Below are 87,520 nucleotides of genomic sequence, written 5' to 3'. Positions count from 1 at the left end.
GGGTGCCGCCCTCGGCCCCTGTGCGGCAGGGTCCGTGGCGATCGACGCGTCAGGCGTGGTCGACGCCGCCCAGGTGGTGCACCCGGACCATGTTGGTGGTGCCCGGTACGCCGGGGGGCGAGCCGGCGGTGATGATCATGGTGTCGCCCTCGTTGTAGCGGCCCAGCTTGAGCAGCTCGCCGTCGACCAGGTCGACCATCGCATCGGTGGTGTCCACGTGCGGGACGATGTACGACTCGACGCCCCAGCTCAGCGTGAGCTGGTTGCGGGTGTTGACGTCCGTGGTGAAGGCCAGGATCTGCTGGGTGGCGCGGTAGCGCGACAGGCGCCGGGCGGTGTCCCCGGACTGGGTGAAGGCGATGAGTGCCTGGCCGTCCAGGAAGTCGGCGATCTCGCACGCCGCGCGGGCCACGGATCCGCCCTGGGTGCGCGGCTTCTTGCCCGGGACCAGCGGCTGGAGGCCCTTGGAGAGGAGCTCCTCCTCGGCCGCCGCGACGATCTTCGACATCGTCTTGACGGTCTCGATCGGGTAGGCGCCCACGGAGGACTCGGCCGACAGCATGACCGCGTCCGCGCCGTCGAGGATGGCGTTGGCGACGTCGGACGCCTCCGCGCGCGTCGGGCGGGAGTTGGTGATCATCGACTCCATCATCTGGGTCGCGACGATCACCGGCTTGGCGTTGCGGCGGCACATCTCGATGAGCCGCTTCTGGACCATCGGGACCTTTTCGAGCGGGTACTCGACGGCGAGGTCGCCGCGGGCCACCATGACCGCGTCGAAGGCGGCGACCACGGCCTCCATGTTCTCGACGGCCTGCGGCTTCTCCACCTTGGCGATGACGGGGACCCGGCGGCCCTCCTCGTCCATCACCCGGTGGACGTCCTTGACGTCGTTGGCGTCGCGGACGAAGGACAGGGCGACCATGTCGCAGCCCATCCGCAGGGCGAAGCGGAGGTCGTCGACGTCCTTCTCCGACAGGGCGGGGACGTTCACGGCGGCACCCGGCAGGTTGATGCCCTTGTGGTCCGAGATGACACCGCCCTCGATGACGATGGTCCTGACCCGGGGGCCGTCGACCTCCGTCACCCGGAGCTCGACGTTGCCGTCGTTGATCAGGACCTGGTCGCCCTTGGCGACGTCGCCCGGGAGGCCCTTGTAGGTGGTGCCGCAGATGGACTTGTCACCCGGGACGTCCTCGGTGGTGATGACGAACTCGTCACCGCGCACCAGCTCGACGGGCCCCTCGGCGAAGGTCTCCAGGCGGATCTTCGGACCCTGGAGGTCGGCGAGGACGCCGACGGCGCGCCCGGTGTCCTCGGAGACCTGCCGGACGCGGTCGTACCGCTCCTGGTGTTCTGCCTGGGACCCGTGGCTGAAGTTGAATCGGGCCACGTTCATACCTGCCTCGATGAGCGCTTTCAGCTGCTCATACGAGTCGACGGCGGGGCCCAGCGTGCAGACGATTTTGGAACGGCGCATGACTGGATCCTATCGGTTTGTTTCGTAGCGGAATATTCCGACTGGTGGAAAGTCCAAGTGACTACTGGGTAACCAGCGCGTACGCCTGGGTGGCGATCTCCAGTTCCTCATCCGTCGGGACCACCGCAACGGCTACTCGGGCATCGTCCGCCGAAACCAGCCGCGGTTGCGGGGAACGCGCCGCGTTGGCCTCCGGATCCAGTACCAGGCCCAGCGCGGCCAGACCGTCCAGCGCCGCCTCGCGGACCTGGTGGGCGTTCTCGCCGACCCCGGCCGTGAACGCCACCGCGTCCACCCGCCCGAGGACCGCCGCGTAGGCCCCGATGTACTTCTTCAGCCGGTGGACGTACGCGGCGAAGGCCAGGCGCGCCGTCTCGTCGCCCTCGCCCGCCCGCCGCAGCACCTCGCGCATGTCGTTGTCGCCGCACAGGCCCAGCAGACCGCTCTTCTTGTTCAGGAGCGAATCGATCTCATCCACCGAGAGGCCGCCGACCCGGGCCAGGTGGAGGACCACCGCAGGGTCGAGATCGCCCGAGCGGGTGCCCATGACCAGCCCCTCCAGCGGGGTCATGCCCATGGAGGTCTCCACGCAGGCACCGCCGCGCACGGCCGAGGCCGAGGCGCCGTTGCCCAGGTGCAGCACGATCACGTTCACGTCCTCGACCGGCCTGCCCAACAGGGCGGCCGTCGCCCGTGAGACGTAGGCGTGGGAGGTGCCGTGGAAGCCGTACCGCCGGATGGAGTACGCGTCGGCGGTCGCCGCGTCGATGGCGTACCGGGCCGCGTACTCCGGCATCGTGGAGTGGAAGGCGGTGTCGAAGACGGCGACCTGGGGGAGGTCCGCCCGCAGCGAGCGGGCCACCTCGATGCCCGTCACGTTCGCCGGGTTGTGCAGCGGGGCCAGAGGGATCAGCTTCCGGATCTCCGCCAGCACCTCGTCGTCGATCACGGTCGGCCGGGTGAACCGCGTCCCGCCGTGCACCACCCGGTGCCCGACCGCGGCCAGCTCGGGGGAGTCCAGGCCGAGGCCGTCGGCGGCGAGCTCGGCGGCGACGGCCTTCAGCGCGGCCTCGTGGTCCGCGATCGCGCCGACCCGCTCGCGCCTGCCGCCGGCCGCGGCGGGACCCGTGAGCGGCTCGTGCACCAGCCGGGAGGTCCCCTCTCCGATCCGCTCCACCAGGCCGGCGGCCAGACGCGACCGGTCCGCCATGTCGAGGAGCTGGTACTTGACCGAGGAGGAGCCGGAGTTGAGGACGAGTACGCGCGAAGCGGTCACGGTGGGGGTCTTTCCTTGTCGCGGGCGGTGACGGAGAAGGGCGGTGCGGAGGCGGAGGGGCGGGACGGGACGGGCCGAGCGGGGCGGCAGAGGCGGGAGGCGGGCCGCTCAGGCGCCGGCGACGGGCCCCGGTGCGCCCTGCGCCTGGATCGCCGTGATGGCCACGGTGGTGACGATGTCCTGGACGAGGGCGCCGCGCGAGAGGTCGTTCACGGGCTTGCGCAGACCCTGGAGCACCGGGCCGACCGCGACCGCGCCCGCCGAACGCTGCACGGCCTTGTACGTGTTGTTGCCCGTGTTCAGGTCGGGGAAGATCAGCACCGTCGCGCGGCCGGCCACCTCGGACCCGGGCAGCTTCGTCGCGGCGACGGAGGGTTCCACCGCCGCGTCGTACTGGATCGGACCCTCGACGGCCAGATCGGGCCGCCGCTCGCGGACGATCTCGGTGGCCTTGCGGACTTTGTCGACGTCCGCGCCCGAGCCGGAGGTGCCGGTCGAGTACGAGAGCATCGCGATCCGCGGCTCGACCCCGAAGGCGGCGGCGGTGGCGGCCGACTGGACGGCGATGTCGGCGAGTTGCTCGGCGTTCGGGTCCGGGTTGACCGCGCAGTCGCCGTACACGAGGACCCGGTCGGCCAGGCACATGAAGAAGACGGAGGAGACGATGGACGCCTCCGGTTTGGTCTTGATGATCTCGAACGCCGGGCGGATGGTCGCAGCGGTGGAGTGCACCGAGCCGGAGACCATGCCGTCGGCCAGGCCCCGCTCGACCATCAGGGTGCCGAAGTAGTTGACGTCGGTGACCACGTCGCCGGCCAGCTCGACGGTCATGCCCTTGTGCGCGCGGACCGAGGCGTAGTACTCGGCGAACCCCTCCCGCAGCGGCGACGTCGCCGGGTCGATGAGCTGCGCGCCCGAGACGTCGATGCCGAGGTCGCCGGCCTTCTTGAGGATCGCCTGCTCGTCGCCCAGCAGGGTCAGGTCGCACACGCTCCGGCGCAGCACCACGTCCGCGGCCCGCAGCACCCGCTCCTCGGTGCCCTCGGGCAGGACGACACGGCGGCGGCCGGAGCGGGCCCGCTCCAGCAACTCGTGCTCGAACATCATTGGCGTGACGCGCTCCGAACGGGTCACCGAGAGCAGGCCGCGCAGCTCGCCGGTGTCCACGTGGCGCTCGAAGAGGCCGAGCGCGGTCTCCAGCTTGCGCGGGGTCGCGGAGTTCAACCGGCTCTGCAGCGAGAAGAGTTCGGTGGCGGTCGGGAAGCTGTTGCCGGCCACGGACACCACGGGCGTGCCCGGTGCCAGCTTCGATGCCAGCGCCAGGATGTCCTTGCTCGGCCGCTCGTTCAGGGTGAGCAGCACGCCGGCGATCGGCGGGGTGCCCGAGGTGTGCGCGGCGAGTGCGCCGATCACGAGGTCCGAACGGTCGCCGGGGGTCACGACCAGGCAGCCGGGGGTCAGGGCGTTCAGGAAGTTCGGCAGCATCGCGCCGCCGAAGACGAAGTCCAGGGCGTCGCGGGCCAGGCCCGCGTCGTCGCCGAGGAGTACCTCGCCGCCGAGCGCCCGGGTGATCTGGGCGACGGTCGGGGCGGACAGCGACTTGTCGTCCGGCAGTACGTAGCAGGGCACGGGGAGGCGGGCCGCCAGCCGCTCGGCTATCAGGTCGCGGTCCTCCGCGGCCACCCGGTTGACGACCATCGCGACGACATGGCACCCCAGGCTCTCGTACGCGCGGTGGGCGTTGCGGGCCTCGGCGCGCACGTCCTCGGCGGGGCGGTTGGTGCCGCCCACGACGGGGACGACGACCGCGCCGAGTTCGTTGGCGAGGCGGGCGTTGAGCGCCAGTTCGTCGGGGAGGTTGGTCTCCGCGTAGTCGGTGCCCAGGACGAGCACGACCTCGTAGTCGCGGGCCAGCCGGTGGTAGCGGTCGACCAGCTGCGAGACGAGCTCGTCGGTGCCCTTCTCCGCCAGGATCGCCGACGCCTCGCGGTACTCCATCCCGTAGGCCGCCGAGGCGTCCTGGTCGATCCGGTAGCGGGCCTTGAGCAGGTCGAAGAGGCGGTCGGGCGCATCGTGGAGAAGTGGCCTGTACACGCCCACCCGGCCGGTCTGCCGGGTCAGGAGCTCCATGATCCCGAGTTCGACGACCTGCCGGCCGTCCCCCCGCTCGATGCCGGTCACGTACACGCTGCGCGTCACGCGTGCTCCCCGTCTCTCTTCGTGTGGTCGGTCGACCCGGTTTGGATGCCTTTCCCTCTTGACAATACCTCTGTCAATAGATAGAGCGCCCGCCGGAACGTCGGCCCGGTCCGGCGGGTCCAAAGGCCCTCCGGACCGGGTGGTGCGGAGCGCGCCGCACTCCGCCAGCATGGAACAATCGGACAGGCGGCATCAATACGCCCTTCTTATGTACGGGAGCAGGAGACACAGCACGATGCGTATCGGAGTTCTCACCGCAGGCGGAGACTGCCCGGGCCTCAACGCTGTCATCCGGTCGGTCGTACACCGCGCCGTGGTCGGGCACGGGGACGAGGTCATCGGTTTCGAGGACGGCTTCAAGGGCCTCCTCGACGGCCACTTCCGCCCCCTCGACATCAATGCCGTCAGCGGCATCCTCGCCCGCGGCGGCACGATCCTCGGCTCGGCGCGCATGGAGCGGGCCCGTCTCCACGAGGCAGCCGAGAACGCGCAGGAGCTGGCCACCCGCTACGGCATCGACGCGCTCATCCCGATCGGCGGTGAGGGCACCCTGACCGCGGCCCGGATGCTGTCCGATGCCGGGATGCCGGTCGTCGGCGTGCCCAAGACCATCGACAACGACATCTCCTCCACCGACCGCACCTTCGGCTTCGACACCGCCGTCATGGTCGCCACCGAGGCCATCGACCGCCTCAAGACCACGGCCGAGTCCCACCAGCGCGTGATGGTGGTCGAGGTCATGGGCCGTCACGCGGGCTGGATCGCCCTGGAGTCCGGGATGGCCGGCGGCGCCCACGGGATCTGCCTGCCGGAGCGCCCCTTCGAGGTGGACGCCTTGGTCAAGATGGTCGAGGAACGCTTCGCCCGAGGGAAGAAGTTCGCCGTCGTCTGCGTCGCCGAGGGCGCGCACCCGGCCGAGGGCTCCATGCCGTACGAGAAGGGCGCGATCGACGCCTACGGCCACGAGCGCTTCGCCGGCATCGGCAACCGCCTCGCCATCGAACTGGAGCACCGCCTGGGCAAGGAGGCCCGCCCGGTCATCCTCGGCCACGTCCAGCGCGGCGGCACCCCCACTGCCTATGACCGCGTCCTCGCGACCCGCTTCGGCTGGCACGCCGTGGAGGCGGTCCACCGCGGCGAGTACGGCAACATGACCGCCCTGCGCGGCACCGACATCGTCATGGCCCCGCTCGCCCACGCGGTCACCGAGCTGAAGACCGTCCCCGAGGACCGCATGTACGAGGCCGAATCGGTCTTCTGACGCTCCCTCCCGGCCAGGCCCCGGCCGCCGCCGGCGTCTCGACCGCCGTGGCCTTCGCACCACTGCTCCGGGCGCTCCGGGCGGTGCGCGGGCGCTCCGGGCGTGCTACCCCGCGCCGCCCGCGAGCTGCCAGAAGCGGTCCACGATCCCGGTGAGGAACTCACGGCCCGCATCCCCGCTCGCGGCCTCGCCCTGACCGCCGCCCCAGCTGAGCGTTGCCACCATCCGCGACTGGTAGTCCCCGTGCAACTGCTCCAGCACCCGCTCCAGGTGGTGCTTGGGGATCGGCAGCAGTTTGCCGAGCGGCTTCACGTAGGCCTGCCAGCGCGTGGTGACCGCGCTGCGCAGCAGTCCGGCGAGCTCCTCCTGCTTGCCGGTCGCCGTCACGAACTGGGCCAGGGTGAGACCGAGCACGGTGGCGAGAGCGGCGGACTGCCGCTCGTTGCCCTTCCAGCGTCCGGTGTCCTCCATCTTCTGGTAGGAGCCCGTCTCCAGGCCGATCCGCCGGGCCAGTTCGTCCGCCGCCAGCCCCCGCGCGATCCGGTGCTCCCGCAGGGTGACCGGCTCGGCCAGCAGCTCGCCGGGCGAACACCACAGGACGCCCGCGAGCGCCGTGAGCTCGGCGGACGACGGTGATATCTCGCCGCGCTCCCACGCCATCACCGTCTCTGGGGCGACCACGAGTCCGTACTGGGCGCGCAGGCCGTAGGCGACATGTCCGGGAGCCATGCCCAGGGCCGCACGCAGACGCCGCGCGGCGGGGGCATTGAAGGGTGGGCTGGAGTGCACACCGCACACCGTAGAAGTGGCCGGGCTGCGCCGCCTACAGACCAAACAAACAAGCCAATACCTCGTAGGAACGTCCTATGGAGGAGGGGTCTTTTGGCGAGTTTTCCGGCGACTGTCCGGTAATCGGTGCATCTTCGGAATTCGAAGATCCATTACTGCGTACGGTTCCAGCCAACTCCCCGCGACGCAATACCCCTCACACGGCCTCCACGGAATGTGAACCGGAACCGCCCCTCGTACGTGGTTCCTGTGGGGCCCTCGCATACGGGGGTGGCGAGGGCCCCGCCCCGAGCACGTCCTGCTCGCCCCCGGCGACGGTGGAGCCGTGCGCCGGCCGGCCGGCGCACGGTCCGTCCTCCGCCCCCTGCCGGAAGCAGAGGACGGGTTCGGCTACGGCCTGAGCCAGATCGTCGCCAGCGGCGGCAGCGTCATCCGCAGGCTGGCCGGGCGGCCCTGCGCCGGCACCGGCTCGGGCCGCAGCGGCTGTGCGTGGTGCACCCCGCTGCCGCCGTACCCCTCCCGGTCGGTGTTGAGGACCTCGTGCCACACCGGTACCTCCTCCGGCACCCCGATCCGGTAGCCGTGCCGGACCACGGGCGAGAAGTTGGACACCGCCAGCAGCTGCGAGCCGTCCCGGGCGTACCGCAGGAAGGCGAAGACGTTGTCCTCCGCCGCGTCCGCCTCCACCCAGGCGAAGCCCTCCGGCACGGTGTCGCGCTCCCACAGCGCCGGCGTGGCCGCATACGCCCGATTCAGGTCCCGCACCAGATCGCGCACGCCCCGGTGGTCGCCGGCCGCCGGGTAGGAGGAGTCCAGCAGCCACCAGTCGGGCCCGTGGGTCTCCGACCACTCCGCCCCCTGGGCGAACTCCTGTCCCATGAAGAGCAGTTGCTTGCCCGGGTGGGCCCACATGAAGCCCAGGTACGCCCGATGCGCGGCCCGCTGCTGCCACCAGTCGCCCCCCGGCATCTTCGACACCAGCGAGCGCTTGCCGTGCACCACCTCGTCGTGCGAGATCGGCAGTACGTAGTTCTCGCTGAAGGCGTAGATCATCCCGAAGGTCATGTCGTGGTGGTGGTACTTGCGGTGCACCGACTCCTTCGACATGTAGCGCAGGGTGTCGTGCATCCAGCCCATGTTCCACTTCAGGCCGAAGCCCAGCCCGCCGCCGTCCGTCGGCCGGGTCACGCCGTCCCAGGCGGTGGACTCCTCCGCGATGGTCACCACCCCCGGGCAGCGCCGGTACACCGTGGCGTTCATCTCCTGGAGGAAGGCCACCGCGTCGAGGTTCTCCCGGCCGCCGTGCTCATTGGGCGTCCATTCGCCCTCGCCGCGCGAGTAGTCCAGGTAGAGCATCGAGGCCACCGCGTCCACGCGCAGCCCGTCCACGTGGAACTCCTCGCACCAGTAGACGGCGTTGGCGACGAGGAAGTTGCGTACCTCCTTGCGCCCGTAGTCGAACTCCAGTGTTCCCCAGTCCGGGTGCGCGGCCCGCCGGGGGTCGTGGTGCTCGTACAGCGGCCGCCCGTCGAACTCCGCGAGCGCCCAGTCGTCCCTCGGGAAGTGCGCCGGCACCCAGTCGATGATCACACCGATCCCCGCCCGGTGCAGCGAGTCCACCAGGAAGCGGAAGTCGTCCGGGGTACCCATCCGCGAGGTCGGCGCGTAGAAGCCGGTGACCTGGTACCCCCACGAGCCGCCGAACGGGTGCTCGGCGACCGGCATCATCTCCACGTGCGTGAAGCCCAGCTCCTTGACGTACTCCGGGAGCTGCTCGGCGAGCTGCCGGTAGGAGAGACCGGGCCGCCAGGACGCCAGGTGCAGCTCGTACACCGAGAAGGGGGCCTGGTGCGGGGCGCGGGCGCCGCGCCGCGCCATCCACTCCGCGTCCTGCCACGCGTACTGTGAGGCAGTGACCACCGAGGCGTTCGCCGGGGGGACCTCCGCGGAGCGGGCCATCGGGTCGGCGCGCAGCGTGTGGCTGCCATCGGGGCGGGTGATGTCGAACTTGTAGAGCGTCCCGGCGCCCACCCCGGGCAGGAAGAGCTCCCAGACGCCGCTGGATCCGAGCGAGCGCATCGGATGGGCGACGGAGTCCCAGTAGCAGAAGTCCCCCGTGACCCGGACCCCCTGCGCGTTCGGCGCCCACACCGTGAACCGGGTCCCGGCCACGCCCTGGTGCTCCATGGGCTGGGCGCCCAGCGCCGTCCACAGCCGCTCGTGGCGGCCCTCGCCGATCAGGTGCAGGTCCAGTTCGCCCAGGGTGGGCAGGAACCGGTAGGGGTCGTGGACCTCGATCTCGTCGCCGGCGTACGCCACCAGCAACCGGTAGTCCGGCACCGCGGTCAGGGGCAGCAGCCCGGAGAACAGTCCGTCGCCGTCGTCCTGCAGCTCGGCCCGCAGCCCCTTGGCGATGACCGTGACCGCCTTGGCGTGCGGGCGCAGCACCCGGAAGGCCACCCCGCCGCGCTGGGTGTGCGCGCCCAGCACCGCGTGCGGGTCGTGATGGCGGCCCTCCAGCAGGCGGGCCCGCTCCTCGGCGGCGAGCGGCGGGGCCGGGCGGACCCCGCGTGGAGGTGCCGAGCGGCGGGCCCGGGGAGTGCGTGGCTTCTTGGCCGCGGCCGCGGCGGGTACGGATTCGTCGCGGACGGTCGGTGACGGCTGTCGTGCGGCGCTCACGCGAGCGGCCTCCTCGGGGGCTTCGGGTGGGGGTGCGGATGGGGGGAGAGGGCGGGCGGGACCGGCGGCACGCGGTGGGCGGGCCGCGAGGGTTCCGAGAGCCGCCGGATCGCGGCCATCGGTACGTGCAGCCAGTCGGGGCGGTGCCGGGACTCGTACCGGGCCTCGTACACCGCCTTGTCGGTCTCGTAGGCGCGCAGCAGAACGGGATCCTCGCGCGGGTCCCGGCCGGTGGTGCGGGCATAGCCCTCGCAGAACGCCGCCCGGCAGTCGTCCGCCCAGGCCGGGGCGAACGGCCGGTGCGAGCGGGCGGCGTAGTCGAAGGAGCGCAGTATCCCCGCGATGTCGCGCACCGCCGGTTCGGGACGGCGCCGGTCGGCCAGCGGCCGGGCCGGCTCCCCCTCGAAGTCGATCAACGACCAGCGGCCGTCGAGGGTGCGCAGGGTCTGGCCCAGATGGAGGTCGCCGTGGATCCGCTGGGCGGCCACCCCCGTCCCGCGGGAGGCGGCCAGCGCGTCGAAGGCGCCCCGCAGCCCGGCCTCGTACGGCCGCAGCGCCGGCACCTCCCGGGCGGTGGCGGCCAGCCGCGCGGTCATCCCCGCGGCGAGCCGTGCGGTCTGCTCCGGGCCGAGCGCGACGGTGGGCAGGGCGGTGGCGAGCGCGCTGTGCACCTCGGCGGTGGCCCGGCCGAGCGCGTGGGCCTCGGCGGTGAAGTCCTCCCCGGCGCCGAGCCGGCGCAGCGCGAGCTGCCATCCGTCGTCCGAGCCGCGCAGGTACGGCTGGAGCACGCCCAGGGTCAGCGGCTCCCCGCCGGGCGGCTCGGCCTCGTACCAGGCGACGGGCGCCGGCACCCGGGCGCAGCCGGCGGCGGCCAGCGCCCTGGGCAGCTCCAGGTCCGGGTTGACGCCGGGGCCGACCCGGCGGAAGACCTTCAGGATGAACGAATCTCCGTAGATGAGGGAGGAGTTCGTCTGCTCCCCGGACAGCGGCCTGGGCGTGAGCCCGGCCGGGACCGGTGCGGCCGGGTCCCGGTCGAAGCGCAGCGGGCCGAGCGGGCCGGGCGAGCGCAGCCGCTCCAGCAGCATCGCCGCGAGCCGGGGGTCGCCCAACGCCTCGTAGACCGCCCGGCCCGCGTACGGGCCCTCCTCGGGGTGGCCGATCAGAGCGGGCGCGAGGGCGGGCGGCAGGGACGGGCGGACGCCCAGCAGCAGCTGGTAGCAGTCCCCGTCGACGTCGAGCAGTACGTGCAGCAGTCCCGGGGTGGACCCGGGGGGCAGCAGGTCGGCCGCCGAGACGGTCGTGAGTCTGCTGATGGCCCGACCCTTGCCCGCGAACCAGCGCTGCGCGGGCAGCCAGGCCCGCAGCATCGGTTCGAGCGGGGCGATCCCGGCGGCCCGGTCGGCCGTCAGCCGGCTCCGGGCGGATGCAGCCTCCGACATGGCGTCGCGTCCTTTCCCCGGGCCGTCACAGAATGCGCAGAGTGTCCCGGATGCGCGGCAGTTGCTTCTCCGGCATGTGCGAGTGTCGGGTCAGGATGATCCGTACAGGGGCGGGCGATTGACCCATTCGAGCCGCCCGCCCCCTGGTCGAGGCGTGGTCCGCCTGTGCCGTGCCGGCTATTCGGCGCGGCGGTCACCGCGCTGTTCGGCACGCAGCCGGAACCAGTAGAAGCCGTGTCCCGCCAGGGTCAGCAGGTAGGGCCACTCGCCGATCGGCGGGAAGCGCACGTCGCCCGTGAGCTCCACCGGGACCCGCCCGTTGAACGACTGCAGGTCCAGCTCGGTGGGCTGCGCGAAGCGCGAGAAGTTGTGCACGCACAGCACCAGGTCGTCCCCGTACTCGCGCAGGAACGCGAGCACCGCCGGGTTGGACGACTGCAGTTCGGTGTACGAGCCGAGGCCGAAGGCCGGGTTCGCCTTGCGGATCTCGATCAGCCTGCGGGTCCAGTGCAGCAGTGAGGAGGGCGACGCCATGGCCGCCTCGACATTGGTGACCTGGTACCCGTGGACCGGGTCCATGATGACCGGCAGGTTCAACCTGCCCGGATCGCACGAGGAGAAACCGGCGTTGCGGTCCGGGGTCCACTGCATGGGGGTCCGGACGCCGTCGCGGTCGCCCAGCCAGATGTTGTCGCCCATGCCGATCTCGTCGCCGTAGTAGAGCACCGGCGAGCCGGGCAGCGACAGCAGCAGGGCGGTGAACAGCTCCATCTGGTTGCGGTCGTTGTCCAGCAGCGGGGCGAGCCGGCGCCGGATGCCGATGTTGGCCCGCATCCGCGGGTCCTTGGCGTACTCGGCGTACATGTAGTCGCGCTCTTCGTCCGTGACCATTTCGAGTGTGAGCTCGTCGTGGTTGCGCAGGAAGATCCCCCACTGGCAGTTCTTCGGGATGGCCGGGGTCTTGGCCAGGATCTCGGAGACCGGGTAGCGGGACTCTCTTCGCACGGCCATGAAGATGCGCGGCATGACGGGGAAGTGGAACGCCATGTGGCACTCGTCCCCGCCCTTGGTGAAGTCCCCGAAGTAGTCGACGACGTCCTCGGGCCACTGGTTGGCCTCGGCGAGCAGCACCGTGTCCGGGTAGTGCGCGTCGATCTCGGCCCGGACCCTCTTGAGCAGCTGGTGGGTGCGCGGGAGGTTCTCGCAGTTGGTGCCCTCCTCGGCGTACAGGTAGGGCACGGCGTCGAGGCGGAAGCCGTCGATGCCCAGGTCCAGCCAGAAGCGGAGGGCGGAGATGATCTCCTCCTGGACCGCCGGGTTCTCGAAGTTCAGGTCCGGCTGGTGGGAGAAGAAGCGGTGCCAGTAGTACTGCTTGCGGACCGGGTCGTACGTCCAGTTCGAGGTCTCGGTGTCGACGAAGATGATCCGGGCGTCCTGGTACTGCTTGTCGTTGTCGGCCCACATGTAGTAGTCGCCGTAGGGGCCCTCCGGGTCCTTGCGCGACTGCTGGAACCACTCGTGCTGGTCGCTGGTGTGGTTCATGACGAAGTCGATGATCACTCGCATGCCGCGGGTGTGCGCGGCGTCGACGAACTCCACGAAGTCGGCGAGATCGCCGAACTCGGGCAGCACCGAGGTGTAGTCGGAGACGTCGTAGCCCCCGTCGCGCAGGGGCGAGGCGAAGAACGGCGGCAGCCACAGGCAGTCGACGCCGAGCCACTGGAGGTAGTCCAGTTTGGCGGTGAGGCCCCTGAGGTCCCCGACGCCGTCGCCGTTGCTGTCGTGGAAGGAGCGGACGAGGACCTCGTAGAAGACGGCCCGCTTGAACCAGTCGGGATCGCGGTCCTTGGCGGGGGTGTCCTCGAAGGTGTCGTGGACGGGATCGTTGATCATCATGTGGTGGGTGACCCTCCGGTGGGCGGGGACGGTCGCAGAGCGGTCAGTACGTGCGCGGGCGTGCGGCCCGGCTCTAGGCGCACGTAGTTCGCCCTGCCCCAGTGATAGGTCTCGCCGGTGAGCTCGTCGCGCACCGCGAGGGACCCGTGCCAGTCGAGGCCGAGTACCGGCATGTCCAACGACACCGTCGCCTCCTGGGTGTGGTGCGGATCGAGGTTGACGACCACCAGTACGGAATTGGCGCCCGCGTGCTTCGAATAGGCGATCACCTGTTCGTTGTCGGTCGAGTGGAAGTGGAGGTCGCGCAGCTGCTGCAGCGCGGGGTTGCGCCGGCGCAGCCGGTTCAGGGTGGTGATCAGCGGGGCGATGGTGCGGCCTTCACGGTCGGCGGCGGCCCAGTCGCGTGGCCGGAACTCGTACTTCTCGGAGTTCAGGTACTCCTCGCTGCCCTCGCGCAGCGGGGTGTTCTCGCAGAGCTCGTAGCCGGAGTAGATCCCCCAGGTGGGGGACAGGGTCGCGGCGAGGACGGCGCGCACCTCGAAGGCGGGACGGCCGCCCTTCTGCAGGTACGCGTGGAGGATGTCAGGCGTGTTGACGAAGAAGTTCGGCCGCATCACCGAGGCGGAGGGGCCGGCGGAGAGCTCTGTCAGGTACTCCGTCAGCTCGGCCTTGGTGTTGCGCCAGGTGAAGTAGGTGTACGACTGCTGGAAGCCGACGGCGGCGAGCGCGCGCATCATCGCGGGCCGGGTGAAGGCCTCCGCCAGGAAGATCACGTCCGGGTCGGACTTGTTGATGTCCGCGATCACCTTCTGCCAGAAGACGACCGGCTTGGTGTGCGGGTTGTCGACCCGGAAGATGCGCACGCCGTGGTCCATCCAGTGCCGCAGGATCCGGCAGGTCTCCTCGACGATGCCGGCCATGTCGGTGTCGAAGTGGACCGGATAGATGTCCTGGTACTTCTTCGGCGGGTTCTCGGCGTACGCGATCGTCCCGTCGGCGCGGTGGCGGAACCACTCCGGGTGCTTCTCCACCCAGGGGTGGTCGGGGGAGCACTGCAGCGCGAAGTCGAGCGCGATCTCCATGCCCAGTTCGCGGGCCCGCGCGACGAAGGCGTCGAAGTCCTCGATGGTGCCCAGCTCCGGGTGGACCGCCTCGTGGCCGCCCTCGGTGGAGCCGATGGCCCAGGGCACCCCGGGATCCCAACTTCCTGCAGAAAGAGTGTTGTTGGGGCCCTTGCGGTAGGTGCTGCCGATCGGGTGGACGGGCGGCAGGTAGACCACGTCGAAGCCCATCGCGGCGATCGCGGGCAGCCGCTCCGCGGCGGTCCTGAAGGTGCCGCTGACCGGAGCCTCGCCGGGCTCCAGCACCGCGCCCTCGGAGCGCGGGAACATCTCGTACCAGGAGCCGAAGAGGGCCCGCCTGCGCTCGACGAGGAGCGGCAGCGGCTTGGAGGCGGTGACCAGCTCCCGGTAGGGGCGCTTGGCGAGCGCGGCGCCCACGGCGGGGGCCAGCGCGGCCTCGTACCGCTCGGCTGCCGGGAGGTCCTCGTCCCGCATGATCCCGGCCGCGGCCAGGACGGCGTCGCGGCCGTCGCGCTTGGGGATCCGCGCCGCGGCCCGCTCGAAGAGCTCGGCGCCCTCCAGCAGCACCAGCCCGGTGTCGATGCCGGCGGGGATCTTGATCGCGGCGTGGGCCCGCCAGGTGCCCACCGGATCGCTCCACGCCTCGACGGTGTACGTCCACCTCCCCTCGACCTCGGCGGAGATCCGGGCCCCCCACCGATCGGTGCCGGGGGCGAGCTCGCGCAGCGGTACGGGGGGCCGCAGCCGCCCCCTCGGGTCACGCAGGACGATGTGGGCGGCTACGGCGTCGTGCCCTTCGCGGAACACGGTGGCGGAGACCTCGAAGACCTCGTCCACGACCGCCTTTGCGGGTCTGGCGCCGCAGTCGACGGCGGGGCGGACGTCCAGCACGGGAATGCGACCGATCATGATGGGATCACCTGGGGGCAGTTCGCAGGGCTCGGTGACAACAGGCCAGCCGGTGTCACGACTGGTAGTGCACGCTCTGTTCGCTCTGTTTCTAGCCGCTCAGTGGACGGCTGGGCTGCGGGCATGGCCGCTCCTGTCCGCGTTCACTCGGGTGGCGGGGAGAGGGCTTGTGGGCGGGTGCGCCGTGCGTGTACCGCGTGTACCCGGGGAGCCCTTCCCACTCCCGCCCCGCCCAATCCGCGCACTCGGTTAACTACTCGTACGTAGTGGCACGCGCAAGACCAAGGCTCCGCCCGACATCCGGCCGGGCTCCGTCAAGTCGGCCGGGACTAGGTGACGTAGGGGCCGGAACCACCGGTTACTCCTGCCTCCCGAGCCTCAGGGGAACCACCCGCGCGGGTGTACGGGAGACGGCCGCCGCCCCCCGTTGCGGGTGGGAGTGACGCCTTGTGGCACAAGGGTGTGGACATCTGGCCGAAACACCCCTCCGGAAGACTCCGCGGAGTCGAGGACCTGCCGGAGCCCGACGGCCGGGAGGCGGCGCGCCCGCACCCGCGGCGCGCGCCGCAGGCGCCATGGCCGGAACGCGGGGGCCTCGCTAGCCTTCCCGGGGTGATGCGCGGGTGCACAGCGTGGTGCGGCCGCTCCGATCCGTCATCCCCTGCGAAGGTGGAACGTGTGAAGGCTATCCGTCGATTCACCGTGCGCCCCGTCCTCCCCGAGTCCCTGCTGCCGCTCACCGATCTCGCGCGCAATCTGCGCTGGTCGTGGCATGCCGAGACCCGCGAACTCTTCCAATCCGTCGACCCCGAGGGCTGGCAGGCCGCCGGCGGAGATCCCGTCCGGCTGCTCGGCACCGTCTCCGCCGCCAGGCTCGCGGAACTGGCGGCGGACCGCCGGTTCCTGCGGCGCCTGGCCGTCGCCGCCGCCGACCTCGATGACTACGTGAACGGCGGGAGGTGGTACCAGAGCCATGAGAACGGCGCGGAACTGCCCGCCGCCATCGCCTATTTCTCCCCCGAGTTCGGGATCACCGCCGCCCTGCCCCAGTACTCCGGCGGCCTCGGCATCCTCGCCGGGGACCATCTGAAGGCGGCCAGCGACCTCGGAGCCCCGCTCATCGGCGTGGGACTTCTTTACCGGCACGGCTACTTCCGCCAGTCGCTCTCCCGCGACGGATGGCAGCAGGAGCACTATCCCGTCCTCGACCCCAACGAACTTCCGCTCGGCCTGCTCCGCCAGGACGACGGCACCCCCGCCCGCGTCTCGCTGACCCTGCCCGGCGGCCGCGCCCTGCACGCCCACATCTGGCAGGCGCGGGTCGGACGCGTACCGCTGCTGCTCCTGGACTCCGACGTCGAGGACAACGACGCCGCAGCCCGTGAGGTGACCGACCGGCTCTACGGGGGCGGCAGCGACCACCGACTGCTCCAGGAGATGCTGCTGGGCATCGGCGGGGTGCGCGCGGTACGCGCGTACTGCGCGATCACGGGCCATCCCGAGCCCGAGGTCTTCCACACCAACGAGGGCCACGCCGGCTTCCTCGGACTCGAGCGCATAAGGGAACTGGAGCGGGAGCAGGGCCTCGGCTTCGACGCCGCCGTCGAGGCGGTACGCGCCGGGACCGTGTTCACCACGCACACCCCCGTCCCGGCGGGGATCGACCGCTTCGAGCGAAGCCTGGTCGCCCGGCACTTCGGCGACGGCGGCGAGCTGGCCGGCGTACCGGTCGACCGCATCCTGGAACTGGGCGCCGAGTCCTTCCCCGGCGGCGACCCCGGCGTGTTCAACATGGCGGTGATGGGGCTGCGGCTGGCCCAGCGGGCCAACGGGGTGTCCACCCTGCACGGAGCGGTCAGCAGGGAGATGTTCGCCGGTCTGTGGCCCGGCTTCGACCCGACCGACGTGCCCATCACCTCCGTGACCAACGGGGTCCACGCCCCGACCTGGGTGGCTCCCGAGGTGGTCCGGCTGGGCGCCCGCCAGATCGGAGCGGGCCGCACCGAGGACGCCCTGTCGGTCGGTGGCTCACGGCGCTGGGACGCCGTCGCGGACATCCCCGACCAGGACGTGTGGGACCTGCGCCGGGTGCTGCGCGAGCAACTGGTGCAGGAGGTGCGGGACCGGCTGCGGGCCTCGTGGCTCCAGCGCGGGGCCGCCGCCGCCGAACTGGGCTGGGTCGACTCCGTCCTCGATCCGGACGTGCTGACCATCGGCTTCGCCCGGCGCGTGCCCTCCTACAAGCGGCTGACGCTGATGCTGCGCGACCCGGACCGGCTGCGCAGGCTGCTGCTGGACCCGGAGCGGCCGGTGCAGATCGTCGTGGCGGGCAAGGCGCACCCGGCCGACGACGGAGGCAAGCGGCTCGTGCAGGAGCTGGTGCGCTTCGCGGACGACCCGCGGGTGCGGCACCGCATCGTCTTCCTGCCCGACTACGGCATGGCGATGGCGCAGAAGCTCTACCCGGGCTGCGACGTCTGGCTGAACAATCCGCTGCGTCCGCTGGAGGCGTGCGGTACGAGCGGGATGAAGGCCGCGCTGAACGGCTGTCTCAACCTTTCCGTCCTGGACGGGTGGTGGGACGAGTGGTTCGAGCCGGACTTCGGCTGGGCCATCCCGACCGCCGACGGGCTCGGCGCGGACGAGGACCGCCGGGACCACCTGGAGGCGAGCGCCCTCTACGAGCTGATCGAGGGCCGGGTCGCGCCGCGGTTCTACGACCGGGCCGGGCGCACGGGGCTCCCGGTCCGGTGGATCGAGATGGTCCGCCGCACGCTCGTGTCGCTGGGGCCGAGGGTCCTCGCCGGACGCATGGTGCGCGAGTACGTGGAGCGGCTCTACCTGCCGGCCGCGCTCGCCCACCGCTGCCTGACCGCCGACGCGGCGCGGGACCTCGCCTGGTGGAAGGGCCGGGTCCGGGCGGCGTGGCCGCGGATCGCCGTCGAGCACGTGGAGGCGCTGGCCGCGGCTCCGGTGAACGGCACCGCCGAACTGGGCGCCACCCTCACGCTGCGGGTGCAGGTGTCGTTGGACACGCTCGCGCCCGAGGACGTGGAGGTGCAGGCGGTGGCGGGTCGGGTGGACCCGCAGGACGTGATCCGGGACGGGCGGACCTTCCCGCTCAAGCCGGCTGCCGGCCCCGACCTGGAGGGGCGGTGGGTCTACGAGGGCCCGCTCGCCCTCGACCGCACCGGGCCCTTCGGCTACACGGTCCGCATCCTGCCGACCCACCCGCTGCTGGCGACCCCGGCCGAACTGGGCCTGGTCGCGGCCCCGGCGGGCGCGGAGACCGGCGGCGGCGTACTGCTGCGGTAGCGCGGGCGTGAACGGGGAGGACGGGCGGGCGGCGGGCCGGTCCCGGGTCGGGGCGGCCGGACCTCGTCCGGCCGCTCCCCGGTGCCGCGCCCGTGCCCGGAGCCGGCCTTCGGGGGCCCGACGTGACAGGGCCGCCCGGGGAGGTCTTCTCCCGGGCGGCCCCGTGTCCCTCTGTTGGTTCAGCCGCGGCTCACGCTGCCCTCAAGGGGTCAGAAGGTGAGCTTCCAGCTGTTGATGTAGCCGGTGTCCAGCCAGGCGGCGTCCCTGACCCGGAGCTTCCAGGTGCCGTTCGCGACCTCGGAGGAGGCGTTCACGGTGAAGGTCTGGACGATGTTGTCCGCGCTGCCGCCGCTGCGGTTGCGCAGGTTGTAGACGCTGCCGTCGGGGGCGACCAGGTCGACGATCAGGTCACCGACGTAGGTGTGGACGATGTTCACGTCCACCTTGAGGTTGCTCGGGGCGTTGCCCGTGCGGGTCACCAGGATCGGGGACTCGACCGTGGCGTTGTCCGTGATCTGGTAGTCGTTCGTGTTCTCGAAGACGTTCTGCTGGCCGGTGCCCACGGTCCAGGTGAAGGACGCCGTGCCGGTCTTGCTCTGCGAGTCGGTCACGGTGACGGTCACGTTGGACGTGCCCGCGGTGGTGGCCGTACCGGAGATCAGGCCGGTGGACGAGTTGATCGACAGGCCGGCCGGCAGGCCGGTCGCCGCGTAGCTCAGCGCACCCGGGTTGGTGCTGGTGGCCTGGACCTGCAGGCTGACAGCGGTGTTGACCTGGGTGTTCTGGTTGGAGATCGGGGTCACCGAGACGCCGCTCACGATGCGCGGGCCGACGTTGATGGCGGCCCAGGCGTTCGCCGCGTTGTTGTAGGTGGTCGAGCCGGCGCCGTACAGGTCGGCCGCCGCCTGCAGGGTCGCCGTGCGGGCGGCCGCGTAGTTGGTGTTCGACTTGAACAGACCGGTGGTCAGCGCGCGGAACCAGATCTTCGAGGCGGCGTCGCGGCCGATCGCCGTGACGGGCAGGCCGTCGGAGGTCGGCGAGTCGTAGCTCACGCCGTTGACGACCTTGGCGCCGGAGCCCTCGGAGGCCAGGTAGTACCAGTGGTTGGCCGGGCCCGAGGAGTAGTGGACGTCGATCGAGCCGATGCCCGAGTACCAGGAGTCCTTGGACGAGCCGTCCTTGCTGGGCTTGTCCATGTAGCGCAGCGGGGTGCCGTTGCCGCGGATGTCGATCTTCTCGCCGACCAGGTAGTCGCCGACGTCCTGCGGGTTGTTGGCGTAGAACTCGACCGCCGCCGCGAAGATGTCGGAGGTGGCCTCGTTGAGGCCGCCGGGCTCACCGCTGTAGGTCATGTTGCCGGTGACCGAGGTCAGGCCGTGGGTCATCTCGTGCGCCGCCACGTCGGTGGAGGTGAGGGGCTTGTTGTTGCCCTCGCCGTCGCCGTACGTCATGCAGAAGCAGGAGTCGCTCCAGAAGGCGTTCACGTAGCTGTTGCCGTAGTGGACCCGGCTGTACGGTGCCACGCCGTCGTTGCGCAGGCCGTTGCGGCCGTGCACGTTCTTGTAGTAGTCCCACGTGACCGCCGCGCCGTAGTGCGCGTCGGCGGCGGCCGTCTCCAGGTTGGACGGCTGGCCGTTGCCCCAGACGTCGTCCGGACCGGAGAAGAGTGTGCCGGTGCCGGAGGAGCCGCGGTTGAGGTTGTAGGTCTTGTGGTTGCCGCGCGCGGCGTCGGTCAGGTTCCAGGTGCTGCCCGACTGCGTGGTGCCGAGGGTCACCTGGCCGCTGTACATCGTGTTGCCGGTGCCGGTCTCGATGGCCTGCCACTCGGTGATCTTGGCGCCGGTCCTGGCGTCGGTCACCACGTGCAGCTCGTTGGGGGTGCCGTCGTGCTGGAGGCCGCCGACGACCGTCTCGAAGGCGAGCCTCGGGGCGCCTTCGGCCGCCCAGATCACCTTGCGGGCGCCCTTGGCGGGCTTGGCCTCCCTCGAACCCTCGGTGTTGGCGGCCGAGACCGCCTGCTTCTCGGCGGCGGCCGTGGTGACCGAGGCCTCGGTGGTCGCGACCTTGATCTCGTGGTTGGTCGCCCTGGTCACACTCTTGGTGACGCCGTCCTTGGCGTGGACCGTGAGGTCGCCGCCGAGTACGGGCAGGCCGTCGTAGGTCCGCTCGTACGTGGTGTGCGTCGTGCCGTCCGCATCCTGGACGACGTCGCGGACGACGAGCTTCTCGCCACCGCCGAGGCCGAGCGCCTTGGCGGCCTGCACGGTGGTCGAGTTCGCCTCGGCGAGGAGCGTCGCACGCTCCGATGCGCTGAGTACGCGGTTGGCCGCGCCCGGATTGGACTGAGCGGCCTTGGGTGCCGGTGACGCGGTGGCGTCGGCGGTGGCGGTTCCGGTCTGTATACCTACGGCGAGCAGGGCTGCCGCGGCAACGAGCGCGCCCGCCGCGGTGGCACGCCTCTGGGGGGTGGACCTCAACGCAGACTCCTTCTGCAAGGGGGGTTCCGGACGGCTGGGTGGGCCGCCGGGCAGAGCAGGTGCGGTGCGATGAACGCTCGAAGATTGCCACTTGGCGCGATGGATGTCAGGGCCGCGTCAAAAGGTTGGCCGGAAACGGTCCGTTGTTCGAAGATACGTATCCGGTATCCGAACCCTTCACCTTCGTGTGCAAGGTGCGGCGTTCGTGCGGTGTCCAAAATGCGGAAGACCAGCTACCGCTTGCTAACACTTGCGCAACAAGAGGCCGGGTTGACCGAAACGGCGTTTACCGTACGGGTGTTTGTCGTACTGTTTGCCGGTGCGGCAGATGTTCATCGCCAGGGGAAGCCATGGACACTTGCCACTGTCATAGACCACGTGCCAGGGGGGCCCATGAGGCATGTCCATTTTCCTGCGCAAAGAGTGGCCAGGGCGGCCCATGAGCCCCTGGTGCCCGTGCGGCGCCTCGGGGACAAGGCCCGTTGGTACCGTCCGGCCGCGATAGCCGCCGACTTCTTCGGCGCAGCCGTCCCGGTGGGGCTCGTCTTCGACGCGGCCCAGCAGGTACGGCCCGTCTACTGCGCCCTGGCCGCCGCCGTGGCGTGGACCGGGATACAGGCACTGCGCCGCCGGTACGCGACCCGGGCGCTCGGGGAGTCCCGCGGGGTGCTCCCCGTTCTCCACGACTGGCTGATTCTGATCGGCATCCTGGCCGTGGCGCGCGTGGTGACCGAGGAGGACACGCCCCGGCTGTCCGCCCTCGGGGCCCTGCTGCCCGCCCTGCTGATCACCGTCGCCTGCCACAAGCTGACCTACCGCCACCTCTCGGCCGCCCGCCGCGAGGCCCAGGCCGTGAGCCGCGTGCTGGTGATAGGAGAACCCGACGCGGCCGAGGACGTCATCGCGCACCTCGCCGCCCGCACCGACCACCCGTACGTCGTCGTCGGCGTCGTCCCGGTCGGCACCGGGCCGATCGCCAGCGGGGTCCCCGTGGTGGCACGGCTCGACGCCGACGCGCCCGAGGCGCCCGGTGTCGACTCCGAGGCCGTCCTCGGCGCGGTCCTCAGCCACCACGCCGACCTGGTGCTGGTGGCTCCCGGCGTGCGGATCACGGGGGAGCGGCTGCGCCGCGTCGCCTGGGCCCTGCACGACGCAGGCCTGGAGCTCGCCGTCTTCCCCGGCCTGGTGGAGGTCTCCGTTAAGCGGCTGGAGACCCTCTCCGCGGGCGGACTCGCCGTGCTGCGGGTCGCGCCGCCGGTCAGCCGCGGTGTGCAGACCCTGCTCAAATCGGTCCTGGACCGGGTGGGCGCCGCGGCCGGCCTGCTGCTGCTCTCGCCGTTCCTCCTCGGGATCGTCCTCGCGATCCGCTTCGGCTCGCGCGGTCCGGCCTTCTACCGCCAGCGACGCATCGGCCGCGACGGGGTCCCCTTCGTCATGTGGAAGTTCCGCACGATGGTGGTGGACGCCGACGCGCGCAAGGCCGAGCTGGCCGGGGCCAACGAGAACGACGGCCTGATGTTCAAGATGCGCCGCGATCCCCGGGTCACCCGGGTGGGCCGGCTCCTGCGCCGCACGTCCCTGGACGAGCTGCCGCAGCTCGTCAACGTGCTCGTCGGCGACATGTCGTTGGTCGGCCCGCGCCCGCCGCTGCCGGAGGAGGTGGCCCAGTACGACGAGGTCGAGCTGCGCCGGCTGACCGTGCGGCCCGGGATGACCGGACTGTGGCAGATCAGCGGCAGGTCCGACCTGTCCTGGGACGAGACGATCCAGCTGGACCTGCAGTACGTCGACAACTGGTCCTTCACCAGTGACGTCGACGTGATGGGCCGTACGCTCCGCGCCGTCGTCGACGGTCGCGGAGCCTACTGAGGGGCCGAGGCCGCCCGTGCGATCAGCTCTGCTCGCGCCACCACGTGTAGGTGGCGGCGATCCCGTCCCGGAGCGGGATGCCGGGCTTCCAGCCGAGCGAGGTCAGGCGGCCGACGTCCAGCAGCTTGCGCGGCGTCCCGTCCGGCTTGGAGGTGTCCCAGGCGAGCCGGCCCCGGAAGCCGGTCACCTCGGCGACCGTCTCCGCCAGCTCGCGGATGGTGAGGTCCTCACCGCAGCCGATGTTGACGGGCTCGTCGCCGTCATAGCGCTCCAGCAGGACGACGCAGGCCGCGGCCAGGTCGTCCACGTGCAGGAACTCCCGCCGCGGAGTACCGGAGCCCCACAGGGTGACCTCCTCGCGGCCTTCCGCGGCGGCTTCGTGGAAGCGTCGGACGAGGGCGGGCAGGACGTGCGAGGTCTCCAGGTCGAAGTTGTCGCCCGGCCCGTAGAGGTTCGTCGGCATGGCCGAGATGTACGAGGCCCCGTACTGCTTGCGGTACGACTGGACCTGCACGATGCCGGCGATCTTCGCGAGCGCGTAGGCCTCGTTGGTCGGCTCCAGCGGGCCGGTCAACAGGGCGTCCTCGCGGATCGGCTGCGGCGCCATCTTCGGGTAGATGCAGGACGATCCGAGGAACAGCAGCCGGCCCACGCCGGCGGCGTGGGCGCCGCCGATCACACTGAGCTGGATCTGCAGGTTCTCCTCGAGGAACTGCACCGGGTACGTGCTGTTGGCCATGATCCCGCCGACCTTGGCGGCGGCCAGCACGACAGCGTCCGGGCGGACGTCCTTCAGGTACGCCCCGGTGGCGGCGGCATCGCGCAGGTCGAGGTCGGCACGGCCGCGGGTGAGCACCTCGTGGCCGTCCGCGGTGAGCCGGCGGGCGACCGCGGACCCCACGAGGCCGCGGTGGCCCGCGACGAAGACGCGGGCGTTCGGGGGCAGGAGCGGCAGCGAACTTGTCATACCGCCGATGATGCCAGTCCGCTCCCGCCGGGGCCGCAGTGGTCCACGGCCCGGGACCGCGCCGCCGGTTTGGGCCCGGCCGGCGCGGCCGGCACCGGAACCGGGAGGGTGCCGGCCGGCGTCAGGACCACGAGACGGCGGATGCCCCGCAGGGGGCGCTCACCGACCGCCGTGTACGGTACGCATCCAGCCGCCCGGCCGCGGCCCGACCGCTCGGCGCGACGCCCCGCAGGGCCCGCTCCACACCCGCACCGAGGCGATGCCTCATCACGACACACAGCAACCACCAGCAAGGGGACCCCATGGGCAAGACCGCACTGATCACCGGAGTCACCGGACAGGACGGCTCGTACCTCGCCGAGCTCCTGCTCTCCAAGGGCTACACGGTGCACGGTCTCGTGCGGCGGTCCTCCAGCTTCAACACGGAGCGGGTCGACCACATCTACCAGGACCCGCAGACGGCCAACCGGTCCTTCGTCCTGCACCACGCGGACCTCTCCGACGGCGTCGCCCTGGTGAACCTGCTCCGCGACATACGCCCCGACGAGGTCTACAACCTCGGAGCGCAGTCCCACGTCCGCGTCTCCTTCGACGCCCCGCTCTACACGGGCGACGTGACCGGTCTGGGGGCGCTGCGCCTGCTGGAGGCCATCCGGGCCAGCGGTGTCGACACCCGGATCTACCAGGCCTCGTCCTCCGAGATGTTCGGGTCCACCCCGCCGCCGCAGAACGAGCGGACCCCGTTCCACCCGCGCAGCCCGTACGGCGCCGCGAAGGTCTTCGCGTACTGGACCACGGTGAACTACCGCGAGGCGTACGACATGTTCGCCGTCAACGGGATCCTCTTCAACCACGAGTCCCCGCGCCGCGGCGAGACCTTCGTGACCCGCAAGATCACCCGTGCGGTCGCCCGCATCAAGGCCGGCCTGCAGGACCACCTCTACCTCGGCAACCTCGACGCGGTCCGTGACTGGGGCTACGCCCCCGAGTACGTGGACGCCATGTGGCGGATGCTCCAGCAGGACGAGCCCACCGACTACGTCGTCGCCACCGGAGTGGCCGCGACGGTCCGCGAGTTCGTCGAGTCGTCCTTCTCGCACGCCGGTCTCGACTGGACCGAGCACGTGCGGTACGACGCCAAGTACGAGCGTCCCAGCGAGGTCGACGCCCTCATCGGCGACGCGTCGAAGGCCCATGACCTGCTCGGCTGGAAGCCGTCGGTCCTGGTGGCCGAATTGGCGCAGATCATGGTCGACGCCGACATCCGCCAAGTCGAGGACCAACTCGCGGGTGTGACGGTCCGTATCGATCGCTGAGGGCTTATATTTCCCCTACGATTTGCCGTGTTCCGGTCATGCAGGCGGTTCTGCGCCAGCGTGACCGGGGCATACGTGCCGTATGTCCCTAGTGCACCCTCCATGCTGAACCTTTGATTCCAAGTTGGTATGCAATGGGTCAAGGGAGGTGACCAGGCCCTCGCGTGAGCCCTAGTCTGCGCCAGATACATATGGCTGTTCGGATAGTTCCAGCCATCAAACCGGGCGATTGCCCTGGGGGGCTCATGCGTAGATCCAGAGGGCTGACTGCCGCCCTCGTACTGTCACTGGCCGGTGCGGGAACCGGGATAGGCCTGGTGCTGATGCCCCAGGCGTCCGCCATCACGGCGCCGGTGGCATTCACCGCCGACGAGCTGCCGACCTGGCAGCCGGACGGCATCGTCTGGGCGATGGCCCAGGCCGAGGGGACCGTCTTCGCCGGCGGCACCTTCTCCGCCGTCCGCCCGCCCGAGGGCGTCGCGGGTGCCGAGCGGGAGGCCGTGAACTTCGTCGCGCTCGACGCCGCGACGGGCAACCCGACCTCCTGCAAGCTGGCCTTCACCATCGGCGAAGGCACCGCGACGGTGCGCACGCTGGTCGTCTCGAAGGACAAGAAGACCCTCTACGCGGGCGGCTACTTCGGCGCCGTCAACGGCACCCCGGTCTCCAGCGTCGCGGCGATCGACATCGCGAGCTGCACCCCCAAGGCGGCCTTCCACCCGGGCTTCCCCGCCACCGTGCGCGGTCTCGCGGTCACCGACGACACCCTGTACGTGGCCGGCGACTTCAACACCGTCGAGGGCCAGGACCGCCAGCGGTTCGCCGCCGTGGACGCCTCCTCCGGAGCGCTCAAGCCCTTCAAGGCCGACGCCGACGAGCCGGGCCGGGCGATCGAGGTCACCCCCGACGGCAAGAACGTGCTGCTCGGCGGCGACTTCTTCACGATCAACAACTCCAACAGCCACGCGCTGGCCGTTGTCGACGCCATGTCCGGCGCCGTGAAGAAGACCTACAGCAACATCCCGTCGAACTCCGTCGTCAAGGACATCGCCACCGACGACACCGGCTTCTACACGGGCAACGAGGGCTCCGGCGGCGGCGTCTTCGACGGCCGCATCGGCCTGCGCCTGAGCGACTTCACCGAGAAGTGGCGGGACCGCTGCCTGGGCGCCACCCAGTTCGTCCTGCCGTACCAGGGCGTCCTCTACAGCTCCTCGCACGCGCACGACTGCTCCACCGAGCTGGAGTACCCCGACGGCAAGCGCCACTTCCTGCTGGCCCAGCCGACCAACCACGAAGGTGCCGCCCCCGCGCCCGTGGACGGCTTCGTGCGGGGCCCGGGCAAGCTCGGCTGGCACCCCACGGCCAACGACGGCCTCGGCGAGGGCATCGGCCCGCGCGTCATGGCGGTGGCCGAGAAGAACGACGTGAAGTACATGTGGGTCGGCGGTGAGTTCACCCTCATCAACGGCAAGGCCCAGCAGGGTCTGACCCGCTTCGCCTCCACCGGCGACGTCGGCGCCCCGACCACCCCGGTGGCCAGCGCCTCCAGCGTCAAGCCCGGTGAGGTCCAGGTCCGCTGGCGCACCAGCTACGACGCGGACGACAGCAAGCTGACCTACCGCATCTACCGCAACGGCTCGTCCACCCCGGCCGCCACCGTCACCGCCAGCTCGCTGGAGTGGGAGCGCCCGCAGGCCTCCTGGAACGACACCACGGTCAAGGCCGGCCAGTCGTACACCTACCGGGTGACCGCGACCGACGGCGCCGGGAACACCAGCGCCCTGTCGGCCACCACCAAGGTGACCGTCCCGACCTCGGTCCAGTCCTACCCGAACCAGGTCCGCACCGACGGCGCCGAGCTGTACTGGCGTTACGACGACAAGGTCAGCCCCTACGTCGCCGACACCTCGGTGTCCGGCAACCGCAGCGGCATCCAGGTCAACGCCCCCGCCCTGCAGCAGTCGCCCGGAGCCGTCCCCGGCAGCACGGCGATGGGCTTCAACGGGAGCAGCCAGCAGGTGCACAGCGACCGCCGCCAGTCGGTGGGCAACACCTTCACCATCGAGACGTGGTTCAAGACCAGCACCACGCGCGGCGGCAAGCTGATCGGCTTCGGCAACAACACCACGCGCAACAGCGGCTCCAACGACCGCCACATCTACATGACGAACACCGGTCGCCTGGTGTTCGGCGTCTACAACGGCTCGACCCGGACGGTCTCCACCGGCCTGTTCGACACCTACAACGACAACAAGTGGCACCACGTGGTCGGCACCCAGGGCCCCGGCGGCATCACGCTGTACGTCGACGGCCAGAACAAGGGCTCGCTGAACGCCACCAGCAACGGCACCTACGCCGGTTACTGGCACGCGGGCGGCGACAACCTCTCAGGCTGGCCGACCCGCCCGACGAGCAACTTCTTCGCCGGTCAGCTCGACGAGACCGCCGTGTACCCGACGACGCTCACCCAGGCGCAGGTCAAGAACCACTTCGACCTGGCCAAGGCCCCCACCGACACGGTCTCCACGGTCAAGGCGACCGAGGACACCTACATCAACCAGGGCGCCCCGAGCACCGCCTACGGCACGGCCACCTCGCTCGCCGTCCGCGGCAGCGGCTCGCTGTACCAGACGTACATGCGCTTCGACCTGCCGGCCGCCCCGGCCGGCCAGGTCCTGAAGGCCGCCTCGCTGCAGTTCAAGACCAACACCCAGACGGGTGCGGGAACCGCCGACACCATCTCGGTGCTCCCGGTCACCGGCAACTGGAGCGGCGCGAGCACGACGTTCAACACCAAGCCGACCCTCGGCGCCACCCCGCTCGGCACCCTCGCGGGCGTGGCCGACGGCTCGGCGGTGCACAACGTCGAGCTGGACACCACCGCGCTCACCGCGGTGCTGGGCAGCAGCTACAGCCTGGGCCTGACGAGCAACGGCAGCGACCCGCTGTGGATCTGGTCCTCGGAGTCCACGGCCGCTGAGGGCGCTCCGCAGCTGGTCCTCACCTTCGGCGCGCAGTAGCACCACCGAGGCAAGCGCCTGACGGAATGCGGGGCCCGGCTGCGTGGCCGGGCCCCGCATTCCTGCGTACACCCCGCGCGGGTGGACGCAGGAAAGCGGCCGGCCCTGATCCACCGAACACCCCCTTGAGTACGGGAGCCCCCGATGTACCGACGCTCCGCAGCGGCCGCTGTCCTGCTCGCCGCCGCACTGACGCTGTCCGCCTGCAGTTCGGGCGGGGACGACTCCGACGCCCAGGTGAAGGCGAAGCCTCCGGCCTCGTCGGCGGCCCCCGACCCGGCGGACGCCCCGGCCCCGTCGGCGCCCGCGCCCGACGCGAAGCCGACCGGTCCGGTCCTCCCCGACGCCAAGCTCACCCCGAAGACGGGCAGCTTCACGGCGGAGGAGAAGAAGTACCTGAGCGGGCGCGTCCCGGAGAAGATGGACCCGGCGGCCGTCCTGCAGACCGGCCAGGAGGCCTGTCAGCGGGTGGCGCGCACGGCCAAGCGCGACAAGGACGCGGCCACCGGCGCCGTCATCACGGGCGAGATCCCGGGCGCCAAGGACGCGATCACGCACCTGTGCCCGGACCAGAAGCCGATCCTCGCCGCTGCGGAGAAGGGCTTCCCCGAAGGGCCCCGCACCTCTCCCGCGGCGGGCGGCTACCGCGCGCTGACCCAGGCCACGAACTGCACCTGGGAGGCCAAGGGCAAGGACGGCTCGGTGCTCGCCTCGGGCCCCGAGACCCCGCCCAAGGCCGGTGACAAGATCACGGCCACGATCCCCGCGGGTACCGCGGAGTTCAACTCCTCCGGCTGCTACGCCTGGATCCCCGCATAACACCCGCAGTCGCGACAACGCCTCTCGGGACCGGTACTTCCGGTCCCGAGAGGCGTTTTCGCGTCCGGTACCCGGGTACCCGCGCGGTCACAGTCACCACACCGGAAGAGGGACCCATGGGCATCGGCGGATGCATAGGCCTGATCGTGGTGGGCGCCATCCTCACCTTCGCCAGCGACTGGGAGATGGAGAGCGTCAACCTCGACCTGGTCGGTCTGATCATGATGGCGGTGGGCGGGATCGGCCTCGCCGTCTACACCAGCATCTACAAGCGGCGCCGGACCGCCGGTGCGATTCCGGTGGTGGAGGAACACCGCCGGGACGTCATCTGACCCGGCGGCCCCGCCTCATCGGCGCAGCGCGGCCTCGTACACCGGCAGCAGCGTGTCGACGACGGCGTCCATGGAGAAGGAGCCGGTGGCCAGCTCACGGGCCGCCAGCGAGGCCTCGCGGCCCGCCCGCGGGTCCAGCAGCTCCAGGACCGCCGCGGCCACACCCGCCGGACCGGGATCGACCGCGCGGCCCGCCCCCGACCCGGCGATGTCCCGCGCCAGCCCGTTGGAGTGCGTCACCACCGAGGGGACGCCCACCGCGAGGGCCTCCAGGACGGACATGGGGAACGGCTCGTCCACCGAGGGCAGGACGTAGACGTGGGCCCGGCGCAGCTCCGCGAGCACCTGCTCGCCGGACAGCGCCCCGGGCACCGTGAACCGGTCCGTCAGGCCCAGCGCCCCGATCCGGGCCCGCACGGCCGCCAGCTCGCCCTCGTCCGGACCCGCGACCACGAAGTGCGCGTCCGGGTGGGCCGCGAGCACGGCCGGGGCGGCGTCCACGAAGTCCACGGGGCGCTTGCGGGCCTGCAGGCGAGCGGAGTACAGGATCCGCGGCGGGCCCTGCGGCGCGGGCCGCTCCGCCTGCGCCGGAGTCCCGTTGACCAGCCGGACCGTGTTCGCCAGCGGCGCGCCGACCACCGCGTCCAGGCCCTCCCGCTCGTGCGGGGTCAGGTACAGCACCGCGTCCGCGCCGCGCAGCAGCCGGCGCACCGCCACCGCGTCCAGCACCTTCGCCAGGAGCTTGTCGCTCGGGTCCACCATCCCGTGGGTCTGGAGGACCAGCGGCTTGCCCGCGCGCAGCGCCGCCAGCGCCACCGGCAGGGTCACCAGGTCGCGCGCCAGATGGACGTGCACCACGTCGGCGTCGCGCACCAGACGCCCGGCCGAGGCCAGCAGTGCCGGCGAGGTCATCCCGCTGAAACCGAGGGGGAGCAGCCGACGGGCCGGAAACAGCTTCGCGGGCACGCCCTCCACGGCGGTGGGCCACGCGTCGAATCCGTCGCCCAGCGCGAGCAGCCGCGCCTCGTGGCCGCGGGCCCGCAGCCCCTTCGACAGGTTCAGCGCGACCCGCACGGGCCCGCCGAAGGCGTGCGAGGGGGAGTGCAGGGTGACGGCGTGCAGGATTCTCGTCGCGGCACTCACTTGGGCTCCTCCACCGGGCGGCGCCGCCCGTCCTGGGTCTGCAGGGTCAGTTCCGGCAGGTCCTTGTGCACGACGGCCCCGGCGCCCGCGACGGCACACCGGCCTACGGTCACCCCGGCCAGCACGGTCGCCCGCACCGCCACCCAGGCGCCGTCCTCGACGGTGATCGGCGCGTTGCGGTAGCGGAAGTCGGCGGCCCGGTGGTCGTGCGAGCCGGTGCACAGCATCGCCTCCTGCGAGAGGCACACGTGCGAACCGATGGTCACCGGCTCCAGGTTGAGCACCCAGACCCCCTCGCCGATCCAGGCGTGGTCCCCGACGGTGAGCTTCCAGGGCCACAGCACGCGGACCTTGTGCCGGATCAGCACCCCCTCGCCGATCCGCGCCCCGAAGGCCCGCAACAGCGCCACCCGTAGCCGCGCCGGACAGAACCAGGCCATGAAGACCGTGTTCATCACGGCGAACCAGAGGGCCTGCGTCAGCAGCCCGCGCCCCTTGTCGTACCCGGCCAGCGTGAAGGAAGGAAGGTCACGCAACACAAGCCCCCATCGTGCACTCGGCCGCGGCCTCCCCGGGCGCGGCCCGCTCAGACTAGACTGCGCGCGGACCAGGCACATCGGGTGGGGGCGGGCAGTGACGACGGACATACGCAAGCCCCCGGCGGCTCCCGCCGAACCGGCCGTCCCGTCCCCCTTCGAGGACGAGAGCATCTGGGGCCGCGAGACGCTTCCGCGCACCCTGCTCTCTCGGGCCCTGTCCGTCCCACTCGCCCTCGGTTTCACCGTCTTCCTGCCGCTGTTCGTCGCCGCCCAGACCGGTGCCGGCGTCCGCGACGCGGCCTTCTGGCTGCAGCTGCTGCTCACCATGTACGCGGGCGCACGGCTCTCCGCGATGGTGCTCACCAGCCGGCGCAAGCTGCTCCAGGGCTCCTTCTGGCTCTTCGTCTACATGGCCATGGGCGTGGCCCCGCTCGCGCAGGCCGTGCTCGGCCAGGTCCCGACGCCGGTCGTCGGCCCGCGCTCGGACCTGACCCTCGCCATCGGGCTGGTGCTGCTCGGCTGCACGGCCTTCGACGTCGGCGTGCTGCTGGCCCGCCACCGGCCCGCCGGGCGCGCGGGCGGCTCCCAGAAGGAGTCGAGGCCCGTCATGGCGCACCGGCGCCGCCTCCAACTCCTGACGATCCTGTCCTTCCTCTGCAGCGCCGCCTTCATCATGAAGCTGGGCGGCCCGGCGGTCTTCTTCTCCAGCCGCCAGGAGATCATCGCCGGCATCGAGGAGGCGGGCGTCTCCAACGGCGACGGCCAGGCCGGCCAGGCGCTGCTGCGCGGTTTCGGCACGGTGCCGGCCCTGCTCTCGCTGCTGCTCTACACACGCTGGCTGATCACCTCCAAGTTCGCCCGCCGCAAGGTGTCGATCATCGTCACGTGGGCGGCGCTCGCCGGTCTCAACCTGATCGTCAACAATCCCATCTCGAACCCGCGGTACTGGTTCCTGACGGTCATGTTCGCGCTGCTGTTCACCGTCTTCCCGGTGAGCGCGGCGATGTACCGGGTGGCGCTGTCGATGGCGGTGATCGTCGCCCTCCTGATCTTCCCGTTCGCGGACCGCTTCCGGTACGACGAGAAGAACTACCGGCCGGTCGAGACGACGTCCTTCCTGGAGCCGATGGCGCTCAAGGACTATGACCAGATCGGCATGTTCGCCAACACCATCACCTTCTCGGAGTCGGGTCCCGGTCACTTCTACGGCCGCCAGCTGGCCGGGTCGATCTTCTTCGCCGTGCCCCGTTCGGTCTGGGAGAGCAAGCCGCGCGACACGGGCGTGATGGTCGGCCAGTGGATGGGCACGGTCAACACCAACCTCTCCTCCCCGATCTGGGCGGAGCTGTGGATCGACTTCGGGCCGCTGGGGATGGGGGCCGGGCTGCTGGGCATGGGCTATGCCGCCGCCCGCGTCGACCGGCGCTACGCGAAACGCGCCACCCGGAAGTCGCCGCCGGGCAGCCTGATCTCGGTGGTCGTCCCGCTGGTCGCGGGCTACTCCTTCATCCTGCTGCGCGGACCGCTCCTCCAGGCGTCGGGACGCGTCGCGATCGCGGCCCTCTGCCTCGCGCTGGTCGCGACCTACCGCACGGACAAGTCCACCACCCTGCGCTGACGCAGCCACCGGATCCGCCGGACCCGGGATGCGTCCGTGCCCGGCCGTCGCCCCGCTGTCGGGGCCGTGGGGCCGGGAGTCCGGGCGGAGCCCGGGAAGGGCACGGGGCGGGAGGGGCTCCGCGCGGAGGTCAGGCCGCGGCGGACCGAACGGGTCGCGCCGCCGGGGCGTCGACGGGCAGCCGGGCCACCCGCCACCAGGCGGCCAGGGCCTTGAGGGCCGAGCCGGCCGCCAGGCCCCACGCGGCGCCCGCCGCGCCCGCCACCGCGTACCCGCCCAGCAGCAGTCCCACGGACAGCAGCGAGAAGACCACCTGGAGGGAGAGCGTGGCCTTCGGCGCGAGGACCCGCAGGGTCAGCAGCGCACACGTGCCGAGGCCCATCACCGCGTACTGCGCCCCCGTGGCCGGCAGCAGCGCGGACGCCGCCGCCCAGGTGTCGCCCAGGAGTTCCCGGCCCAGCCGGTCCGGCAGCAGGTACAGGGCGGTGGCCCAGCCCGCGCCGATCGCGGCCAGCACCAGGCCCAGCGCGGCCGTGGCCCGGACCGTGGCGCGCTTGCCGCCGAGCCGCCCGAGCACTGGCGGCCCGAACGCGTTGGCCGAGTTGAACAGCACGTTCAGTGGACCGAACAGGGTGGTCGCACCCCGCAGCGCGCCGACGGCCAGGGGCGTCGCGAAGACGCCCAGGCCCAGCACGGCGAGCTGGCTGGAGCCGTTGCCCACCGCGAACTCGACCACGAAGCGCTGCCCGAGGTGGCCCCGCCGCAGGTACGGCCGCAGGTCCGCGCGGGAGCCGCGCACATGGGGTCGCAGCAGCCACAGGCCGACCGCCAGCGCGGGCAGTGCCGAGAGGCCCCACACCAGCACCAGCCGCCCCGCCGAGGCGCCTTCGGGCTGCACGGCCAGCGCCGCGACCACGCACACCAGCCGCAGCCCGTCCGCGGCCAGTGCCCGTTCGGGGGCGCGCAGCGCGGAGAAGCAGTAGCGCAGCCCGTCCTGGAGCAGTACCAGCGGCAGGACGAGGCCCAGTGCGAGGAAGGCCCGGCCGGTGGCGCCGGGTAGCGCGAAGCCCGTCACGGCGAGCAGGACGCCCACGGCGGCCGACGCGGCCCCGGTGAAGCCGGTGGCCGACCGGCAGGCCGCGCCGAGCCCGTCGCCCTTCTCCAGCACCAGGCTCTGCCCGACGTAGGCCATGTTCAGCCCGAGGAGCACGCTGAAGGCCACGTAGACCATCGAGAAGTCGGCGAAGGCGGATGCCGACGACAGCCGTGCGGCCAGCACCAGCACCAGGATGTTGGTGGCGCTGGAGGCCGCCTGGTCCAGGACCGAGGCGACGGCGGCGAGGCCGCGTCGGCTCACCTGCGGCCCATGCGGACGGTGCGCAGCGCCACGGTGTCGGTGCCGTCACCGGGGATGTGCTGCTCGGCCTGCGCCACCTCGTACGGGATCGGCTGGGGCTGCGGCGCGCCGTTCCCCGGCTTCGCGGGGGACACCGGTCCGGCGGTTGCCGGGCCGCCCTTGCCCTTGTCCTTCCCGCGCTTCTCGCCGGGCAGCGGTGCGTGCAGCACCGCGCCGAGGACCGTGCCGCCGGCCCCGCTGATGAGTTCGCGGATCCGGATGAGGTCGGTGCGGTGGATGGCGCGCGGGTCGGTGACCACCAGGACGCCGTCGACGCGGTCGACGAGGGCGAGCGCGTCGGCGTACGAGAGCACGGGCGGTGCGAGCACGACGACGGTGGAGTTGGGCGCGTCGGCCTCGGAGATCAGCTGCGTGGCCCGGGCGGAGGTGAGCGCGCGCGGGACGTTGCGGGCCCGGTCGCCGGGGATCAGGTCGAAGGAGCCGGACTCGCCGGCGTCCACGGTGAGCTGGCGGCCGTCGGGCCACTCGGAGTCGGCGTGCCGCCCGGCCGCGGGGGTGCCGCCCTGGCCCTGGCTCCAGCGCGGCCGGCCGCCGGCGTCGGTCGGCAGCTGGCTGGCCAGGACCGGCGTGCGCAGGTCGGCCTCGATCAGCAGGACGTCCTTGCCGGTCTCCGCGAAGGAGGCGGCGAGGTTCACGGCCACCGCGGCCGCCGTCTCGCTGCTGCCGCGCGGCGCGACGACCAGGAGCCGGCGCCGGTCGGCGAAGCGGGCGTCGTAGGCGAGCCGGAAAGCCACCGAGCGGTACTCCTCGGCGAGCCGGGGGTCTGCCTCACCGGCGGCGAGCAGCGGCCCGCCGCCCGTACGGTCACGCGGCAGGTAGCCCAGGACGGGTGCGCGCAGGGCACGGGCCACGTCGCCCTCGGAGCGGGGTGCCGGGTCGAAGACCAGCCGGACCCAGGCGGCCAGCAGGCCGAGCGCGAGGCCGACGGCCGCGCCGAGTGCGAGGGACATGACGATGCCGGGGCCGTCGGTCGCGGTTGGCGGGGTTGCGGCGCTGGTGACCCGGCCCGGAGTCATGTCCAGGGCCTCAAGCTTGGTGATCTTGCTGTTGTAGCCGCCTACCTCGCTCTGCAGGTCGGTCTTGGAGGAGCTCGCGGCGTCGCGCCCGGAGCCGGCGGGCATCCGGGCGATCTCCTTGGAGAGCTCGTCGAGGTTCTTGGCGACGGGGTCGCGCTGGTCCTTGTAGCCCTTGACCATCTTGTCGCGCGTGGCGTCGAGGGACTCCAGCCGCTTCAGCAGGTAGGCGTCGGCCATCGCGTTGGCGCGCTTGGCGGCTTCCTTGGCGGAGTCCGCGGTGTACGTGAAGCGCAGCACCATGGTCTGCGGGGGGTTGGTCACCTGGAGGCCGGCGCGCAGGGCGGCGAAGTCCTTTGCGGACACACCGAGCTTCTTCGCCGCCTCGTTGGCGGTGGAAGAGCTGAGCGCGACCTGGCGCTCGGAGCCGACGTTGATCGCTTTGTCGGGGGCGAGGCTCGGGTTGAACGGGTCGTCGGTCGGCGCGCGCAGCACGACGTCAGCGGTGGCGACGTAGGTGTCGGCGGTGGATATGCCGAGGTAGACGCCGCCCAGCAGGCCGACGGCGATGCCCCCCGCGATCAGCCTGCGGTAGCGCAGGAGCTGCCGGAACTGGTCCCTCAGGAGGTCGGGTTCGTCGTCGGCCGGTGCCGCTGCCGGGCGGTTCGTCTCGATCACGGCCGGGATCCCCCAAGTGCTTCGTCCATCAGTGCGTCGATGCGGGCCAGCCCCGCTTCACGGCTCAGGTGCGCCGCGACGTGGCGCGGTCCGGCCGCCCCCAGTGCGTCCGCGGCCTCGGGGTCCTCCGCCAGGGCCCGTACGGCCTTCAGCAGGGCCTCCGGGTCCTCCGGCGGTACGAGCACCCCTGCGCCGGAGCGCTCCACCTCCTGGGCGGTCCCGCCCTCCGCCGCCACGGAGGCGACGACGGGCCGGCCGGTCTGGAAGTAGGAGGTGAGCTTCGACGGGACACTCATGTCCAGCACGGCGGCGTGCTGTGTGACCGCGAGAACGTCCGCCGCCGCGAGGATATCCGGGAACTCGCCGTCAGCGGCAGGGGGGATGATGTCCAGATTCGGCACGTCCGCGGAGAGGTCCGCGAGCGCGGAGCGCTGACTACCGTCCCCCATCAGGACGAAACGGACGTTCGGATCCAGTCGAGCGGCCCCCACGAGGACTTCGAGCCCCTGCTTGAGGCCCATGTTCCCGGAGTGCAGGACGACGGTCTCGCCGGGGCCCCACCCGAGGTGGCGGCGGGTCTCGCCGCGCGGCCTGGTGGGCTTGGGCACGTGCGACCAGTTGGGGACGAGGCGGATCCGGCCGGGGTCCACGCCCATGCCGACGACCCGCTCCACGAAGGTCTCGTGGATGACGCCGACGAGGGTGGCCCGCTTGAGGGCGTACGCCTCGGCGCGGCCGGCGAGCGCAGCGGCCTTGTCGCCACCGCTGATCCCGCTCTGCGCGGCGGCGGCTCCCATGAGGTCCTGGACCACGGGGACGTAGGGGGCTTTCCAGCGCGCCGCGAGCCGGGCGGCGAGCACTCCGCCGGCCAGGCTGGGCATCTGGGCGAGTACCGCGTCCGGCCTGGGCATCCGGGGCGGGGCCACCGCGCCGTGCAGCAGAATCGATCCTTCGAACAGGGCCCGCTTCACGGCGGTCTGCCGGGGCGGAACCGTGTGCGCACGCCGGTGCACGGTGACTCCCGCGCGCTGTTCCGTGCGCTGGAACGCCCCCTTGTACTCCGGTTCGAGCGACCACGCGGGATAGTGCGGCATGCCGGCGAGGACGTGTGTCTCGTGGCCGAGATCCGCCCAGTGCTCCGCGATCTGGGTGGCGTACGGGCCGATACCCGCGTGCTCCGGAGCGTAATTGGTGGAAACCAGCAGCATGCGCCGCTGACCGGATCTGGACACCGTGCGTCCCCTCTTCCCCTGGATGATGCGCACGTCACCCTATTCGTTCACCCGCATGATGCCGAACGCGCACGCTATTGTCTGCTAATCCGCCGCACCGGGGGGTGCGGCCGCTGGGGATGAAGAGATGACGGAGCGGTACATGTCCGACATTGGAGCGCCTGCGCGCCGACCGTATCGAGTCGGATATGCGCCGGGTGCCTACGATCTGTTCCACATCGGGCATCTGAATATCCTTCGGCACGCCCGGAGTCAGTGCGACTACCTGGTCGCCGGAGTGGTCTCCGACGAGATGGCCGAACTCGCCAAGGGGCGCCGCCCGATGATCCCGCTCGTGGAGCGCCTGGAGATCGTGCGCAGCGTCAAGTACGTCGACGCCGCCTTCGTCGAGACGGTCCCAGACAAGGTGGACACTTGGAAGCAGGTCCGCTTCGACGTGATCTTCAAGGGGGACGACTGGCGGGGCACTCCCAAGGGCGACAAGCTGGAGCGGGACTTCGCCGCCCACGGGGTCGACGTCGTCTACTTCCCCTACACCGTCCACACCTCCAGCACCCAGCTGCGCCGGGCGCTGGACGCGCTCGCGGAACCGGCCACCGTGCCGGGGCAGGTCACCGGCGAACGGCGCTGAGCTCCCGGAACCACTTGGCGAGGAAGGCCAGCAGGAACAGCGCGGCGACCGCGCCCAGTCCCGCGTATGCCCAGGCGAACAGCCTTCCGCCGCCGAGCAGCAGGAACACCAGGCAGAACACCCCGTAGTCCACGGGCAGCAGTGCCACCGCGCGCAGCGTCGACGGTGCGGCGGCGGGGCTTCCCGGGGCCGGCTTCGCCTTGAGCTTCTCGGTCAGCAGTCCGCCGAAGAAGGTGACGACGGCGGCGAACTGGAAGCCGAGCGGCACCAGCAGCCAGCCGTCGGCCGCCGTTCCGTACTGCCCGGGGAAGCGGTAGAAGGCGATCAGCACGCACGCGTGCAGCGCCGTGAGCTTCGCCGCGTCCACGACGTGGTCCAGCCACTCGCCGGCCGCGCTGCCGCCGCCCCGCAGCCGGGCCAGCTGTCCGTCGGCCGAGTCGAAGGCGAAGCCGACCGCGAGTGCGGCCCATACGGCGATCCCGAGCGCCCAGGAGGGTCCGGCCAGCGCGACCGCGGCCACCGCGGCGAAGCTGAAGGCGGCGCTGACCAGCGTCACCTGGTTCGGGGTGAGCCCGAGCGCGTACGAACCGGCGGCCAGGTAGCGCCCGACGGGCCGGTTGACGAACCGCGAGTAGAGCGACACCCCCTTCGCGGATTTCTGCGCCCCGCGCAGTTCTCGCAGCGCGGTCCCGACTCTGCCCATGCAGGGGCTCCCCTCAGCGACGATGTCGAACACATCATCGCAGCACAGATGAGCGGGTCGGTTCCGGATGTCTGCGGACGTCCGGAAGAAGTAGTACGGACAGGTTGGCGGCGGCACTGAGGGCGGCCGCGGCCAGCAAGGGGGCGGTGACCCCGACTCCGGCGGCCAGCGGGGCGGCCACCGCCAGTCCCAGGGGCCGCGCGGCGAAGGAGATGAGGGTGTCGAAGGATCCGACCCGGCCCAGGGTCTCCAGCGGGATGCGCCGCTGCATCTCCGTCTCCCACAGAGGGCTGAGCACCCCCAGCCCGAACATGGCGCAGAAGAACGCGGCCGCGGTCACCGGGAGCGGCAGGCGCAGCGCGAAGGCGGTGAGCGGAAGCGCCTGGGCCGCGGCCCCGACGGCCACCCCGAACAGCGGCCGGTGCAGCGGCAGCCGCCCGGCCGTCCAGACGCCGGCGAGCATGCCGACCGTGCCGGTCTGGGCGATGACCACCCAGGAGCCCTCGCCGCCCAGGCTCTCCACGGCGATCACCGGGCCGAGGGTCAGGAGCAGACCGGCCGCCAGGTGCCAGACCCCGTGGGCCAGTACGTTGGCGAGGAACCATGGGTGGCGCCGGGTCTCGGCCCAGCCCGCGCGCAGTTCGGCGCCGAATGCGGGGCGCGGTGCGGTCCGCGGGACCGGGGCGGTGCGCAGGCCGCCGAGGGTGAGTGCGGAGAGGGCGAAGAGCGCCGCGGTGAGCAGTGAGGCCCAGCCGCCGCCGACGGTCAGTGCCAGCGAGCCGGCGGCCGCGGGGGCCGCGACGTTCGCCAGTCCGGTGGCCACCCCGAGCCGGGTGTTGACGCGCAGGCGCCCGTCCGCGGGCACCGCGGCCGCGACGAGCGTGCGCACGGCGGGCGTGCCGAAGGCCACCGCGGCCCCGGTCAGGGCGGCGAGCGCGGCGAGCTGCGGGATCCGGCCGTGGAGTCCGGTCAGGAGCAGCGCTCCCGTGGCCAGTTGGGCACCCGCCCGGACCAGGTCGGCGACGAGTACCACCCGCGGGGCGGGGAACCGGTCGGCGGCCACTCCGGCCACGGGTAGCAGGAGCAGCATGGGCAGCAGCTCGCTGGCGAGCACGAGGCCCAGGTCCCCCGACGAGCCGGCCCGCAGCAGGGCCAGTGTGAGGGTGGTGGGGACGAGGGCGGAGGCGAAGGCGGCGCAGGTGCGGCCCGCGAGCAGCCGCCGTATCGGCGTGGTCATGCCGGCAGATTATTTCGCTGGCGAATCATTCGTCAACGAAATATCTGCTGCATCGCAGCGCGCCATAATGGCGCGCATGGGCAGAGAGGCGGCCGAGGGCCGTGACCGGGCGCCGGCGACGGACCCCGCCGAGGACTCCGTCGACCGGCACATCGCCCGGTGGGCCGGCAAAGTCCCCTTCGACGTGCCCACCGAAGCCGTCATCACCCGCATCCAGCTCCTCGCCAAACACGTCTCGCACGGCAAGGAGCGCGCCCTCGCCGAGACCGGGCTGCAGGCCTTCGAGTTCGAGACGATGCACCGGCTCGCCTCCCGCGGCGCACCCTGGCGGGCCCCCTCCGCCGAGCTCGCCGCCGAACTGCTGCTCTCCCCGGCCGGGATGACCGGCCGCCTCGACACCCTGGAGAAGTCCGGCCTGGTCCGCCGGCTGCGCGCCCCCGCCGACCGCCGCCGGGTCGACGTGGAGCTCACCGAGGAGGGTCACCGGCGGTGGTCCGACGCCATGCGCTGGCGCGGCATCGCCGAGGCCGAGATGATCGATCCCCTCGACGACGCCGAACGCGACGCGCTCGCCGGTCTCCTCAAGCGGATGCTCCTGGCGGTCGAGACCCGCTGACCTTCAGCAACAGCACCGAGCGGGCCGGTACGGTCAGGCTCTCCCCGGCGCGGTGCCGGGTGCCGGGCACGGCGGCCTGCTCCTCCAGGGAGGTGTCCAGGACCAGTTCGTACTCCTCGGCCCACGGCGACCCCGGCAGCACCCACGCCGCCGCCCGGTCGCCGGCGTGGAGCAGGACGAGGAAGCTGTCGTCCGTCACCTGGCGGCCCCGCTGGTCACGGCCCGGGATGTCCCGCCCCGACAGGTACATCCCGAGCGCGGCCGCCGGGGCGTACCAGTCCCGTTCCGTCATCTCCACGCCCGCCGGCGTGAACCAGGCCAGGTCGCGCAGCCCGTCCGCGCCCTGCGGTCGGCCCGAGAAGAACGCTCGCCGCCGCAGCACCGGATGGGCGTGGCGCAACGAGATCAGCCGGGCCGTCAGCGCCAACAGCGACTGCCACGACGGATCCTCCAGCAGCGACCAGTCCACCCACCCCGTCTCGTTGTCCTGGCAGTAGGCGTTGTTGTTGCCGCCCTGGGTGCGGCCGAACTCATCGCCCGCCACCAGCATCGGCACCCCGGTCGACAGCAGCAGCGTGGTCAGCAGGTTGCGCAGCTGGCGGCGGCGGAGCGCACCGATGCGGGCGTCGTCGGTCTCGCCCTCCACCCCACCGTTCCACGAGCGGTTGTCGTGGGTCCCGTCCCGCCCTCCCTCGCCGTTCGCGTCGTTGTGCTTGCGCTCGTAGGAGACCAGGTCGCGCAGGGTGAAACCGTCGTGCGCGGTGACGAAGTTCACCGAGGCGTAAGGGCGGCGCCCGCCCCACGCGTACAGGTCGCTGGACCCCGACAACCGGTACCCGAGGTCGCGTACGTCGGGCAGGGCGCCCCGCCAGAAGTCCCGCACGGCGTCCCGGTAGCGGTCGTTCCACTCGGTCCACAGCGGCGGGAACGCCCCCACCTGGTAGCCGCCCGAACCCACGTCCCACGGTTCGGCGATCAGCTTCACCCGCCGCAGCACGGGGTCCTGGGCGATCACCGCCAGGAACGGGGACAACATGTCCACGTCGTGCATCGAGCGGGCCAGCGCCGCGGCCAGGTCGAAGCGGAAGCCGTCCACCCCCATCTCCGTGACCCAGTAGCGAAGCGAGTCGGTGATGAGCCGCAGCACGTGCGGACGCCCTGCGTGCAGGGTGTTGCCGCATCCCGTGTAGTCGGCGTACCGGCGCTGGTCGGACTGGAGCCGGTAGTAGCCCCGGTTGTCGAACCCGCGCAGCGACAGCGTGGGGCCCAGCTCGCCCGCCTCCGCCGTGTGGTTGTAGACGACGTCGAGGATCACCTCGATCCCGGCCGCGTGCAGCGCCCGCACCATCCGCTTGAACTCGCCGACCTGCTGCCCGGCCGTACCGCTCGACGAGTACCCCGCGTGCGGGGCGAAGTAGCCCACCGAGTTGTAGCCCCAGTAGTTGCGCAGCCCCTTGCGCAGCAGGTGGTCCTCGTGCGCGAACTGGTGCACCGGCAGCAGCTCCACCGCCGTCACGCCCAGCTTCACCAGGTGTTCGACCGCCGCCGGATGGGCCAGGCCCGCGTAGGTGCCGCGCAGCTCCTCGGGAACACCCGGATGGCGCATCGTGAAACCGCGCACGTGCAGCTCGTAGATCACCGAATCGGCCCAGGGCGTCTTCGGCCGGACGTCGTCCGCCCAGTCGTCGTCATCCTGCACGACCACGCCCTTGGGAACGAACGGAGCCGAGTCCCGGTCGTCGCGCACGGTGTCCGCGATGTACTGCTGCGGCCAGTCCCGCACGTGCCCGTACACCTCGGGCGGCAGCGTGAAGTCCCCGTCGACGGCCCGCGCGTAGGGGTCCAGGAGCAGCTTCGCCGGATTGTGCCGGACCCCCGTCCAGGGATCCCAGCGGCCGTGCACTCGGAAGCCGTACCGCTGCCCCGGGCGCACGCCCGGCACGAAGCCGTGCCAGATCTCGTGCGTGAGCTCCGTCAGGACGCAGGCCGTCTCGGCACCGTCCTCGTCGAAGAGGCACACCTCCACCGCCTCCGCGCCCTGCGCCCACACGGCGAAGTTGGTGCCCGCGGTCCCGTCCGGACCCTGGTGGAAGCGGGCCCCCAGGGGATGCGAGGACCCCGGCCACACCGCGGGGGCCGGGCGCGCCTGCGCCGCGGCGACCAGCCCCCTGACCTGGCCGTTGGTCCGGTCGTCCGGCCGTCCGTTCGGCTGATGGCCCAGTGGGCCGCCCGGTCGGCCGTCGACGTGCGGTACGGGCGTCGCCTGCCCGCTCCCTACCGTTCCGACGGCGTTGCTGACGGCTTCCACCGCCTCCTGCTCGGCTGCGCTCGACACTGCCCGCCTCCACGGCTCTTCGGTACCTGCGGGGGGAGGGGGAGTGTGTGGCCCCGGCGTCCCGGCCCGGGCCCGCCCCCGTCTGGTCCTTCCCACTGTTCTGCCCGGACTGTTCTGCCCGGAACGTGGACCGCGCTCACGTTTCCCCCGGAGGACCCGGTCGTTGGAGGAGACGTGACACTTCTGACGAGGCGGGCAGGGGCGGGAATGGCCGCCGTGGCGGTGTGGGCGGGCCTGCTGGCCGGGTCGGCGGGCTGCACCCGGGACGGAAAGTCGCCCGTCGAGATCCAGCTCCCCGGCAGAGTGCGCTCGCCGGACGAGGCCATCCGCATCACCCCCGGCGACAACGCCAAGGACGTCCCGGCCGACGGGCGGCTGACGGTCACCGTGCCCGAGGGCCGGCTGGAGCGGGTGAAGGTGACCAAGGTGGAGGACGCACAGGCGGAGGAGGTTCCCGGCGCCATCGCCGCCGACGGGCTCAGCTGGAGCCCCACCCCGCAGGCCGGCCGGCTGGCCCTCGCCGCCAAGTACACCGTGGACGCCGTCGCCCTCGACGGGCACAACCGCCGCCAGGCCCGTCACACCACCTTCACCACCTACGTCCCCGAGGAGCGGTTCATCGGCTACTTCAAGCCGGAGAACCGCTCCACCGTCGGCACCGGCATGATCGTCTCCTTCAGGTTCAGCCGCGCCATCGAGCGGCGCGCCGAGGTGGAGCGCGCCATCCGGGTCACCTCCGACCCGGCCGTGGAGGTCGCCGGCCACTGGTTCGGCGGGGAACGCCTCGACTTCCGGCCCAAGCAGTACTGGAAGCCCGGCACCAAGGTCACCGTGCAGGTGGCCCTGCGCGACGTCGAGGGCGCCCCCGGCTCGTACGGGATCCAGTCCAAGACCGTCACCTTCACCGTCGGGCGCTCCCAGATCTCCACCGTGGACGCGGCCGCCCACACCATGGAGGTGCGCCGGGACGGGGAGCTGTTGTCGACCGTGCCGATCAGCGCCGGAGCGCCCAAGACCACCACCTACAACGGGAAGATGGTGGTGATGGAGCTCTTCGACGTCACCCGGATGAACGGCCAGACCGTCGGGTTCGGCGGCGAGTACGACATCCCCGACGTCCCCCACGCCATGCGGCTGACCAGCTCCGGGACCTTCCTCCACGGGAACTACTGGTCAAGTCCCGACACCTTCGGCACCACCAACGTCAGCCACGGCTGCGTGGGACTGCGCGACGACAAGGGCGGCGGCTCCGACACCCCGGCGGGCTGGTTCTTCGACCGGACCCTGATCGGGGATGTGGTGGAGGTCGTCAACTCGCAGGACAAGACGGTCGCCGCCGACAACGGACTGGGCGGTTGGAACATGTCCTGGGCGGACTGGGTGGCCGGCTCCGCCGTCGGCTGAACGGCGCACGGCCTCCCCGCAAGAGTGACTCGTGTGATCAAAATGCCGTAGCGCAGAGTGTCCGCGCCGCCTGCCGCCGATCCCTGCCCCCAGCCTGTCAGGGCAGATCAGGGCAGCAGGGAACGGACGGAGCGTCATGCAAGCAAGGAAGTGGACCCTCGGGCTCGCGATCGGCGCCGTGCTGGCCGCCGCGACCCCCGCGGCCGGCGCCCCCGCGGCCGGCGCCGACCGGCCGGTGGCGGCCCGGGCGCCGTTGCCCGGCGGGCTCGGTCCGTGCGTCCCGGGCAACTGCCCGGTCCCGTACCCACCGGTCAACAGCGACGGCGTCCTGCGCGGCCGGGACAACGGCATCAACATCTTCGCCGGCGGCGACTTCCGGGTCCGGGGGAGGGCCTCCGAGGCCGAGGGCCGCCTCGTCGTCCTCGGCGACTTCGACCAGGACAAGCTGGCGGGCGGCGACAGCCGCTACAACGTCGGGATCGTCGGCGCCGGATCGCTCGTGCCGCCGCCCGACGGGGCCGACTTCCTCACCACCGGCGGGGACGTCACCGTCGCCGAGGGCGAACGCCTCCTCGCCGACGGCGGTGTGGTCCGCCACGCAGGCGCGCTCACCGGCGTGGTGACCGGTCGCCTGGCCCCCGACCCGGCCGCGGTCACCCCGTACGCCGGACTGCGCGACCGGCTCAGCGCCGCCAGCCAGTGCTACGCCCGGGTCGACGGGCGGCCCCGCCCGGCCACCGGCACCGTCGTCAACAGCGGCTTCGAGACCCTGTTCACCGGCGACGGCACCTCGGCGCTCCAGGTCTTCAACGTCGACGCGAACCTCGTCGGCAACGGGGGCGGCCAGCAGGGCATCCGGTTCGCCCGCATCCCGGCGACGGCCACCGTCCTGGTGAACGTGCTGGGCGCCACCCGCACGATCAACACCTACAGCGGCGGCATCGCGGACACGGATCCGCTCAACGCCTACCGCGACCGGCTGCTGTGGAACTTCCCGGACGCCACCACCGTGAACCTGACCGGCGGCGGCCAGTTCCAGGGCAGCTTCCTGATGGGGCAGCAGAGCTCCGAGACCACGATCACCCTGCCCGGCATCAACGGCCGCTTCTTCACCACCGGCTCCGTCACCCACGGCAGCGACACCACCGGGGGCGGCGGCCAGGAGTTCCACGCCTACCCCTTCAACGGGAACCTGCCCGACTGCGGCGGCCCCGTCCCGGTGACCGGTGCGGTCTCCGTCCTCAAGCGGGACGGAGCGACGGGCGCGGCGCTCGCGGGAGCGCGGTTCGAACTGTGGCGGGAGAGCAACGGCACCGCGGGCCTGCAGACCACCGGCCCGGGCGCCGACACCCTGGTCGCCGGGTGCACCACGCCGGCCGACGGCCTGTGCGAGCAGACCACCGGGCTCGGCACGTACTACTGGCGCGAGACCCAGGCGCCCCCCGGCTACGAGCTGCCGGACCAGCCGGTCCACGAGCTGACGCTGACCGCCGAGAACGCGCAGGCCGGCGTCCGCCACGAGGCGGACAACCGGCGCACCCCCGAGCCGCCGGACGGCGCCCGGGTGGTGCTGCGCAAGACGGACCGGGAGACGGGCCTGCCGCTGGCCGGAGCGCGGTTCGAACTGTGGCGGGAGAGCAACGGCACCGCCGGGCTCCAGCCCGTCACCCCGGGCGGTGACACCCGGCTCGACGGCGCCTGCGTCACCGACGCCCAGGGCACCTGCACCGTGGAGCTGCCGGTCGGCCGGACGTACTACTGGCGGGAGACCGCGGTCCCGGCCGGATACGAACCGCCGCAGGACCCGGTCACGGCCTTCGACCTGACCCAGGGCGACGTGGCCGACGGGATCGTCGTCGCCGTCCCCAACACCCGGAGCGAGCGGTACGAGGGCTCCATCCGGGTCCTGAAGAAGGACGCCAAGACCGGGCGGCCGCTGCGTGGCGCGGTCTTCGAGGTGTGGCAGGAGACCAACGGCACCGCCGGCCTGCAGACCCGCGGCATCAACGCCGACCGCCGGGCCGCGGACGGCTGCGCCACGGACCGCGGCGGGGTCTGCGACTTCGGCCCGCTGCCCGAGGGCTGGTACTACCTCGTCGAGACGGCCGTGCCCGAGGGCTACGCGCTGCCCGCCGACCGGGTGACCGGGCCGCTGCGGCTGGACGGCGGCACCCCGGACCGGCGGCTCGTGGTCACGCTCCGGAACGAGCGCGACAGCCACGGCAAGGGCAAGGGCGAGCACGGCAAGGGCGAGCACGGCAAGGGCGAGCACCCGAAGGACGCGAAGGGTCCCCGGGACTGACTCCCCGGCCCAGTACGACGGACGGAGCGACATGAAAGCCAGGACGACGGCGGTACGGCCCATCGGTCTCGCCACCGCGGTGGTGTTCGCCGCGGCGGGCCCGGCCCTTGCCGCTCCGCCGGCGGCACCATCACCCGGCACCGCCCGGGTGGTGCTGCGCAGCACGGACGCGGACACCGGAACACCCCTGCCGGGGGCCCGGTTCGAGCTGTGGCGCGAGACCAATGACCGGGCCGGCCTCCAGAGCACCGGCCCGGCCGGCGACGAACGGCAGGCCGCCGGCTGTGCGACCGGCGCGACGGGCCTGTGCACGGTGGAGCTGGCGACGGGCGAGACGTACTACGCGGTGCAGGTCGCGGTCCCCACCGGCTACCAGCGGCCCGACGAGCCGTTCGCCGGCTTCGACCTGCGCGAGGCCGCCGCCCGGGAGGGGCTCGTCGTCAACGTTCCCAACCGCAGCCGGGACGCTGTCTATAGCGGCGGGATCCAGGTCCGCAAGCGGGACGGGAAGACCGGTGCGCCGCTGCACGGCGCGGTGTTCGAGATCTGGAAGGAGACCAACGGCACCTCCGGCCTGCAGACCGCGGGCCTCGACGCCGACCTGCGCCCGAGGGCCGGCTGCGCCACCGACGCCGACGGCACGTGCGACTTCGAGGGGCTCGCCGACGGGTCGTACTTTCTGGTGGAGAAGGACGTCCCCGAGGGCTATGTGATGCCGGGAAACCCGGTGGCCGGCCCCTGGCGGCTGGACGGCGCATCCGGCCGCCGGATCGTCCTGACCGTCTACAACAAGCGTGCCGAGCAGATCCCCACCGTGGGCGCGGACGACGGCCGCCGGGCCCGGACCGCGCGCTCCGGTGCGCCGCCGGAGTGACCTCCTCACCCCGGCGGCGCAGCAGCGCGCGCCGTACCCCGGCCTCCCGGGTTGGCTGGTCCGTGACCGTCGCGTTCACAGACCGGAGGAGGCCCGGATGGCCGTACGTCACAGGAGCGGCCCGATAGCGCGGATGGCCCTGCTCGGCACCCTGCTCGCACTGTCGGGGCCGCTCGCGGTCCCGGCGGCCGCCGCGGCGGAACCGGAGAGCGCGTGCACCGCGGGCACCGGCCCCTACCAGCGGGAGCTGGAGGACCACCTGGGCCGGCCGGTCGACGGGGTGCAGTCCACCGCGGACTGCTACGCCGTCCGCGCCTTCCAGCGCACGAACGGCATCAGCCCCGCCGACGGCTACCCGGGAGTCGCCACCTATCGCACGATGCTCGTCGTGACGGCCCGCCCCGACCCCAACGCCGCGGGCGACTGCCCCGAGCGCGAACACCGCGTCACCTGCGTGGACCTGGACCGCCAACTGCTGTGGGTGCAGAGGGGGGCCAGGATCGTCTTCCCGCCCGTGCCCATCCGGACCGGGCGGGACTACCAGGAGACCCGTACCGGCTGGCACGAGGTGTACTGGCGCAACAAGAACCACGTCTCCACGCTCTACGGCACCCCCATGCCGCACGCCCAGTTCTTCGACGGGGGCCAGGCCCTGCACGGTTCACCCGGCTCCCTCTACACCACCGGCGGTTCGGCCGGCTGCGTCAACCTCACCGAACCGGACGCGGCACGCCTGTGGGACCTGCTGACCGAGGGCGACGCCGTCTACGTGTGGGGCACTAAACCGGGTACCGAGGACTGATCCGCAAGCCGTCCCGGCGGGCTCAGGGCACTTGGGACGGAACGGTGACACGACCGTGGCTCAACGTAATCCTCCCGTGTGATTTCCTTTCGGCATGCGCGCGACCGTCCGTGCGCGGGGGACATGGGGAGAGCACGAGTGAACCTGCAGCCGATACGCGGCCGCGCCCGGGCGGGCCTGCCGGCCCTTCTGCTGGGAGCGGCCCTGCTGTTCACCACCGCCTGCGGCGGTGGAGGCGGAAAGGGCAACGGCAGCGGCAGCGACAACGCCGGGGGTGGGGGCCGGACCGGTACCGAGGCTTCGACGGCTGTCGTCAGCGTCAAGCCCGACGACGGGGCCAAGGAGGTCGCCACCAGCGGCGTCCTGAAGATAACGAGCACCGGTGGCAAACTCAGCACCGTGACCGTCGCCGACACCAAGGGCAACGCGGTCGAGGGCAAGCTCTCCGACGACGGCGCGAGCTGGGAACCGGTCCGCCACCTGGCCTCGGCCACCGAGTACAAGGTGCACGCGGTCGCCAAGGACGAGGCCGGCCGGGAGTCCGCCAAGGACACCACCTTCACGACCCTCACCCCGACCAACACCTTCGTGGGCCACTACACGCCGGAGGACGGCTCGACCGTCGGCGTGGGCATGCCCGTCTCGATCAACTTCACCCGTGGCATCACCAACCCCGAGGCCGTCGAGAAGGCCATCACCGTGACGGCCGAACCGGCCGTGCCGATCGAGGGCCACTGGTTCGGCAACGACCGCCTCGACTTCCGCCCCGAGAACTACTGGGCCGCGGGCACCAAGGTCACCGTCAAGCTCGCCCTCGACGGCGTCGAGGGCCGCCCGGGGGTCTACGGCAAGCAGACCCGTACGGTCACCTTCACCATCGGCCGCTCCCAGATCTCGACGGTCGACGCGGCCGCCCACACGATGCAGGTCGTCCGTGACGGCCAGGTCCTCAAGGACCTCCCGATCACCGCGGGGGCCCCGTCGACCACGACCTACAACGGCCAGATGGTCATCAGCGAGAAGTACAAGGTCACGCGGATGAACGGCGCGACCGTCGGCTTCGGTGGCGAGTACGACATCTCCGACGTCCCGCACGCCATGCGCCTGTCGCAGTCGGGCACCTTCGTGCACGGCAACTACTGGGCCCCCTCCAGCACCTTCGGCTCGGCGAACGTCAGCCACGGCTGCGTCGGGCTCAAGGACGTCCGCGGTGCGGGTGACTCCAAGCAGCCCGCTGCCTGGTTCTTCAACGAGTCGCTGATCGGCGACGTGGTCGTCGTGAAGAACTCCAAGGACAAGCAGATCGCCCCGGACAACGGCCTCAACGGCTGGAACATGCCGTGGGCGGAGTGGATCGCATAGCGGTCCCGCGCACGACGCGCACGTGATCCGGGTGGCCCGGTGCTGTGACCCACGGCACCGGGCCACTTCACGTTAACCGGCGCTAACCTGACCCGTATGACCATCTCTCTCGAAGTCTCCGAAGGCGTCGGCACCATCCGCCTGGACCGGCCGCCCATGAACGCCCTGGATATCGCCACCCAGGACCGGCTGCGCGAGCTCGCGGTGGAGGCGGCCGACCGGGCCGACGTCCGTGCGGTCGTCCTCTACGGCGGCGAGAAGGTGTTCGCGGCGGGCGCGGACATCAAGGAGATGCAGACGATGGACCACGCGGCGATGGTCGTCCGGTCCCGCGCCCTCCAGGACGCCTTCACCGCCGTCGCCCGCATCCCCAAGCCCGTCGTCGCGGCGATCACCGGCTATGCGCTGGGCGGCGGTTGCGAACTCGCGCTGTGTGCCGACTACCGGATCGCCGCCGACAACGCCAAGCTCGGCCAGCCCGAGATCCTGCTCGGCCTGATCCCGGGCGCGGGCGGCACCCAGCGGCTGTCCCGGCTGGTCGGCCCCTCCCGGGCCAAGGACCTGATCTTCACCGGCCGCATGGTCAAGGCCGACGAGGCGTTCACGCTGGGCCTGGTCGACCGGGTGGTGCCCGCCGGCGAGGTCTACGAGCAGGCGCACGCCTGGGCGTCGAAGCTCGCGCAGGGGCCCGCGATGGCGCTGCGCGCCGCGAAGGAGTGTGTGGACGCGGGCCTGGAGGCCGACATCGACACCGGGCTCACCATCGAACGCAACTGGTTCGCGGGCCTGTTCGCCACCGAGGACCGTGAGCGCGGCATGCGCAGCTTCGTCGAAGAGGGCCCGGGCAAGGCGAAGTTCGTCTGAGCCGGCCGGGCGGTCCTCCCTGGGGGTGGATTAGCCAGGCCTTAAGGCAACCTTAAGGAGAATGGCCGATCAACTCGCCGTGATCATTTTCACGTGGTGCGTCACACCAGGTCAGGGCCCGGTTTCGGGTCGTCCTGCCGCCTCGCGCGCAGGACGGGGCACCCCCTTGGATTTGTTGAATCCGGGGGGTGTTTTCCTGTGGAACGGCCCGGAGGGGCGGGGCGGCCCTCCATGATGGGTGCATGGCGGGCCTGGAGGGTGTGGAACAGCCGCGGCAACGCGGTGGTGCTTCGGCGGTACGGCTCACTACGGCCGCCGAGGAGGAACAGGGCCTCAAGGCGTTGGAGCTGTACGGGAACCCGGCCGAGGCGGAAGTGACGCTGCCGTCCCTGCCGGAGTCGGCCGGAACCGCGCGTCGGCTCACCCAGTGCGTGGTGATCCGCCTCTGGGGCCTCTCGCCGCAGATCTCCGAGCACGCCGTCCTGCTGGTCTCGGAACTCGTCGGCAACGCGGTCCGCCACACCGGCGCCCGCTCCTTCGGCTTACGCATGCTGCGCCGACGCGGCTGGGTCCGGGTGGAGGTGCGCGACCCCTCGCGCGGACTGCCCTGTCTGATGCCGGTGCACGAACTGGACACTTCCGGCCGCGGTCTCTTCCTCGTCGACAAGCTGTCCGACCGCTGGGGTGCCGACCTGTTGCCCCGCGGGAAGATCACCTGGTTCGAGATGCGGGTGGCCGATCGCCAGAATGCCTGAAGCCCCCGGCTCGCCGTGTGGGCGCTGTGGGGGCTTCATGGGTGCGCCGAGGATCGAAGGGGGTGTGATCCTCGGCGTGGTGACTTCGCTCGGGTCAAGGGGAAGTCGTGGCTCCGACTATGACAGACGAGGGCTCGAACGCCAAAAGTCCCTACTTGGACATAAGTGTGCAAATCGCAAGAGTTTCTCTCTAAATCCTAGGTGAGGTGGGCCACTCACCTCGCATTCGATGAATAACTATCGACTGCTCTGAGTAAATCGTTGATCACGTGGCGGATGGGGGGCTCGCTCCGCCTCATCCATGAACGCCGCAAAATGGGTCAATCATTACCTTCCGGGCTATCCGCCCCTTAAATGGGCAGGTGCTCTCACAACCAGGCCGCCGCGCGGCCCTGCGTGCCGCTCTGCGGGCAGCCGGTCTCGGCGCGGCCGGCGCCGCGACCGCCGGCCTGGCCGCCGGCTGCGGCCCGGGCCGCCCGGCCGCCGGGCCCTCCTCGCCACCCCCCGCCCCGTCCCGCCCGGCCAAGCCCGCCCGGGCGCCGGCCCCCGCCGTCCCGCGCCGGTTCGCGGGGCAGCCCGTGGAGATCGGCCACGGTCCGCGCGACCGCGCCCGGGTCGCCCTCACCTTCCACGGCAACGGGGAGCCCGCCCTCGCGCGCGCGGCGCTGGACGAGGCGGAGAAAGGGGGAGCGCGCGTCACCGTCCTGGCGATCGGCTCCTGGCTCGACGCCCACCCCGGCATGGCCCGCCGGATCCTCGACGGCGGTCACGAACTCGGCAACCACACCCAGCGCCATCTCGCGATCAACGACATGGCCGAGGCGGAGGCCTACGCCGAGATCACCGACTGCGCCCAGCGCCTCAAGCGGCTCACCGGCTCCATCGGCACCTGGTTCCGTCCCTCCGGGACGCAGTACGCGACCCCCCTGGTCCAGAAGCTGGCCCAGCGGGCCGGCTACCCGCACGTCCTCTCGTACGACGTCGACTCCCTCGACTTCACCTCGCCCGGCGCCGCGGCCGTCACCCGCAACGTCACCGGGACGATCCTGCCCGGATCCGTGGTGAGCCTGCACTTCGGCTACGCGGACACGGTCGACGCGTTGCCTTCCCTCCTCGAAGAACTCGCGCGCCGCAAGCTGCGCGCGGTGACCACCACGGAGCTGCTGACGCCATGAAGACCAACCGCCTTCCCCGGAATACCGGCGTGCTGCTGGCCGCTCTGGTCCTCGCCGCCCTGGCCGGCTGCGGGTCGGCCGGAAAGGGGCCCGCCGAGGCGCTCGGCACCAAGGGCCCGGCCGCACCCGCCAAGGCCGTACCGGCCGCCCCGCCCGGGCTGCCCGGAATGCCGCCCCTGCTGGATCCGAACGACGTCTACGCGGCGGACCGGCCGGGCAAACTCTCCCCGGTGGTCAAGGACTTCCCGTCCCGCGTCTACGTGCCGAACACCAACTCCAACACGGTGTCCGTCATCGACCCGGAGACCTACCAGGTCATCGACACCATCCCGGTCGGGGTCCAGCCCCAGCACGTCGTCCCCTCCTGGGACCTGAAGACCCTGTGGGTCAACAACAACCGGGGCCACACGCTCACGCCGATCAACCCTGCGACCGGCGAGGCCGGCAAGCCCGTCGAGGTGCACGACCCGTACAACCTGTACTTCACGCCCAACGGCAAGTACGCGGTCGTCATGGCTTCGATGGACCAGGAGCTCGTCTTTCGCGACCCGCACACCATGGACCGCGTGAAAACCGTCCCGGTGACCTGTTACGGAGTCAACCACGCCGACTTCTCCGCCGACGGCCGCTACTTCATCGTCAGCTGCGAGTTCTCCGGCGAACTCCTCAAGGTCGACACCGAGCGGATGGAGGTCGTCGGCCAGCAGAAGCTGCCGTTCGAGGGCGCGATGCCCCAGGACGTCAAGGTCTCCCCGGACGGCAAGACCTTCTATGTGGCCGACATGATGGCGCACGGCATGTGGGTGCTCAGCGGCGACACGTTCGAGACGCCCAAACTGCTGCCCACCGGCGAAGGCTGCCACGGGCTCTACGTGAGCCGCGACTCCAAGGAGATGTACGTCTCCAACCGCGGCGAGGGCACCATCTCCGTCTACAACTTCCCGCAGAAGAAGCTCACCAAGAAGTGGACGCTGCCGGACGGCGGCAGCCCCGACATGGGAGGCGTCTCCGCCGACGGCAAGGTGCTGTGGCTGTCCGGGCGCTACGACTCCGAGGTGTACGCGATCGATACCGTGACGGGCAAGCAGCTCGCCCGGATCCCGGTGGGCGGTGGCCCCCACGGACTCGCCGTCTACCCGCAGCCCGGCCGCTACTCGCTCGGCCACACCGGCATCTTCCGGTAGGCGGGATCCCCGGCCGCCGCCGGTGCGGCCGGGGAGCGGAGGGCCCGGCCCCGGGGCGTCCGCCCGACAGGGGTGGCGCTACCCTGGGCCGGTCAGCAAGCACCAAGAAGGGGTGGACCCAGTGGCGGACATCGAGAGCGCACGGGCTACGTTCGACAGGTTCGACGTGAACGGTGACGGCTTCGTCACGGCCGACGAGTACAGCGCCGCGATGCGCGCGATGGGCGACGTCCACGTGACCCCGGCCGTCGCGGACTCCGTCGTCGCGGCCAAGGACGCCAACGGCGACAAGCTGCTGAGCTTCGACGAGTTCTGGGCCTCCCTGAACAAGTAGTCCCCGGCCTCCCGCCCGGCCCCCGAGGCCCGGGCGGGAGTACGCGTCAGACGGACGGTCCGGGCGGGTCCTCCATGTCGCCGACCTCGGCGAGGGCCTCCTCCAGCCAGGTCAGCCAGAACGTCTCCAGGGCGATCCCGCCGTGCAGCACGAGCCGGCGCAGCCGGTCCGCCACGGCGTCGCGCCCCGGCGGGAAGTCCTTCTCCTCGATGGCCTCGTACTGCGCCAGCTGGCGCCGGTGCAGGTCCAGATGACGCCGCAGCTCGGGGCCGAGGCCCTGTGGCCCCACCACGCCGGCCGCCCGGATTCGCAGCAGCAGCGGATCGCGCATCGGCTTCGGGTCCTGGCTCTCCGCCACCCACCGGGCGAGCTCCGTGCCGCCCGCGGGCAGCACCTCGTACTCCTTCTTCTGACCCCGCACGGGCGCCTCGCTCGGCAGCGCGCGGATCAGCCCGGCCTCCTCCAGCCGCCCGAGCTCGCGGTAGATCTGCTGGTGCGTCGCCGACCAGAAGTACCCGATCGACTTGTCGAACCGCCGGGTCAGCTCCAGCCCGGACGAGGGCTTCTCGAGCAGGGCGGTGAGGATGGCGTGCGGCAGGGACATGCCGCCATCCTAGGTTCGCCGCGGTCCGGGCAGCGCGACCACCTCCGCACCACCCTCCCCGTACGGGCCAGGCCCGGTGGCGGGCGCCCGGCACGCTGCGCAGGCTGGGTGCGTGACTGCCGACGAGAACACCGCGAACCGCCCGCACTACGCCGACCTCACCGCCGTCTACGTCAACTGCACGCTCAAGCGCTCGCCCGAGACCAGCAACACCGAGGGCCTGATCGACAAGAGCCGAGCGGTGATGGAGTCCGCGGGCGCCCGCACCTCCCTCATCCGCGCCGTCGACCATGACATCGCGACGGGCGTCTGGCCGGACATGACCGAGCACGGCTGGGAGAGCGACCAGTGGCCCGTCCTCTACAGCCAGATCATGGACGCCGACATCCTGGTCCTGTGCGGGCCCATCTGGCTCGGCGACAACAGCTCCGTGATGAAGAAGGTGATCGAGCGGCTCTACGCCTGCTCCTCGCTGCTGAACGAGCACGGCCAGTACGCATACTACGGCCGGGTCGGCGGAGCGCTGATCACCGGGAACGAGGACGGCGTCAAACACTGCGCCATGAACGTCCTCTACAGCCTCCAGCACCTCGGCTACGCGATCCCGCCGCAGGCCGACGCGGGCTGGATCGGCGAGGCCGGCCCGGGCCCGTCCTACCTGGACCCCGGCTCGGGCGGCCCCGAGAACGACTTCACCAACCGCAACACCGCCTTCATGTCCTGGAACCTCATGCACCTGGCGGCGCTGCTCAAGCGCTCCGGCGGCATCCCGGCGCACGGCAACCAGCGCTCCCTGTGGGACGCCGGCTGCCGCTTCGACTTCCCCAATCCCGAGCACCGATGAGTCCGGGCCCGGGGCGCGAAGGCCTCGGGCCGGGCCGTCCGCGGCCGGTTCAGTGCGCGATGTCCACCACGAACCGCTCGGGCGAGTGCAGGCTGTAGGCGCGGTAGTACGGAAGGGTGTCGAAGGCGGCGCCGAAGGTCACGTACCCCTCGTAGTCGCCCGTCATGGCGAGCCCCTTGAGCTTGGTGAGGTAGATCCTCTGAAGCTTGGGGCCGTGGTACACGCTCTCGCCCGCGTCGTCGTGCGCGGCGGCGGGGTTGAGCCTGATCTCCAGGAAGTACGTCCCGGCCAGAGGCACGGGCTTGCCGGAGCCGTCGTACCTCAGCTGTGCGACGGGCGTGACGGTCACCGTGGGCGTGTACCCCTCCAGGTCGACGACGATCCGGTCGTATCCGGAGTGCCCGCCCCAGCGGGCGTTCACGACGAGCGGGGTCGGGACCTCGGTGGAGGCGAGTGAGGAGGCGGAGGCGGGCGAGGCGAACGCCAGTCCGGCGGCGAGCAGCGCGCCGGAGGCCAGAGCCACGAACCGCCGGAGACGTGTGTGGATCATGTTGTCCCCCCGATTCTCAAGAGACGGGGACTGATGGCACCACCTGGGACGCCGCTCCGGGCTCCTCCGGTTCCACCGGGTGGACGGTGTACCGGACGCCGCAGGGGCTCGGCGCAACCCGCGCCGGGCCCCTGCGGTCACCAGGAGGGCATCAGCACTCGATGACGTTGACCGCGAGGCCGCCGCGGGCGGTCTCCTTGTACTTGACCTTCATGTCAGCGCCGGTCTCCTTCATGGTCTTGATGACCTTGTCGAGGGAGACCTTGTGCGAGCCGTCGCCGCGCATCGCCATCTTGGCGGCGGTGACGGCCTTGACCGCGGCCATGCCGTTGCGCTCGATGCAGGGGATCTGGACCAGTCCGCCGACCGGGTCGCAGGTCAGGCCCAGGTTGTGCTCCATGCCGATCTCGGCGGCGTTCTCGACCTGCTCCGGCGTGCCGCCCAGCACCTCGGCGAGGGCGCCGGCCGCCATCGAGCAGGCCGATCCCACCTCACCCTGGCAGCCGACCTCGGCGCCGGAGATCGACGCGTTCTCCTTGAACAGCATGCCGATCGCGCCCGCAGCGAGCAGGAAGCGGACCACGCCGTCCTCGTCCGCGCCCGGCACGAAGTTCATGTAGTAGTGCAGCACGGCCGGCAGGACGCCCGCGGCGCCGTTCGTCGGGGCCGTCACGACCCGGCCGCCCGCCGCGTTCTCCTCGTTGACCGCCATCGCGTAGATCGTCGTCCACTCGCTGCGGTGCATCATCGGGTCGCCCTCGGTGCGCAGCTGGCGCGCCGTGGAGGCGGCGCGGCGCTTGACCCGCAGGCCGCCCGGGAGGATGCCCTCGCGGGACATGCCGCGCGAGACGCAGGACTGCATGACGCGCCAGATCTCCAGGAGGCCCTCGCGGATCTCCTCCTCCGTACGCCAGGCCTTCTCGTTCTCCAACATCAGGGAGGAGATCGACAGGCCGGTCTCGTCGGCCAGCCGCAGCATCTCGTCACCGGAGCGGAAGGGGTACTTCAGCACCGTGTCGTCGAGCTTGATCCGGTCCTCGCCCACCGCGTCCTCGTCGACGACGAAACCGCCGCCGACCGAGTAGTAGGTCTTCTCCAGCAGAGGGGTGCCGGCCTCGTCGTACGCGAAGAGCGTCATGCCGTTCGCGTGGTACGGCAGGGACCGCCGGCGATGCAGGATCAGCTGGTTCGGCTCGTCGAAGGCGATCTCGTGGACGTCGCCTATCTCCGCCCCGAGCAGCCGCAGGCGGCCGCTCCTGCGGATGCGATCCACCTCGTCGTCCGCCGTCTCCACGTCCACGGTGCGGGGGGAGTGGCCTTCCAGACCGAGCAGCACGGCCTTGGGCGTGCCGTGGCCGTGGCCGGTCGCGCCGAGGGAGCCGAAGAGCTCTGCCCGCACGGAGGCCGTCTGGGCGAGCACGCCGTCCTTCTTCAGTCGCGTCACGAACATGCGCGCGGCGCGCATCGGACCGACCGTGTGGGAGGAGGAGGGACCGATGCCGATGGAGAAGAGGTCGAAGACGGAGATGGCCACGGTGGCGGACTCCCTTGTCTGCTCGTGGGGTGGGAGGGGGCAGGAGAGGCGGATTGTTCAGATTTTGTCCGACAGACGAGCTTAACGCGGTGCGGTGAACGTCCTGGCTGCCGGACGAGGTGGGAAGGATTACGTGGACAGGTCGGGAAGGTGTCCACTCGCGCCGCGGGGGCGCGGCGCCGGGCCCCGCCGGCTGCCGGAGACCGGCCCCGGCGCTGGGCGGCAGGGGTGTCCGCCCGCCCGGGGCGGGTGCCGGACGCGCCGGGGTGGACGCCGGCGGGTACGGGAAGGGCCCGGCCCGTGCGCAGACGACGAGGCCGGGCCCTTTCGCGCCGCCGCTAGAGCGACGGGTACAGCGGGAACTTCGCGGCGAGCGCCGAGACGCGCGCCTTGAGGCCCTCGGCGTCGTACGTCGGCTTCAGCGCCTGCGCGATGATCTCGGCGGCCTCGGTGAAGGCCTCGGCGTCGAAACCGCGGGTGGCGAGGGCCGGCGTGCCGATCCGCAGACCCGAGGTCACCATCGGCGGCCGCGGGTCGTTCGGGATGGCGTTGCGGTTGACCGTGATGCCGACCTCGTGCAGGCGGTCCTCGGCCTGCTGGCCGTCCAGCTCGGAGTTGCGCAGGTCGACCAGGACCAGGTGCACGTCGGTGCCGCCGGTGAGGACGTCCACGCCCACGGCCTTGACGTCGTCCTGGACCAGGCGGGCGGCGAGGATCTTCGCGCCTTCCAGGGTGCGCTCCTGGCGCTCCTTGAACTCGGGCGAGGCGGCGACCTTGAAGGAGACGGCCTTGGCCGCGATCACGTGCTCCAGCGGACCGCCCTGCTGGCCGGGGAAGACCGCAGAGTTGATCTTCTTGGCCAGTTCCTGCGTCGACAGGATGACACCGCCGCGCGGACCGCCGAGGGTCTTGTGCGTGGTGGTGGTGACGACGTGGGCGTGCGGCACCGGGTTCGGGTGCAGGCCCGCGGCGACCAGACCGGCGAAGTGCGCCATGTCGACCATCAGGTAGGCGCCGACCTCGTCCGCGATGCGGCGGAAGGCGGCGAAGTCCAGCTGGCGCGGGTAGGCGGACCAGCCGGCGACGATCAGCTGCGGCTTTGACTCCTTGGCGAGGCGCTCGACCTCGGCCATGTCCACCTGGCCGGACTCGTCCACGTGGTAGGGGACCACGTTGTAGAGCTTGCCGGAGAAGTTGATCTTCATGCCGTGGGTCAGGTGACCGCCGTGGGCCAGATTCAGGCCCATGATCGTGTCGCCCGGCTTGAGCAGCGCGAACATCGCGGCGGCGTTCGCCTGCGCACCGGAGTGCGGCTGGACGTTCGCGGCCTCGGCGCCGAACAGCGCCTTGATGCGGTCGATCGCGATCTGCTCGACCACGTCGACGTGCTCGCAGCCGCCGTAGTAGCGGCGGCCCGGGTAGCCCTCGGCGTACTTGTTGGTGAGGACCGAGCCCTGGGCCTCCATGACGGCGACCGGAGCGAAGTTCTCCGACGCGATCATCTCCAGGGTGGACTGCTGGCGCACGAGCTCCGCGTCGACGGCTGCGGCGACGTCGGGGTCGAGCTCGTGGAGAGGGGTGTTCAGTACAGACATCAGGATCCCCTGGGGTCAGTTACCGGCGGTGAGCGTGGTGTACTCCTCGAAGGAGAGCGCGTCCTTGGGCTCCTCGGAGAGGCGGACCTTGAACAGCCAGCCGCCCTCGAACGGGGCGGTGTTCACGAGCGCCGGGTCGTCGACGACGTCCTGGTTGGCCTCGACGATCTCGCCGGAGACCGGGGAGTACAGGTCGCTGACCGACTTGGTCGACTCCAGCTCGCCGCAGGTCTCGCCCTCGGTCACGGTGTCGCCGACCTCGGGGAGCTGGGCGTAGACGACGTCACCGAGCGCGTTGGCCGCGAACTCCGTGATACCGACCGTCGCGACGCCGTCCACGACGTCCGACAGCCACTCGTGCTCCTTGGTGTAACGCAGCTTCTCGGGGTTGCTCATGGCCTGATTCTCCTGGATGCGGGGGAGTGGATACGAACTGCGGTCTTGGGTACTGAGACGACGCCGTACGGCTGCCCGGACGGCGGACGTCGTGCGCGGAGGGCTACTTCTGCCGCTTGTAGAACGGCAGCGCGACGACCTCGTACGGCTCATGCGTACCGCGAATGTCGACGCCGACGCCGGAGGTGCCGGGCGCGGCGTGCTCCGCGTCCACGTACGCCATCGCGATCGGCTTGCCCAGCGTCGGGGACGGGGCGCCCGAGGTGACCTCGCCGATGACCTTGCCGTCGGCGACGACGGGGAAGCCGGCGCGCGGGACGCGGCGGCCCTCGGCGATCAGGCCGACCAGCTTGCGCGGGGCCTGGTCGGCGGCCTTCTCGGCGGCGGCCTCCAGGGCGGCGCGGCCGACGAAGTCCCCCTCCTTCTCGAACTTCACGACCCGGCCCAGACCTGCGTCGAACGGGGTCAGGGAGGTGGTCAGCTCGTGCCCGTACAGCGGCATGCCCGCCTCCAGGCGCAGGGTGTCGCGGCAGGACAGGCCGGCCGGAACCAGGCCGACGCCCTCGCCGGCCTTGGTCAGCGCCTGCCACAGCTCCACGGCGTGCTCGGGGGCGACGAACAGCTCGAAGCCGTCCTCGCCGGTGTAGCCGGTGCGTGCGATCAGCGCGGGCACGCCCGCGACGGTGCCCGGCAGGCCCGCGTAGTACTTCAGGCCGTCGAGGTCGGCGTCGGTGAGCGACGCCAGGATGCCGGGGGACTCCGGACCCTGCACGGCGATCAGCGCGTACGCGTCGCGGTCGTCGCGGACCTCGGTGTCGAAGCCGGCGGCACGCTCGGTCAGGGCGTCGAGGACGACCTGGGCGTTGGAGGCGTTGGCGACGACCATGTACTCGGTCTCGCCGAGGCGGTAGACGATCAGGTCGTCGACGATCCCGCCGTCCTCCTGGCAGATGTGCGTGTAGCGGGCACGGCCGACACCGACGGTGGAGATGTTGCCGACCAGCGCGTAGTCCAGGGCCTTGACGGCCTCCGGGCCGGTCAGCGTGATCTCGCCCATGTGCGACAGGTCGAAGAGGCCGGCCTTGGTGCGTACGGCGTTGTGCTCGTCGCGCTCGCTGGCGTACCGCAGCGGCATGTCCCAGCCCGCGAAATCGGTCATGGTCGCACCGAGCGAACGGTGCAGCGCATCGAGGGCGGTCAGGCGGGGGGCAGTGCTCATGGGTGTGGCTCCCGGGTCCCAGGGCATCGACATGACATGACGAGGACGTTCCTCCCCATCTGTCATCGGAACCTGAGAGGTTCGCCGAGAGTTCCGCCGATCGTCCGATCGCCGGTCTCCCCGACTTGCACCTTGGGTGGAGCTGGCGCGCAGCTCGCTTTTCAGATCTGCCTCATCCACGCGGTACGGGGCCTGAGAGATTCAAGGGAGGTTCTTGCTCCTTCGGCGCCCGGCACGGCCTCGCGGCCTGCCGGGACTCTCCCGCGCGGATTCAAGCGGCCGGTATGCAGTTGGTCCAGATGGCGCACATCATTGCACGGCATGCTCGGGATCGGGGGTGGGGGTCCGAAAGTTCGTACGCCCCTCCGAACGGGCCGAGTGGAACCGTGGATGCCGGATTACCGTCTCTTTACACTCGGTGGGAAGGGTCCCGGTGGCCCGACGCGGGGGGAAGGCGAGCACTGTGCGGAGATTCGGAGTGGTGACGGCGACGGGAGCCGTCGAAGCGGTGCCGGCCCAGCGGCGCGGCGCGCGCGAGCGCGGGAGGGCTGCCGACGGCGGCCTCGGCCCCGTGCGCGACCTGCGCGGCCCCGCACTGCGCGGACCCCGGCGGCTCGGCTTCGCCGAGGGCGACATCGTCGTGGTCTCCGGGCTGCCCGGCGGCGGCAAGAGCACGCTGATCAAGCGAGCCGCGCCGGAGGGCGGCGCCGTCGACTCCCAGGACACCCGTGAACGCTGGGAGCGCCGGATGCCCGCCCGGCTGCCCTACGCCGTCTACCGCCCGCTGGTACGCGCCGCGCACTACTGGGGGCTGTACCGGATCCTGCGCTCCGGCGACTCCGTCGTCGTCCACGACTGCGGCACTCAGAGCTGGGTGCGCGCCCTGCTCTCCGCGGCCGCGCGCCGCCGGGGCCGGTCGCTGCACCTCGTCCTCCTGGACAGCAGCCCCGAGGAGGCGCTCTCCGGCCAGGCCGCGCGGGGCCGGGGGGTGTCTGCCTACGCCTTCGCCCGCCACCGCGGCGCCGTGGGCCGCCTGCTGCGCGACGCCGAGGCGGGCCGCCCGCCCGCCGGCTGCGCCTCCGCGACCCTGCTGGACCGCCGCTCGGCCGCCGCCGTGACGGGGATCGGTTTCCACGGCTGACCGCCGGGCCGGGCCGACCCGGATCCCCGGCGGCGGTGCCCGCCCCGCGGCCGGTACCCTGCGGGGCGACACGCGCGGGACCGCACGTGCGGGACCAGACAGGGGCAGGGGCAGATGCAGGGCAGCGGCTGGCCGGAAAATGAGCTGGAGCAGGTGCTCGGGGCGGCGCTCGGGCAGCCGGACGCCGGCGGCCGGATCCTGGAGGTGCTCGGGCGCAGCAGGGTGTGGGTGCCCCTGCCGGGCGGCGGCGGCCCCGACACGGCCGGTCTGGACCTGCCCACCATGGACATCGGCGGGGCGGCGTACGTCCCGGTCTACAGCTCCGAGGCCCAGTTCCTCGCCTGTGTCGGCCCCGGCATGGACTTCGCGGTGGCCCCGGCGGTCGAGTTCGCCCGGGGGCTGCCCCCGCAGCTCGGCATCGCGGTCAATCCGGAGGGCGCCGTCGGCGTCCCGCTGCCCCCGCCCGCCGTCGCCGAGCTCTGCCGTGCGGGCCGCAGCCCGCTCGACGGCTCCGCGACCGGCGGCCGCGTACGGCTCTTCGAGCCCGACTGGCAGGAGGACCCGGTGGACTTCCTGGCTGCCGCCGGCGAGGAGTTCCGCGCCACCGGAGTGGTCGCGGCGGCGCACCGCTGCCTCGCCAGCGTCGAGGGCGGGGCACCGGAACTCTTCGTCGGTGTCCGCCTGGCGGGGTGGGAGCCACAGATGCGGGAGGCGCCGATGGAGGCGCTCGGACGCGCCCTGGCGCGCGTTCCGGCGCCGTGGCCCGTGCAACTGATCCTCCTGGACGCGGCCCAGGACCCGGTCACGGACTGGATTCGTGAGCGCGTACGCCCCTTCTACCTCGCGTAGGGCCGCTTAAGCTGGTTACATCTCCCGGCCGCACGCATGAGCGCTGGCCCGGGTAAGGCACGCGTGGAGCGACGGGCGGACGAAGAGGGGTACCGGGTGAGTGCGTCAGGCACGGCCGCGGCCGGGCAGGTCGAGCACATGATGCGCCAGGTGACTCCCGGGCGCTACGAGAGCTACGAGTCACTGCTGCGGGCCCTGTCCGAGGGCCGGCTGTGGATGCTGCTGTGGCAGGGGCAGCCGGGGTCCCCGGACGCCCAGTACGGCGGCATGGAGGTCGAGGGGCTCGGCTACGCCCCCTGCGTCACCTCCCCCCAGGAACTGGCCGCGAGCGGCTGGAACCGGGGCTACGAAGTGGTCACGGGGCGGGACATCGCCCGCGCCCTCTACCCGGACCGCTGGGGTCTGTGGCTCAACCCGCATGCCCAGGGCGGCGGCCTCGGCGTGCCCTGGGCCGACCTGCGCCGCATCGCGACCGGCCTGGACCGGATGCCCGCGGGCCCACTGCGGCTGTCCGAGCCCAGCATCGAACTGCCCCAGTTCTACGGTCTGCTGACCCAGCATGCGCACCGCACACCGGCCGTGCGGTCGCTGCGCCGCGCCTGGGTGCAGCCGGCACTCGGGTCCCCTTACCTCGCCGTCGGGCTCGACCTGTACGACGCCTCCGCGCCCGCGCTGGAATCCGTACGGGAAATGATGCGCCAGTCGGTCGGGGCGGTGCCCGAGGGCGTCCCGGTGTGCACCGTCGCGCTGGGCGACGAGCACGACCCCGTGGCGATGTGGCTGCGGGCGCAGACCCGGCCCTTCTACGACCGCGAGGGCCAGGCCCCGGCGTACTGACCCGGCCCGCCCCCAGGAGCCCCCGCGGACCCGCGGGGGCTCCTGGCGCGAAATCCGCATATCGAGACGTCCATCTCGAAGGCCGCACCGGTCCCATCGGTGCGGCCTTCGGCATATCCGCTGAATAGGCCCAAGATTCACGTCTGAAAGGGCAGTTGGGTCTGATGTCCGTTCCGCGCCGAACGCGCGGTGTTTCACCGCTCAACAGGCCTGGCGGTTCGGATAGCGGAAGGTGTAAGCCCAGATCACGGTTGCGCATCACATCCCCGGGGGGTCTGGCGGGCGGTTGAGAGCGCGTTGAAGACTCCCCCCACCGAAGGCCGGTCCATCTCACGAACACCGGCTCTTCACGTGCACTTCCGGCACATTTTCTCGCCAATCGCACCACCAGCGACGCCGATTGAACCAAGCCGCCACAGCGGCGGGCATGGGCCGGCCACCGTCGGCCGAGAGGGGTCCCCACCACGATGACGGCACCACTGCACGACACCAACGCGGCCGAGTCCGCGGCCGTGGCCACCCCCGACGTTCCGCAGAAGGCGATCGAGGGCCGCTCGCTCGGCCGGATCGCGTGGACCAGACTCAAGCGCGACAAGGTGGCGATGGCCGGCGGCGCGGTCGTGCTGCTCCTCGTCGTGCTGGCCGCGCTGTCGCAGCCGATCCAGTGGGTGTTCGGCCTGGACCCGGACGCGCTGCACCAGGACCTCATCGACCCCTCCCTGGCCACTCCGATCGGCTCCTTCGGCGGTATCAGCTGGGAGCACCCCCTCGGCGTGGAGCCGAAGTTCGGCCGCGACATCGCCACCCGCATCCTGGAAGGCTCCTGGGTCTCCCTGCTGGTCGCCTTCGGGTCGACCCTCCTCTCGGTGCTGATCGGCTCGGTGCTGGGCGTCGTCGCCGGGTACTACGGAGGCTGGGCCGACACGGTGATCAGCCGCATGATGGACACCTTCCTCGCCTTCCCGCTGCTGCTCTTCGCGATCTCCATCTCGGCCGCCCTCCAGGGCGGGGCCTTCGGGCTGGAGGGACTGCCGCTGCACATCGGCGTGCTGATCTTCGTGATCGGCTTCTTCGGCTGGCCCTACATCGGGCGCATCGTGCGCGGCCAGACGCTGTCGCTGCGCGAGCGGGAGTTCGTCGACGCGGCCCGCAGCCTCGGCGCCCGCGGCCCCTTCATCGTCTTCCGGGAGCTGCTGCCCAATCTGGTGGCGCCGATCCTCGTCTACGCCACCCTGCTCATCCCGACCAACATCCTCTTCGAGGCCTCTCTGAGCTTCCTCGGCGTGGGTATCCAGCCACCGCAGGCCTCGTGGGGCGGAATGCTCAGCTCCGCCGTGGACTACTACAAGGTCGACCCGATGTTCATGGTCGTCCCGGGCACGGCGATCTTCCTCACCGTGCTCGCCTTCAACCTCCTCGGCGACGGCCTGCGCGACGCCCTGGACCCCAAGAGCTCGCGCTGATCCGCCCGTCTCCCGGGCATCCGGCCGAGGCACCGCCCGTACCACCACCACTCCGAATCAGGGGGCATCACTCCGTCATGAGAAGCAGGTCGAGAAAAGCCGCGGTGCTTGCCGCCGCCATCACCGTCGCCCTCACCGCCTCCGCCTGCAATGGTGGTGACAAGACCGCCGGCGACGACAAGTCGGCCGGATCCAACGCCGCCGTCAAGGGCGTGGTCAACGCCTCCGACAAGCAGGGCGGAACGCTCGTCTACGAGGCGTCCGACACCCCCGACTCCTTCGACCCCGGCAACACCTACTACGGCTTCGTCTTCAACTTCAGCCGCCTGTACGCCCGTCCGCTGACCACCTTCGCTCCCGGCGCCGGAGCCGAGGGCAACAAGGTCGTCCCGGACCTCGCCGAGAGCCTCGGCACCCCCAGTGACGGCGGTGCCACCTGGACGTACAAGATTCGCAAGGGCGTGAAGTACAGCGACGGTACGGAGATCACCTCCAAGGACGTCAAGTACGCCGTCGAGCGGAGCAACTTCGCCCGTGACGTGCACTCCAACGGCCCGAACTACCTCGCGCAGTACCTCAAGGACAACGAGACCCCCTACGAGGGCCCGTACAAGGACAAGTCCGACACGGGGCTGCAGTCCATCGAGACCCCCGACGACCAGACGATCGTCTTCAAGCTGAAGCAGCCCTTCGCCGAGTTCGACTACCTGCTGGCGAACCCGCAGTCGGCCCCCGTGCCGAAGGCCAAGGACAACGGCGCGGACTATGTGAAGAACATCGTCTCCTCGGGCTCGTACATGTTCGAGAGCTACGAGCACGACAAGCAGGCGGTCCTGGTCCGCAACCCCAACTGGGACGCCTCCACGGACCCGCTGCGCAAGCAGCTCCCGGAGAAGATCGTCGTCAAGCTGAAGGTCAACCAGGAGACGATCGACTCCAACCTGAAGGCCGGCAACACCCACATCGACATCGTCGGCAACGGTGTGGCCCAGCAGACCCAGACCGAGCTGCTGACCTCGAAGGACCCCAACACCGACAACGCCGAGGGCGGTCGCCTGGTCTACATGGCGATGAACACCAAGGTGGCGCCCTTCGACAACGTGGAGTGCCGCAAGGCGGTCCAGTACGCGATCGACAAGGTGTCGGTGCAGACCGCGTTCGGCGGTCCCACCCGCGGCGCCATCGCCAGCACCGTCCTGCCGACCGACATCCCGGGGCACGTGGACTTCAACACCTACGAGACCCCTGACAACAAGGGCGACGAGGCCAAGTCCAAGGCCGCGCTGACCGCCTGCGGACAGCCGAACGGCTTCGAGACCACCATCACCGCGCGCAACGACCGCGCCGGCGAGGTCGACATGGCCACGGCCATCCAGGCGTCCCTGAAGAAGGTCGGGATCAACGTCAAGATCCAGCAGTTCCCGGCCGGCAAGTACTTCAGCGACTACGCGGGCGTCCCGAAGTTCACCGAGGACAACAAGATCGGCCTCATGATGATGCAGTGGGGCGCCGACTGGCCGAGCGGCTTCGGCTTCCTCCAGCAGGTCGTCCACGGTGACGCGATCAGCAAGACCGGTAACACCAACCTGTCGCAGCTGAACGACCCCGAGATCAACAAGATGCTGAACGACAACATCGCCAACACCGACGCCGCCGCGCGCGAGAAGGTCTACGGCGAGATCGACAAGAAGGTCATGGACCAGGCGGTCATCGTGCCCCTGACCTACTTCAAGGTCCTGCACTACCGCTCGCCCAAGCTCACCAACGTGGTCTCCAACCCGGCGTGGAGCGGTCAGTACGACTACCTCAACATCGGCCTGAAGTAAACCCGGACGCCAAGTCCTCAGGCAGTTCGACCCTCTCAGCCAGATCTGCCAGAACCGTGGAAGGCAGGTGAAGGCAGCAGCGCGCGCGCCGGTCCGTACCGCCCCCCGACCGGGGGCGGTACGGACCGGCGGACGCCGAAGCCGACCCCCGTGTTTGTGTACATCGTCCGGCGGCTGTTCGCCGCGGTGTTCCTGCTGCTCGTTGTCAGCGCGATCACCTTCGCGATCTTCTTCCTGCTGCCCCGGCTGGCCGGCGGCACGGCCGACTCGCTGGCCACGCAGTACGTGGGCAAGAACCCCTCGCCCGAGTCCATCGCCGCGGTCAAGAAGAACCTCGGCTTCGACCAACCCCTGTACGCGCAGTACTGGGAGTTCCTGAGGGGCATCTTCGCGGGCCGCGAGTTCAACTACGGCCCCAGCCCCTCGCAGTGCAACGCCCCCTGCCTGGGCTACTCCTTCAAGGACCACGTCGAGGTCTGGCCCGACATCGTGAGCCGGTTGCCCGTCACCGCCTCCCTCACCCTGGGGGCGGCCGCCATCTGGCTGGTCACCGGTGTCACCACGGGCGTGGTGTCGGCCCTGCGGCCCGGCTCGCTCTTCGACCGGCTCGCGATGGGCGTGGCCCTCGCCGGCGTCTCCCTGCCGATGTTCTTCACCGGCACCCTCGCGCTGGCCGTCTTCGTCTTCAACTGGCCGGTGTTCACCAACGTCTACGTGGACTTCTCCGACGACCCGGCCGCCTGGGTCCAGGGACTGGTCCTGCCCTGGTGCACGCTGGCCTTCCTCTACTCCGCGCTCTACGCACGGCTCACCCGGGCCGGAATGCTGGAGACCATGAGCGAGGACTACATCCGCACCGCCCGGGCCAAGGGCCTGCGCGAGCGGGTGGTCGTCACCCGCCACGGACTGCGCTCCGCGCTGACCCCGATCGTGACCATCTTCGGCATGGACTTCGGGCTGCTCCTCGGCGGCGCGATCGTCACCGAGACGGTCTTCTCCTACCACGGCGTCGGCGAGTACGCCTACCAGGCGATCGCGGTCAACGACCTGCCGAAGATCCTCGGCGTGACCCTGTTCGCCGCCTTCTTCATCGTGTTCTGCAACCTGGTGGTCGACCTCGTCTACGCCATCATCGACCCGAGGGTGAGGCTGTCGTGACCGACCCGACTCAGAAGGGGAAGGGCGTCAGCGCCGACGCCCGTACCGCGGACGCCGCCTCCACCGGCACGGCCCTCTCGGCGGATCCGGTCGCAGGCCGTCCCGCCGAGGCCTTCCTCGACGTCCGCGACCTCAAGGTGCACTTCCCCACCGACGACGGAGTCGTCAAATCGGTGGACGGGCTCTCCTTCCAGCTGGAGAAGGGACAGACCCTCGGCATCGTGGGCGAGTCCGGCTCCGGCAAGTCGGTCACCTCGCTGGCCGTCATGGGCCTGCACCGGGCGGGCAACGCCGACCGCTCCAGCGTCGAGATGTCGGGCGAGATCTGGCTCGGGGGCAGGGAACTGCTGACGGCCGATCCCGAGGAGGTGCGCAGGCTGCGGGGCCGCGACATGGCGATGATCTTCCAGGACCCGCTGAGCGCGCTGCACCCCTACTACACGATCGGCTCCCAGATCGTGGAGGCGTACCGCGTCCACAACGACGTGGACAAGAAGACGGCGCGCAAGCGGGCCGTGGAGATGCTCGACCGGGTGGGCATCCCCGAGCCCGGCAAGCGCGTCGACGACTATCCGCACCAGTTCTCCGGCGGTATGCGCCAGCGCGCGATGATCGCGATGTCGCTGGTCAACAATCCTGACCTGCTGATCGCGGACGAGCCGACCACGGCGCTGGACGTCACCGTGCAGGCGCAGATCCTGGACCTGATCCGCGATCTGCAGAAGGAGTTCGGCTCCGCCGTCATCATGATCACGCACGACCTCGGCGTCGTCGCGGAGATGGCCGACGAGATCCTCGTGATGTACGGCGGCCGGTGCGTCGAGCGGGGCACCGCCGAGAAGGTGTTCTACGAGCCCCGCCACCCCTACACCTGGGGCCTGCTGGGCTCGATGCCGCGCATCGACCGCGAGCAGAGCGAGCGCCTCATCCCGGTCAAGGGCTCCCCGCCCAGCCTCATCAACATCCCCGACGGCTGCGCCTTCAACCCGCGCTGCCCGTACGCCGACGTGCCCAAGGGCAACGTGACGCGTACGGTCCGGCCCGAGCTCACCCAGGACGACAGCCGCCACTGGTCCGCCTGCCACATGCCGCAGGACGAGCGGACCCGGATCTGGACCGAAGAGATTGCGCCGAAGCTGTGACCGAGACGCCTGACACGAAGAAGCCGGAAGCGGTGGTCATTCCCGCGCAGGCCACGGACTCGCCCGAAGTCCTGCTCAAGGTCACCGGCCTGGCGAAGCACTTCCCGATCACCAAGGGGCTGATCCGGCGCCAGGTGGGCGCGGTCAAGGCCGTCGACGGACTCGACTTCGACGTCCGGCGCGGGGAGACCCTGGGCATCGTCGGCGAGTCCGGCTGCGGAAAGTCGACCATGGGCCGGCTGATCACGCGGCTGCTCGAACCGAGCGGCGGCACGATCGAGTTCGAGGGCAAGGACATCACGCACCTCGGGGTGGCGGGCATGCGCCCGCTGCGCCGCGACGTGCAGATGATCTTCCAGGACCCCTATGGCTCGCTGAACCCGCGCCACACGGTGGGCACCATCGTCAGCGCCCCGTTCAAGCTCCAGAACGTCGTCCCGGAGGGCGGGCTCAAGGCGGAGGTCCAGCGGCTGCTGTCGCTCGTCGGCCTCAACCCCGAGCACTACAACCGCTACCCGCACGAGTTCTCGGGCGGCCAGCGCCAGCGCATCGGCATCGCGCGGGCCCTGGCGCTGAAGCCGAAGCTGGTGGTCGCGGACGAGCCCGTCTCGGCGCTCGACGTCTCGATCCAGGCCCAGGTGGTCAACCTGCTGGACGACCTCCAAAAGGAGCTCGGCCTCACCTATGTGATCATCGCGCATGACCTGTCGGTCATCCGCCACGTGTCGGACCGCATCGCGGTGATGTACCTCGGCAAGATCGTCGAGCTCGCCGACAACGCGTCCCTGTACGGGGAGCCGATGCACCCGTACACGGCGGCCCTGATGTCGGCCGTGCCGGTGCCGGACCCGAGGCGGCGCGGCGCAAGGAGCGGGCGCATCCTGCTCAAGGGAGACGTGCCGTCCCCGATCTCGCCGCCGAGCGGCTGCCGCTTCCACACGCGGTGCTGGAAGGCGACGCAGATCTGCGCCACCCAGGAGCCGCCGCTGCTCGCGCTGAAGACGGGGCACCAGGTGGCTTGCCATCACCCGGAGAACGCCCCCGACCAGGCTCCGGGCGACACGCCCCTCCCGGGTGCGGCGGACGCGGTGACGACGGCTTCGCAGTAGGCCGCCCCGGCCGTGCCGGGGGCTGTCCCCGGCACGGCCGGCGCGCCGCCGGGGACAGCGGCCGCCGCGGGGCCCGCCACCTGGGCGGGAGCCGGGGGTGACGCGTCACCCGGGCGGGAGCCGAGGGGCGACAATGGCCCGGTGCTCCACGATCTCTTCCCGCCCGGGGTCCAGCATGCGCTGGACCTCGCCGGCATCTTCGTCTTCGCCACCGCGGGTGCCCTGCTCGCCGTCCGCAAGAATTTCGACGTCTTCGGCATCGCCGTGCTCGCCCTCGTCACCGCCCTCGGCGGGGGCCTCTTCCGCGACCTGGTCATCGGTGCCGTCCCGCCGGCCGCCTTCGGTGAGCTCAGCTTCTTCGTCACCCCGCTGATCGCCGCCGCGATCGTCTTCTTCCTGCACCCCGAGGTTCAGCGGATCAACCGGGCGATCAACGTCTTCGACGCCGCCGGCCTCGCACTGTTCTGTGTGACCGGCACGACCAAGGCCTACGAGTACGGCCTCGGCCTGACCGCGTCCGCGGCGCTGGGCCTGGCTACGGCCGTCGGCGGCGGCGTACTGCGCGACGTGCTGGTCAACGAGGTGCCCTCGCTGCTGCGCGACCGCGAGATGTACGCCGTGCCCGCCACCGTGGGTGCCGCGATGGTCGCCGTCTCCATCGCCCTGGACTCGCTCAACGCCGTCACCACCGGCCTGGCGATCGTGACCACCTTCGTCCTGAGGCTCCTCGCCATGCGCTACCACTGGCGGGCGCCGCTGGCCTGGAACCGCCGCTCCTCGGTGGCCGAAGAGCCGTAGCAACAGAAAGCTACCGCTTAGTAGTAAGCAGGTGTACCGTCGTTCCATGTCATATGCAGCTGCCCAGGCATCCATCGGCGACAGCGAGTTCGACCGCGACACCGCCATCACCGAGCGCGCCGGCGAGCCCGGCGTGTACGACGCGGAGCTCTCCGCCGGCTGGACGATCATCGCCGCTGTCAACGGCGGCTACCTGCTGGCCCTGGTCGGACGGGCCCTGTCGGCGGCCCTCCCGCACCCGGACCCCTTCACGGTCTCCGCGCACTACCTGACGTCCTCCGTGCCCGGCCCGGCCGTGATCCGCACCGAGGTCGTCCGAGTCGGCCGTACCCTCTCCACCGGCCAGGCCTCGCTCTTCCAGTACGACGAGCACGGCAACGAGGTCGAGCGCATCCGCGTCCTCGCCTCGTACGGCGACCTCGCGTCCCTGCCGGACGACGTGCGGACCGTCGCCGAGCCGCCGCTCATGCCCTCCTACGAGAACTGCATCGGCCCCGAGGCCGGCCCCGCGCCGATCCCCGGCAGCTCCGCCATCGTGGACCGGCTCCGGCTCCGGCTCGACCCGGCGACGGCGGGCTGGGCCGTCGGCGCCCCCTCCGGCAAGGGGGAGATGCGGGCCTGGTTCGAGCTGGCCGACGGCCGCGACGCCGACCCGCTGTCCATGCTCCTCGCGGTGGACGCACTGCCGCCGACCGCCTTCGACCTCGGCCTGGTGGCCTGGACCCCGACCGTGGAGCTCACCACGCACATCCGCCGCCGCCCGGCCCCCGGCCCGCTGCGGATCTCCATCACCACCCGCAACCTGGCCGGCGGCTTCCTGGAGGAGGACGCCGAGGTCTGGGACTCCACCGACCACCTGGTCGCCCAGTCCCGCCAGCTGGCACGGGCCCTGCGCATGTGACCTCCGGCGCGCGGCGCGGCGCCCGGCCGGGAGGTCGCGGGGCGGGCATGAGCCCCCGCGGCCCGGCCGGATCGGGTCCCGCCGGGCGGAGGGCCGCAGGAGGGCCCCTAGAATCGGGGGATCATGGCCTACCTCGACCACGCCGCCACCACCCCCATGCTGCCGGAGGCCGCCGCGGCGATGACCGCGCAGTTCGCCGCCACGGGGAACGCCTCGTCCTTGCACGCCGCCGGCCGCCGGGCCCGCCGTACCGTCGAGGAGGCCCGCGAGGCCTTCGCCGAGGCGATCGGCGCACGCCCCAGCGAGGTGGTCTTCACCGCGGGCGGCACGGAAGCCGACAACCTCGCCGTCAAGGGCCTCTACTGGGCCCGGCGCGACGCCGACCCCGCCCGCACCCGGGTCATCGCCAGCCCCGTCGAGCACCACGCCGTCCTCGACGCCGTGCACTGGCTCGCCGAGCACGAGGGCGCCGAGGTCGACTACCTGCCCGTGGACCGCTACGGGCGCGTGCACCCCGACGCCTTCCGCGAAGCCGTCGAGCGCAACCCCGGCGACATCGCCCTGGCCACCGTCATGTGGGCCAACAACGAGATCGGCACCGTCATGCCGGTCCGTGAACTGGCCGACACCGCCCGCGAGGCCGGCATCCCGCTGCACTCCGACGCCGTCCAGGCCTTCGGGCAGCTCGACGTCCACTTCGGCGACAGCGGCCTCGCCGCCATGACCGTCAGCGGTCACAAGATCGGCGGCCCCTACGGCATCGGAGCGCTGCTCCTCGGCCGCGACCAGAGTCCCGTACCCGTCCTGCACGGCGGCGGGCAGGAACGGCACGTCCGCTCCGGCACCCTCGACGTTCCCGCCATCGCCGCCTTCGCGGTGGCCGCCGTCGTCGCCGCCGAGCGGCGGGAGCGGTTCGCCGCCGAGGTCGGCGCCCTGCGCGACGACCTGGTGGCCGCGGTCCTCGCGGCCGTGCCCGACGCCGTCCTCGGAGGCGACCCCGACGAGCGGCTTCCGGCCAACGCGCACTTCAGCTTCCCCGGCTGTGAGGGCGACTCCCTGCTGCTCCTGCTCGACGCCCAGGGCATCGAGTGCTCCACCGGATCGGCGTGCACCGCGGGCGTGGCCCAGCCGAGCCATGTCCTGCTGGCGGCCGGCACCGATCCTCGGCTGGCCCGCGGCACTCTGCGTTTCTCCCTCGGCCACACCTCCACCAAGGAGGACGTTGCCGCCCTGGCCGCGGCCATCGGTCCCGCGGTGGAGCGGGCCCGGACGGCCGGTCTCAGCTGATCGCGGGGAGGCTCAGGCCGGAGCGGCCAGGGCCTCCCGAACCATGCGCAGGTAGCGGTCCCAGTCCCAGTGCCCGCCCGGATCCGTGTGATCGGCGCCGGGCACCTCGGAGTGCCCGACGATGTGCTTGCGGTCCGCCGGGAAGTCGTAGCGGCGGCAGATGTCGGCGGCCAGCCGGGCCGAAGCCGCGTACAGGGCGTCCGTGAAGTCCTCCGGCCGGTCCACGAAACCGACGTGCTCGATGCCGACGCTGCGCTCGTTCATCGACCGGTTGCCCGCGTGGAAGGCCACGTCCAACTCGCGCACCATCTGCTCCACATGCCCGTCTCCCCGGACTATGTAGTGCGCCGAAGCCTTGTGCCACGGATTCTTGAAGGCGTCCACCGAGGACTGGAAGCCGCCCTGTGTGACGTGCACGACGATCCGGTCCACCCGGTAGTCGTCGGGCCGGTCGGCCATCCGCCAGTTCGCCGGCGAGGCGGCCGTCCAGCCCGCCCCCGCGTGGTCGATCTCGCCCTCCTTGCGCGGCTTGGCCACTCCCGGCAGCAGCCACCACGCGCGGCGGATCTCCTCCCGGCCGGCGACCGCCCCCGCGGCGACGATGCCCAGCCCGCCGAGCAGCACCGCCCGGCGCGTCCGCCCCGACTTCGATCTCTTGTTCCCCTGCTCGGCCATGTGATCCACCCCCTGTAGCCGATAACGCGCTGTGACCCCGCTCGGTTCCCCCGTACCCTGGACGGTGCTATGACTGAGAACCTGCCGCGCACCGACCGCCCCCTTCGCGTCCTGGCCGCCATGTCCGGCGGAGTGGACTCCGCCGTCGCAGCCGCCCGCGCCGTCGAAGCCGGGCACGACGTGACCGGCGTCCACCTCGCGCTCTCCGCGAACCCGCAGTCCTTCCGGACCGGAGCCCGTGGCTGCTGCACCATCGAGGACTCCCGCGACGCCCGCCGTGCCGCGGACGTCATCGGTATCCCCTTCTACGTCTGGGACCTCGCCGAGCGCTTCCGCGAGGACGTCGTCGAGGACTTCATCTCCGAGTACGAGGCCGGGCGCACCCCGAACCCCTGCCTGCGCTGCAACGAGAAGATCAAGTTCGCCGCGCTGCTCGACAAGGCCCTCGCCCTCGGCTTCGACGCCGTCTGCACCGGCCACTACGCCACCGTCGTGCTGAAGGAGGACGGCTCCCGCGAGCTGCACCGCGCCTCCGACCTGGCCAAGGACCAGTCCTACGTCCTCGGCGTCCTCGACGACAAGCAGCTCGCCCACGCCCTCTTCCCGCTCGGCGACACCCTCACCACCAAGGAAGAGATCCGCGCCGAGGCGGAGGCCCGCGGCCTGGCCGTCGCGAAGAAGCCCGACAGCCACGACATCTGCTTCATCGCCGACGGAGACACCCAGGGCTTCCTCACCGGCCGCCTCGGCAAGGCCGAGGGCGACATCGTCGACGGGGCCACCGGCGAGAAGGTCGGCACGCACGACGGCGCCTTCGGCTTCACCATCGGCCAGCGCAAGGGCCTGCGGATCGGCCACCCGGCCCCCGACGGCAAGCCGCGCTACGTGCTCGACATCTCCCCGGTGAACAACACCGTCACCGTCGGACCCGTCGAGGCCCTCGACGTCAGCGCCCTCACCGCGATCCGCCCCCGCTGGTGCGGGGCCGAGGCGGCCGCCCCGGGCACCTACACCGCCCAGCTGCGCGCCCACGGCGGAGAGACCGAGGTCTTCGCAGAGGTGGTGGACGGCGAGTTGCGCGTCTCCTTCGCCGAGCCCGTCCGCGGCGTGGCCCCCGGCCAGGCGATCGTGCTCTACGACGGCACCCGCGTGGTCGGCTCCGCCACCATCGCGACGACGACGCGGGCCGCGGCCGCCGTCTGACGGACCGGCTCAGACCACCGTCAGGACGATCTTGCCGGTGGTGCGGCCCTGCTCGCCGATCTCGTGGGCCTTCGCGGCCTGCTCCAGCGGGAGCACCGTCTCGATCAGCGGCTTCAGCAGGCCCCGGTCCGCGAGGTCTGCGATCGCCTCCAGGCCCTTCAGGTCCGGGTCGACCAGCACCCAGGTCGCGTTCACCCCGTCGGCGCCCGCCGGGACGGAGTCCGGGCCGGGCAGCGAGATCAGGTGGCCGCCGGCCTTGAGGACCTTCAGGCTGCGCTCGGCGGTGTCGCCGCCCAGCGCGTCCAGCACGACGTCGACGTCCGAGACCGCCCCGGCGAAGTCCACCGAGCGGTAGTCGATCAGCTCGTCGGCGCCCAGCCCGCGCAGCACCTCGTGCTTGGCCGCGCTGGCGGTGCCGATCACGTACGCGCCGCGGGCCTTGGCGATCTGCACCGCCAGGTGCCCGACCCCGCCGGCCGCCGCGTGCACGAGCACCCGCTGCCCGGCCGTGACGCCGGCGGTGTCCACCAGTGCCTGCCACGCGGTGAGCGCCGCCAGCGGCAGCGCCGCCGCCTGCACGTGGTCGAGGGAGCCGGGCTTGCGGGCGAAGTGCCGCGCCGGCGCCGCCACGTACTGCGCGTAGCCCCCCGCCTGGCGCGGGAAGTGCGGCATGCCGTACACCTCGTCGCCCGGGGCGTACAGGGTCACGCCCGGGCCGACGGCCTCGACGGTGCCGGACACGTCCCAGCCCACGACCGGGGTCTCGCCCCAGGTGATCAGGGCGCCGCTCGCGCGGGTCTTCCAGTCGACCGGGTTGACGCCTGCCGCGTGGACCCGGACGAGGACCTCGCCCAGACCGGGCTCCGGCCGCTCGATTTCCCGCTCGACCAGGTTCTCCGGGCCGCCCCACTTGTCGACGACGATCGCGCGCATCTCAGTCCGCCTCATTCCGTTCGTTCGCGTCCGCTACCGGGCCGTTCCCCGGCGACGCGTCCCAGATTCGGACAGGGGGAACGCCCATGGTGTTGGCCGTTTGGCCACTGTGTGACAGGATCTGGCCATGGGTGAGATGCGGGAGCACATCGAGGACACGGCCCGTCGCGGAAGCGGAGCGGGCGGCCGCCACCTGGTCGCCGTCCTGGCCCTCCCCGGCTTCCCGCCGTTCGAGCTCGGCATCCCCTCCCGGGTCTTCGGCAGCGCCGTGGACGACGACGGCGAGGCCTTGTACGAGGTCGTCGTCTGCACCGCCGACGGCGCCCCGGTCCCCAGCGACTCCGGGTTCACCCTCCAGCCCGCCGCCGGGCCCGAGGCCCTCGCCGCCGCCGACACGGTGATCGTCCCGCCCACCCACGCCATGCCCGAGCTCGGCCGCGGCGGACCGCTGCCGCCCGCCGTCGCCGCGGCCATCGCCGGCATCCGCCCCGGCACCCGCCTGGTGTCGATCTGCTCCGGCTCCTACGTGCTCGCCGCCGCCGGACTCCTCGACGACCGCCCCGCCACCACGCACTGGAACCTCGCCGAGGAATTCCGCCGCGCCTACCCCCGGGTCCGCCTCGACGAGGACGTCCTGTTCGTCGACGACGGCGACGTCCTGACCTCGGCCGGCGTCTCCGCCGGAGTGGACCTGTGCCTGTACCTGATCCGCCGTGACCACGGCGTGACCGTCACCAACCGGGCCGCCCGCATGTGCGTCGTACCGCCCTGGCGCGACGGCGGACAGGCCCAGTTCATCGACCGGCCCGTCCCCGAGCCCACCGTCGCCACCACCACCGCCACCCGGGCCTGGGCCCTGGAACGCCTCGCCGAGCCGGTCAGCCTCGGCGAGCTCGCCGCCCACGCCCGGATGAGCCTGCGCACCTTCACCCGGCGCTTCCGCGACGAGGTCGGCATGACCCCGGTGCAGTGGCTCACCGCCCAACGCCTCGAAAGGGCCCGGCACCTGCTGGAGTCCAGCGACCTCCCGGTCGACCTCGTCGCCCACCGGTCCGGCTTCGGCTCCGCGAACTCCCTGCGCCAGCACATGCGCGCGTCCCTCGGCGTCTCCCCGATCGCCTACCGGCGCACCTTCCAGCCCGCCGCTGCCCCGGCATGACCCCGGAGGTCATCGCCACCGCGGCCGCGAGCGGCCAGGATCGGACCAACGGCCCGCACCGGCGGACCGTTCGGCACCGACCAGGGAGCGGACCATGACCGCGTACGCCATCGCCCACCTGCGCCCCGAGACGATGAACGAGGACGTCCTCACCTACATCGAGGCCATCCAGTCGACACTGGACCCCCACGGCGGCCGTTTCCTCGTGCACGGCAGGCAGGTCGAGGTCCTGGAGGGCCCCTTCCCCGGCACCGTCGTCGTCATCGGCTTCCCCGACATCGAGCGGGCCCGCGCCTGGTACGCCTCCGACGCCTACCAGGCCATCCTCCCCCTGCGTACGAAGCACATAGCCGGCGAAGCCGTACTGGTCGAGGGCGTCCCGGTCGACTACGACGCCTCGCAGACGGCCGCGGCCCTGCGCGCCGAAGCCGGCCTCTGACGGTCGCCCGGGCCGCGTTCGTCCTCGCGGGGCCCGCGCAGCCGCCGCCGGCACCTGACCTCGACCTTCGGGCCCCGCGCGGGCTCGGGGGTGCGAGCATGTGCGGTATGGCTACTCACCTGATCACCGGTGCCGGTTCCGGCATCGGCGCCGCCGTCGCGACCCGTCTGCACGCCCGCGGCGACGACCTCGTCCTCCTGGCCCGCGACGCCGCCCGCGGCAAGCAGCTCGTCGAGCGCTACCCCGGCTCCCGGGCCCTCGTGGGCGACCTCGCCGATCCGGACCGGCTCTCCTGGGCCTTCTCCCAGCAGGCGATCCCCGAGCGCATCGACTCGCTCCTGCACATCGCCGGGATCGTCGACCTCGGCCCGGTGGGGGAGCTGCGGCCCAAGACCTGGCACCAGCAGCTCAACGTGAACCTGGTCGCCCCCGCCGAGGTGACCCGGCTGCTGCTGCCGACCCTGCGCGCCTCCAAGGCCACCGTCGTCTTCGTCAACTCCGGCGCCGGTCTCAACGCCCACGCCGACTGGAGCGCGTACGCCGCCTCCAAGCACGGCCTGAAGGCCCTCGCCGACTCGCTGCGCGCCGAGGAGCGGGCCAACGGCATCCGGGTCACCTCCGTCTACCCGGGCCGCACCGCCAGCCCCATGCAGGCCAAGGTGCACTCCCAGGAGGGCAAGGAGTACGACCCCGCCGCCTGGATCGACCCCGAGTCGGTGGCGACCACAGTCCTGATGGCCGTCGACCTGCCCCGCGACGCCGAGGTCAACGACCTGTCCGTGAGGCCGGGCCGATGAGCGCCGGCGCGACCGGAGTCGGTTCGCTGCCCGGCGGCGACGCCCGCGAGGCCGCCAAGACCGCGACCGGATCCTTCGAGGACTTCCCGTACCTTCCCGAACTGCCCGCCCGCGGCCCCGGCGCCGACATGATCGGCCGCACGACCGGGCTGCTCGTCGACCTGTACGCGCACGTGGAGCCCAGCGGCTGGCGGATCAGCGACCGGCCCGGGCGCGACACCCGCCGGGCCAGGTCCTGGCTGGGCGAGGACCTGGACGCTTTGGAGGAGTTCACCCAGGGTTACACCGGCAAGCTGAAGATCCAGGCGGTCGGGCCGTGGACGCTGGCCGCCGGCCTGGAGCTGCACGGCGGCGAGGCGATGCTGCAGGACGCGGGAGCCTGCCGCGACCTGGCCGGATCGCTCGCCGAGGGGCTGCGCGAGCACCTGGCCGATGTGCGCAGGCGGATCCCCGGCGCCGACGTCGTGCTGCAGCTCGACGAGCCGTCCCTGACGGCCGTGCTGCGCGGCCGCGTCCGCTCCGCGAGCGGCTACCGCACCTACCGCGCCGTGGACCGGCAGGTCGTCGAGGGCGTCCTGCGCGATCTGTTCGCCGTCCACGACGGCGACGTGATCGTCCACTCCTGCGCACCCGAAGTTCCCTTCGGCTTGCTGCGCCGGGCCGGCGCCACGGGAGTGTCGTTCGATTTCTCCCTGCTCACGGAGCGCGAGGACGACGCCGTCGGGGAGGCCGTCGAAGGCGGTACGAAGCTCTTCGTCGGAGTGGTGGCGGGCACCGACGGCCCGTTGTCCGACCCGGGCGGTAGCGTCATGGGTGTCAGGAAGCTCTGGCGCAGGCTGGGGCTGGCCCCGGGGACTCTGGCGGAGTCCGTCGTGGTCACCCCCTCGTGCGGTCTGGCGGGCGCCTCGCCCGCCTACGCCCGTGCGGTGCAGGCACATTGCGCCAGGGCGGCGAGGTCGCTCGCCGACAACCCTGAGTGACGGTCGAGACGGGCCACGGGAGGACACGGCATGGCAGCCGAACAGCAGGACACGGCAGTACCGGCGGCGGTGCGTGAACAGCACCAGCTGCTGGCCGAGCAGGTCGAGGAGCACCGCTTCCGGTACTACGTGAACGACCAGCCGGTCGTCAGCGACGCCGAGTTCGACCGGCTGCTGCGTTCGCTGGAGGCGCTGGAGGAGGAGTTCCCGGAGCTGCGCACGCCCGACTCGCCCACCCAGAAGGTGGCCGGGGCGTACGAGACGGACTTCGCCTCCGTCGAGCACCGCGAGCGCATGCTCTCCCTCGACAACGCCTTCGACGACGAGGAACTGGCCGCCTGGGCCGATCGGGTGGCCCGGGACACCGGCAGCTCCGCCTACCACTACCTGTGCGAGTTGAAGGTGGACGGCCTCGCCGTCAACCTCACCTACGAGCACGGCCGGCTCACCCGGGCGGCCACCCGCGGCGACGGCCGCACCGGTGAGGACATCACGCCCAACGTCCGCACCATCGCCGAGATCCCGGACCGCCTCTCGGGCGAGCGGATCCCGACGCTCGTCGAGATCCGTGGCGAGGTCTACTTCCCGATGGAGAAGTTCGAGGAGCTCAACGCCAGACTCGTCGCGGCGGAGGGCAAGCCCTTCGCCAACCCGCGCAACGCCGCGGCCGGTTCCCTGCGCCAGAAGGACCCGAAGGTCACGGCGACCCGCCCGCTGCACATGGTCGTCCACGGCATCGGCGCCCGCGAGGGTTTCGCGATCGAGCGTCAGTCCCAGGCGTACGAGCTGCTGCGCGAGTGGGGCCTGCCCACCGCCCGGCACAACAAGGTGGTGTCCTCCCTCGCCGAGGTCCGGGATTTCATCGCGGAGTTCGGTGAGAACCGGCACTCGGTGGAGCACGAGATCGACGGCGTGGTCGTCAAGCTCGACGAGATCGCCCTCCAGGGCCGGCTCGGCTCCACCGCCCGCGCCCCGCGCTGGGCCATCGCCTGGAAGTACGCCCCCGAAGAGGTCAACACCAAGCTGATCGACATCAAGGTCGGTGTCGGGCGTACGGGGCGCGTGACGCCCTACGCGCAGGTGGAGCCGGTGACGGTGGCGGGCTCCGAGGTCGAGTTCGCGACCCTGCACAACCAGGAGGTCGTCAGGGCCAAGGGCGTGCTCATCGGTGACACCGTGGTCCTGCGCAAGGCCGGTGACGTGATCCCCGAGATCCTCGGCCCGGTGGTCGACCTGCGCGACGGCACCGAGCGGGAGTTCGAGATGCCCACCGAATGCCCCGCGTGCGGGACGGCGCTGCGCCCCATGAAGGAGGGGGACATCGACGTCCGGTGCCCCAATGCCCAGACCTGCCCCGCCCAGCTGCGCGAGCGGCTCTTCTACCTGGCCGGCCGGCAGTCCCTGGACATCGAGAACTTCGGCATGGTCGCCGCCGCCGCCCTGACCGGCCCGCTGGAGCCGGCGCAGCCGCCCCTGCTCGACGAGGGAGACCTCTTCGCCCTGACCGTCGAGCAGCTGCTGCCCATCAAGGCGTACGTCCTGGACCAGGACAGCGGCCTGCCCAAGCGGGACCCGAAGACCGGCGAGGAGAAGATCGTCACGGTCTTCGCCAACCAGAAGGGCGAGCCGAAGAAGAACGCCCTGGCGATGCTGGAGAACATCGCCGCGGCCAAGGAGCGCCCGCTCGCCCGCATCATCAACGGCCTGTCCATCCGCCACGTCGGACCGGTCGCGGCCGAGGCGCTGGCCCGTGAGTTCCGGTCCGTCGCGGCCATCGAAGCGGCGACCGAGGAGCAGCTCACCGCCACCGACGGGGTCGGCGCGATCATCGCCGCCTCGCTGAAGGAGTGGTTCGCGGTCGACTGGCACCAGGAGATCCTGCGCAAGTGGCGTGAGGCCGGGGTCCGGATGGAGGAGGAAGGTTCCGCCGAGGAAGAGGGGCCCCGGCCGCTGGAGGGCCTGACCGTGGTCGTCACCGGTACTTTGCAGAGCCACACGCGGGACGGCGCCAAGGAGGCCCTCCAGAGCCGCGGTGCCAAGGTCACCGGATCCGTCTCGAAGAAGACCTCCTTCGTCGTGGTCGGCGACAACCCCGGTTCGAAGTACGACAAGGCAGTCCAGTTGAAGCTGCCCGTCCTCGACGACGCCGGGTTCGCCGTGCTGCTGGAGCAGGGTCCGGACGCGGCACGCGCAGCAGCGCTCCCCGTGGACGGTGAGTCCGAAGGGGAGTAGTACCGACCGGGTGATCCCCGAGGGGGAGTAGCGAAGGCGAACGGATGCGTGGCGTGTTGCCGTGAGGACGGGCGCACGCCAGGCGTGGCGGACGGTGGTAAACGGCCGGTACAAGGCTGGTCGCGGGGCGGCGACCTGTCGGATCATCGGACGGGCGGCGGGGCCCCGGTCCAAACTCACCCGTTCGGCGGATACCGTACTGATGAGGATGGCTGGGTCGCATTCGGGCAACCACTGCCGACCGCTGCCCCTGGGAGCCTCCCGCGTCCTACTGTTGAGGGGTGCGCCAGTCGTGCACACGGCTGCGGGATGCGATTCCGGCCGTGGTGGCATGACATGGGGGCCATCGCGTGACATCGGCATCGCCGGCTGTGAGAGGTACGGGCATGAAACCCACCGAAAGCGCCGACCCGTCACCTGAATTCGGCGGGGAGATCCCGCCCATGCGGGCGGGCAGGCTCGGCGTCCTGCGGGCCAGGACTCCGGACACCCGACCGGTCGACACCGGTGAGGGCGGGCAGGGGCGGCGCGGCGTGCTGCCCTTCCTCGTCGTGGGTCTCGCGGTCGTGGTGCTCACCACCGGCGTCGCATCCGCCCTGATCGGCCGTCATGCGCTGTTCCCCGGCGGGCCGGTCGGCTGGGCCCTGGCCCTCCTCACCGGCATCATCGTCGGCCACCTCGTCGCCCTCGGCCGGGACCGCTGGTGGGGCGGCACCGGATCGGGCGCCGCGCTCACCCTCGCCGTGCTCATCCTCTACGGCTGGGTGCCCGCCGGACTGGTCTCGCTCGCGGTGGTCTCCCTGGTCGGCGCCGCCCGCAGACACCGCTGGCGACAGGGGCTGCTCCACGGCTCCGTCGACATCCTCGGCATCGCCGCCGGTGCCCTCGTGCTCGCCGCCTTCGGCGAGGCGCCCACCGTCGAAGCCCCCTGGCCGCCCACCACCTGGGGGCTGGACGCCCTGCCCGAGATCGTCCTCGTCGCCGTCGCCTATCTGCTCGCCACCCGGTTCCTGCTCTGGATCGCCCTGGCCCCGCGCGGCGCCGGGCTGCCCACCGTCGCCCGGACCGCCCTGCTCCGACAGGCGTTAGTGGCGGTCGCGCTGCTCGGCATCGCGCCCCTCATCTGCGTGGTGGCGGTCACCAAGCCGGTCCTGCTGCCGCTGTTCGCCGTACCGCTCATCGCGCTGGACTCCACCCTCTGGATCGCCCGGGCGCGCGCCGAGGAGCAGCTACGGGACCCGCTGACCGGGCTGCCGAACCGGCAGTGGCTGCTGGAGCGGGCCTGGTCGGCCCTCGACGAGGCGGAGCGCCTGGGCACCCGGGCCGCCCTCGTGCTGATCGACCTCGACCGCTTCCGGGCGGTCAACGACACCCTGGGCCATCTGGCGGGCGACCGGCTCCTCCTCCAGATCGCCGACCGGCTGCGCCAGGCGCTGCCCGAGGAGGCCGAGGCCGCCCGCCTGGGCGGCGACGAGTTCGCCGTCCTGCTCCCCGTCGCGGACTCCACCACCAGCGCCCAGCGCATCGCGCGCCACCTGGTCGCGGAACTCAGCTCCCCGCTCGACCTGGACGGCCTCACACTCGTCCTGGAGGCCAGCGCCGGCCTCGCCGTCTTCCCCGACCACGCGCTGGACGCGGAAGGCCTGCTGCGGCGCGCGGACGTGGCGATGTACCAGGCCAAGCGGGACCGCACGGGCGTGGAAGTGTACGAATCCAAGCGCGACAGCAACACCCCCGACCGGCTGGGTCTCCTCGGCGACCTCCGAAGGGCCCTCGACGCGGGCGAAGTGGAACTCCACTACCAGCCGAAGGTCCGCTTCGACGGGCAGGTCGCCGGACTCGAAGCGCTAGTGCGCTGGGTCCACCCGGAACGCGGCCGGGTGCCCCCGGACGAGTTCATCGCGATCGCCGAGACGTCCGGGCTGATGCCGCACCTGACGGAGTACGTCCTGGAGACGGCCCTGGCCCAGGTGGCACGCTGGCGTGCACAGGGCCTGAAGGTCCCGGTCGCCGTCAACGTTTCGCCGCGCGACGTCCACACGCCCGGCTTCGCCGGCGCGGTGGCCGCGCGGCTGGCCCGCCACGGTGTCCCGGCCAGCGGCCTGCAGCTGGAGATAACGGAACACGTCCTGCTGGAGGACCCCCAGCGGGCGGCGGACACCATGGCCGGCCTCACCGGGCACGGTGTGAAGATGTCCCTGGACGACTTCGGCACCGGCTACTCCTCCCTCGTCCACCTGCGCCGCCTGCCGGTCAGCGAGCTGAAGATCGACCGTTCCTTCGTGGGACGGCTCGCCGTCGACACGCAGGACGCGGAGATCGTCCGGTGCACCGTCGACCTCGCACACTCGCTCGGCCTGCTCGTCGTGGCAGAGGGCGTCGAGGACGACGAGACCTGGGAGCGGCTGCGAGACCTGGGCTGCGACGCCGTACAGGGATGGCTGGTGGCCGCCGCGATGCCGCCGCAGGAAGCCACCGCCTGGCTGCTGGCCCGGGGCGAGCGCGGCTGGCGACGCCCGGCGGACATCACGGCGGAACTGGCCGCCGCCGAGGCCGACGCGGTCTGACCGCCCCCGGGCCCGGCCGGCCGGGCGGCGCGCCCGCCGGAGCGCCCCCAGGACCCCGCGCCCCCCACGCCGGCGGGGCCGGCACCCGACCCCGCCCGCCTTCGGCCGGGACGCCGCGCGGGCCCCGTGCGGCGTCCCGGCCAAACCGTTTCGCAGGCCGGGCGCCGGGCCCCCTAGGATTGAGCCCGAAACTACACATCCACCCACCCCCAGAGGATCGCTGCATGCCTGGCATTACGCGCGAGGAGGTCGTCCACCTCGCACGGCTGGCGCGCCTTGAGCTGTCCAGCAACGAGCTGGATCACTTCGCCGGACAGCTCGACGACATCATCGGCGCGGTCGCCCGTGTCTCCGAGGTCGCCGACCAAGACGTCCCGCCGACCTCCCACCCGCTGCCGCTGACGAACGTCATGCGCGCGGACGAGGTCCGTCCGTCGCTCACCCCCGAGCAGGCGCTCTCCGGTGCTCCCGCCCAGGAGCAGCAGCGTTTCAAGGTGCCGCAGATCCTGGGGGAGGACTAACAGCCATGGTCGACATCATCAAGCTCACGGCCGCCGAGACCGCCGAGAAGATCGCCTCCGGCGAGCTCACCGCCGTCGAGGTCACCGAGGCCCACCTGGCCCGCATCGACGCCACCGACGAGAAGGTCAACGCCTTCCTGTACGTGGACCGCGAGGGCGCGCTGGCCCAGGCCCGCGCCGTCGACGCCAAGCGCGAGGCGGGCGAGAAGCTCGGCCCGCTGGCCGGTGTACCGCTCGCCCTCAAGGACATCTTCACCACCGTCGGGGTCCCCACCACCGTCGGTTCGAAGATCCTCGAAGGCTGGATCCCGCCCTACGACGCCACCCTGACGCGCAAGCTCAAGGAAGCCGACGTCGTCATCCTCGGCAAGACCAACATGGACGAGTTCGCCATGGGGTCCTCCACCGAGAACAGCGCCTATGGCCCCACCGGCAACCCGTGGGACCTCACCCGCATCCCCGGCGGCTCCGGCGGTGGCTCCGCCGCGGCCCTCGCCGCCTTCCAGGCCCCGCTCGCCATCGGCACCGACACCGGCGGATCCATCCGCCAGCCCGCAGCCGTCACCGGCACGGTCGGTGTGAAGCCCACCTACGGCGGTGTCTCCCGCTACGGCATGGTCGCCTTCTCCTCCTCCCTCGACCAGGGCGGGCCCTGCGCCCGTACGGTCCTGGACGCGGCCCTGCTGCACGAGGTGATCGCCGGCCACGACCCGCTCGACTCCACCTCCATCGACGCCCCGGTCCCGCCGGTCGTCGAGGCCGCCCGCAACGGCTCCGTCGCCGGCCTGCGCGTCGGTGTGGTCAAGCAGTTCGCCGGAGAGGGCTACCAGGCCGGTGTCGTCCAGCGCTTCAACGAGTCGGTGGAGCTCCTCAAGGAGCTCGGCGCCGAGATCGTCGAGCTGGACTGCCCGTCCTTCGACCTCGCGATGGCCGCGTACTACCTGATCGCGCCGTCCGAGTGCTCCTCGAACCTGGCCCGCTTCGACGCCATGCGCTACGGCCTGCGCGTCGGGGACGACGGCACCAAGTCCGCCGAGGACGTCACCGCCCTGACCCGCGAGGCCGGCTTCGGCGACGAGGTCAAGCGCCGCATCATCCTCGGCACGTACGCGCTCAGCTCCGGCTACTACGACGCGTACTACGGCTCCGCCCAGAAGGTCCGCACGCTGATCTCGCAGGACTTCGAGAAGTCCTTCGAGCAGGTCGACGTGATCGTCTCCCCGACCACCCCGACCACCGCCTTCCCGATCGGCGAGCGCACCGACGACCCCCTCGCCATGTACCTCGCGGACCTGTGCACCATCCCGACCAACCTGGCCGGCAACTCCGCCATGTCGCTGCCCTGCGGCCTGGCACCGGAGGACGGTCTCCCGGTCGGGCTCCAGATCATCGCCCCGGCGATGAAGGACGACCGGCTCTACAGGGTCGGTGCCGCCGTCGAGGCCGCCTTCGTCGCACGCTGGGGTCACCCGCTGCTCGAGGAGGCACCGTCGCTGTGAGCACCAGTGCACTGTCCAAGGCCAAGGGCTTCAAGAAGTCCAAGACCGGCACCTACCTGTCGATCGGCACCACGGCCTTCGGCGCCGTCAGCGTGATCAAGCAGGTCAAGAAGGCCCGCAGCGAGAACGACATGCTGAAGCTGGTCGACGCCGCCGTGTCCGCCGCCGCCATCGTCACCGGCCTCGCGATCCTGTACCGGGAGCTCAAGCGCCTGGGCGACGACGACGTCCTGCTGGGCTGAGAGGGAAAGTTTCACCGTGACCACCTTCACCGAACTGCTGTCGTACGAGGACGCCCTGGCGTCGTACGACCCCGTCATGGGCCTTGAGGTCCATGTCGAGCTCGGCACCAGGACCAAGATGTTCTGCGGCTGCTCGACCGAGCTCGGCGGCGAGCCCAACTCGCAGACCTGCCCCACCTGCCTCGGCCTGCCCGGCTCGCTCCCGGTCGTCAACGCGATCGGCGTCGAGTCCGCAGTCAAGATCGGCCTCGCGCTGAACTGCGAGATCGCCGAGTGGTGCCGCTTCGCCCGGAAGAACTACTTCTATCCGGACATGCCGAAGAACTTCCAGACCTCCCAGTACGACGAGCCCATCGCCTTCAACGGCTACTTGGACGTCCAGCTGGAGGACGGCGAGATCTTCCGCGTGGAGATCGAGCGCGCCCACATGGAGGAGGACACCGGCAAGTCGCTGCACGTCGGCGGTGCCACCGGCCGCATCCACGGCGCGTCCCACTCCCTGCTGGACTACAACCGCGCCGGCATCCCGCTCATCGAGATCGTCACCAAGCCCATCGAGGGCGCGGGCGAGCGGGCCCCCGAGGTTGCCAAGGCGTACGTCGCCGAGCTGCGCGAGGTCATCAAGGCGCTCGGCGTCTCCGAGGCCCGCATGGACAAGGGCCAGATGCGCTGCGACGTGAACCTGTCGCTGCGCCCCAACGGGACCCGGGAATTCGGCACCCGCTCGGAGACCAAGAACGTCAACTCCCTGCGCTCCGTCGAGCGCGCCGCGCGCTTCGAGATCCAGCGGCACGCGGCCGTGCTGTCCTCCGGCGGCTCGATCGTCCAGGAGACCCGGCACTTCCATGAGGAGGACGGCTCCACCACGGCCGGCCGCATCAAGGACAACGCCGAGGACTACCGGTACTTCCCGGAGCCCGACCTGGTGCCCGTGGCGCCCGCCCGCGCGTGGGTGGAAGAGCTGCGCGCCGGCCTGCCCGAGATGCCGCGCGTGCGCCGCAATCGCCTCCGTGAGGAGTGGGGCGTCAGCGAGCACGACATGCAGTCGATCCTCAACGCGGGCGCGGTGGACTCCATCGTCGCCACCATCGAGGAGGGCGCCGACTCGTCCGCCGCCCGCAAGTGGTGGATGGGCGAGTTGGCCCGCAACGCCAACGAGCAGGGCGTTGTCGTCGACGAGCTGCCGATCACCCCGGCGCAGGTGGCCCGGGTCGCGGCCCTGGTCGCGGCCGGAGACCTGAACGACAAGCTGGCCCGTCAGGTCATCGAGGGGGTCCTCGCCGGCGAGGGCACCCCGGACGAGGTCGTCGAGAAGCGCGGCCTGAAGGTCGTCTCGGACGAAGGCGCGCTCGGCGCGGCCGTCGACGAGGCGATCGCGGGCAACGCGGCCATCGCCGACAAGATCCGCGGGGGCAAGATCGCCGCGGTCGGCGCCCTGGTCGGCGCGGTCATGAAGACCACCCGCGGCCAGGCCGACGCGGCGCGCGTCAAGGAGCTCATCCTGGAGCGCCTGGGCGTCGCCGGGGGCTGAGCCCTTCGGGCCCGACGGCCCGAACGCCCCGGGGCCCCGCACCGAAGGCTTGGGTTCAAGGGGTCGTCGCAACACCACTTGGTTTCAGGTGGTGAGTAGATCACGTAGACGCTCGGCTGGGGTATCCCAGTCGAGCGTCTTGC

Annotated in this window: 69 protein-coding genes and 1 riboswitch; of the genes, 43 read left to right on the top strand and 26 right to left on the bottom strand. The window is 71.5% G+C overall.

Annotation, left to right across the window (positions count from 1 at the left end):
* Positions 1 to 49: 49 nt before the first annotated feature.
* The 3 genes from pyk to pta form a co-directional block, all read right to left on the bottom strand.
* The gene (pyk, locus tag ACFW2G_RS17885; RefSeq protein ID WP_037928021.1) at positions 50 to 1,480 is read right to left on the bottom strand and encodes a pyruvate kinase; all 1,431 of its coding nucleotides are present in this window, start codon (positions 1,478 to 1,480) and stop codon (positions 50 to 52) included.
* Between the two features lie 61 nt (positions 1,481 to 1,541).
* The gene (locus ACFW2G_RS17880; RefSeq protein WP_037928022.1) at positions 1,542 to 2,756 is read right to left on the bottom strand and encodes an acetate kinase; all 1,215 of its coding nucleotides are present in this window, start codon (positions 2,754 to 2,756) and stop codon (positions 1,542 to 1,544) included.
* Positions 2,757 to 2,864: 108 nt separating this feature from the next.
* Positions 2,865 to 4,955 carry a phosphate acetyltransferase gene (gene pta / locus ACFW2G_RS17875; RefSeq protein WP_037928024.1) on the bottom strand — a complete coding sequence of 697 codons (2,091 nt, stop codon included), beginning with the start codon at positions 4,953 to 4,955 and terminating at the stop codon, positions 2,865 to 2,867.
* A gap of 235 nt (positions 4,956 to 5,190) precedes the next feature.
* Here pta and ACFW2G_RS17870 point away from each other — a divergent pair, with 235 nt between their 5' ends.
* Positions 5,191 to 6,216, top strand: a complete 1,026-nt coding sequence (locus ACFW2G_RS17870) for an ATP-dependent 6-phosphofructokinase (protein WP_037928025.1) — start codon at positions 5,191 to 5,193, stop codon at positions 6,214 to 6,216.
* A 105-nt stretch (positions 6,217 to 6,321) separates the two neighbouring features.
* On the opposite strand, the gene ACFW2G_RS17865 is transcribed toward ACFW2G_RS17870, so the two are convergent.
* From ACFW2G_RS17865 to ACFW2G_RS17845, 5 genes are all read right to left on the bottom strand, one after another.
* On the bottom strand, positions 6,322 to 6,945 hold the full coding sequence (locus ACFW2G_RS17865) for a helix-turn-helix domain-containing protein (protein ID WP_172671406.1): 624 nt from the start codon (positions 6,943 to 6,945) through the stop codon (positions 6,322 to 6,324).
* A gap of 450 nt (positions 6,946 to 7,395) precedes the next feature.
* The gene (gene glgB, locus ACFW2G_RS17860; protein WP_384445536.1) at positions 7,396 to 9,684 is read right to left on the bottom strand and encodes a 1,4-alpha-glucan branching enzyme; all 2,289 of its coding nucleotides are present in this window, start codon (positions 9,682 to 9,684) and stop codon (positions 7,396 to 7,398) included.
* Complete coding sequence (locus ACFW2G_RS17855) at positions 9,681 to 11,123, bottom strand: phosphotransferase (RefSeq protein ID WP_063890648.1); 1,443 nt, start codon at positions 11,121 to 11,123, stop codon at positions 9,681 to 9,683. Before ACFW2G_RS17855 ends, glgB begins: the two co-directional genes overlap by 4 nt.
* A 177-nt stretch (positions 11,124 to 11,300) precedes the next feature.
* Complete coding sequence (gene treS / locus ACFW2G_RS17850; RefSeq protein WP_037928031.1) at positions 11,301 to 13,019, bottom strand: maltose alpha-D-glucosyltransferase; 1,719 nt, start codon at positions 13,017 to 13,019, stop codon at positions 11,301 to 11,303.
* A complete protein-coding gene (locus tag ACFW2G_RS17845) occupies positions 13,016 to 15,010 on the bottom strand; it encodes an alpha-1,4-glucan--maltose-1-phosphate maltosyltransferase (RefSeq protein ID WP_052031250.1) in 1,995 nt (664 codons plus the stop codon). The genes treS and ACFW2G_RS17845 overlap by 4 nt, the downstream gene beginning before the upstream one ends.
* Positions 15,011 to 15,688: 678 nt before the next feature.
* On the opposite strand from ACFW2G_RS17845, the gene glgP reads away from it, so the two are divergent.
* The gene (gene glgP / locus ACFW2G_RS17840) at positions 15,689 to 18,325 is read left to right on the top strand and encodes an alpha-glucan family phosphorylase (protein WP_037928033.1); all 2,637 of its coding nucleotides are present in this window, start codon (positions 15,689 to 15,691) and stop codon (positions 18,323 to 18,325) included.
* A gap of 209 nt (positions 18,326 to 18,534) precedes the next feature.
* Here glgP and ACFW2G_RS17835 read toward each other — a convergent pair whose 3' ends face one another.
* Positions 18,535 to 20,802: a M4 family metallopeptidase gene (locus ACFW2G_RS17835; RefSeq protein WP_384581034.1), complete on the bottom strand. Its 2,268-nt coding sequence runs from the start codon at positions 20,800 to 20,802 to the stop codon at positions 18,535 to 18,537.
* 393 nt (positions 20,803 to 21,195) lie between these two features.
* Here ACFW2G_RS17835 and ACFW2G_RS17830 point away from each other — a divergent pair, with 393 nt between their 5' ends.
* Positions 21,196 to 22,671 carry a sugar transferase gene (locus ACFW2G_RS17830; protein WP_078557010.1) on the top strand — a complete coding sequence of 492 codons (1,476 nt, stop codon included), beginning with the start codon at positions 21,196 to 21,198 and terminating at the stop codon, positions 22,669 to 22,671.
* 22 nt (positions 22,672 to 22,693) lie between these two features.
* On the opposite strand, the gene ACFW2G_RS17825 is transcribed toward ACFW2G_RS17830, so the two are convergent.
* Complete coding sequence (locus tag ACFW2G_RS17825; protein ID WP_037928038.1) at positions 22,694 to 23,638, bottom strand: GDP-L-fucose synthase; 945 nt, start codon at positions 23,636 to 23,638, stop codon at positions 22,694 to 22,696.
* Between the two features lie 302 nt (positions 23,639 to 23,940).
* Here ACFW2G_RS17825 and gmd point away from each other — a divergent pair, with 302 nt between their 5' ends.
* The 4 genes from gmd (at position 23,941) to ACFW2G_RS17805 (ending at position 29,128) form a co-directional block, all read left to right on the top strand.
* Positions 23,941 to 24,954 (top strand): GDP-mannose 4,6-dehydratase, encoded by a 1,014-nt coding sequence (gene gmd / locus ACFW2G_RS17820; protein WP_384445541.1) that lies wholly within the window; start codon positions 23,941 to 23,943, stop codon positions 24,952 to 24,954.
* 245 nt (positions 24,955 to 25,199) lie between these two features.
* On the top strand, positions 25,200 to 27,977 hold the full coding sequence (locus ACFW2G_RS17815; RefSeq protein WP_384445543.1) for a DNRLRE domain-containing protein: 2,778 nt from the start codon (positions 25,200 to 25,202) through the stop codon (positions 27,975 to 27,977).
* A gap of 144 nt (positions 27,978 to 28,121) precedes the next feature.
* Positions 28,122 to 28,796 carry a hypothetical protein gene (locus tag ACFW2G_RS17810; protein ID WP_037928041.1) on the top strand — a complete coding sequence of 225 codons (675 nt, stop codon included), beginning with the start codon at positions 28,122 to 28,124 and terminating at the stop codon, positions 28,794 to 28,796.
* A gap of 116 nt (positions 28,797 to 28,912) precedes the next feature.
* Complete coding sequence (locus tag ACFW2G_RS17805; protein ID WP_031148400.1) at positions 28,913 to 29,128, top strand: DUF6458 family protein; 216 nt, start codon at positions 28,913 to 28,915, stop codon at positions 29,126 to 29,128.
* 15 nt (positions 29,129 to 29,143) lie between these two features.
* Here ACFW2G_RS17805 and ACFW2G_RS17800 read toward each other — a convergent pair whose 3' ends face one another.
* Together ACFW2G_RS17800 and ACFW2G_RS17795 are read right to left on the bottom strand one after the other, a co-directional pair.
* Positions 29,144 to 30,271 carry a glycosyltransferase gene (locus tag ACFW2G_RS17800; RefSeq protein WP_384581032.1) on the bottom strand — a complete coding sequence of 376 codons (1,128 nt, stop codon included), beginning with the start codon at positions 30,269 to 30,271 and terminating at the stop codon, positions 29,144 to 29,146.
* Positions 30,268 to 30,807 (bottom strand): WcaF family extracellular polysaccharide biosynthesis acetyltransferase, encoded by a 540-nt coding sequence (locus tag ACFW2G_RS17795; RefSeq protein ID WP_037928045.1) that lies wholly within the window; start codon positions 30,805 to 30,807, stop codon positions 30,268 to 30,270. Before ACFW2G_RS17795 ends, ACFW2G_RS17800 begins: the two co-directional genes overlap by 4 nt.
* A gap of 97 nt (positions 30,808 to 30,904) precedes the next feature.
* On the opposite strand from ACFW2G_RS17795, the gene ACFW2G_RS17790 reads away from it, so the two are divergent.
* Entirely contained in the window at positions 30,905 to 32,428 is a 1,524-nt protein-coding gene (locus ACFW2G_RS17790; RefSeq protein WP_384445549.1) for a hypothetical protein, read from the top strand.
* Between the two features lie 130 nt (positions 32,429 to 32,558).
* On the opposite strand, the gene ACFW2G_RS17785 is transcribed toward ACFW2G_RS17790, so the two are convergent.
* The 3 genes from ACFW2G_RS17785 to ACFW2G_RS17775 are packed head-to-tail and all read right to left on the bottom strand — an operon-like array spanning position 32,559 to position 36,744.
* Positions 32,559 to 33,785 (bottom strand): hypothetical protein, encoded by a 1,227-nt coding sequence (locus ACFW2G_RS17785; RefSeq protein WP_384445551.1) that lies wholly within the window; start codon positions 33,783 to 33,785, stop codon positions 32,559 to 32,561.
* A complete protein-coding gene (locus ACFW2G_RS17780) occupies positions 33,782 to 35,536 on the bottom strand; it encodes a lipopolysaccharide biosynthesis protein (RefSeq protein WP_384581030.1) in 1,755 nt (584 codons plus the stop codon). Before ACFW2G_RS17780 ends, ACFW2G_RS17785 begins: the two co-directional genes overlap by 4 nt.
* Positions 35,533 to 36,744, bottom strand: coding sequence for a glycosyltransferase family 4 protein (locus ACFW2G_RS17775; protein ID WP_384445616.1), 1,212 nt, complete (start codon positions 36,742 to 36,744; stop codon positions 35,533 to 35,535). Before ACFW2G_RS17775 ends, ACFW2G_RS17780 begins: the two co-directional genes overlap by 4 nt.
* Before the next feature lie 166 nt (positions 36,745 to 36,910).
* On the opposite strand from ACFW2G_RS17775, the gene ACFW2G_RS17770 reads away from it, so the two are divergent.
* Positions 36,911 to 37,399, top strand: coding sequence for an adenylyltransferase/cytidyltransferase family protein (locus tag ACFW2G_RS17770; RefSeq protein ID WP_384445555.1), 489 nt, complete (start codon positions 36,911 to 36,913; stop codon positions 37,397 to 37,399).
* On the opposite strand, the gene ACFW2G_RS17765 is transcribed toward ACFW2G_RS17770, so the two are convergent.
* The gene (locus ACFW2G_RS17765; protein WP_037928656.1) at positions 37,380 to 38,102 is read right to left on the bottom strand and encodes a CDP-alcohol phosphatidyltransferase family protein; all 723 of its coding nucleotides are present in this window, start codon (positions 38,100 to 38,102) and stop codon (positions 37,380 to 37,382) included. The two genes, ACFW2G_RS17770 and ACFW2G_RS17765, sit on opposite strands and share 20 nt — an antisense overlap.
* Before the next feature lie 34 nt (positions 38,103 to 38,136).
* Positions 38,137 to 39,339 (bottom strand): MFS transporter, encoded by a 1,203-nt coding sequence (locus ACFW2G_RS17760; RefSeq protein WP_384445559.1) that lies wholly within the window; start codon positions 39,337 to 39,339, stop codon positions 38,137 to 38,139.
* Positions 39,340 to 39,415: 76 nt separating this feature from the next.
* Here ACFW2G_RS17760 and ACFW2G_RS17755 point away from each other — a divergent pair, with 76 nt between their 5' ends.
* Entirely contained in the window at positions 39,416 to 39,955 is a 540-nt protein-coding gene (locus tag ACFW2G_RS17755; protein WP_384445561.1) for a MarR family winged helix-turn-helix transcriptional regulator, read from the top strand.
* Here ACFW2G_RS17755 and glgX read toward each other — a convergent pair.
* On the bottom strand, positions 39,921 to 42,290 hold the full coding sequence (gene glgX / locus ACFW2G_RS17750; protein WP_384581028.1) for a glycogen debranching protein GlgX: 2,370 nt from the start codon (positions 42,288 to 42,290) through the stop codon (positions 39,921 to 39,923). The two genes, ACFW2G_RS17755 and glgX, sit on opposite strands and share 35 nt — an antisense overlap.
* A 207-nt stretch (positions 42,291 to 42,497) precedes the next feature.
* Between glgX and ACFW2G_RS17745 the strand changes: the two genes are divergently transcribed.
* From ACFW2G_RS17745 to ACFW2G_RS17700, 10 genes are all read left to right on the top strand, one after another.
* Positions 42,498 to 43,694 (top strand): Ig-like domain-containing protein, encoded by a 1,197-nt coding sequence (locus ACFW2G_RS17745; RefSeq protein WP_384581101.1) that lies wholly within the window; start codon positions 42,498 to 42,500, stop codon positions 43,692 to 43,694.
* Between the two features lie 136 nt (positions 43,695 to 43,830).
* Complete coding sequence (locus ACFW2G_RS17740; RefSeq protein ID WP_384445563.1) at positions 43,831 to 45,996, top strand: choice-of-anchor A family protein; 2,166 nt, start codon at positions 43,831 to 43,833, stop codon at positions 45,994 to 45,996.
* A 31-nt stretch (positions 45,997 to 46,027) separates the two neighbouring features.
* Positions 46,028 to 46,870: a collagen binding domain-containing protein gene (locus ACFW2G_RS17735; protein ID WP_384445565.1), complete on the top strand. Its 843-nt coding sequence runs from the start codon at positions 46,028 to 46,030 to the stop codon at positions 46,868 to 46,870.
* 133 nt (positions 46,871 to 47,003) lie between these two features.
* On the top strand, positions 47,004 to 47,672 hold the full coding sequence (locus tag ACFW2G_RS17730) for a L,D-transpeptidase family protein (RefSeq protein WP_384445622.1): 669 nt from the start codon (positions 47,004 to 47,006) through the stop codon (positions 47,670 to 47,672).
* 123 nt (positions 47,673 to 47,795) lie between these two features.
* On the top strand, positions 47,796 to 49,034 hold the full coding sequence (locus tag ACFW2G_RS17725; protein WP_052031256.1) for an Ig-like domain-containing protein: 1,239 nt from the start codon (positions 47,796 to 47,798) through the stop codon (positions 49,032 to 49,034).
* A 96-nt stretch (positions 49,035 to 49,130) separates the two neighbouring features.
* Positions 49,131 to 49,898: an enoyl-CoA hydratase/isomerase family protein gene (locus ACFW2G_RS17720; protein ID WP_384445567.1), complete on the top strand. Its 768-nt coding sequence runs from the start codon at positions 49,131 to 49,133 to the stop codon at positions 49,896 to 49,898.
* A 242-nt stretch (positions 49,899 to 50,140) separates the two neighbouring features.
* Positions 50,141 to 50,653: an ATP-binding protein gene (locus ACFW2G_RS17715; protein WP_037928057.1), complete on the top strand. Its 513-nt coding sequence runs from the start codon at positions 50,141 to 50,143 to the stop codon at positions 50,651 to 50,653.
* Between the two features lie 362 nt (positions 50,654 to 51,015).
* On the top strand, positions 51,016 to 51,828 hold the full coding sequence (locus tag ACFW2G_RS17710; RefSeq protein WP_384680962.1) for a polysaccharide deacetylase family protein: 813 nt from the start codon (positions 51,016 to 51,018) through the stop codon (positions 51,826 to 51,828).
* The gene (locus tag ACFW2G_RS17705; RefSeq protein ID WP_037928059.1) at positions 51,825 to 53,012 is read left to right on the top strand and encodes a YncE family protein; all 1,188 of its coding nucleotides are present in this window, start codon (positions 51,825 to 51,827) and stop codon (positions 53,010 to 53,012) included. The genes ACFW2G_RS17710 and ACFW2G_RS17705 overlap by 4 nt, the downstream gene beginning before the upstream one ends.
* A gap of 121 nt (positions 53,013 to 53,133) precedes the next feature.
* Complete coding sequence (locus tag ACFW2G_RS17700) at positions 53,134 to 53,346, top strand: EF-hand domain-containing protein (RefSeq protein WP_037928061.1); 213 nt, start codon at positions 53,134 to 53,136, stop codon at positions 53,344 to 53,346.
* Between the two features lie 46 nt (positions 53,347 to 53,392).
* Here ACFW2G_RS17700 and ACFW2G_RS17695 read toward each other — a convergent pair whose 3' ends face one another.
* Positions 53,393 to 53,950, bottom strand: coding sequence for a PadR family transcriptional regulator (locus tag ACFW2G_RS17695; protein ID WP_037928062.1), 558 nt, complete (start codon positions 53,948 to 53,950; stop codon positions 53,393 to 53,395).
* A 112-nt stretch (positions 53,951 to 54,062) separates the two neighbouring features.
* Here ACFW2G_RS17695 and ACFW2G_RS17690 point away from each other — a divergent pair, with 112 nt between their 5' ends.
* On the top strand, positions 54,063 to 54,794 hold the full coding sequence (locus ACFW2G_RS17690) for a flavodoxin family protein (protein ID WP_037928064.1): 732 nt from the start codon (positions 54,063 to 54,065) through the stop codon (positions 54,792 to 54,794).
* A gap of 49 nt (positions 54,795 to 54,843) precedes the next feature.
* Here ACFW2G_RS17690 and ACFW2G_RS17685 read toward each other — a convergent pair whose 3' ends face one another.
* The 5 genes from ACFW2G_RS17685 to gcvT form a co-directional block, all read right to left on the bottom strand.
* On the bottom strand, positions 54,844 to 55,344 hold the full coding sequence (locus ACFW2G_RS17685) for a hypothetical protein (RefSeq protein WP_037928066.1): 501 nt from the start codon (positions 55,342 to 55,344) through the stop codon (positions 54,844 to 54,846).
* Positions 55,345 to 55,495: 151 nt separating this feature from the next.
* Positions 55,496 to 56,878, bottom strand: a complete 1,383-nt coding sequence (locus ACFW2G_RS17680) for an L-serine ammonia-lyase (RefSeq protein ID WP_384445573.1) — start codon at positions 56,876 to 56,878, stop codon at positions 55,496 to 55,498.
* A 338-nt stretch (positions 56,879 to 57,216) separates the two neighbouring features.
* Positions 57,217 to 58,473, bottom strand: a complete 1,257-nt coding sequence (gene glyA / locus ACFW2G_RS17675) for a serine hydroxymethyltransferase (protein ID WP_384584937.1) — start codon at positions 58,471 to 58,473, stop codon at positions 57,217 to 57,219.
* 15 nt (positions 58,474 to 58,488) lie between these two features.
* Complete coding sequence (gene gcvH, locus ACFW2G_RS17670; protein WP_384445576.1) at positions 58,489 to 58,869, bottom strand: glycine cleavage system protein GcvH; 381 nt, start codon at positions 58,867 to 58,869, stop codon at positions 58,489 to 58,491.
* A gap of 103 nt (positions 58,870 to 58,972) precedes the next feature.
* Positions 58,973 to 60,088, bottom strand: coding sequence for a glycine cleavage system aminomethyltransferase GcvT (gene gcvT, locus ACFW2G_RS17665; protein WP_037928072.1), 1,116 nt, complete (start codon positions 60,086 to 60,088; stop codon positions 58,973 to 58,975).
* Between the two features lie 171 nt (positions 60,089 to 60,259).
* A riboswitch (glycine riboswitch) is annotated at positions 60,260 to 60,362 on the bottom strand.
* 189 nt (positions 60,363 to 60,551) lie between these two features.
* Here gcvT and ACFW2G_RS17660 point away from each other — a divergent pair.
* The 11 genes from ACFW2G_RS17660 to ACFW2G_RS17610 all read left to right on the top strand — a co-directional run bounded on the left by ACFW2G_RS17660 (position 60,552) and on the right by ACFW2G_RS17610 (position 72,599).
* Positions 60,552 to 61,229: an AAA family ATPase gene (locus tag ACFW2G_RS17660; RefSeq protein WP_384445580.1), complete on the top strand. Its 678-nt coding sequence runs from the start codon at positions 60,552 to 60,554 to the stop codon at positions 61,227 to 61,229.
* A gap of 114 nt (positions 61,230 to 61,343) precedes the next feature.
* A complete protein-coding gene (locus ACFW2G_RS17655) occupies positions 61,344 to 62,078 on the top strand; it encodes an enhanced serine sensitivity protein SseB (protein WP_037928076.1) in 735 nt (244 codons plus the stop codon).
* A gap of 96 nt (positions 62,079 to 62,174) precedes the next feature.
* Complete coding sequence (locus ACFW2G_RS17650) at positions 62,175 to 62,915, top strand: enhanced serine sensitivity protein SseB C-terminal domain-containing protein (protein WP_037928675.1); 741 nt, start codon at positions 62,175 to 62,177, stop codon at positions 62,913 to 62,915.
* 467 nt (positions 62,916 to 63,382) lie between these two features.
* Entirely contained in the window at positions 63,383 to 64,378 is a 996-nt protein-coding gene (locus ACFW2G_RS17645; RefSeq protein WP_037928079.1) for an ABC transporter permease, read from the top strand.
* A 77-nt stretch (positions 64,379 to 64,455) separates the two neighbouring features.
* Entirely contained in the window at positions 64,456 to 66,204 is a 1,749-nt protein-coding gene (locus ACFW2G_RS17640; protein WP_078557015.1) for an ABC transporter substrate-binding protein, read from the top strand.
* Positions 66,205 to 66,354: 150 nt separating this feature from the next.
* Positions 66,355 to 67,362 (top strand): ABC transporter permease, encoded by a 1,008-nt coding sequence (locus tag ACFW2G_RS17635; protein WP_037928087.1) that lies wholly within the window; start codon positions 66,355 to 66,357, stop codon positions 67,360 to 67,362.
* Entirely contained in the window at positions 67,359 to 68,504 is a 1,146-nt protein-coding gene (locus tag ACFW2G_RS17630) for an ABC transporter ATP-binding protein (protein WP_052031258.1), read from the top strand. Before ACFW2G_RS17635 ends, ACFW2G_RS17630 begins: the two co-directional genes overlap by 4 nt.
* Before the next feature lie 32 nt (positions 68,505 to 68,536).
* Positions 68,537 to 69,613 (top strand): ABC transporter ATP-binding protein, encoded by a 1,077-nt coding sequence (locus ACFW2G_RS17625; protein ID WP_384445624.1) that lies wholly within the window; start codon positions 68,537 to 68,539, stop codon positions 69,611 to 69,613.
* A 141-nt stretch (positions 69,614 to 69,754) separates the two neighbouring features.
* The gene (locus ACFW2G_RS17620) at positions 69,755 to 70,411 is read left to right on the top strand and encodes a trimeric intracellular cation channel family protein (protein ID WP_030826581.1); all 657 of its coding nucleotides are present in this window, start codon (positions 69,755 to 69,757) and stop codon (positions 70,409 to 70,411) included.
* A gap of 46 nt (positions 70,412 to 70,457) precedes the next feature.
* The gene (locus ACFW2G_RS17615) at positions 70,458 to 71,312 is read left to right on the top strand and encodes a thioesterase family protein (RefSeq protein ID WP_037928093.1); all 855 of its coding nucleotides are present in this window, start codon (positions 70,458 to 70,460) and stop codon (positions 71,310 to 71,312) included.
* Positions 71,313 to 71,435: 123 nt separating this feature from the next.
* A complete protein-coding gene (locus tag ACFW2G_RS17610) occupies positions 71,436 to 72,599 on the top strand; it encodes a cysteine desulfurase family protein (protein WP_037928096.1) in 1,164 nt (387 codons plus the stop codon).
* 12 nt (positions 72,600 to 72,611) lie between these two features.
* Here the strand turns inward: ACFW2G_RS17610 and ACFW2G_RS17605 are convergent, their stop codons facing one another.
* Entirely contained in the window at positions 72,612 to 73,274 is a 663-nt protein-coding gene (locus tag ACFW2G_RS17605) for an N-acetylmuramoyl-L-alanine amidase (protein WP_384445588.1), read from the bottom strand.
* Positions 73,275 to 73,343: 69 nt separating this feature from the next.
* On the opposite strand from ACFW2G_RS17605, the gene mnmA reads away from it, so the two are divergent.
* On the top strand, positions 73,344 to 74,477 hold the full coding sequence (mnmA, locus tag ACFW2G_RS17600; protein ID WP_384445590.1) for a tRNA 2-thiouridine(34) synthase MnmA: 1,134 nt from the start codon (positions 73,344 to 73,346) through the stop codon (positions 74,475 to 74,477).
* Between the two features lie 9 nt (positions 74,478 to 74,486).
* On the opposite strand, the gene ACFW2G_RS17595 is transcribed toward mnmA, so the two are convergent.
* Positions 74,487 to 75,410 carry an NADP-dependent oxidoreductase gene (locus ACFW2G_RS17595; RefSeq protein WP_384584942.1) on the bottom strand — a complete coding sequence of 308 codons (924 nt, stop codon included), beginning with the start codon at positions 75,408 to 75,410 and terminating at the stop codon, positions 74,487 to 74,489.
* Positions 75,411 to 75,546: 136 nt separating this feature from the next.
* Between ACFW2G_RS17595 and ACFW2G_RS17590 the strand changes: the two genes are divergently transcribed.
* The 10 genes from ACFW2G_RS17590 (at position 75,547) to gatB (ending at position 87,377) form a co-directional block, all read left to right on the top strand.
* Complete coding sequence (locus tag ACFW2G_RS17590) at positions 75,547 to 76,569, top strand: GlxA family transcriptional regulator (protein WP_384584954.1); 1,023 nt, start codon at positions 75,547 to 75,549, stop codon at positions 76,567 to 76,569.
* Between the two features lie 94 nt (positions 76,570 to 76,663).
* Positions 76,664 to 77,008 carry a DUF1330 domain-containing protein gene (locus ACFW2G_RS17585; RefSeq protein ID WP_384584945.1) on the top strand — a complete coding sequence of 115 codons (345 nt, stop codon included), beginning with the start codon at positions 76,664 to 76,666 and terminating at the stop codon, positions 77,006 to 77,008.
* Between the two features lie 107 nt (positions 77,009 to 77,115).
* Positions 77,116 to 77,805, top strand: coding sequence for an SDR family oxidoreductase (locus ACFW2G_RS17580; protein ID WP_037928115.1), 690 nt, complete (start codon positions 77,116 to 77,118; stop codon positions 77,803 to 77,805).
* Complete coding sequence (locus ACFW2G_RS17575) at positions 77,802 to 78,785, top strand: methionine synthase (RefSeq protein ID WP_037928119.1); 984 nt, start codon at positions 77,802 to 77,804, stop codon at positions 78,783 to 78,785. Before ACFW2G_RS17580 ends, ACFW2G_RS17575 begins: the two co-directional genes overlap by 4 nt.
* 30 nt (positions 78,786 to 78,815) lie before the next feature.
* Positions 78,816 to 81,017 carry an NAD-dependent DNA ligase LigA gene (gene ligA / locus ACFW2G_RS17570; protein WP_384584948.1) on the top strand — a complete coding sequence of 734 codons (2,202 nt, stop codon included), beginning with the start codon at positions 78,816 to 78,818 and terminating at the stop codon, positions 81,015 to 81,017.
* A 386-nt stretch (positions 81,018 to 81,403) separates the two neighbouring features.
* Positions 81,404 to 83,584 (top strand): bifunctional diguanylate cyclase/phosphodiesterase, encoded by a 2,181-nt coding sequence (locus ACFW2G_RS17565; RefSeq protein WP_236647826.1) that lies wholly within the window; start codon positions 81,404 to 81,406, stop codon positions 83,582 to 83,584.
* Between the two features lie 224 nt (positions 83,585 to 83,808).
* Positions 83,809 to 84,105 carry an Asp-tRNA(Asn)/Glu-tRNA(Gln) amidotransferase subunit GatC gene (gene gatC / locus ACFW2G_RS17560; protein ID WP_030030671.1) on the top strand — a complete coding sequence of 99 codons (297 nt, stop codon included), beginning with the start codon at positions 83,809 to 83,811 and terminating at the stop codon, positions 84,103 to 84,105.
* A 5-nt stretch (positions 84,106 to 84,110) separates the two neighbouring features.
* Positions 84,111 to 85,604: an Asp-tRNA(Asn)/Glu-tRNA(Gln) amidotransferase subunit GatA gene (gene gatA, locus ACFW2G_RS17555; protein ID WP_384584951.1), complete on the top strand. Its 1,494-nt coding sequence runs from the start codon at positions 84,111 to 84,113 to the stop codon at positions 85,602 to 85,604.
* Entirely contained in the window at positions 85,601 to 85,846 is a 246-nt protein-coding gene (locus ACFW2G_RS17550; RefSeq protein WP_037928130.1) for a hypothetical protein, read from the top strand. Before gatA ends, ACFW2G_RS17550 begins: the two co-directional genes overlap by 4 nt.
* 16 nt (positions 85,847 to 85,862) lie before the next feature.
* A complete protein-coding gene (gatB, locus tag ACFW2G_RS17545) occupies positions 85,863 to 87,377 on the top strand; it encodes an Asp-tRNA(Asn)/Glu-tRNA(Gln) amidotransferase subunit GatB (protein ID WP_037928132.1) in 1,515 nt (504 codons plus the stop codon).
* The last annotated feature ends 143 nt before the right edge of the window (positions 87,378 to 87,520 follow it).

Origin of the sequence: Streptomyces sp. NPDC058880 (genome assembly GCF_042742535.1) — a bacterium.
GTDB lineage: Bacteria > Actinomycetota > Actinomycetes > Streptomycetales > Streptomycetaceae > Streptomyces.
The sequence above is the reverse complement of the archived record's forward strand: the minus strand, read 5'-3'. Positions and strand labels throughout refer to the sequence as shown.

What these genes read in the sequence shown, in the direction of transcription:
- ACFW2G_RS17655 (WP_037928076.1), top strand. Translation starts at nt 61,344, where the DNA reads ATGCAGGGCAGCGGCTGGCCGGAAAATGAGCTGGAGCAGGTGCTCGGG.
- ACFW2G_RS17575 (WP_037928119.1), top strand. Translation starts at nt 77,802, where the DNA reads ATGAGCGCCGGCGCGACCGGAGTCGGTTCGCTGCCCGGCGGCGACGCC.
- ACFW2G_RS17805 (WP_031148400.1), top strand. Translation starts at nt 28,913, where the DNA reads ATGGGCATCGGCGGATGCATAGGCCTGATCGTGGTGGGCGCCATCCTC.
- ACFW2G_RS17855 (WP_063890648.1), bottom strand. Translation starts at nt 11,123, where the DNA reads ATGTCGGAGGCTGCATCCGCCCGGAGCCGGCTGACGGCCGACCGGGCC.
- gatA (WP_384584951.1), top strand. Translation starts at nt 84,111, where the DNA reads ATGGTCGACATCATCAAGCTCACGGCCGCCGAGACCGCCGAGAAGATC.
- ACFW2G_RS17775 (WP_384445616.1), bottom strand. Translation starts at nt 36,744, where the DNA reads ATGCTGCTGGTTTCCACCAATTACGCTCCGGAGCACGCGGGTATCGGC.
- mnmA (WP_384445590.1), top strand. Translation starts at nt 73,344, where the DNA reads ATGACTGAGAACCTGCCGCGCACCGACCGCCCCCTTCGCGTCCTGGCC.
- ACFW2G_RS17580 (WP_037928115.1), top strand. Translation starts at nt 77,116, where the DNA reads ATGGCTACTCACCTGATCACCGGTGCCGGTTCCGGCATCGGCGCCGCC.
- ACFW2G_RS17720 (WP_384445567.1), top strand. Translation starts at nt 49,131, where the DNA reads ATGACCATCTCTCTCGAAGTCTCCGAAGGCGTCGGCACCATCCGCCTG.
- ACFW2G_RS17825 (WP_037928038.1), bottom strand. Translation starts at nt 23,638, where the DNA reads ATGACAAGTTCGCTGCCGCTCCTGCCCCCGAACGCCCGCGTCTTCGTC.
- ACFW2G_RS17645 (WP_037928079.1), top strand. Translation starts at nt 63,383, where the DNA reads ATGACGGCACCACTGCACGACACCAACGCGGCCGAGTCCGCGGCCGTG.
- ACFW2G_RS17685 (WP_037928066.1), bottom strand. Translation starts at nt 55,344, where the DNA reads ATGATCCACACACGTCTCCGGCGGTTCGTGGCTCTGGCCTCCGGCGCG.
- ACFW2G_RS17755 (WP_384445561.1), top strand. Translation starts at nt 39,416, where the DNA reads ATGGGCAGAGAGGCGGCCGAGGGCCGTGACCGGGCGCCGGCGACGGAC.
- ACFW2G_RS17845 (WP_052031250.1), bottom strand. Translation starts at nt 15,010, where the DNA reads ATGATCGGTCGCATTCCCGTGCTGGACGTCCGCCCCGCCGTCGACTGC.
- ACFW2G_RS17745 (WP_384581101.1), top strand. Translation starts at nt 42,498, where the DNA reads ATGGCCGCCGTGGCGGTGTGGGCGGGCCTGCTGGCCGGGTCGGCGGGC.
- gcvH (WP_384445576.1), bottom strand. Translation starts at nt 58,869, where the DNA reads ATGAGCAACCCCGAGAAGCTGCGTTACACCAAGGAGCACGAGTGGCTG.
- ACFW2G_RS17605 (WP_384445588.1), bottom strand. Translation starts at nt 73,274, where the DNA reads ATGGCCGAGCAGGGGAACAAGAGATCGAAGTCGGGGCGGACGCGCCGG.
- ACFW2G_RS17695 (WP_037928062.1), bottom strand. Translation starts at nt 53,950, where the DNA reads ATGTCCCTGCCGCACGCCATCCTCACCGCCCTGCTCGAGAAGCCCTCG.
- ACFW2G_RS17735 (WP_384445565.1), top strand. Translation starts at nt 46,028, where the DNA reads ATGAAAGCCAGGACGACGGCGGTACGGCCCATCGGTCTCGCCACCGCG.
- glyA (WP_384584937.1), bottom strand. Translation starts at nt 58,473, where the DNA reads ATGTCTGTACTGAACACCCCTCTCCACGAGCTCGACCCCGACGTCGCC.
- ACFW2G_RS17765 (WP_037928656.1), bottom strand. Translation starts at nt 38,102, where the DNA reads ATGGGCAGAGTCGGGACCGCGCTGCGAGAACTGCGCGGGGCGCAGAAA.
- ACFW2G_RS17870 (WP_037928025.1), top strand. Translation starts at nt 5,191, where the DNA reads ATGCGTATCGGAGTTCTCACCGCAGGCGGAGACTGCCCGGGCCTCAAC.
- ACFW2G_RS17640 (WP_078557015.1), top strand. Translation starts at nt 64,456, where the DNA reads ATGAGAAGCAGGTCGAGAAAAGCCGCGGTGCTTGCCGCCGCCATCACC.
- ACFW2G_RS17760 (WP_384445559.1), bottom strand. Translation starts at nt 39,339, where the DNA reads ATGACCACGCCGATACGGCGGCTGCTCGCGGGCCGCACCTGCGCCGCC.
- ligA (WP_384584948.1), top strand. Translation starts at nt 78,816, where the DNA reads ATGGCAGCCGAACAGCAGGACACGGCAGTACCGGCGGCGGTGCGTGAA.
- treS (WP_037928031.1), bottom strand. Translation starts at nt 13,019, where the DNA reads ATGATGATCAACGATCCCGTCCACGACACCTTCGAGGACACCCCCGCC.
- ACFW2G_RS17865 (WP_172671406.1), bottom strand. Translation starts at nt 6,945, where the DNA reads ATGGCTCCCGGACATGTCGCCTACGGCCTGCGCGCCCAGTACGGACTC.
- ACFW2G_RS17610 (WP_037928096.1), top strand. Translation starts at nt 71,436, where the DNA reads ATGGCCTACCTCGACCACGCCGCCACCACCCCCATGCTGCCGGAGGCC.
- ACFW2G_RS17585 (WP_384584945.1), top strand. Translation starts at nt 76,664, where the DNA reads ATGACCGCGTACGCCATCGCCCACCTGCGCCCCGAGACGATGAACGAG.
- gcvT (WP_037928072.1), bottom strand. Translation starts at nt 60,088, where the DNA reads ATGAGCACTGCCCCCCGCCTGACCGCCCTCGATGCGCTGCACCGTTCG.
- ACFW2G_RS17740 (WP_384445563.1), top strand. Translation starts at nt 43,831, where the DNA reads ATGCAAGCAAGGAAGTGGACCCTCGGGCTCGCGATCGGCGCCGTGCTG.
- ACFW2G_RS17815 (WP_384445543.1), top strand. Translation starts at nt 25,200, where the DNA reads ATGCGTAGATCCAGAGGGCTGACTGCCGCCCTCGTACTGTCACTGGCC.
- ACFW2G_RS17565 (WP_236647826.1), top strand. Translation starts at nt 81,404, where the DNA reads ATGAAACCCACCGAAAGCGCCGACCCGTCACCTGAATTCGGCGGGGAG.
- gmd (WP_384445541.1), top strand. Translation starts at nt 23,941, where the DNA reads ATGGGCAAGACCGCACTGATCACCGGAGTCACCGGACAGGACGGCTCG.
- ACFW2G_RS17810 (WP_037928041.1), top strand. Translation starts at nt 28,122, where the DNA reads ATGTACCGACGCTCCGCAGCGGCCGCTGTCCTGCTCGCCGCCGCACTG.
- ACFW2G_RS17715 (WP_037928057.1), top strand. Translation starts at nt 50,141, where the DNA reads ATGGCGGGCCTGGAGGGTGTGGAACAGCCGCGGCAACGCGGTGGTGCT.
- ACFW2G_RS17705 (WP_037928059.1), top strand. Translation starts at nt 51,825, where the DNA reads ATGAAGACCAACCGCCTTCCCCGGAATACCGGCGTGCTGCTGGCCGCT.
- ACFW2G_RS17770 (WP_384445555.1), top strand. Translation starts at nt 36,911, where the DNA reads ATGTCCGACATTGGAGCGCCTGCGCGCCGACCGTATCGAGTCGGATAT.
- ACFW2G_RS17730 (WP_384445622.1), top strand. Translation starts at nt 47,004, where the DNA reads ATGGCCCTGCTCGGCACCCTGCTCGCACTGTCGGGGCCGCTCGCGGTC.
- pyk (WP_037928021.1), bottom strand. Translation starts at nt 1,480, where the DNA reads ATGCGCCGTTCCAAAATCGTCTGCACGCTGGGCCCCGCCGTCGACTCG.
- gatC (WP_030030671.1), top strand. Translation starts at nt 83,809, where the DNA reads ATGCCTGGCATTACGCGCGAGGAGGTCGTCCACCTCGCACGGCTGGCG.
- ACFW2G_RS17595 (WP_384584942.1), bottom strand. Translation starts at nt 75,410, where the DNA reads ATGCGCGCGATCGTCGTCGACAAGTGGGGCGGCCCGGAGAACCTGGTC.
- ACFW2G_RS17725 (WP_052031256.1), top strand. Translation starts at nt 47,796, where the DNA reads ATGGGGAGAGCACGAGTGAACCTGCAGCCGATACGCGGCCGCGCCCGG.
- ACFW2G_RS17615 (WP_037928093.1), top strand. Translation starts at nt 70,458, where the DNA reads ATGTCATATGCAGCTGCCCAGGCATCCATCGGCGACAGCGAGTTCGAC.
- ACFW2G_RS17830 (WP_078557010.1), top strand. Translation starts at nt 21,196, where the DNA reads ATGAGGCATGTCCATTTTCCTGCGCAAAGAGTGGCCAGGGCGGCCCAT.
- ACFW2G_RS17590 (WP_384584954.1), top strand. Translation starts at nt 75,547, where the DNA reads ATGCGGGAGCACATCGAGGACACGGCCCGTCGCGGAAGCGGAGCGGGC.